Origin of the sequence: Paenibacillus phytohabitans (assembly GCF_013141775.1) — a bacterium.
Taxonomy (GTDB): domain Bacteria; phylum Bacillota; class Bacilli; order Paenibacillales; family Paenibacillaceae; genus Paenibacillus_AQ; species Paenibacillus_AQ phytohabitans.
Genome location: NZ_WHOB01000089.1, coordinates 230687 through 329647, shown reverse-complemented (window position 1 = coordinate 329647; position 98961 = coordinate 230687). Strand labels below are relative to the sequence as shown.

The 98961-nt window shown below is 53.0% G+C and carries 84 protein-coding genes (1 of these 84 running past the window's edge); 55 read left to right on the top strand and 29 right to left on the bottom strand.

Annotation, left to right across the window (positions count from 1 at the left end; translation table 11 throughout):
* Positions 1-666 precede the first annotated feature (666 nt).
* The 3 genes from GC101_RS30590 to GC101_RS30580 are packed head-to-tail and all read left to right on the top strand — an operon-like array spanning position 667 to position 5227.
* A complete protein-coding gene (locus tag GC101_RS30590) occupies positions 667-2388 on the top strand; it encodes a glycoside hydrolase family 3 protein (RefSeq protein WP_171720405.1) in 1722 nt (573 codons plus the stop codon).
* Positions 2385-3494 carry a glycoside hydrolase family 88/105 protein gene (locus GC101_RS30585; protein WP_246354584.1) on the top strand — a complete coding sequence of 370 codons (1110 nt, stop codon included), beginning with the start codon at positions 2385-2387 and terminating at the stop codon, positions 3492-3494. The genes GC101_RS30590 and GC101_RS30585 overlap by 4 nt, the downstream gene beginning before the upstream one ends.
* Positions 3491-5227 (top strand): hypothetical protein, encoded by a 1737-nt coding sequence (locus GC101_RS30580; RefSeq protein WP_171720404.1) that lies wholly within the window; start codon positions 3491-3493, stop codon positions 5225-5227. The genes GC101_RS30585 and GC101_RS30580 overlap by 4 nt, the downstream gene beginning before the upstream one ends.
* A 139-nt stretch (positions 5228-5366) precedes the next feature.
* On the opposite strand, the gene hflX is transcribed toward GC101_RS30580, so the two are convergent.
* Positions 5367-6644, bottom strand: a complete 1278-nt coding sequence (hflX, locus tag GC101_RS30575; RefSeq protein WP_171720403.1) for a GTPase HflX — start codon at positions 6642-6644, stop codon at positions 5367-5369.
* Between the two features lie 659 nt (positions 6645-7303).
* Here hflX and GC101_RS30570 point away from each other — a divergent pair.
* On the top strand, positions 7304-8098 hold the full coding sequence (locus GC101_RS30570; protein WP_171720402.1) for a hypothetical protein: 795 nt from the start codon (positions 7304-7306) through the stop codon (positions 8096-8098).
* A gap of 6 nt (positions 8099-8104) precedes the next feature.
* Here the strand turns inward: GC101_RS30570 and GC101_RS30565 are convergent, their stop codons facing one another.
* Positions 8105-11143, bottom strand: coding sequence for a DEAD/DEAH box helicase (locus tag GC101_RS30565; RefSeq protein WP_171720401.1), 3039 nt, complete (start codon positions 11141-11143; stop codon positions 8105-8107).
* Positions 11140-12777, bottom strand: coding sequence for an SWIM zinc finger family protein (locus GC101_RS30560; protein ID WP_171720400.1), 1638 nt, complete (start codon positions 12775-12777; stop codon positions 11140-11142). The genes GC101_RS30565 and GC101_RS30560 overlap by 4 nt, the downstream gene beginning before the upstream one ends.
* Before the next feature lie 231 nt (positions 12778-13008).
* On the opposite strand from GC101_RS30560, the gene GC101_RS30555 reads away from it, so the two are divergent.
* From GC101_RS30555 to kdgT, 3 genes are all read left to right on the top strand, one after another.
* Positions 13009-15327, top strand: coding sequence for a helix-turn-helix domain-containing protein (locus GC101_RS30555; protein WP_171720399.1), 2319 nt, complete (start codon positions 13009-13011; stop codon positions 15325-15327).
* Positions 15328-15499: 172 nt separating this feature from the next.
* Entirely contained in the window at positions 15500-16513 is a 1014-nt protein-coding gene (locus tag GC101_RS30550) for a tripartite tricarboxylate transporter substrate binding protein (RefSeq protein ID WP_171720398.1), read from the top strand.
* Positions 16514-16696: 183 nt separating this feature from the next.
* On the top strand, positions 16697-17701 hold the full coding sequence (gene kdgT / locus GC101_RS30545) for a 2-keto-3-deoxygluconate transporter (protein ID WP_039299959.1): 1005 nt from the start codon (positions 16697-16699) through the stop codon (positions 17699-17701).
* Positions 17702-18044: 343 nt separating this feature from the next.
* Here the strand turns inward: kdgT and GC101_RS30540 are convergent, their stop codons facing one another.
* The 3 genes from GC101_RS30540 to GC101_RS30530 form a co-directional block, all read right to left on the bottom strand.
* Positions 18045-18938: an AraC family transcriptional regulator gene (locus tag GC101_RS30540; RefSeq protein WP_171720397.1), complete on the bottom strand. Its 894-nt coding sequence runs from the start codon at positions 18936-18938 to the stop codon at positions 18045-18047.
* A 92-nt stretch (positions 18939-19030) separates the two neighbouring features.
* Positions 19031-19426, bottom strand: a complete 396-nt coding sequence (locus GC101_RS30535) for a VOC family protein (RefSeq protein ID WP_171720396.1) — start codon at positions 19424-19426, stop codon at positions 19031-19033.
* 156 nt (positions 19427-19582) lie between these two features.
* Positions 19583-20440, bottom strand: a complete 858-nt coding sequence (locus tag GC101_RS30530) for a GNAT family N-acetyltransferase (RefSeq protein ID WP_171720395.1) — start codon at positions 20438-20440, stop codon at positions 19583-19585.
* Between the two features lie 546 nt (positions 20441-20986).
* On the opposite strand from GC101_RS30530, the gene GC101_RS30525 reads away from it, so the two are divergent.
* The 3 genes from GC101_RS30525 to GC101_RS30515 are packed head-to-tail and all read left to right on the top strand — an operon-like array spanning position 20987 to position 23016.
* Entirely contained in the window at positions 20987-21556 is a 570-nt protein-coding gene (locus GC101_RS30525) for an Ada metal-binding domain-containing protein (protein ID WP_171720394.1), read from the top strand.
* A gap of 1 nt (position 21557) precedes the next feature.
* Positions 21558-22136 carry a methylated-DNA--[protein]-cysteine S-methyltransferase gene (locus GC101_RS30520; RefSeq protein WP_246354583.1) on the top strand — a complete coding sequence of 193 codons (579 nt, stop codon included), beginning with the start codon at positions 21558-21560 and terminating at the stop codon, positions 22134-22136.
* Complete coding sequence (locus tag GC101_RS30515; RefSeq protein ID WP_171720393.1) at positions 22117-23016, top strand: DNA-3-methyladenine glycosylase family protein; 900 nt, start codon at positions 22117-22119, stop codon at positions 23014-23016. The genes GC101_RS30520 and GC101_RS30515 overlap by 20 nt, the downstream gene beginning before the upstream one ends.
* Before the next feature lie 126 nt (positions 23017-23142).
* Here GC101_RS30515 and GC101_RS30510 read toward each other — a convergent pair whose 3' ends face one another.
* Entirely contained in the window at positions 23143-23568 is a 426-nt protein-coding gene (locus tag GC101_RS30510; protein WP_171720392.1) for a VOC family protein, read from the bottom strand.
* Between the two features lie 114 nt (positions 23569-23682).
* On the opposite strand from GC101_RS30510, the gene GC101_RS30505 reads away from it, so the two are divergent.
* Positions 23683-24642, top strand: coding sequence for a helix-turn-helix transcriptional regulator (locus tag GC101_RS30505; protein ID WP_171720391.1), 960 nt, complete (start codon positions 23683-23685; stop codon positions 24640-24642).
* A 28-nt stretch (positions 24643-24670) separates the two neighbouring features.
* Here GC101_RS30505 and pdxR read toward each other — a convergent pair whose 3' ends face one another.
* Positions 24671-26092 carry a MocR-like pyridoxine biosynthesis transcription factor PdxR gene (gene pdxR, locus GC101_RS30500; protein WP_343049841.1) on the bottom strand — a complete coding sequence of 474 codons (1422 nt, stop codon included), beginning with the start codon at positions 26090-26092 and terminating at the stop codon, positions 24671-24673.
* Between the two features lie 95 nt (positions 26093-26187).
* Between pdxR and GC101_RS30495 the strand changes: the two genes are divergently transcribed.
* Positions 26188-26751, top strand: a complete 564-nt coding sequence (locus tag GC101_RS30495; RefSeq protein WP_171720390.1) for a GNAT family N-acetyltransferase — start codon at positions 26188-26190, stop codon at positions 26749-26751.
* Positions 26752-26831: 80 nt separating this feature from the next.
* On the opposite strand, the gene GC101_RS30490 is transcribed toward GC101_RS30495, so the two are convergent.
* A complete protein-coding gene (locus GC101_RS30490) occupies positions 26832-27539 on the bottom strand; it encodes a DUF2569 family protein (protein ID WP_171720389.1) in 708 nt (235 codons plus the stop codon).
* Positions 27540-27903: 364 nt separating this feature from the next.
* Between GC101_RS30490 and GC101_RS30485 the strand changes: the two genes are divergently transcribed.
* The 4 genes from GC101_RS30485 (at position 27904) to clpB (ending at position 32497) form a co-directional block, all read left to right on the top strand.
* On the top strand, positions 27904-28374 hold the full coding sequence (locus GC101_RS30485; RefSeq protein ID WP_171720388.1) for an Hsp20/alpha crystallin family protein: 471 nt from the start codon (positions 27904-27906) through the stop codon (positions 28372-28374).
* A gap of 64 nt (positions 28375-28438) precedes the next feature.
* Entirely contained in the window at positions 28439-28588 is a 150-nt protein-coding gene (locus GC101_RS30480) for a hypothetical protein (RefSeq protein ID WP_171720387.1), read from the top strand.
* 162 nt (positions 28589-28750) lie between these two features.
* Entirely contained in the window at positions 28751-29758 is a 1008-nt protein-coding gene (locus GC101_RS30475; RefSeq protein ID WP_171720386.1) for a DnaJ C-terminal domain-containing protein, read from the top strand.
* A gap of 96 nt (positions 29759-29854) precedes the next feature.
* Positions 29855-32497 carry an ATP-dependent chaperone ClpB gene (gene clpB / locus GC101_RS30470; protein ID WP_171720385.1) on the top strand — a complete coding sequence of 881 codons (2643 nt, stop codon included), beginning with the start codon at positions 29855-29857 and terminating at the stop codon, positions 32495-32497.
* Between the two features lie 448 nt (positions 32498-32945).
* On the opposite strand, the gene GC101_RS35880 is transcribed toward clpB, so the two are convergent.
* Complete coding sequence (locus GC101_RS35880; protein ID WP_246354582.1) at positions 32946-34922, bottom strand: glycosyltransferase; 1977 nt, start codon at positions 34920-34922, stop codon at positions 32946-32948.
* A gap of 235 nt (positions 34923-35157) precedes the next feature.
* On the opposite strand from GC101_RS35880, the gene GC101_RS30460 reads away from it, so the two are divergent.
* The 8 genes from GC101_RS30460 (at position 35158) to GC101_RS30425 (ending at position 41887) form a co-directional block, all read left to right on the top strand.
* On the top strand, positions 35158-35376 hold the full coding sequence (locus GC101_RS30460) for a hypothetical protein (RefSeq protein WP_171720384.1): 219 nt from the start codon (positions 35158-35160) through the stop codon (positions 35374-35376).
* Entirely contained in the window at positions 35373-35819 is a 447-nt protein-coding gene (locus tag GC101_RS30455) for a peptidylprolyl isomerase (protein WP_171720383.1), read from the top strand. The genes GC101_RS30460 and GC101_RS30455 overlap by 4 nt, the downstream gene beginning before the upstream one ends.
* 121 nt (positions 35820-35940) lie before the next feature.
* A complete protein-coding gene (locus GC101_RS30450) occupies positions 35941-37560 on the top strand; it encodes an ABC transporter substrate-binding protein (protein ID WP_171720382.1) in 1620 nt (539 codons plus the stop codon).
* An 87-nt stretch (positions 37561-37647) separates the two neighbouring features.
* Positions 37648-38598, top strand: a complete 951-nt coding sequence (locus GC101_RS30445; RefSeq protein WP_039300002.1) for an ABC transporter permease — start codon at positions 37648-37650, stop codon at positions 38596-38598.
* Between the two features lie 4 nt (positions 38599-38602).
* Positions 38603-39448 (top strand): ABC transporter permease, encoded by an 846-nt coding sequence (locus GC101_RS30440; protein WP_042210124.1) that lies wholly within the window; start codon positions 38603-38605, stop codon positions 39446-39448.
* Positions 39449-39462: 14 nt separating this feature from the next.
* Positions 39463-40476, top strand: coding sequence for an ABC transporter ATP-binding protein (locus GC101_RS30435; RefSeq protein WP_042132887.1), 1014 nt, complete (start codon positions 39463-39465; stop codon positions 40474-40476).
* Positions 40469-41386: an ABC transporter ATP-binding protein gene (locus GC101_RS30430; protein WP_042210125.1), complete on the top strand. Its 918-nt coding sequence runs from the start codon at positions 40469-40471 to the stop codon at positions 41384-41386. The genes GC101_RS30435 and GC101_RS30430 overlap by 8 nt, the downstream gene beginning before the upstream one ends.
* A gap of 51 nt (positions 41387-41437) precedes the next feature.
* Positions 41438-41887: a hypothetical protein gene (locus GC101_RS30425; protein WP_171720381.1), complete on the top strand. Its 450-nt coding sequence runs from the start codon at positions 41438-41440 to the stop codon at positions 41885-41887.
* 270 nt (positions 41888-42157) lie between these two features.
* Here GC101_RS30425 and GC101_RS30420 read toward each other — a convergent pair whose 3' ends face one another.
* Positions 42158-42553 (bottom strand): nucleoside 2-deoxyribosyltransferase, encoded by a 396-nt coding sequence (locus tag GC101_RS30420; RefSeq protein ID WP_171720380.1) that lies wholly within the window; start codon positions 42551-42553, stop codon positions 42158-42160.
* Between the two features lie 438 nt (positions 42554-42991).
* Between GC101_RS30420 and GC101_RS30415 the strand changes: the two genes are divergently transcribed.
* On the top strand, positions 42992-43825 hold the full coding sequence (locus GC101_RS30415; RefSeq protein WP_171720379.1) for an MBL fold metallo-hydrolase: 834 nt from the start codon (positions 42992-42994) through the stop codon (positions 43823-43825).
* 8 nt (positions 43826-43833) lie between these two features.
* On the opposite strand, the gene GC101_RS30410 is transcribed toward GC101_RS30415, so the two are convergent.
* Positions 43834-44673 (bottom strand): SDR family oxidoreductase, encoded by an 840-nt coding sequence (locus GC101_RS30410; protein WP_171720378.1) that lies wholly within the window; start codon positions 44671-44673, stop codon positions 43834-43836.
* Positions 44674-44890: 217 nt separating this feature from the next.
* On the opposite strand from GC101_RS30410, the gene GC101_RS30405 reads away from it, so the two are divergent.
* The 4 genes from GC101_RS30405 (at position 44891) to GC101_RS30390 (ending at position 49424) form a co-directional block, all read left to right on the top strand.
* Positions 44891-45919: an AI-2E family transporter gene (locus GC101_RS30405; RefSeq protein WP_171720377.1), complete on the top strand. Its 1029-nt coding sequence runs from the start codon at positions 44891-44893 to the stop codon at positions 45917-45919.
* A 155-nt stretch (positions 45920-46074) separates the two neighbouring features.
* Positions 46075-47130, top strand: a complete 1056-nt coding sequence (locus GC101_RS30400; RefSeq protein WP_171720376.1) for a S66 family peptidase — start codon at positions 46075-46077, stop codon at positions 47128-47130.
* Positions 47131-47254: 124 nt separating this feature from the next.
* Complete coding sequence (locus GC101_RS30395; RefSeq protein ID WP_171720375.1) at positions 47255-48739, top strand: SMI1/KNR4 family protein; 1485 nt, start codon at positions 47255-47257, stop codon at positions 48737-48739.
* A 355-nt stretch (positions 48740-49094) separates the two neighbouring features.
* The gene (locus GC101_RS30390) at positions 49095-49424 is read left to right on the top strand and encodes a hypothetical protein (RefSeq protein WP_171720374.1); all 330 of its coding nucleotides are present in this window, start codon (positions 49095-49097) and stop codon (positions 49422-49424) included.
* A 39-nt stretch (positions 49425-49463) separates the two neighbouring features.
* On the opposite strand, the gene GC101_RS30385 is transcribed toward GC101_RS30390, so the two are convergent.
* Complete coding sequence (locus GC101_RS30385) at positions 49464-49874, bottom strand: hypothetical protein (RefSeq protein WP_246354581.1); 411 nt, start codon at positions 49872-49874, stop codon at positions 49464-49466.
* A gap of 334 nt (positions 49875-50208) precedes the next feature.
* On the opposite strand from GC101_RS30385, the gene GC101_RS30380 reads away from it, so the two are divergent.
* The 8 genes from GC101_RS30380 to GC101_RS30345 all read left to right on the top strand — a co-directional run bounded on the left by GC101_RS30380 (position 50209) and on the right by GC101_RS30345 (position 58885).
* Complete coding sequence (locus GC101_RS30380; RefSeq protein ID WP_171720373.1) at positions 50209-50901, top strand: response regulator transcription factor; 693 nt, start codon at positions 50209-50211, stop codon at positions 50899-50901.
* On the top strand, positions 50898-52364 hold the full coding sequence (locus GC101_RS30375) for a sensor histidine kinase (RefSeq protein ID WP_171720372.1): 1467 nt from the start codon (positions 50898-50900) through the stop codon (positions 52362-52364). Before GC101_RS30380 ends, GC101_RS30375 begins: the two co-directional genes overlap by 4 nt.
* 93 nt (positions 52365-52457) lie before the next feature.
* Positions 52458-53579, top strand: coding sequence for a TolB family protein (locus tag GC101_RS30370; RefSeq protein WP_171720371.1), 1122 nt, complete (start codon positions 52458-52460; stop codon positions 53577-53579).
* 577 nt (positions 53580-54156) lie between these two features.
* On the top strand, positions 54157-54699 hold the full coding sequence (locus tag GC101_RS30365) for a MarR family winged helix-turn-helix transcriptional regulator (RefSeq protein WP_171720370.1): 543 nt from the start codon (positions 54157-54159) through the stop codon (positions 54697-54699).
* Between the two features lie 41 nt (positions 54700-54740).
* Positions 54741-56195 (top strand): aryl-sulfate sulfotransferase, encoded by a 1455-nt coding sequence (locus GC101_RS30360; RefSeq protein WP_171720369.1) that lies wholly within the window; start codon positions 54741-54743, stop codon positions 56193-56195.
* Between the two features lie 47 nt (positions 56196-56242).
* Positions 56243-57271, top strand: a complete 1029-nt coding sequence (locus GC101_RS30355; RefSeq protein WP_171720368.1) for an ABC transporter substrate-binding protein — start codon at positions 56243-56245, stop codon at positions 57269-57271.
* Positions 57272-57312: 41 nt separating this feature from the next.
* Positions 57313-58089, top strand: coding sequence for an ABC transporter ATP-binding protein (locus tag GC101_RS30350; RefSeq protein WP_171720367.1), 777 nt, complete (start codon positions 57313-57315; stop codon positions 58087-58089).
* A 16-nt stretch (positions 58090-58105) separates the two neighbouring features.
* Positions 58106-58885, top strand: a complete 780-nt coding sequence (locus tag GC101_RS30345) for an ABC transporter permease (protein ID WP_171720366.1) — start codon at positions 58106-58108, stop codon at positions 58883-58885.
* 101 nt (positions 58886-58986) lie between these two features.
* Here the strand turns inward: GC101_RS30345 and GC101_RS30340 are convergent, their stop codons facing one another.
* Entirely contained in the window at positions 58987-59895 is a 909-nt protein-coding gene (locus GC101_RS30340; RefSeq protein WP_171720365.1) for a copper amine oxidase N-terminal domain-containing protein, read from the bottom strand.
* Between the two features lie 181 nt (positions 59896-60076).
* On the opposite strand from GC101_RS30340, the gene GC101_RS30335 reads away from it, so the two are divergent.
* The gene (locus GC101_RS30335; protein WP_171720364.1) at positions 60077-60313 is read left to right on the top strand and encodes a DUF6953 family protein; all 237 of its coding nucleotides are present in this window, start codon (positions 60077-60079) and stop codon (positions 60311-60313) included.
* A 165-nt stretch (positions 60314-60478) separates the two neighbouring features.
* Here the strand turns inward: GC101_RS30335 and GC101_RS30330 are convergent, their stop codons facing one another.
* The 3 genes from GC101_RS30330 to GC101_RS30320 are packed head-to-tail and all read right to left on the bottom strand — an operon-like array spanning position 60479 to position 63841.
* Complete coding sequence (locus GC101_RS30330) at positions 60479-61561, bottom strand: mannose-1-phosphate guanylyltransferase (RefSeq protein WP_171720363.1); 1083 nt, start codon at positions 61559-61561, stop codon at positions 60479-60481.
* Positions 61554-62660, bottom strand: coding sequence for a glycosyltransferase (locus GC101_RS30325; protein ID WP_171720362.1), 1107 nt, complete (start codon positions 62658-62660; stop codon positions 61554-61556). Before GC101_RS30325 ends, GC101_RS30330 begins: the two co-directional genes overlap by 8 nt.
* Positions 62660-63841, bottom strand: coding sequence for a glycosyltransferase family 4 protein (locus tag GC101_RS30320; RefSeq protein ID WP_171720361.1), 1182 nt, complete (start codon positions 63839-63841; stop codon positions 62660-62662). Before GC101_RS30320 ends, GC101_RS30325 begins: the two co-directional genes overlap by 1 nt.
* A 201-nt stretch (positions 63842-64042) precedes the next feature.
* On the opposite strand from GC101_RS30320, the gene GC101_RS30315 reads away from it, so the two are divergent.
* From GC101_RS30315 to GC101_RS30305, 3 genes are all read left to right on the top strand, one after another.
* Positions 64043-64339 (top strand): helix-turn-helix domain-containing protein, encoded by a 297-nt coding sequence (locus tag GC101_RS30315; protein WP_171720360.1) that lies wholly within the window; start codon positions 64043-64045, stop codon positions 64337-64339.
* The gene (locus GC101_RS30310; RefSeq protein ID WP_171720359.1) at positions 64305-65252 is read left to right on the top strand and encodes a DUF1861 family protein; all 948 of its coding nucleotides are present in this window, start codon (positions 64305-64307) and stop codon (positions 65250-65252) included. Before GC101_RS30315 ends, GC101_RS30310 begins: the two co-directional genes overlap by 35 nt.
* An 84-nt stretch (positions 65253-65336) precedes the next feature.
* Positions 65337-65924, top strand: coding sequence for a 50S ribosomal protein L25 (locus tag GC101_RS30305; RefSeq protein WP_042132942.1), 588 nt, complete (start codon positions 65337-65339; stop codon positions 65922-65924).
* Between the two features lie 129 nt (positions 65925-66053).
* On the opposite strand, the gene GC101_RS30300 is transcribed toward GC101_RS30305, so the two are convergent.
* From GC101_RS30300 to GC101_RS30290, 3 genes are all read right to left on the bottom strand, one after another.
* Positions 66054-66932 carry a carbohydrate ABC transporter permease gene (locus GC101_RS30300; protein ID WP_216626810.1) on the bottom strand — a complete coding sequence of 293 codons (879 nt, stop codon included), beginning with the start codon at positions 66930-66932 and terminating at the stop codon, positions 66054-66056.
* Positions 66933-67038: 106 nt separating this feature from the next.
* A complete protein-coding gene (locus GC101_RS30295; RefSeq protein WP_216626809.1) occupies positions 67039-67923 on the bottom strand; it encodes a carbohydrate ABC transporter permease in 885 nt (294 codons plus the stop codon).
* 95 nt (positions 67924-68018) lie between these two features.
* Positions 68019-69314: an ABC transporter substrate-binding protein gene (locus GC101_RS30290; RefSeq protein ID WP_171720358.1), complete on the bottom strand. Its 1296-nt coding sequence runs from the start codon at positions 69312-69314 to the stop codon at positions 68019-68021.
* Between the two features lie 730 nt (positions 69315-70044).
* Here GC101_RS30290 and GC101_RS30285 point away from each other — a divergent pair.
* Positions 70045-72045, top strand: a complete 2001-nt coding sequence (locus GC101_RS30285) for an S-layer homology domain-containing protein (protein ID WP_171720357.1) — start codon at positions 70045-70047, stop codon at positions 72043-72045.
* 23 nt (positions 72046-72068) lie between these two features.
* Entirely contained in the window at positions 72069-74612 is a 2544-nt protein-coding gene (locus GC101_RS30280; protein WP_171720356.1) for a hypothetical protein, read from the top strand.
* A 91-nt stretch (positions 74613-74703) separates the two neighbouring features.
* On the opposite strand, the gene GC101_RS30275 is transcribed toward GC101_RS30280, so the two are convergent.
* Positions 74704-75420 (bottom strand): GntR family transcriptional regulator, encoded by a 717-nt coding sequence (locus tag GC101_RS30275; RefSeq protein WP_042132950.1) that lies wholly within the window; start codon positions 75418-75420, stop codon positions 74704-74706.
* A 285-nt stretch (positions 75421-75705) separates the two neighbouring features.
* Between GC101_RS30275 and GC101_RS30270 the strand changes: the two genes are divergently transcribed.
* Both GC101_RS30270 and GC101_RS30265 read left to right on the top strand, forming a co-directional pair.
* Positions 75706-76686: a BadF/BadG/BcrA/BcrD ATPase family protein gene (locus GC101_RS30270; protein ID WP_076243510.1), complete on the top strand. Its 981-nt coding sequence runs from the start codon at positions 75706-75708 to the stop codon at positions 76684-76686.
* Positions 76683-78011 carry a 6-phospho-beta-glucosidase gene (locus GC101_RS30265; protein WP_171720355.1) on the top strand — a complete coding sequence of 443 codons (1329 nt, stop codon included), beginning with the start codon at positions 76683-76685 and terminating at the stop codon, positions 78009-78011. The genes GC101_RS30270 and GC101_RS30265 overlap by 4 nt, the downstream gene beginning before the upstream one ends.
* A gap of 86 nt (positions 78012-78097) precedes the next feature.
* Here the strand turns inward: GC101_RS30265 and GC101_RS30260 are convergent, their stop codons facing one another.
* Both GC101_RS30260 and GC101_RS30255 read right to left on the bottom strand, forming a co-directional pair.
* A complete protein-coding gene (locus GC101_RS30260; RefSeq protein ID WP_171720354.1) occupies positions 78098-80434 on the bottom strand; it encodes a UvrD-helicase domain-containing protein in 2337 nt (778 codons plus the stop codon).
* 485 nt (positions 80435-80919) lie between these two features.
* Positions 80920-81375, bottom strand: a complete 456-nt coding sequence (locus GC101_RS30255; RefSeq protein ID WP_042132955.1) for an Imm30 family immunity protein — start codon at positions 81373-81375, stop codon at positions 80920-80922.
* 161 nt (positions 81376-81536) lie between these two features.
* Between GC101_RS30255 and GC101_RS30250 the strand changes: the two genes are divergently transcribed.
* Complete coding sequence (locus GC101_RS30250; RefSeq protein ID WP_076243512.1) at positions 81537-81704, top strand: aspartyl-phosphate phosphatase Spo0E family protein; 168 nt, start codon at positions 81537-81539, stop codon at positions 81702-81704.
* Between the two features lie 221 nt (positions 81705-81925).
* Here the strand turns inward: GC101_RS30250 and GC101_RS30245 are convergent, their stop codons facing one another.
* Positions 81926-82789 (bottom strand): Cof-type HAD-IIB family hydrolase, encoded by an 864-nt coding sequence (locus GC101_RS30245; RefSeq protein WP_171720353.1) that lies wholly within the window; start codon positions 82787-82789, stop codon positions 81926-81928.
* Positions 82790-83101: 312 nt separating this feature from the next.
* Here GC101_RS30245 and GC101_RS30240 point away from each other — a divergent pair, with 312 nt between their 5' ends.
* Complete coding sequence (locus tag GC101_RS30240; protein ID WP_171720352.1) at positions 83102-84343, top strand: DUF445 domain-containing protein; 1242 nt, start codon at positions 83102-83104, stop codon at positions 84341-84343.
* Between the two features lie 135 nt (positions 84344-84478).
* Here the strand turns inward: GC101_RS30240 and GC101_RS30235 are convergent, their stop codons facing one another.
* The 3 genes from GC101_RS30235 to GC101_RS30225 all read right to left on the bottom strand — a co-directional run bounded on the left by GC101_RS30235 (position 84479) and on the right by GC101_RS30225 (position 87060).
* Positions 84479-84805, bottom strand: a complete 327-nt coding sequence (locus GC101_RS30235) for a P-II family nitrogen regulator (RefSeq protein ID WP_039300108.1) — start codon at positions 84803-84805, stop codon at positions 84479-84481.
* Between the two features lie 240 nt (positions 84806-85045).
* A complete protein-coding gene (locus tag GC101_RS30230) occupies positions 85046-86149 on the bottom strand; it encodes a glycosyltransferase family 4 protein (protein WP_171720351.1) in 1104 nt (367 codons plus the stop codon).
* Between the two features lie 89 nt (positions 86150-86238).
* Positions 86239-87060 carry a hypothetical protein gene (locus GC101_RS30225; RefSeq protein ID WP_171720350.1) on the bottom strand — a complete coding sequence of 274 codons (822 nt, stop codon included), beginning with the start codon at positions 87058-87060 and terminating at the stop codon, positions 86239-86241.
* Between the two features lie 304 nt (positions 87061-87364).
* On the opposite strand from GC101_RS30225, the gene GC101_RS30220 reads away from it, so the two are divergent.
* From GC101_RS30220 to pulA, 3 genes are all read left to right on the top strand, one after another.
* Entirely contained in the window at positions 87365-90916 is a 3552-nt protein-coding gene (locus GC101_RS30220; protein ID WP_171720349.1) for a PAS domain-containing hybrid sensor histidine kinase/response regulator, read from the top strand.
* Positions 90913-91539 (top strand): C39 family peptidase, encoded by a 627-nt coding sequence (locus GC101_RS30215; RefSeq protein WP_171720348.1) that lies wholly within the window; start codon positions 90913-90915, stop codon positions 91537-91539. Before GC101_RS30220 ends, GC101_RS30215 begins: the two co-directional genes overlap by 4 nt.
* 199 nt (positions 91540-91738) lie before the next feature.
* Complete coding sequence (gene pulA / locus GC101_RS30210; protein ID WP_171720347.1) at positions 91739-93694, top strand: type I pullulanase; 1956 nt, start codon at positions 91739-91741, stop codon at positions 93692-93694.
* Positions 93695-93800: 106 nt separating this feature from the next.
* Here pulA and GC101_RS30205 read toward each other — a convergent pair whose 3' ends face one another.
* On the bottom strand, positions 93801-94025 hold the full coding sequence (locus GC101_RS30205) for a helix-turn-helix domain-containing protein (RefSeq protein ID WP_246354590.1): 225 nt from the start codon (positions 94023-94025) through the stop codon (positions 93801-93803).
* A gap of 29 nt (positions 94026-94054) precedes the next feature.
* The gene (locus GC101_RS30200) at positions 94055-94657 is read right to left on the bottom strand and encodes a sigma-70 family RNA polymerase sigma factor (protein ID WP_171720345.1); all 603 of its coding nucleotides are present in this window, start codon (positions 94655-94657) and stop codon (positions 94055-94057) included.
* Positions 94658-95006: 349 nt separating this feature from the next.
* Between GC101_RS30200 and GC101_RS30195 the strand changes: the two genes are divergently transcribed.
* The 5 genes from GC101_RS30195 to GC101_RS30175 form a co-directional block, all read left to right on the top strand.
* Positions 95007-95759, top strand: coding sequence for a peptidoglycan-binding protein (locus GC101_RS30195; RefSeq protein WP_171720344.1), 753 nt, complete (start codon positions 95007-95009; stop codon positions 95757-95759).
* A gap of 110 nt (positions 95760-95869) precedes the next feature.
* The gene (locus GC101_RS30190; protein ID WP_171720343.1) at positions 95870-96553 is read left to right on the top strand and encodes a hypothetical protein; all 684 of its coding nucleotides are present in this window, start codon (positions 95870-95872) and stop codon (positions 96551-96553) included.
* Between the two features lie 175 nt (positions 96554-96728).
* Positions 96729-97055, top strand: a complete 327-nt coding sequence (locus GC101_RS30185) for a PadR family transcriptional regulator (RefSeq protein WP_039299366.1) — start codon at positions 96729-96731, stop codon at positions 97053-97055.
* Between the two features lie 5 nt (positions 97056-97060).
* Positions 97061-98035 (top strand): permease prefix domain 1-containing protein, encoded by a 975-nt coding sequence (locus GC101_RS30180; RefSeq protein WP_171720342.1) that lies wholly within the window; start codon positions 97061-97063, stop codon positions 98033-98035.
* 282 nt (positions 98036-98317) lie between these two features.
* A protein-coding gene (locus GC101_RS30175; RefSeq protein WP_171720341.1) for a glutamate synthase subunit beta crosses the window boundary here: on the top strand, positions 98318-98961 show its 5' end (the start). Its footprint extends 841 nt past the window's final position; the window shows 644 of its 1485 coding nt (coding positions 1-644); its start codon is at positions 98318-98320; its stop codon lies beyond the right edge, outside the window.

Below are 98961 nucleotides of genomic sequence, written 5' to 3'. Positions count from 1 at the left end.
TGCCCCTGAATACGCTAAAAGTGGGCAGCAGGAGGAAATGAGGAGCATTAGTGCCCTTGATTACACCGGCTGAGGGTCAAATGAGTAAATGAGGGGCACTAGCTAGTGCCCCTGAATCCGCCAAAAGTGGGCAGCAGGAGTAAATGAGGGGCACTAGTGCCCCTGAACCCGCCCAAAGTGGGTAGTAGGAGTAAATGAGGAGCACTAGTGCCCCTGAATGCGCCGAAAGTGGGTAGTAGGAGTAAATGAGGAGCAGAAGTGCCCCTGAATCTGCCGAAAGTGGGCAGCAGGAGGGAATAAGGAGCATTAGTACTATTGATTACAACGGAGGCTGCTTCGGAAGTAGTGTCAGTGGAGCATTGTGTGGTGGCCCTAATATCTGCATTAGCTGTACAGGTCACATACCCCGCATACCCCGCATACCCCGCATACCCCGCATACCCTCCAGCATGAATCACCCGTTAGGGTGATTTTGTTTTTGTATATTTGTTTTTGTATAAGATTTTATTTAAGGTCCCGGCCGAAAGTCGGAGTAATCACCGAAGCCAAGACCCCGTTTTGTGGGGGGATTATAGAATTTTGAACTTATATTATAGTTGGCTTTATTTAGAGCGGTCCGGCTTTTCGTTACACTTGGAATAGAAATTACCGGGAGGAATCGGGACTATGCAGAGGCCGCTAAGCAAGGAAGAGCAGGACTGGGTAGAGCGCACGCTGGAGGCTATGAGCTTGCGGGAGCTCATCGGGCAGACGATGCAGGATCATGCAGGCAGACTGCCGTTCAAGGGGGATGACGAGGCCGCTCTTCGCGGGTATCTGGCACAATATCCGGTGGGCAGCTTCTTTATTGGCGGAGAGGTCATTCAGAAGGCTAAGGGTAAAGCCGAGGATTACCGGGATTGGACCGTGATGCTGCAGAGAATCAGCAAGTTCCCGCTGCTGTTCTCCGGTGATCTGGAATTCGGGGCCGGCTCTGCAGTCAAAAGCCTCACAGCCTTCCCGCCCCTTCTCGCCCTTGCCGCAGCCGACGATGAAGCGCTGGCTTATGAATACGGTAAATATACAGCGATGGAAGGCCGGGCAGCCGGATTCACCTGGGCGCTGGCACCGGGGGTTGATCTTCTGCTGAACTGGATGAATCCTGTCATTACTACCCGCTGTCTCGGGGATGATGCCGGGCGGGCGGCACGTCTGTCTACGGCGGTCATGCGCGGGATGCAGGATTATGGCATCGCGGCTTGCGCCAAGCATTTTCCCGGAGACGGGGTGGATTACAGGGATCAGCATATCATTACTACGATTAACAGCTTATCTGAAGAGGAATGGTTCTCCACTTATGGGCATGTGGCTCAGAGAATCATCGATCAGGGCGTGATGTCCTATATGACCGGCCATATTGCCCTTCCCTGGATCGAAGACGGGGATGCTGCCGTGAAGCCGGTGCCTGCAACCGTATCGGAGCGCATCACTACGGAGCTGCTGCGGGAACGAATGGGCTTCGATGGGGTGGTGCTGTCGGATGCGCTGGATATGGGCGGGTTCCTGGCCTGGGGAGATTATGAGAAGCGCATGATCGATTGTTTCAATTGCGGCACGGATGTGCTGCTCTGGCCGGGCGTGAGATATTTCGCGGTGATGGAGCAGGCGGTGGCGGACGGGCGGGTAAGCCGGGAACGGCTGAAGGCCAGCGTCCGGCGGATTCTGGAGATGAAGGCCCGGCTTGGGATGCAGTTTACCGGCGCTGCTGGAGAAGACGGGCTGGCATTGCCGCTGCTGGAGGATAAGCTGCCGCCCGAGCTGGACCGGCAGGTTAGACAATTAAGCCGGGCGCTTGCCGGGCGCTGCATTACGCTGGTCCGCAACCGGACCGGCCAGCTGCCCCTGAATCCGCAGACGGTCCGCCGGGTGCTGGTGATCATGCTGAACAAGGTGACGGAGGGGCGCAGATACGAGCGGATGAATCTTTTCGTTGAACAGCTTAAGGCAAGAGGGCTGCAGGTTGATATTCTCGATGAATTCGAACCGCTGACTACACTGCGGCAATGGGAGCTGTCCGGGGTGGCCTGGGACGCTGCTTTTGCCCCCTTTTTCCTGCCGCTGCACGGCATGATGAATACGGCCCGTCCGGTAGGCGAGGCGGCCAAAGCCATCTGGGCGATGCAGCATGCGGAGACGATCAAGCCGGTCGGCATTTCGTTTGCGTCGCCGTATCTGCTGCAGGATATTCCATTCCTGGATACGCTGGTGAATGCTTATTCGCTGCATGAGGATACGGTAGAGCTTACGGTCAAAGCGCTGTTTGGCGAAATTCCGTTTCAGGGCAACTCTCCGGTCAAAGCAGATTTCGAGGGGGATTATCACGGTTCAAGGAGGCTTCGGACGTTTTGAGTACAAAGCAGGAGTTAGAAAAGAAGCTGGATCTTATCTTCGAATATATGATTTCCGTCCGGCATCAGGGCAATTGGGGGATGGATATTCATCACTGGGACTGGGTACCCGGTGTTGGTGTAATCTCCTTGATGGAATACGGAACTGCCACCGGCGCAGACAAGGTAATTGATTATCTGCTGCTCTGGGTGAACCGGAATAAGCGTAAGGCAGAGGGGGTTCGGGTCATCAACTCCCTGGCTCCATATGCGCTGTTTCCTGGACTGTACCGGCTGACCGGGGACACCTGGTTTCTGAGCAAGGCTCAGGAAATTGCTGCCTGGATGCTGGAGACTGCGCCGCGAACCCGGGAAGGAGCGCTGGAGCATACCGTGACGGAGGCTGTAGACTTCCCGGAGCAGGTGTGGGCGGATACGGTGTATATGGCCGTGCTGTTCCTGGCACGGCTTGCCGGGCTGACCGGCGACCGCGGGCTTGCAGAGGCCGCCCTGCAGCAGACCCTGCTGCATCTGCGCCTGCTGCAGGACCCGGCAACGGGGCTGCTGTTCCACGGCTGGAACTGCCGGGACGGCAGCCATATGTCGGCTGCCCGCTGGGCCCGGGCCAACGCATGGATTACGCTGGCCGTTCCCGGGATTGTGGCAGAGACCAGTCGCGTAGTTGCCGTTCCGGAAGAGCTCAGCAGCCGCTACCGTACGCTCGCTTCCGCCCTGCGGCAGGTTCAGGGAGAGAATGGACTTTGGCATACTGTGCTCGACAGGCCGGATTATTACCAGGAGACGTCAGCCAGCGCCGGTATCGCCTGCGGTTTCCTCAAGGCGGTTAAGGGCGGCCTGCTGGATGACTCTTTTCTGGAGAATGCCGGGAAGGCGCTTGAAGGAATCCTGCCGCTTATCCGTGAAGACGGTGAGGTGCAGGGAGTCTCGGGAGGCACCCCGGTAATGCCTTCAATAGAAGCTTACAACGCCATTGAGAGGTATCCGGCGCTGTACGGTCAGGGACTGGTGATGCAGCTGTTGACAGAGGCGCTGAATCACCCGCACCTGCAGCACCCGCAGCAGACGGTTCCGCTGAACTCTGAAGGTAAGGGAGGAAGAAGACCGTGAAGGAAACCGCAGAGCCTGTAAATAAAGAGATGAACCATCTGCAGCTGCTGATTCAAAGAATGGCCGGACTGGAGTCCCGTTATGATCCGGGCATCTGCATGCTGCGTTCCCCGTTCAGCAGCCCGGGTTATCATACGACCCTGAACCAGGCGGAGTTCATCCATTCCACCAGAGATTCACTCTCCTATGCACTCGGACTGCTTGATACGGAGCTGGCCCGTTATGAACAGCGGGCATTCGATATCATCCGGCAGGTGATCTCCCTGCAGGATACCGACCGGAGCCATGCTACCTTCGGGATCTGGTCCTGGTTCTATGAGGAGCCGCTGCACCAGATGGCGCCTCCGGACTGGAACTGGGCTGATTTCTGCGGCAGCCGGCTGGTTCAGGCGATCGCGCGCCACGGCTACCGCTTCCCGGACGGCCTGCGGGAAGACATGATTCATTCCATTGATTATGCCTGCGAGGCGATTATCAGGCGGAATGTGGGTCCGGACTATACCAATATTGCGATTATCGGAGCTTTTGTTACGAGAATTGCCGGCGAGCAATTAGGACGCGAGGATTATGCGGCATACGGTCTGGAGCGGCTTCGGAAGCTGTATGCCCATACCATGGAGCATGGGGCTTTTAAGGAATACAACAGTCCGGTCTATACCTACATTGCCATTCTGGAGCTGTCGAAGCTTCAGTCCGAGACCACGGACAGCACGGTCAAAGCACTGACCGGAGAACTGCTTGATCTGACCTGGAAGACGGTCGCGGGCTATTATCACCCGGCCACGGCCCAGTGGTCCGGGCCGCATTCCCGCAGTTACGGGGCGCTGCTGAATGAGCAGAGCAAGGCTTTTCTGCAAATGGCGACGGGAGGAGCGGTGAAGTTCTTCCCCTGGAAGGAGCTGCCCTACGAGGAAGAATGGTATAGGAGCGGCATCCACTGCCCGCCTGCTTATCTGGCTGGCTTCACGTCTCCTGAGACGAAGGAAGTAAGGCAGCTCTTGGAAGGCGAAGGGAAAGGGGAGGGGCAAATGGACGGCGGCAAATGGGCGGTCACTTATATGACTCCGCAGTTTAGTATCGGTTCCTTCACACATAGTGATCTGTGGAATCAAAGACGGCCGCTGGTGGTCTATGCGGACAATCATGGCCAGCCGGCCTATATCCGGCTCCGCTGCCTGCATGACGGCTATGATTACTGCTCAGCACGCTTCAAATCGCTGCAGGAAGCAGGACATTTGCTGTTCGGTGTAGATTTCATTACGGACGGCGGCGATACTCATCCGAATCTCGACCGGACCGGCGGCATCATTGAGGCCGCAGATCTGCGGCTGCGGCTGGAGATTGGCGGGTGCCTGGATGGGATCATCGCCGGACCTACGGAAGAAGGGGCGGGCATCATCATTGGGGGGACTGCGTTTAACCTGACGACCTGGTTCGCGGCATTCAGCGGGCATGCAGGTGCGGTGCGCAGCTGGGCGTGGGAAATTCATAATGCGGAAGACAGCATAAATATCGATATGATTCTCTATACAGGCCCGAGCAGAAGCATTGATTTCACCTCTTTACAGCAGGCGGCGCTGGTATTCTCACTGGAGGTACAGCCGGAGGAGGAAGATGAGGTATATGCTGAACCGGTCCTGGAGATGACGGATGACGGCAGGGGGCTGCGGGTGAACAGCAGCGGAAGGGACGGAGGGTTCTTGCTTCAATTAAATCCCGGTCCGGCAAAATAAGGCGGACAGATCGGCTGTCCGCGGGTCTTTAAGGAGTTTACTGCCGGAAGCCTTCACTGCTTCCGGTGCTTCCATATACAACAACAGGAGCAGGCCCCGGTAAGAGTACCGGGACCTGCTCCTGTTTCATAAAGAACTTTTACTGCGAAAGCTCTACAAAATCACCCCGGAACCGCTCATAATCGGCGGCCCGGCACTCCAGCTTAAGACGTGTGCCCTGCTCTTCATAGCTGACGGACTGCACATCGGCGTGCTCATTGAAGTAAGAAACAATGCTGCCCCGGTCGAACGGGACCAGAATCTCACACTGAATATAATCGGTAAAGATCCGGCTGCGGATCAGCGCCGTAAGCTCGGTAATTCCGCGGTTCTTCAGCGCAGAGAGCGTTACAGAATTCTCCTGGACCTGCGGATAAGGCTGGTCCGTCAGATCGGCTTTGTTGTAGGCATACAGGGTGGGAATGCCGTCAGCGCCCAGCGCCTTCAGGGTCTCATCCGTTACAGCCATATGCTGCTCATGCTGCGGATCGGAAATGTCGACCACATGGATCAGCAGATCCGCTTCCGTGACCTCTTCCAGTGTCGAGCGGAAGGCCTTGACCAGATGATGGGGCAGCTGGCTGACGAACCCGACGGTATCTGTGAGCAGGAAGGTTTTGTGATCGGGCAGATCGATACTGCGCACCGATGTTTCGAGAGTGGCGAACAGCATATCCTTGGCGAAGACCCCTTTGCCTGAGCCGGGATGATAGGTCTCCACCAGCGTATTCATTAAGCTCGACTTGCCGGTGTTGGTGTAGCCCACGAGACAAACGACAGGCACCTCATTCTTGTGGCGCTGCTTACGCTGAATCTGGCGCCTTGAGACCTGTGCTTGCAGCTCTGTCTGGAGGACGGAGATACGCTCCTCGATTCTTCTGCGGTCCAGCTCCAGCTTCGTCTCCCCGGCCCCTCTGTTCTTCAGGCCGGTTCCGCCTCCGCCGCCTTGTCTGCCCAGAGATTCGCGCAAGCCCGTCAGGCGGGGAAGCATGTACTGGAGCTGTGCCACTTCCACCTGCAGCTGGGCTTCCTTGGTTTTGGCCCGCTGCGCGAAGATGTTCAGAATCAGAATCGTCCGGTCAATGACCTCATGGTCAAGCGTTGATTCCAGATTACGGATCTGGGACGGCGACAGCTCATCATTAAAGATAACGATGGGCGCATCATGCTGCTCCATCAGCAGCGCCAGCTCCTGGATTTTGCCGGTTCCGATATAATGCGAGGGGTTCACCCGGCTGGACTTTTGGCTGAGCTCAGCCACGACCTCGATATCGCAGGCGGCTGCCAGATTGCGCAGCTCCTCCATAGCGTAATCGAAGTTATTGTCATTCTGCAGCTGTACACCGACGATGACTGCTTTTTGTTGTACGGATTCCATATATAGTTCAACCTCCATTGTTAAATTTGGACATAAAAAAGCACAGGCAGTCTGCCTGTGCTAAAAGGATTGTGAGGATCAACAGAATAGGGTCCTGTAGAGCCGTTACACCAATAACAGTTCTACAGCTATGGCACTCCCGTAGATAATATGAAGCCAAGAACCGGCAGCGTCAGGGAGGAATAGTTCTCTATTCCAGCCAGGCATGGGCTGCGGTTCAGTATATTCTCTATGGGGATGCAATTCCTAAAGGCATGCGCGGGCCGGGCGGAGCAACCTCGGTTCTCCGTTCAGATACAAGGGATATTATAGACTTCACGCTATAAATTATCCTGTTGTCCCGCGTACAAGTTCAAGCTATGGGCTGCCTCTAAAAATGGATAGACCTATCCTGAGTCCTCTGCACAAGGCAGAGCTTTCGCGCTATGAAGCTGTAATTAGCCGCGTAAGTTACGAATCCGGATATAGTCTATCACACTGAGCCCTCCGTTCTAAAAAAGTTAAGTTGATTTTAGCACAGCGGATATAAAATGGCAACTCCGCCCAGTTACGGAAGCGTCTGAGGGCTGTGGAGTGTCCCCCGCCGTCAATAAACCAGAAACTTCCAATCTGCTCGGCATATGATATATGAAATAGCTTTAATAGGAGGGTGATGAGCTGTGCCTGTATTGACAACCAACATGTTAACAAAGAACCCTACCTTGGGAGCAGGGCCTATCAGTCAAGCTGTCGTAAAGGTAGTGAACAATGGAACCTCCAGAGGAGTGGTCTATTTAACCGGGCTGAATAATGATGTAAGTCCGGCGACGCTGTTCGCCCAGGAGCTGTTCGAGTTGAATTACAGGGAAGTCGTAACCAAAACCTATAATGTGACACAGACGTTTTTCCAATTCAATGTAGTGTACTCTCAGGAGCAGGTCCGTGTCCGTGTGTTCCTGATTGACAGCAGCGGGGTCTGGATTCCCGTTCCTATGCTGCCGATTGCCGTAAGCCGGATCACTTCGGAATTCCGTGACAATATCACCGTTACTGATAGCGATTTCGCAGCGATCAGCTTCCGGAGAAGTGCCGCAGTGACCATTCCTGAAGCGGTGACTGCCGAGATCAAAGCGGATGGACTGGAGATTCTGGCCTCTACCCCCATCCGCTATAAAGTGATCGCCGGCGGAAGCGTAAACGGAGCCTTTGTGAACTATCCTACGCCGACTACAGCTATTCCTGTAACTGAAACGGCGCTGCAAGTGAACTATACATGTACTGCAGTCACTGGCGGAAGGGTCATCACTCAAGGAATCGGCTCCGGCATATCCGGTGCGTACCAGAATGTTGCCGTGAATCTGGTAAATCAGCAGCTGCTCTACGATATGCAGCAGGAGCCAATCACGCTGGTGGTCAGCTCCCTGGCCGGGGAGGACAATCTGGCTGCAACCTTTAGAATGTCAGAGCAGTGGTGAACTCCGTTAACCGACCCATTCCCTCCGCAGCGTGAACAGATCCTTCAGCGCGTCCGTAGACAGCTCGGTGATCCAGCCCTCGGAGCCGGAGATCACATCGTCGCTGAGCTGCTGCTTGCTCTCCAGCATCTCGTCAATCTTCTCCTCCAGCGTGCCGAGCGAGATGAACTTATGCACCTGCACGTCCCGGGTCTGGCCCATGCGGTAGGCACGGTCAGTGGCCTGGTTCTCCACCGCCGGATTCCACCAGCGGTCGAAGTGGAAGACATGATTGGCGGCGGTCAGATTGAGGCCGACACCGCCCGCTTTGAGCGAGAGGATAAATACATTCGGCTGATCGGACGGCTGGTACCCGGAGGCGGCATCGGCTGCGGCTTCACCGGCAGGCAGTGCAGGGGTCTGGAACCGCTCAATCATGCGGTCACGGGTGCTCTTCGGGGTGCTGCCGTTCAGATACAGCACCGGTTCCTGCAGCTCCTGCTGGAGCACAGCCTGCAGCATCTTGCCCATGCCGACGTACTGGGTGAAGATCAGGCAGCGCTCATTCTCTTCGCGCAGCTCGCGGACCATCGCCAGCAGCCGTTCCAGCTTCGCAGACCGTTCAATCAAGGCGCTGGTGTCCAGAACGCCTCCGGCCTCCGGCTCGGGCAGCGCCTCTTTGGTCAGCAACATTGGATGGTCGCACAGCTGCTTAAGGCTGGTCAAGGCGGCCAGAATGGCACCCTTGCGTTCAATGCCCTCCAGCTTCTGCATCCTTTCGAGCAGGCTGTTCACGTTCTGGTCGTAGAGCGCCGCTTGCTCTGCTGTCAGATTAATGTAGGTTTTCATTTCATTCTTATCCGGAAGATCGAGCTGAATGGCCGGGTCCTTCTTCTTGCGGCGCAGCATGAACGGCTTGACCAGCCGCTGCAAGTCTGCGGTTTTTTCGGCATTCCGCTCTTTCTCAATGGCGTTAGCGAACCGGTCCTGGAATCCTTTCGGAGTGCCGAGATAACCCGGTGTGATGAAATCATAGATCGACCACAGCTCGGACAGCCTATTCTCAATCGGTGTCCCCGTCAGGGCAATCCGGTGCAGGGCCGGGAAGCTGCGCACTGCGGCTGATTGCTTCGTTCCGGCGTTCTTGATATTCTGCGCTTCATCAAGGCATACGGCCGCCCAGGTGAACTGCTTCAGCAGCTCCTGGTCCAGCGCAGCGGTAGCGTAGGAAGTGAGGACCACATCGGCCTGCGAAGCAGCACCGTAGAAATATCCGGCATCCAGCCGTCTGCTTCCATAATGAAGCATCACGTTCAGGGAAGGGGCGAAACGCTGCAGCTCCTTCTGCCAGTTGCCGAGCACGGAGGTCGGGCAGATGATCAGCGAGGGCCAGCCGGCCGGCTCTGTCTGCCGCCGGGCTACCGGTGCACCGGTAGCTTCCGCTTCCGCCTCCTGCTCCTTCAAGTGGAGCAGGTAGGAGATCAGCTGCACCGTCTTGCCGAGCCCCATATCATCGGCCAGACAGGCGCCGAGGCCGAAGCGGCGCAGGAATACCAGCCAGGCATAGCCTTCATGCTGGTAGCTGCGAAGCTCGGCATGGAGGCCGGCCGGAACCTCCGGCTTCGGCCACTGGCTGCGCTGTCCGAGCTGGCCGATGATTCCGACCAGATGCTCGTTCAGCTCGACCTCCAGCCGGACGCGGGCTGCTTCTTCCTCGGCGCGCTGCGCTTCGGCCTCCTCCGCGTCTGCGTCTGCACCGCTATTCAGCAGGTGCAGCTGCAGTACATCCTGGAAGGACAAGCCCTGCGACTTGTCCATCCCGGCCATGGCCCGCTGAATCTGCGCCAGCAGCGCTGGGTCCAGCGGTATCCACTTGCCGCGGAACTGGACGAGGCGTTCCCCGCGCGCGACGAGGTCGGCGAACTCCGCCTCGGACAGGTCTGCGTCGCCGATGGAGATGCGCCAGTCGAAGTCGACGAGCGCATCGAGGCCGAACAGCGACTGCCCGCGGCCCTCGGCGGTGCCGGAGCTGATCTTCGCGCGCAGGCGCGGCTTCCTGCGGCTGGCGGCTTCCCACCACGCCGGCAGCAGCACCTGCCAGCCGGCCTCCAGCAGGAGCCGGCTGTCGGCCGTGAGGAACCGCCACGCGATAGCATCGCTAAGCGGTTCAGCCAGCACATCGGCGCCGCGCCCGATGTGCTCGGGAAGGCTGTCACGCAGCCGTGACAGCCACCCGGCCGCGCGCTCGTGGACATGCTCTGTCCACGATGCGGGCAGCGCGCCATGCGGCTCGCCGTCCCCGGTGAGCCGCAGCGGCACAAGCGCGGACTCGTCGCGCTTGTCCTGCAGGAGCAGCTGGAGCCGCCAGTGCGGCAGCTCTTCGTCTGGTTCAAGCAGCTGCAGCACCGGCCGGAACGGCGCGGTGTCTGCCTTCCAGCCGATGGACATCAGCCAGCTGTCTTCGTCCATCCCGGCCGCACTGCTCGGGCTCGCGCTGAACAGCAGCGGGAACTCACTGCGCAGGTCACCGGCTTCCGCATCGGTGCCGTAATAGCGCTGGAAGACCGCCGCAGAGAAGGCGGCCCGCAGGCCTTCGGCGAACCCGCTGCGTCCCTCAAGACTATGCAGCGCCGCCGCATCGTCCCAGTTGCCTTCGGCGGCTTCCGCCAGTGCCTTCTCCTCCCAGGCCCAGCTGAGCTGGCCTTCCCGGAAGGCGGAGAAGCTGGGCGCATACTGCTTGTTATCCAGCATTTCTGCCAGCAGCGGGGCCAGCCGCTTCAAGAGCTGGGCATCGCCCTGCCAGCTCCAGCCGACATGCCGGAGCAGCCGCAGGCTGGCGAAGAACGGAATCACCTGCTCGGCAGGAAGCACCACGAGCTCGACCTCATCCGCCTTCGAAGTAGTAAGCTCCGTTCCATAGAAGGATTCTTCATGCCAGGCGAACAGCATCTGCTTCAACTGGACGCCGGGTACATAGTCATCCCGGTCATCTACACCGTAGATCAGCGCGTCGCCATACTGGCTTAAGGCGAGCTGGACCGTAATATTGCGCATCATTGTGTTCATGGAATCAGTTTTCCTTTCCGCAGTTCCTCCTGAAGAGCGCGCAGCCGGCTGTGCCGGTCCGTGAAGGCTTCGAGGAATTCCTCCCATCGTGCTTCGCGTTTCAGCTTCTTGTACAGCTTGGACAGACGTTTCAGCAGCTTCACCGCTGCTTTGTAGCTGTGCCGGTTTTTGTCCAGCACGAATCGTTCTACAGCCTGATGATAGAACGGCAGGAGCAGCTCCGGTGCATTCTTCTCCACCGGCTGCAGGTCGCTGACCCGGAAGTCGGCAGGCTGACGCCCGGCCGATAACTGCATATCCATCCATTCCTGCCATTTGCCGTAGGTCAGCAGCTGCTCTTCATAGATCTCGCGCGACAGCGGCAGCATACCGGCCAGTGTATCCCACATCCGGGGCTCGGCTTCGGGCAGATGACGAACCGCTTCATCCCAGTACCCGGCGTACTCCTGCAGATTGTACAGCCGGCTGCTCAGCAGCGGGCCGATCTCTGCCAGCCATGCCGTGAGGCGTGTCCACTGCCGGGCTTCGGCCAGCGGGGGCAGGAAGCTTATCAGCTCCTCCGGGTGCAGTCCGGGCCGCTCGGCTGCTGCGCGCAGCTGTTCCATAGCGGCAGCATCATCATGCAGAGAATAATTCATCCGGCTCTCAGCCAGCAGCAGGGCATGGCGTGAGGCTGCAGCCCCCAGAGCTTGTCCGGCCGTCCGCAGATGCTCCAGCTCTTCGGCATACAGCTCCGGTCCGCTTAGATTCGGCGTAATCCAATTGGTCCACAGCAGGGTATAGCAGTAAGAGAAGTAGGGCTGATCCCGCGAACGGTCGCGGGCTTCCGTCAGCATCTCGCCCCGCAGATAGGCGATTGTATCGTATACTCTGGGCCATTCTTCAGGGGCCTCCGCCAGCGGCAGGCCTTTCTTCATCATGTCCGTGATATGCTTTTGCAGCTCGGAAATCGCAATTGAAGTATAGTAGCCGACAGAATAACCAAGTGAGGAGAGGTTCGCCGCCAGCGGCTGTCCTCCAGGCTTAATTAAGCTTTCCAGCACACAGAGATGGGTATGAAGCTTGAACAGCTGGCCGGCAGCGGGAGATAGCTTGGGGCGGACCCCGGAAATGGCGGCCAGCGCCCGGTCGGCATACTGCGGATTTCGCACGGTATGGGCCAGGGGCTCTATGAGGAGTGCCATATATTCACGCCACTGCTGCACAGTGGCCTCTGGAATAAGCGCCTCCAGCTTCTTCAGCTGTTCCCCGCGCCGTCCCGGAACTCCTTGAGCAGGGGCAGAAGGGATCTTGGGAATGTCCACAAGTGCCTTGGCATTGGCGATCGAATGTACAGGTTTGCCCTGAAGCTCCGCGTAGTACATCAGCACAGCGGCCATATGCTTGCACGGGCCGGATACCGGACAGTCGCAGCGGCTCTCCAGCAGATGCTCCAGCTGGGCGGTAACCATATAATCTTCCCGGCCTTCAACGATGGACATGATTTTCCTGTCCGTCCTCATCTGGAAGGCATGCACGCGTTTTTGTTTATAATATTGAAACCCCCGTTTAAGGGTCAGATCATCAAAAATCCGGGCCACATCCGAGATAAGGTTATCCCATCCGGCATCATCCATGGCATAATTTGGCTGCATCGCTATCGTTCTCCTGTAGCAGATTGGTGTTGAAACAGTACTGCCCCTGCAAACAGGACGGCAGCGCCGTTTCGGATTGAATCATTCCTTTCATTATATCATTTCTGTGTATTTTATCCGTAAATGCTTAAAATCTTAAAGGGTATGACATGCTCCATATTGAAGTATAGGTGAACATGCTACTCTAAGGTCTGGACCAAGAGAGAACGCTGGAAGGATGAAGCTAAGGCAATGCTGCGATTTAAATTGAAATATCTGTTGAACAACAAACAAAACCGGCTGATTCTGATGCTGACGGCAGGAGTATCACTTCTGATCACTTTGATCGGGTTATTCTCCTATAGAGAGTACCGCAACGCACTGGATACCGAGCTTAATACACCGAATGTCGAATTGCTGCAGATTAACGTAGATGTGACGAACCGGGCCTTCCGCGAATCCGATAACAAAGCGGTCGATTTATCTTTTCACCCGGCTGTACTGAAATATATAGAAGCCGCTACCGGGGACAATGCCGGCATTGCCGCAGAGCCGCAGGAATATCTCAAGACGCTGGCGACAGAGCCGGATGTGCATGCCATCAGCGTGATCAAGTTCAAGGATCATTCCGTCCTCTCGAGCGGCTACGGCTACGTATCATCCTGGGAGCATGCGCCGGAGCATGCCTGGGAGTCCTGGATCGGGGAGATTAAGGAGAAGCCGCTTCTGATCAAAAGAAGGCTGTACACCGGCACCGACTCACGTCTCAGTGAAACAGAGCTGCTGTCTTTGGCCCGGCCGGTTGTAGAGAATGGGGAAGTGACCGGCGCGGTGCTGATCGATCTCGATTACGATATGCTTTTCTCCAAAATGTATACCCATCTCTCGAACTATCAGCTGGTGTACAACCTGGAAGGGGAGCTGATCTATCCCAAGCTGAACCTTCCGTTCCCGCTGGCGGACATGCAGAATGTACTGAAGGATATTGATGTCAGCCCGTTTGCCCATGTCCGGATCGGCGGCCAGGCCTATATGGCCAACCAGACCTTCTCGAATGTGACCGGCTGGCGGCTGATTTCGCTGGTACCGATGGAGCAGCTGCTGAAAAATGTGAAGATCGCGCGCAATATGATGCTGATGCTGTCCCTGATCTCGATCGCCGTAGGTCTATCCGCTATTTATTATTATAATTTTGCGGCCTTCCGGCCGCTCAAGCGGATTAACAAGCTGCTGCTTCCCGAACAGAAGGCGGCCGGGCAAGGCGGTCTGTATGATCTGGAGCCGGTTATCGGCAAGCTGGTCGGTGACTTCCAGAGCAAATCGCTGGTTGCGGACTGGAGCCTGCCGGAGCTGCGTTCCAAGTTCGTGCAGGACCTGATTACGCGAAGTATCGGCACCCAGGAGACGCAGACGAAATTTGAACATTATTTTACCGGCTGGACGCAAGGTCCGTTCGAGACGCTCGCCTTGTCCATAGACCGGCATACCCAATGGGCGGCGGGGTTCATAGAAGAAGATCAGCTGCTGCTCAAGTACGCAATGATTAACATTGTACACGAGTACTTCGAAGCTTCATGGCGGACTGTTATCGCGGCACCGCAGAAGGACAGTCTGGTCATCCTGCTGCAGGCGAAGAGCCGCGAAGAGAAGCCGTTATATACAGATGCGCGTAAGCTGGCCGACCTTATTCTTGAAGTGCTTAATATATCGGTATCCATTGGTATCGGAGAGCAGGCCGGGGCGATTGCCCAGGTGCCGCGTTCCTATTCAGAGGCGCAGCTGGCTCTATCCTACCGGTTATATGAAGGTTATGCCCATGTCCGTGTGTATTCACATGCGGAGAACAAATATGAAGAGAGCAGCGGGGCGGCTGATGAAGCCTGGAAGCAGGAAATGCTGAGTGCCCTGAAGTCTTCCGACGCCCAGGCTGCGCAGGAGTGGATCCGCAGATGGTCGGCTGAGACCCGCAAGAAAGGAATTCAGCCGCAAAAAGTATTCCGCACCGTCGATGACCTGCTGGAGGAAATTCTGCATATAACGGCGGCCGGGGGATACCCGCTGCCTGCCGAGCTGGCTGACTACACCTGGCATCAGGTGTCGACGATGGAGCTTCATGAGATTGAGGACATGCTATGCAGCATTGCTGTTCATATGGCCGGTGCGTTCGGAGCACACCGGCAATCGAAGGAGTTCCTGCTTGTACAGAATCTCATCAAGTATATGGAAGAGAATCTGCAGTTTAATATCGGACTTCAGGATATCGCCTCCCATGTGAATATGGGGGTGTCCTCGGTGAGTACGATCTTCAAGGAAGAGACCGGAACAACCGTGTATGACTATCTGACCAACCTCAGAATTGATAAAGCCTGTGAATTGCTGCAGGACAGCACCCTGCGGATCGCCGATATTGCGCTGCAGGTCGGTTACCAGAATGAGAACAGCTTCATCCGTGTATTCCGCAAGATTAAATCAACGACTCCGGGCAAGTTCCGGGAGAACAGCAAATCTTCCAAAGAGTATGCAGATCGGCCAAAACCGCGCCATTCCGGCGTTTCTGAGGATTCAGAATAAGATTATACGATTGAAGGAACACCCCCGAATGCGATAAAGTTCTATTTGAGAAAACTTTCACAGCTTCCCGGAAGGGCGGCTGATGCTCAGAGAATTCGGGGGGTGAAGCAGCGGGCGCAGGGCCAGCGTAAGATCCAGCAGGCTGCCCGATTACTGTTAATAGAGAAGAGGGATGGTTTTGAAGCGGACAACCAAAATAGGAATCTGGGCAGCATCAGTACTCGCAGTTCTGCTAATCCTTAGAACCTTCATTCAACTGACGGGCGATGCGGAGCAGAAGAATGCCAGCACCGATTTTCCCGGGCGGCCGATTACACTGATCGTGCCCTATGCGGCAGGCGGAGGAACAGATACCACGGCAAGAGCACTCGCCAAAGCGACAGAGAAGGTGCTGGGCCAGCCGATTATTGTGGTCAACCGGACGGGCGGCGGAGGTTCAGTAGGACTGATGGAAGGCGCGGGCGCCAAGGGCGATGGCTATACCGTCACTTTTTTGCCGGCCGAGCTGACGATTCTTCCCCATCTGGGACTATTGCCGATTACCTATGAGAAGTTCAAACCCATCGCACAGACGAATTTTGATCCTTCCGCCATTACCGTAAGACAGGACGCGCCATGGCAAGACGTTAATGAATTTCTCGACTTTGCGAAAGCGCATCCAGAGGAACTCAAAATGGGAAACGCAGGAACGGGGAGCATTTGGCATTTGGCCGCCGTAACCTTGGAACGGGAGACAGGTGTGAAGTTTGCACATATTCCTTTTGAAGGTGCAGGGCCAGCCGTTTCCGCTTTGATGGACGGATTCGTGGACGCGGTGCCGGTCAGTCCCGCCGAGGTGAAGAAGTATGTAGATGAAGGCAAGCTGCGGACACTGGCGGTTAACGCCGATAAACGCTCAGAGGCGCTGCCGGATGTGCCGACTCTGGAAGAGCAGACCGGAATACATGTGAACTTCACCAGTACATGGAGAGGACTTGCTGTGCCGAAGGATACGCCGGATGCCATTGCGGAAGTGTTGGCCGGGGCATTTATCAAAGGGACCGAGGACAGGGCTTTCCGCGAATATATGAAGTCGAACGGACTTGGACTGCTGGTGAAGGACGGCAAAGCCTTCTCGAAACAGCTTAAGGAAAGCGATGATTTATTCGCCAAAATGATCCCGGAGCTCGGACTAAGCCGCAGGTAGCCTGTACGAAATGTGAAAGCGCCATCAGGCAAAGTGATCTCAGGAAACCCGCTTGCTGACTAGCAGGATTGCAGTGAACGGGGAATTTGCTGGGGCTGGTTTGCTGCGCCTTCATAAGGAAAAATAAGCATGATATTCAATATTATATAAACTCAATATGAGTAAGAGAGGTATGGTAATCATATGAAAATCAAAAAGACATTAGATCGGATTCCCGGCGGAATGATGCTGGTTCCACTGTTCCTGGGAGCGATCATTCACACCGCTTTTCCTGATGCAGGCGAATATTTCGGAGGCTTCACCAAAGGCCTGATGACAGGAACCGTGCCGATTCTGGCCGTATGGTTCTTCTGTATGGGCGCAGCGATTGATGTAAGAGCAACCGGAACGGTACTCCGCAAATCGGGTACGCTTGTATTAACCAAGATTGCTGTAGCGTGGGTTGTAGCTATGATCGCGATCCAGTTCCTGCCTGAGGGCGGTGTGCAAACCGGCTTCTTCGCCGGATTATCAGTCCTCGCCATCATCTCCGCCATGGATATGACCAACGGCGGCCTGTACGCTTCCATCATGCAGCAGTATGGTACCAAAGAAGAATCCGGAGCATTCGTGCTGATGTCACTTGAATCCGGCCCGCTCGTAACGATGCTTATTCTGGGCAGCACCGGTGTTGCCGTATTCGAACCGCATCTCTTCATCGGCGCTGTGCTTCCATTCCTGATCGGCTTCATCCTGGGTAACCTGGATCATGACCTGCGTGCTTATTTCGGCAAAGCCACCCAGACCCTTATCCCGTTCTTCGGCTTCGCACTGGGCAGCTCGATTGACCTTGGCGTTATCGTTGACACTGGCCTGCTCGGCATTCTGCTTGGTGTAGTGGTTATCATTATTACAGGTGTTCCGCTGATCCTGGCCGACAAATTCATCGGCCGCGGTAACGGCACTGCCGGACTTGCTGCCTCCAGTACTGCCGGAGCTGCTGTCGCCAACCCTATGCTGGTGGCGAATATGAAGCCGGAGTTCCTGCCCGCAGCCCAGACAGCCACGGCGCTGGTAGCCGCCTCGGTTATCGTAACGTCCATTCTTGTTCCAATCATAACCGCCTACTATTCCGACTATATGAAGAAAAAGAACCCGCCGGCAGCAGAGGGTCCTATAGATGCAAAGATTCAGGAAGCAGCGGTATAATAACATCGGATAACAACGATAATTAGATATATTGGAGTTTCTGCATGCGTAAGCCGCAGCAATCACATTGACAAGACCCTCTGAAAACCGCCGCATGGCTGTTTCCGGAGGGTCTTTTTAAAGTATAGACGGGAACGGGCGAACATTGAATCATCCGGAAATAGTTGGATTTTCTCCACTTGCTGATTAACGAAGAGTGCCAATTAAAACAACAGTTGGAAAAAAAGCACTTAAATTTCTTCATATACCCCAAAGCTGAGGAAATGCACGAAATTAAATGCCGTTTATCCATTTATTTGCCGCGGACCCGCTAAAATGACTAAATTAAGATACGTTTTTCCACTTACTCACAACCCAGTGATTTCTTAGCCACCGGAATCCACACCTCGCAGATCGATTCTTCATGGCTGTCATCGGTCCAGTAGTATTTCTCCATGCACGGTCCTTCCACTTGCTCAAAGCCTGCCGAAGGGAACCATTCGGAATAGATTCTCCGCCACACATTCAGAATTGCCAGTCCTATCTCCGCGTCATCCGGAAAAGTATCACGGCTATCGAATACGGCATAGGTCTGATCAGGTACAGTCAGGGTATCAAGCTCCTGTGGGACCTCTTGTCCTTCCGGCAGTTCGATTCCCATCAGATAACGTTTGCTTCCGTCCTCGCTGAAGTCGTAATAATAGCCGAACAGCAGCGAACCTGCGGGTCTTCCGGCTAATTCGTTAATCCGGTCATGCGTCCCGTCCTTCCAGATTTTCTCCGTGAATGCAGGTATTTCTGTGTAAGCATCCTTGTGAACGATCACCTCTTTTCCAATGACGCGGCAACCTTTCTCTTCCACCATCCGGTAATTCATTTCGGTTTCTCCTTTGATCTGAATTTGAAAGGAGATTCGGGGGAACGACTTGAGCTTCACATTCTTTTTTCTTGCCATTTGAGGGGTTACCCCATGCATTCTTTGGAACGCTTTGGCGAAGGATTCCGGTGTCTCATAACCATACTTAAGCGCGATATCGATCACCTTGCCGTCCGTTCCGGCCAGCTCTTCCGCCGCCAAGGTAAGCCGCCTGTTGCGTACATATTCAGTAACGGTAAAGCCCGTTAAGGCATGGAACATGCGCTGAAAATGGTATTTCGAAGTCATCGCTGCTCCGGCGATATCCTCAACTCCTATGGCGGAATTCAAGTTCTGCTCCACATAATCAATCGCCTGCTGCAGCAATCGGATCGTTTCCAAATCCTCACCTCTCCTTTCAATTTCATTGTAGAGAAACCGGCAGAGCTGTTCCTGACCGGGAATGCTTTGATTTGTCCATCCGTAGCCTCAGCTTATACCAGCTCCTGAGCAACCTCCCAAATATGTCCTGCCGGGTCTGCGAAGCTGGCTGTGCGGATGCCCCAAGGCCGGTTCATGGGTCCGTTCAGCAGGCTTACGCCGCGTGCAGTTAATTCTGTGCATACCGCATCCACATCCTCCACGCGGATTGTGAATTGAAACCGTGATCCGGAGGCGCGGCCGGCAACGGCAGCGGGCTCAATCAGCCCGGGAGCTTCAGAGATTTGCAGCAGATTGATGCTCATATTGCCGAAATCGTAGACGGCCGAATTCTCGTCCGCGTACACCTCATCAAGACCAAAAACCTCCTGATAGAATGCCATGGTGTCCGGCAGATCCTCAACGAACAACGTTACCACACTGATATTCCGTGATCCCAGGTTACTCATACTGTTTACCGCTCCGTTCTTTGTTGGATTGTGGATTACAACTTGTGGTCATTTATTTAGCCAAGCGACCAGACCTCCGGAGGGTTTAGTACCGCAGCTGGTCTCTAGAACTTCGTTGCAGAATGCTTTTGTAGACTCTTAATTGGTGCAGACCTTTTACACGCTTCCCAGCGTTTTTCTCATATATTCCATAATATGCGTTTCCTGAAACCCGAGGCTGTCATACAGCTGCCGGGCATCATTCCCAGCGACACAGCACAGGATGACGGCTGCATGGCCGCGCTGATAGATTTCATTGCATAGGTACTTCACAAACTCTCGTCCGATCCCGCGTCCCTGAAGGTCAGAACGTACGCTGACACTGCTGATTTCATTCCCGTGAAGGTGGCTGTAAGCGGCGATTTCCCCATTGAATTCGTAGACAAACCGGTCTTCCGCGTCCGCTTTCCAGGCGTTTCGTCTGCCCTCATTAGGCTGGGCAACCACGGAATCCGGGAAGCAGCCGACACGGACGCGCATTTCATGAAATGCAGTCGCATAGAGCGAGTGGGCAGGGAGAAAGTCCTCATCTGTATACAGCCTTACGGGAACCTCTTCCTGAGAAAAGAACCCGCTGGTCCGCTGCATATAAACTAGTGAGTAATATGGAGCGAAACCGAGCTTACGGGCAAATCCGGGAGTTGCTGGAGCCCCGGAACGAAAAGAAGTGCTGACCGCGCGGGTTCCGCCTGCCTGCAACTGTGTCTCGGCAGCCTGCACCATCGCCGTGCCGATTCCTTGTCCGCGATACCGGGGACCGACGAATACTTGTAAATGCGACTGATGTGTAGGCGCTTCCATTTGAGCCAGTGCAACAAGCGTATCCTTAATAAAAACGCAAATAAACGTTTCTGGTTCTTCATCAAGCACCTGGAGAAGGTCTGCGCCAGCCTCCGCATCCTGGCTTAATAATTCTCTGGCGGTAGAGTAGTCCTTGTTACTGAAGCGTTCGTAGCGGATATCTGATAGGTTCATTAGCCTCTGAGTCCTCCTATTAAATTGAGACGTAGCTTATACATTTCAATGGAATTTAATTCTATTTACCGCCAGTGATTATTGCATAGAATAAGGGGTATTTCAACCAAATTGTACATTGAGGGCTGCAGATTGGACACGCCGCGAACAAAAGCCAGGGCATTTCTCCGCTTGCGGACTACAGTTCCGTTATTTTGCTGAAATCATCAGTCTGGCAGCTGTCGCGGACTACAGATCCTTTATTTTCCGTATTCCCCCTCAAATTACCCCTTACAGCAGGGAATAAGGTCTTTACAGTCCGCGTGGCGCGGAAAAAGCCCGGATTGTGAGAATTAGCGGAATCTCAGTCCGCAGGGAGAGATACACTAATCACTATCTAATCGAAGTGTTTAACACTGTAACTTCAGCAGGCCAGCAAACGTGCATCTACAGGTACATCTGCATCTGCAGCTGCCCCTGCACACTGTCGTAATCTTGCTCTCCTATTCCAATATGCTGCATAAGCCAAAACGAATCGTTTATACTGGCGGTAAGAGGTGATTCAGGATGGAGCCGCAATTATTTGAGCGTATTTACGATTCGGTGGTGCGGCGTGAGCCGACCTATGACGGTGTTTACTATACAGCGGTGCTGACGACACGTATTGTCTGCCGGCCTTCCTGCCGGGCAAGAACGCCGAAGGCAGCCAATGTGGTATTCTACGGCTCCCTGCAGGAGGCTGTCCGCGAGGGATTCCGGCCCTGCAAAAGATGCCGCCCCGAAGAAGGCGGCACCCTCCGGCCGGATGCCGTGCTGGCGTCGCAGGCGGATGCCATTATGGATGGGCAGTTCGGGAGCAAGCTGACACTGCAGTCGATGGCGGAGCAGCTGAAGGTCAGCCCGTTCCATCTGCAGCGGACCTACAAGCGGGTAACCGGCCAGTCGCCTGCTGCCAGACTGGATGAACTGCGCACGGGCGAAACCCGCAGGCTGCTGGCGGAGACCGATACAGGCATTGCCGATGTAGGCAAGGCAGTTGGATTCCGCAGCGCGTCCCACTTCGCAGCCTGGTTCGTCAAGAAATCCGGTCTGTCCCCAACGGAGTATCGCAGTAAGCATAATGAGGGAGGAAATTAGGATGAATATGAATATAAACCAGAGTCCGAACCGGAACATGATATATCACCATACCCTGAATCTCGGGAATCGGGAGTGGACCCTATGGGCCAGCAGCAAGGGACTTATCCGCGTGTCCTATCCGCAGGATGAAGGGCAGCTGCCGGCCGCCTGGCTGAAGATGTATGCTCCGGAATATGAATTCCTGGAGGGGGACGGAAGGTTTGAGCAGCTTGGGGTTATAGAGCTGCTGCGCCGTTATTTTGATGGAGATACGGTCGATTTCAACAGTCTTGCGCTTGATTTATGGGGCACTCCGTTTCAGCAGGAGGTATGGCGGGGGCTGCTTACGATCCCGCATGGAGAGGTTGCTACCTATAAGGAATTGGCTGTGCGGATTGGCAGACCGCTGGCAGTGCGTGCTGTCGGCACGGCCAACGGACAGAATCCGCTGCCGGTCATTGTGCCCTGCCACCGGGTGATCGGTGCGAACGGCACCTTAACCGGTTACCGGGGCGGATTGCAGCTCAAGCAGGAGCTGCTTCAGCTGGAGGGAATTCTAAATGTGAAGGCGGCGGGCCATGAACGATTTGCTTTTTGAGCTGCCGCTGCCGGAGGATTTCAACCTGGACGCCTGTCTGGAGTACATGAACCGTTCGCCGCTGGAATGCCTGTTCCAGACGGATGACTCGGGAGTGACCCGGATGTTCAAGCTGGAGGACGGCCCGGTCCTAATCCGGTTAAGTGTGCCTGAAGGCAACAGGCTGAGCGTAACCCGCCTGCACGGCGCTGTCCCCGGCGTCCTGGAGCAGGAATGGCTGGCCCGTTATATTGTAGAGTGGTTCGATCTGGACCGTGATCTTACCCCGTTCTACCGGCTGGCGGAAGCAGATCCGCTGCTCCAGCCGCTGGTCAGCCAGCACCGGGGACTGCGGATTATCGGCATCCCGGATCTGTTTGAGGCGTTATGCTGGGCGATTCTGGGCCAGCAGGTGAATCTGGCTTTTGCCTACAGGCTGAAGCAGCGCCTGACCGAAGTGTATGGAGAATCTCTGGAGTGGGGAGGGCAAACCTACTACCGGTTCCCCGGACCGGAGGTCTTCTCGGAGGTGCAGATCGAAGAATTATGCGCCCTGCAGCTGACCCGCAGCAAAGCGCAGACGATCCTCACGGTAGCCTCGCTGATCGCAAGCGGGCAGCTGAGCCGTGAAGAGTTGCTGGCGCTCCCGTCCCCGGCCGCCGCCGAGCAGCGGCTGCTGCAGATCCGCGGGATCAGCCCGTGGACCTCGCAGTATGTCCGGATGCGCTGCCTGCGGGACAGCTCTTCGTTCCCTGTGGGCGATGTCGGTCTGCAGAACGTGATCAAGTTCCTCACCGGTATGGACCGCAAGCCGACGCCTGCGGAGCTGCTCGTCCTGGCCCAGCCCTGGCAGGGCTGGGAGGCATACGCCACATTTTATCTGTGGCGGGCATTATATTAGTGCGGGCAGGTGTGGAGCCGTGACGGCCAAAAGCACTGTCTCACCGGATGATCCGGGAGACAGTGCTTTTTTTGAATCATACGCCTGAGGGTTTTACGGCCTGAGAGCTTCACGCCAGCTTGAGCTTTATTGCGCCCTCTTTGTGAAGATCTGGAAGCATACACCGTACTTATCGGTAACCATGCCAAAGGCGGGGCTGAAATAAGCCGGAGCCAGCTCAATATCAACCGTTCCGCCTGCCTTGAGCGAGTCATACAGCTGCTGCGCTTCCTCCGCAGTATCCGCTGTGATACAGATGGTGATGCCATTGCCATGGCTCAAAGGCTGGCCAACCTCCTGATCTGCGACGAAAAACTTGGTTTCACCCACCAGCAGGACGGAATGGGCTATACGCGCTTTTTCCTGTTCGGTCATCGGGGAGTCAGGGTTCTGCGGGCCTTCGCCCACAGTTTGCTTGAAGAGCAGCGTAGCACCAAGCGCCTCCTGATAAAAGGCAATCGCCTCACTTGCTGTACCGTCCACCAGAATAAAAGGATTTACTTGCAGGGTCATGTCTAAATCGCTCCTTAGAATTTGATTTGCCTGTACTAACCGGCTTTGATTATAGTGTAATCTATAATAGTGACAGGTATTGTCATGAATATAATAATAAATGGAGTGAAGCTGATGTCTAAATCCAAAAGGCTGCTGGACCTGATGATGACGGTCAACCGCAAGCGGAAATTCACCGTCAAAGAGCTGGCCGACGAATTCAATGTATCCTCCCGGACCATCCTCAGGGATTTGCAGGAGCTGGGGGAGTTAGGCGTTCCGCTCTATTCTGAAGTGGGGCCGCATGGAGGCTATCAGGTGCTGAACGAAAGAATACTGCCGCCGATCGCGTTCACGGAGGAGGAGGCGGTGGCGATTTTTTTCGCCAGCCATGCCCTGCGCCACTACAAGTATCTCCCCTTCAAGGAGGAATCATTAGCTGCCCTGCATAAATTCTATAACTATATGTCCGGCGATGTCCGTGACCGGATTGACGAGATGAAGAACCGGATTGATTTCCTGACCCCGGCGAGACAGGCGGAGTTCCCCTATCTGTCCCTGTTGCTGGAAGCGGCCACCGGTCAAAAGGTGCTGCTGATTGATTATGAATCGAAGGGGCAGCGTAAGGAGAGATGGATTCAGCCAGTGGGCATCTACGCCCATAATGGCTTGTGGTATTGCCCGGCCTATTGCTTCCTGCGCGGCGATATCCGTGTATTCCGCTGCGACCGGATTCAGTCTGCCGGATACGACGAGTCCGGGCCGGAAGCGCTTGATCTGAAGCATGTCCATTTGGGCAATAAGGATGATTACAGCAGTCAAACTGAGCAGGGTGATAAAAGCCTTATCCGGCTGTTCGTTGAACTGGGGAGCGGAGGTGTTCAGGCCTGCGAAGCCGAGGTGTGGTCCTCACCCCTGCTGCATATCCGCGGGGATGGCACGGGCTGGCTGGAAGGGGATATCCAGCAGAGCGATCTGGGCTTCTTCGCGCGTTTTGTGATTGGCCTCTGCAATGAGGCCACGGTACAGGAGCCGCCGGAGCTGGTGGCGGAGGTGAAGCGGACGCTGGCGGGAATGCTGGCGCAATATAAGTAGAGGTAAGCAGTTATGCATCGTTAAAAAGCTATCCCAGCCACACCTCCGCCAGCCTGCGGATTCCCTCATCAATCAGATCCTCGGCAATCCCGCCGAAGCCCAGAATGAATTCCGGTTCATCGCAGTCCGGCTTATCCCACCACGTATACGACATAGGCGTAACACGGATACCTTCAGCTTCCGCTGCTGCGGCAAGCTCTCGTGCACTGCCCGCTGCGGGCGGTTTCAGGGTCAGGAGAAGATGAAATCCGGCATCCCGTCCGCTGACGGCTGCTGCATCGCCGAAATAGCGCTGGACCGAGCGCAGAAGCAGGTCATGCTTGCGCTGATAGAGCAGCCGCATCCTGCGCAGATGTTTCTCGAAGTACCCTCTTTCCATAAAATAATGCAGCGCAATCTGATGCAGCCGAGAAGCCGAGTGCTCCAGATACAGCTCGCTTCTCAGGCTGTGATAGAGCGGCAGCAGCTCCTCCGGCAGAACCATATAGTGAATGCACAGGGCAGGAGTTACAGATTGCGCGAAGCTGCACATATAGATTACCGGACTGTCCGCTTCAAGTCCCTGAAGCGCAGGAATGGGCCGTCCATGATAGCGGAACTCCCCGTCATAATCATCTTCAATGATATAGCCGCCCGCTGACCGGGCCCAATCCAGCAAGGCGAAGCGTTTGGCTACCGGCATCGCCATCCCTCTGGGAAACTGATGGGAAGGGGAGATGTATACGGCGTCAGCCCCGCTTCGGTACAGCTTCTCTATCACCAGCCCGTCTTCCTCCAGCGGAATGGGCATAATCTCATAACCGCCGCGTTTGAATGCTGCGGGCAGCAGGTGATACCCCGGGTCTTCTATTCCGAGCCGCGTCACCCGTTCTTTAAGCATTAGGTATAACAAAGAGCACAGCGTATACTGGTCGCCGCCGACCACAATTTGCTTCTCTGTACAGCGCAGCCCACGGAACCGCCGCAGATGGGCGGCAATGCTCCCGCGGAGCGCCGGCTCCCCCTGCGGATCACCATACTGGAGCAGGTCCGGATTCGCGAGCTGTTCCTGGTAGAGGCTGCGCCATATTTTATGCGGGAATAAAGAGAAATCATTCCGTGACATGTGGAAATCATATGCGTATTGCCGCGAATCGCGGGGAGTAATAGGACGGACAGCCGGACGTGGCCGCTCCTCGGCTTCTGCAGGGCCGCCATTCCTATGGACTGGCAGGATGGTGTAACCGCTGCGCGGTTTGCTGGCGATGAAGCCCTCGGCAAGCAGCTGCTGGTAGGCGAGCTCGACAGGAGTGGCGCTGATACCGCATAATGCCGCCAGGCGGCGGATGGAAGGCAGGCGTGTACCACTGGGGAGAGCGCCGCCGATAATCTCTTTTGCAAAATAATCATAGAGCTGTATATAGTAAGGAATCTCGCTGTGCTCATTCAGATTAGGGACAAGCAGCATCATACACCTTCGAATCTGTCCTTTGAAATTAGACGTTTTTGTATATTTTATAGTATGCAGATCTACATTACCATAAGAGCTATAACAACAGTCGGGAGATGACGGGAGTGACCAGACATTCAGCGCTTTTAACAGGAAAAAAGGTATATCTGCGCCCGCTTAACGGGGAAGACGCCGAATTGTATTACCATATGTTCTACGGCACGGAAGTCCGCAGACTTACAGGCACGAAAAAGCATATCACCAAAGAGCAGATAGAGAATTATATCGCGCGCAAATCAGGGGACGACAGTACGGTGCTGCTGCTTATCGCCCTTAGGGAGACTGATGAGGTGATCGGCGATATCGCCATTCAGGATATAGACCCTGACAACCGCAGTGCAAATCTGCGGATTGCTATTGGGGATGAGCGGCATCAGGGACAAGGGTATGGACGGGAAGCGCTGCTGCTGATGCTGGACTACGGCTTCGGCATTCTGAATCTGCACCGGATTGAGCTGGAGGTCTATAGCTATAATGCCCGCGCTGCGCATGTGTATGAATCAATCGGTTTTGTCCGTGAGGGTGTACGGCGCCAGACGCTCTATTATAACCATGAGTACCATGATGTGATTATGATGGGCATGCTGGATAGCGAATACCGTGAGCTGTATGTGAAATAGGGAGGGTAGACCGGACCTGCGAAAGCTGATTCAACAATAACGCAGGTCCGGAAGAATTGAAGAGACTATGTACAAAAATATTAACAAATAAACGTATTCTTGACTCTCTTTGACCGCAGGAAATAGGGGATCCAGATCACAGCATAAATGAAGGACCGGAAGATATCCGTATAAGAGGTATCGTCCGGTATGAGACCGGAAAGAGTAGTCTGTACCTGGCTGAACATGAAGGTATCTATGGTATTAAGTAAGATGTTATATACGATGAAAGATATAGATATGTATTTGAATAACTTTTTATGTTTGAGACCCAGGTACAGAATGAACAGGATCATTACGACCTGAATACATACTAATACCGTTTCTATCACAAGACTAGGAAGCATTGAAGCGACGTAGTAGCTGCTGTCAGGGTCGCTAAGAAGCTTAAGGCCTTCAGAGCCGAATAATGAGAAATTACCATAAAGCATTCGCACACCTGCGAAGAGTGAGAGCACAATGCCTATTGCGAAAAGTCCTAACCAGCCTCCGGAGCCGGAAGGCTCTGATTCATCTGCGGGCTGGTCTGAGGATTCCAGGACCACTTCGGAAGCAGCGGCGGCCTCATCATCAGCTGGTTTAGCTTTCTTGACGTGCAATGGCCTAATTAATCCGCCGGTCGCCCACCCGATAATTCCTCCAAGCCCTCCAATCACAATAGAAATAATAACGTTAGGATCTGCTGCATAAGTTCTATGTAGAATAAAACCTATGACGAAGAAGATAATGCCCAGTCCTGCTTTTGCCACTTCATCACCTCATCATATCCGCATTGGCTGCGGGATTTTTACTATGACGTTTATATCGACAATTCCCACTAGTTCCTTTAATTTACTTGTTATATTTTAGGTGTTAGTTCTTTATATTTACTATGTCCGTGAGGGTGCGGATAGAAATCATGTGAATTAAAGAGTTAAAGTCAAATAAGGTCAAATTATTAATAATGTTAAAATTTATACTAAAAAATAAGCCGAAACGCCGGATTTTACCGGATTTTCGGCTTATATGAGTTTTGTCATCCGGGCGGCCGGCGACTATAATAAAGCCATAGATCAAATAAAGTCAAAGTCAAACCAACAACAAATTCAAAGTCAAATGAGAGGAGAATGGATAATGTTTGATTTGGTTCCTTTTGGTAAACGCAGAGATGATGCTTTTGGTGTGCTGGCTAAGTCGCTTAACGAAGTGTTTAATGATGATTTCTTTGCACCGCTGACAAGCTCCACGCTGTCCTTCCGGACAGACATCCGCGAGAGTGAAGGGGCGTATCTGATTGAGGCCGAGCTTCCGGGCTTCAAAAAAGAAGAAATCGACATCGATTATACCAGCCCTTATTTGACGATCAAGGCAGTACGCAAAGAAGAGAACAGCGAGGAGAACAAGGAACATCAGACCGTGCGCCGGGAACGGCGGTATGGTGAATATGTGCGCCGCTTCTATGTTCAGGATATTGCGGAGGAAGGTATCCGCGCTTCACTCAAAGACGGGATGCTGAGCCTGGAAGTGCCGAAACGGCAGAAGTCGCAGGGCAAACGGATTGAAATTCAGGATGGCGGAAATTCTTCAGATGAGCAGCTTCAGTAAGCGGCAGGCGCAGCTTCCAGCGTGAGCGGTTCTCCGGGGGAAGCGGAGAGCGGGAACACTGAGGATGATTGGGAGGAAGCCTGAGAATGAAGGACTTCCAAGTCTGGCTGAAGCAGCCGGGTTCAGCGGGGTTCCCGGGCTAAGCGGCTTCTGCCGCCGGCCTATCCGGTTCCCTGCGGCAGAGTGGTTTCGCCGGGCTTTTCATATAGCATGATCATACAGGGCGCATTGTAGTGGGGATACCGGCTATAATGCGTCTTTTCCCGGAGAAACGGACTTGGTGAATAATCATCGGCACCGGGAATAGGCTTGTTACAGGGCGGAATGCTATAACCTATAGAATAAGGTTCCCAATATACGAAAGGAGGAGGTACCAGTGGCGGCAAATTATTACGAGACTCTGGGCGTCGGCAGGCAGGCCTCGAAGCAGGAGATCAAAAAAGCTTATCAGAAGCTGGCTAAGAAGTGGCATCCCGATGTCAACAAAGCCCCGGAGGCAGAAGCCAGATTCAAGGAAGCGGCCGAAGCGTACGAGGTGCTGGGTGATGAAGAGAAGCGGAAAATCTATGATGAGGAGCTGCGCTACGGGGCCGGCTACGCTGGGGCAAGGGGTCCGCAGAGCGGCGGGGCAGCCTCCTCCGCGTCTTGGGATTCGCCTTTTGGCGCAGGCTGGAGCAGCGGCACTGCTTCCGGCAGCAGTATTCCCGAAGAGGACCTGTTCGGGATGTTCTTCGGCAGCCGGGGGGCAGCGGACCGCGCCGGCTTCGATTTCTTCTCCGGCAGCGGCGGTGTCCGCCAAGGGGGAAGCCCTTGGGCGGATGAGTTCAGCACGATGCAGGCCCAGCTTGAGATTACGCTGGAGCAGGCATACAAAGGCGGAAATATCAGCGTTCAGGCTGCAGGCAAAGACCTGAGTGTGCAGATTCCGGCACGCTCGTCCGAAGGGACGGTGATCCGGGTTCCCGGCGGCGGAAGCGGGGCGGGACAGGGAGGCGACCTGTTGATCTCGCTGCATCTCCTGCCCCATGACATCTATGAACCGGACGGCGGCGGGGATTTACTCGGCACGGTAGAGATTGCCCCCTGGCAGGCTGTACTTGGCGGGGAAGCCAAGGTGGCCCTGCCGGATGGCAGCCAGGTGAAATTGAAAATTCCTGCAGGTATGGCGTCCGGCAGAACGCTGCGCCTCTCCGGCAAGGGGCTTAAGCGTCCTAACGGTACGAATGGTGATATCCTGTTCCGGATGGAGATCGTCATTCCGCCGGAAACCTCAGAAGCGGAGAAGAAGCTGTACCGCCAATTGGCCGATTCCGGCAGCTTCCAGGCCGGAGCCAAACGGCAGACTCCCGGCGGTGCACAGCGGCGCAGAGCGACAACGGGGTAATGATTAATATATAACGCCGGTTATCCGGCTGACTGACATATGGAATGCTGCAGCTGGGGCTGCAGCGGCATAATTTTACGGAAAGGCGATGATCTTATGGATTTCAACAAGCTTACACAGAAGCTGCAGGAAGCCGTCGCAGAGGCCCAGTCCCTGGCTGCGGCCAGCGGACATCAGGAGATTGATAATCTTCATCTGCTGAAGGCACTGCTTCAGCAGCATGAAGGCCTGCTGCCGCGGCTGCTGCAGAAGATGAATATTCCTGCAGCCGAGCTGCTGCAGGGTACGGAGGTGCTGCTTCAGCGGAAGCCCAGCGTAAGCGGAGGCGGAGCGGGCACGATGCGGCGGTATGCCTCGCCTGCGCTGATCGCCATGCTGGAGCAGGCCGAGAAGGAAGCGGCCAAGATGCAGGACGAGTTCGTGGCCGTGGAGCATGCCGTGCTGGCGATGGTCTCGGATTCGGGCAGCGGGAACCGCGAGCTGCGCGGGCTGTTCACGGGCCGGGGCGTTACCCGGGAGAAGCTGCTCGGGGTGCTGGCCGAGATCCGCGGACACCAGCGGGTGACGAGCCGGGAGCCGGAGGCCACCTATGAGGTGCTGGAGAAATACGGCCGTGATCTGGTGGCCGAGGTGCGGGCGGGCAAGGTTGATCCCGTGATCGGACGGGATGCGGAGATCCGCCGGGTCATCCGTATCCTCTCCCGCAAAACCAAAAACAACCCCGTACTGATCGGCGAACCCGGTGTGGGGAAAACAGCGATTGTGGAAGGGCTGGCCCACCGGATTGTCCGCCGGGATGTGCCGGAGGGGCTGAAGGACAAGACGATTTTCTCGCTGGATATGAGCGCACTGATTGCCGGAGCGAAATACCGCGGGGAATTCGAAGAGCGGCTGCAGGCCGTACTGAAGGAAATCCGCGAGAGTGACGGCCGGATTATCCTGTTCATTGATGAGCTGCATACGATTGTCGGTGCCGGTAAGACCGAAGGGGCCATGGACGCGGGCAACATGCTGAAGCCGATGCTGGCCCGGGGTGAGCTGCATTGTATCGGGGCGACGACGCTGGATGAGTACCGCAAATATATCGAGAAGGACCCGGCGCTGGAACGCCGCTTCCAGCAGGTGCTGGTCAGCGAGCCGGATGTCGAGGATACCATCTCCATTCTGCGCGGTCTCAAGGAACGTTTCGAGGTGCATCACGGAGTCAAGATCCATGACAGCGCGCTCGTCGCGGCCGGTGTCCTGTCGAACCGCTATATTACGGACCGGTTCCTGCCGGATAAGGCGATTGACCTGGTGGATGAAGCCTGCGCGATGATCCGCACGGAGATTGATTCCATGCCCGGTGAGATGGATGAGGTGACCCGCCGCCTGATGCAGATGGAGATTGAAGAAGCCGCACTCAAAAAAGAAACCGACGATGCCAGCGCGCGCCGTCTGGAGATTCTGCAGCGGGAGCTGGCCGACCTCAAGGAGAAGCATCTGGGCATGACCGTCCGCTGGGAGAAGGAAAAGTCGGCGATTCAGGGCATACGCGAGCTGAAGAAGCGGTTAGAGCAGGCGCGCAAGGACCTGGTCGATGCGCAGGAGATTTATGATCTGAACAAGTCTGCCGAGCTGAGCTACGGCATAATTCCTGATCTGGAACGGCAGCTGAAGGCCGCAGAGGAAGCCGCACAGCAGGATCAGGAGACCCGGCTGCTGCGTGAGGCCGTGACGGAAGAGGAGATCGCCGATATCGTCTCGCGCTGGACCGGCGTTCCGGTCAGCCGCCTCGTGGAAGGCGAGCGGGATAAGCTGCTGCGGCTCGAAGATACGCTGCATGAACGGGTAGTCGGCCAGGATGAGGCCGTCCGGCTGGTGGCGGATGCTGTGCTCCGGGCAAGAGCAGGCATCAAGGACCCGAACCGCCCCATCGGTTCGTTCCTGTTCCTGGGGCCGACCGGTGTCGGCAAGACCGAGCTGGCCAAAGCGCTGGCCATCTCGCTGTTTGACCGCGAGGACGGCATGATCCGTATTGACATGTCCGAGTATATGGAGAAGCACAGTGTCTCCCGCCTCGTGGGTGCTCCCCCGGGATATGTCGGCTATGAAGAAGGCGGCCAGCTGACCGAAGCGGTGCGCCGCCAGCCGTACACTGTTGTGCTGCTGGACGAGGTGGAGAAGGCCCATCCCGATGTGTTCAACATTCTCCTGCAGCTGCTGGATGACGGGCGGCTGACCGACTCGCAGGGCCGGATGGTCGATTTCAAGAACACCATCATCATTATGACCTCCAATATCGGCTCGCCGCATCTGATTCAGGGCACCGATGACAACGGTGAGCTGACCGAAGCGGTTAAGGACCGGGTGATGAAGGAGCTGAGCGGCCATTTCCGCCCAGAGTTCCTTAACCGGGTGGACGATATCGTGATGTTCAAACCGCTGACGCTGGGCGAAACCCAGCAGATCGTGGTTAAGCTGGTGAACGGTCTCCGTCTGCGCCTGGCAGAGCGGGGCATCGGTCTTACGCTGAGCGATAAGGCCGTCCGCTTCATTGCTGAGGAAGGCTTTGATTCCGTGTACGGCGCAAGACCGCTCAAGCGGTTCATCCAGCGCAGCCTGGAGACCCGGGTGGCGCGTGCGCTGATCGCCGGAGAAGCGGAGGAAGGCTCAGTGATGACGGTTGACGAAGCCGACGGTGAGCTGACTGTTACTATAGTGAAACCGGAATCTGCGAAGACGGTTGGCTCGCTCTAAAATGTGAACTGACCCGGCCGATGCCTCCGTAGGGCTGCAGCTGCAATCCGCGAAGAAAAAAGCGTTCCGCCTTAAGGCTGGAGCGCTTTTCTTTTTATATTCGACTCAAATCCTGCAGAAAATACAACATTTTCTTCAATAAATCGGCCCATATCGAGAATTGTTGCAGGAAATACAGCATTTCATCTTCTGCAAGCGGCTAACTCAAAGGATTATTGTATTTCATACAACAATCCTCCCGCATACTCGGTTATTTATGAATCCGAGTTGTAATATATACAACATTTATACTTGTTACCTGTATACCTGCCCCATAGAGAATAAACTTCAAAGCCCAATTAGACGCTTGGCGGGAGCACTGCCTCAGCAGCGGTTAAGCGGTTATTGATTACTTGTTTGGCCTAAATCCTAAGTGTGGTTTATATAGAAGCTCTACTCTCCCCGCCGCCTACTCGCTCCAGGGCATCAGATGGGGATGCTGGTCGAGGATAGACAGGTATTGTTCCTTCCAGCCATATTGGCCGTCCGGGTCCAGCAGCATATAGCGCAGATATTTCTCCAGCCGGTATTCCGGCTTCGACCAGCCGAGATGCTTCAGCCGCAGATTGCTTAACTGATGGGACAGCTCGAAAATATTCTCCGGCAGCCGCCCGCAATGCTGCGGCAGATCGTTCCAGAGATAAGTGAAGTCCTCCCGGTAGCGGAGCAGGAACGGCCGGTAGCTCTGATGGGACCGCCAGTACATATCTTCGCGGTAATGAGTGTCATCCCAGAAATCGTAGAGCCGGAAGCAGAACAAGTCACAATTGTCCGTACGCAGCAAGCCATCCACTTCTTCCGGGAATCCGGCTTCAAAAATCTCATCCGCATCCAGACTCAGAATCCACTCCGGATTCGTCTGAAGGACCGCCTCCCACTGCTGCTTGCGCAGCTCGGATTCATTGCTGAATCTGGAGACGTTGTTGCGTATCAGATGCAGCGGAATGCCCTGAAGAACCTCCCGGCAGATATCCGCCGTGTCATCCGTGCTGCCGTCATCGATAATGACGGCTTCATCAATATATTTGCGGTGCTCCTGCAGAACCTGCCGCAGAAACCGCGAGCCCTCATTCTTGACGATCATCGTAAGCGTCAGTTTGGGCCGCCGGGCAGCTGCTGAATCAGCAGCCGCTCCGGAGAAGCCGGTCACCGCTCCATGCTCAGCGCCCCGCCCTGCTGCATCTGCACCGTCTGCCGCATCAGCGCCCGCCGCCAGTCCGGCGCCCGGCAGCGGGATTTCGCCGCCGCCCTCTGGCAGCGGCTCCTTGGACAAGCGCTGCCGGGCCTCCGCCTCGGTCCACAGCGCATCCCACTCCGCGCTCGCATCTAGCGCTCTTTTATCCACGGGCGCTGCATCGGCAGCGCTCTGCATGTCTAAACCGTCCGCCGCGCCGCCGCTGTCCGAAGGCGCAACCTCGCGCGCAGCGGTTTCCTCGCCGCTGGCCTGAGCGCCCGCTACGAGCTGTCGATCCCGCTCTAGCTCCGCTTCACTCCGCCATTCCCGCGCAGTCTCCGCATCACCCCGCCCCGCCCCCGGCGCTTCCGGCGACTCCGGCCCCGCTCCAGCCTCCGCGCCTGAAGTCTGCCGGATGAACTCCGGCACCTTCAGCAGGTCGCTGTCCCTGTAGAGATGCAGCGCCGGGTAGTGGGTGTCGACATACAGCGGAATGCCAAGCGCCGCTGCACGGATGCAGAAATGGCGGTCTTCTCCCCAGTAGGAGATGTTGTGAACCCGGTCGTAGCTGGCACCGGAAGCGATGGCCCGGCTGCTGATCAGGGTGCAGGCGCCGAGCCCGCCGACTTCATAGATTCCCGGCTGCTGCATCTTCATCAGGAAAGCGTGGAAGCGGCGGTTGATCTCTTCGTGTGAGAGCTGCTCTCCCGGGAGCACCTCCCACTGGTTGTATTCGTCATGCATCCAGACCTGCGGCTGCAGCAGAGTGCCAGGTTGCCATTGGGTCCAGAAAACCTCGGAGATAATGTCCTTGCCCGTACTGATCAGATGCAGCAGCGTATCCGGATGAAGAATCAGATCGGAGTCGATCAGGAACAGATAATCATAACCGAAGGCTTCGGCCCGCTGGATCATCAGGTTCTTGAACCCGGCCACCTTCCAGACCAGATTGGAGTTCCAGAAATGGGTCGTATCATCGCGGATATAAGCATCATGAAACCCTGAAGACTGCAGGAAGACCGTTCTGCCGCTCTGGGTGAACTGCTGGAGCAGCTGACTCGAAGCTTCGTCCGGGTTGTCATCAATCAGATAGAAATGCAGCTCAATATTGGTTAGGTTCAGACGCAGCAGAGAGTTCAGAAACTGCTCGAGAATTGCCGGTTTTTGATGGATCGGGCTGCCCAGCAGAACCCGGGTTCGGGTCTCATTCATAGCAGGCCACTCCAGGATAAGGTCAACATTAATAGAACATCCCCTTGGATTCGCAAATAGATGATATGAATTATATGTATTCAATATATTTAGAGAAGTACGGGACTAATCCCGGTTTTTCAAAAAATAGAGACCCGAAAGGGAATATATGGATTGGTGTCTGCCTGAGAGCTGTTGTACAATACCGCATAGACAGGAATAGACATTCTGCAGACTGCAGGACAGGAGTGAGAGGATGGACAAGTCACCGTTAAAAGTACAGCAATTAATCAACCTGCTCCTGGCGATGAATCCGCGCGCCGAGGTTTTTGTGCATACTGCGGATGGAGAACTCCGGCCGTTGCTGGACGAGGATGTACAGGAGATCTATGCACCTGAGCAAGCGGCCAAGACCGTGGCTCATATCGGCGTTCCCGCAGGCACTGCAGCCGGAGAGGCGGAGGAGACCTTATGAAGCTGGCTCGAATAAGACTGGAACATGGACAAGAGATCCGGCTCGAATTATTTGACCAGGAGGCCCCCGGAACCGTAGCCAATTTTGAAAAGCTCGCGAACAGCGGCTTCTACAACGGTCTGACTTTTCAGCGCGTTGTCCGTGGCTTTGTCGCCCAGGGAGGCTGTCCGGACGGCACTGGCAGAGGCGGCACGGACAAGATCCCCTGCGAGACACAGGGCAATCCCCATAAGCATGTGCGCGGGGCGTTATCCATGGCCCATTTCGGGCCGGGTACCGGCTCCTGCCAGTTTTTTATCTGCTACGATACTTTTGATTACCTTGACGGCTGGCACACAGTGTTCGGCAGAGTAATAGAAGGAATGGAGCATGTGGATGCTTTGCGGCGCGGGGATGTCATGCAGGAGATCAGCGTATGGGATAACGGCAATCCTCAGGGGTAACAGCGGGCGGTTGTTCAAACTTTCACAGGTGGAAAATTAATACATTGTAATCCCGACTATTCCGATATATAATAACTTTCACAACGAGTGAGATTGCTCATAGACATGGAGGAGAGAGATAATGCGTAAAGGGATATCAGGGGTTGTCATTCTAGTTTTGTTAACACTAATGATTAGTGCATGCTCTAATGGAAATAACGCGGCATCGACAAATACGGGTGCCAGCCAGACACCGGCGGAAACGCAGCAGCCTGCTGCCAGCGAACCGAAGGATGGCGGAAGCTTGATTATAGGGGTCGCATCTGATCCGGTTGTACTTAATCCAAACTATGCAGGTGACCGTGTAAGCTTGACGATTGACCAGGCACTGTATGCTCCGCTGTTCCAGGTGAATAACGGGGAGAAGACCTTCTACCTGGCAGAGAGCCTGACACCTTCGGAGGATAATCTTACTTACACACTGAAGCTTAAGGATGGACTTACCTGGCATGATGGAGAGAAGCTGACGGCGGATGATATCGTGTTCACCATCGACAGCATTCTCGACGAGAAGCAGAACAGCTTCCTGAGAGCCAACTTCCTGATCGGCGACCAAGCCATCAAAGCGGTGAAAGTGGATGATCTGACCGTTGAATTCCAGCTTCCGCAGGTCAGCCCGGCTTTTGAAGCGACACTGGTACAGGTATTCCCGATTCCAAAGCATATTTTTGAGAATGAAACCGACATTGAGAAGAGCACCAAGAACGCTGCTCCGGTAGGTTCCGGTCCCTTCAAATTCAAAGAATACAAAGCCGGTGAGTATCTGACACTGGAACGCTTCGATAACTACTTCGGCGGCAAGCCGCATCTGGATTCTGTAACTTACCGGATTGCCAAGGATACCAATGCTGCGAACCTTGCCCTGCAGAACGGCGAGATCAACGTGCAGTATCTTGATCCTAAGGATGTAGCCACCATTCAGGCAACGAACAATTTCGAAATTCTGCCTTACAGTGAAGGCCGTCTGGCTTATCTGATGTTCAATGCGAACAGTGATACCGGCGCCCTCGCCAAAAAAGAAGTCCGTCAAGCGCTGTCCCTGGCCCTCAGCCGCGATGAGCTGATCCAGACAGCGTACACTTCCAGTGAATATGCTGACCCGGCCAAGTCATTCCTGACTCCGGACGCGCTGTATTTCACGAATGAAGTAACTAGTTTTGATAATGATGCCGCTAAGGCTAAGGAATTGCTGGCGTCTGCCGGAGAGAGCAACCTGAAGCTTCGTTACATTGTACAGAGCGGTAACAAGGCACAGGAAGCAATTTCGCTGTACGTTCAGCAGAAGCTGAAGGCTGTGGGCGTAGAAGTTGAACTGCAGAACATGGATTCCTCGGCCTGGGTGCAGAAGTTCATTGATCTGAAATCTACCGACTACGAACTGGCATTGACCGGTTATATCATGGGATATGATCCCGATGCTTACCGTATTCTGTTCACATCGGGCAGCTCTTCCAACTACTCGCATTATTCGAACAGCGAAGTTGATAAGCTGATGAATGACGGTGCAGGCGAAGCTGATCCGGCAAAACGCGCAGAGATCTACAAGAAAGCGCAGGAGCTTGTCGCTGAAGATGCACCGATCTACCCGATCGCTTATACTAAAACAGTTGTAGCTGTATCGAAGAACTACGGCGGCATTGATGAAGCTGTATTGAAGCCGGTCGTTATCTTCGAAGACCTGTCCAAGATCTACCAGAAATAATCTGCCCCAAAAAATAAAGCACGGCAAAAAAATAAGCTGGGTTCTCCAGCTTATTTTTTGCCTGTCAAGAGCTGGGAGAAGCTGCGTATGAGACAACTCATCGTCCGAAGGTTGCTGCAAACACTGCCGATGCTGTTTTTTGTATCCGTAGTGTGTTTCACAATGATTAAGCTGGCTCCGGGTGATCCGGTGCTATCTTTCGTTACGCCCAATATGCATGCCGATGATATTGAGCGTATCCGCCATAATCTGGGGCTGGATAAGCCCGCCTATATTCAATATTTCATCTGGATCAAGGAAATGGTGCAGGGCAACTTCGGATATTCCCTGATCAATCACCAGCCGGTGCTGGGACAGATTCTGGAACGTCTGCCGGCTACAGCCGGTCTGATGGGCAGCGCCATTGCGCTGGCGGTTATTCTGGCGATTCCGCTAGGCCTCGTGGCCGGTGCGAACCGCAACCGCTGGGTAGACAAGCTGATTAACTTTATTTCCTATGTGGGGATTTCCATTCCGTTATTCTGGCTGGCGATCCTGCTGATGTATCTGTTCGCGATCAAGCTGCATCTGCTGCCGAGTATGGGGATGCGCACGATTGGTGTGGAATCGCCGCTGGATGTGCTGAAGCACGGGATCTTGCCCTGCTCGGTGCTGGCCTTCGGTTTCCTGGCCGGATATGTGCGTTATATCCGCTCCAGCACGATTGGACAATTGAAAGAGGAATATGTGCAGATCCAGTATGCTTTTGGCTCGAAGAAATCGACAATCCTGTTCCGTCACGTCCTGAAGCATGTGCTGCTGCCGGTCATTACCCTGCTGGGCATGTCGATGGGGGATCTGGTGGCCGGTGCTATTGTCACCGAGACGGTATTCTCGTGGCCGGGCATCGGGTCGCTGGGGATGACGGCGGTTAAGGGGATGGATTATCCCGTCATTATGGGGATCACCTTATTTTCTTCCTTAATGCTGATTCTCGGTAATATGGTGGCGGACATTCTCTACAGCTTTGTCGATCCGCGAATTAAATTAAAGGGGTGACCTCATGAATCGCAGTAAATGGAAAAATCTACAGTCAGAGCTGTTTACGAACGGTCTGGGTGTCGCTGCTCTTGCTGTATTGGCTATCTTTACGCTGGGGGCCATCTTTGCCTTCCTGTCCGGATATGATCCGAATGCCATGGATGCCATGGCCCGCCTCACCAAGCCCGGCGCCGGACATCTGTTCGGAACCGATGACTATGGACGCGATTATCTGTCCAGAGCGCTATATGGCGGCCGTGTCTCGCTGCTCGTCGGTTTCGCCTCCATGGTCGTGGCTACTTTTGTGGGTGTAATGGTTGGAGTGATCAGCGGATATTTTGGCGGCTGGCTGGATAATCTGCTGATGCGGATGCTGGATATTATCATGTCCATTCCGTCCTTCCTGATCCTGCTGCTGCTCAGCGTCTATTTGAAGCCGAGCATCGGCAATCTAATCATTATTATTGCCTTGTTAATGTGGATGAACGTGGCCCGCGTTGTGCGCGCGGAGACCCTTACGATCAAGGAACGCGAATATGTGCTGTATGCCAAGGCTTCCGGCCAAAGCTCCTTCGGCATGATCTGGCGGCATATCCTTCCGGGACTGGTGCCGGTGATTATCGTCGGCGCGACGAATAATATTGCGTCGGCCATTATGATGGAATCGTCGCTGAGCTTCCTCGGCTTCGGGGTTCAGCCGCCGAACGCCACCTGGGGCAGCATGCTGAACAGCGCGCAGGGGTATATTGCAGAGGCGCCTTATCTGGCGCTGTTCCCGGGACTGATGATCCTGCTGACCGTTCTGAGCTTCAATGTGCTGGGTGATATTTTGCGGGTCGGCTTTGAACCAAAGCTGATCCGGAGATAGGAGAGTGGAACATCATGACTGAACGGCTGCTGACTGTTGAGAATTTGCAGGTTTCATTTGCGACCCGGGACGGCGAGAATCAGGCCGTCCGCGGCGTTAGCTTCCATATAGATGCCGGTGAAACGGTAGGGATTGTCGGAGAATCCGGCAGCGGCAAAAGCGTTACCGCCAAGGCGGTCATGTCCCTGATCACGCCGCCGGGCCGCATGACTGCCGGTAAGCTGGAGTTTCGCGGCGAGAGTCTGAAGGGACTCACGGAGAAGCAGTGGCGGACCCTGCGCGGGAACCGGATCGCGATGGTCTTTCAGGACCCGATGACCTCGCTGAATCCGGTCAAAAGAATAGGCCAGCAATTAACCGAAGTTATCCGCAGACACCGCGGATTGAATAAAGCGGAGGCGTATGCCGAGGCGGCGGAAATCCTCCGCCAGGTTGGCATACGTGATCCGGAGCAGCGCCTGAAGCAGTATCCGCATGAATTCAGCGGAGGCATGCGCCAGCGGGTGATGATCGCGATGGCGCTCTCCTGCCAGCCGGAGCTGCTGATTGCCGATGAGCCGACCACGGCGCTGGATGCGACAATTCAGGCGCAGATTCTGGATCTGTTCAAGGAGCTGAAAGAACGGTCGGATACAGCGGTAGCGCTGATCACCCATGACCTTGGTGTCGTGGCTCAGGTCTGTACTCGGGTTATTGTGATGTACGGCGGGCTTGTTATGGAGGAGGGCACGGTGGAGGACATCTTCTATCGTCCTCAGCACCCGTACACCCAGGGCCTGCTGCGTTCCATTCCGAAGCGCGGCGGGGGATCGCGCGAGCGGCTGATTCCGATTGAAGGCACACCGCCGGATCTGCTGAATCCGCCGCCCGGCTGTCCGTTTATGGACCGCTGCCCGCATGCTTTTGCCCGCTGCAGTGAACGTCCGCCGGTAGTAGAGCTTGCACCTGGCCACCGCTCGATGTGCTGGCTGGCTGAAGGTGCAGAGCAGCAGGCGGCAGTTACAGTGGGGAGGGATTCCGGTGAGTGAGAGCAAAGTGCTCGTAGATGTGAACAATCTCAAGAAGCATTTCTCCAAGGGCAAGGATATACGCGGGCGCGATACGGCTGTGCTTAAGGCCGTGGACGGCGTCAGCTTCCAGATCCGCCAGGGCGAGACCTTCGGACTGGTGGGTGAATCCGGGAGCGGCAAGTCAACGGTTGGCCGCTGTCTGCTCCGCCTGTACGATTACACGGACGGCGAGGTATTCTATGACGGGCAGCCGCTGGGCAAGCTGGGCGAGAAAGGGCTGAAGCCGTTCCGCAGACGGATTCAGTCGATTTTTCAGGACCCGTACTCTTCACTGAACCCCAGCCTGAATGTGCTGGAATTGATCAGTGAGCCGATGCGTATCCATGGACTCTACCCAGGTGAAGAACGCAAGGAAGCCGTAGCGGAGCTGCTGGAGAAGGTTGGTCTCAAAAGAGAGCATCTCTACCGCTTCCCGCATGAGTTCAGCGGCGGGCAACGCCAGCGGATCTCCATCGCCCGGGCGCTGTCGGTCCGGCCGGAGTTCGTCGTCTGCGACGAGCCGATCTCGGCGCTGGATGTCTCTGTGCAGGCCCAGGTCGTCAATATGCTGGAGGATCTGCAGTCCGAATTCGGACTGACCTATCTGTTCATCGCTCATGACCTGTCGATGGTCCGGCATATCTCTGACCGGATTGGTGTCATGTACGGCGGCCGCCTCGTTGAGGTTGCGGAGAGCGATGAGCTGTATGACAATCCGCAGCATCCGTATACCAAGGCGCTGCTGTCTTCCATTCTGGAGACAGACCCGCTGAAGGCCAGCCAGCGAATCCGGCTGGATGCCTACTCGGTAACGCGCGGGGATGAGGAAGCCGCTGTGCTGCGGGAAGTCAGCCCGGGGCATTACGTGGCTGGAGATTTTACGGACTGAATTCAGGTAAAGGTATGCATTTATATTTATATAAACAAGGGAGGATATACAATGACTGATACGCTGAGTAAGGTAAAGTTATCGCAATGGGACGCCCTGCTGGTGGAATCGCTGCGCTCTCTCGGCTGGTCCGATGAAGAACTGCTGCGGCGGGTTGCCGAAGGCGATCTGCCTGCCGACGAGAGTGAATATGAGTTCGATTACGGGCAGCTGTCTACGCTGGCTGGTGAACAGCCGGAGCTGTTTCGGTCAGCCGTAACCGAAGGCTACCAGATCAAATACAACACGATCCGCGGCATCCGCAGCTGGATTGCCGTTGCGCTCCGCATCGAGCCGAAGCTGGAGCTGGAGGAAGGCCGCGAAGCAGTCGAAGCCGTGTTATCGGAATCACAGAAGCAACGGCTGGAGGATGTATTATCCTTCGGCTGGCAGATTACCGGCGGCGGATCAGCGGCAGATGGCGGAAACGCCACTTACCGGATCGAGCCGATCCAGCGGTAACAGCGGAGCTGAGCAGCAGAAAGAAGCTGCATAATAATATGTATGTTAAGAATTAGCCCTTCGGCTTTGTGCCGGAGGGCTTTTTGCATGAGGAATACAGAAACTCTGGGGAATTTCATAAAAGATACTGGTCTGTCGCTGTTGATCGGGAAACCGGGAATTTGAATTCAAAGAATATAAAGAGAAGTTTTGATCAAACCGTTTGTGATGGATGGTTGACGTATACAGTGCACCATGAGTGACATGACTTAACTAACGTATCCCGATAGCTTAATGACTTTGGTATTTAAGGCAGACAGAGTTTATCAAATCACCTAATGAGCCAATCTGCTGTTCAACTGAATCAACATGATAAAACGTACAGGTGTTTCCGAGTTCATTCAGTTCATTTGTTGAGGAATACAAATAAATTTTCTTGCCAGCCCCCAGTGCAATTCCTAACTCAACATGACTCCCTTTCCCTGCTGGAAACAGGACAATTACAACATCTGCATCCATAACCCCTGCTACTTCTTCTTGTCCTATGTTACGGAGTTTTGATATTGAGTCTATGTTTGAATGAGTTGTCCAGTCGTATGTATGTTGAAAACCTTGAGCTTTCAAACTCACTGCGAGTTGCCGAACACTTTCTACATTTTTGAGACTAGACGCTATGTAAAATTTCATATAATTCTCCCCTGCTCAACCCATTAATCAATTTCAGTTATATATTAACACATATTGGAAGTATTCTGCCCGTTAGCTGAATGAACCTCGTTCATCGAGAGTCATAATGATTGTTGCACAGTACGAAGAAATAATGCATTACACCTAAATTTAAATTTATCGTATGCGCGAAAGCGAGATTTCCAAGTTATATTGCGGATATTCTCGATGAACGTAACCAAACATTTAGGAACATAAGAAACTTCTTTGCGACTGCAGAAGTTGTACCGCCGCCGTCTTGCCCAAGAAACTCTGCCTCTTATGAGGACAGAGCTTCTTACTGTATAAGCCAAACCCAAATTGTAATGTTCCTGCCTTCCGAAACACTAGATGTAGAATAGTCGTAGGATAAGAATCGTAAACTATAAAGCGGGTGTATCGACCCTTGGGAGGTATTTGATGTTTAGATGGAAGCGTGGCCCTGTAACTCTGTTCCAAAGTGATCTGTACATGACGAATTCACTTGTTATGGAGACGGACGATTGTGTGCTGGTAACCGACCCCTGCTGGCTGCCTCGTGAGGTGGAGGAAATCCGGCGGTATGTAGACAACATTCTTGGCGCGAGGAAGCTGCTCCTGTTATTCACTCATTCTGATTTCGATCATATTATCGGATATGGGGCCTTCAGGGATGCTGAAGTCATCGCAAGCAGGGCATTCGCGGACAAAAGCGCCGGGGAACGCGAAGATATTCTTGAACAGATCCGGGTATTTGAAGATGGTTATTATCTCAGGAGAGACTATGAAATCACGTATCCGCTGGTGGATCATGTGATGGAGCAGGATGGGCAGACGCTGGTATTCGGGGATTTGAAGCTGACGGGATATGCTGCGCCGGGCCATACGGATGATGGGCTATTTACTATAGTGGAGTCTGCAGGGCTGTTCATTGCCGGAGACTACTTGTCTGACGTGGAGTTCCCCTATATCTACGATAGCAGTCTGGCTTACGAAGCAACGCTCGGCAAGCTGGAGCAGATATTGGCGCGGCACCCGTTCACGCTGCTGGTCCCCGGACACGGGGCGGCAACGGACAGCAGCGTAGAACTGGAGCGGCGCAGGGACGAGAGCCTGGAGTACATCCTTAATATGCGTACGGCTGTAGCTTCGGGCAGCCAGGAAACGGTTGATGCTCTGATCGAAGGCTGTGCGTTCCCGCGCAATATGTCCAACTTCCACCGCAGCAATCAGGAGCTGATCGCGAAGGAGCTGGCCGGAGAAGCGGAAGACTGACGCTGCAGTTACATATCCAGCTGGATTTTGCGAATATGAAGTACACCGTCAAGTCCGGTAGGGTCCGTACTGACCTTGCGGGAGACGAATTCTTCGGCCCGTTCGGAGGTACGCAGGCGCAGCGGCTTGGTCTCCAGCTGGACCAGATCCCACATAACGTCTGCTACGGACTCTGCAGTCTGCGGTTCTACATTCCGTTTCAGGAAGGTCCCTGTGTAGGCATCGAGAATGGGCTTGTACTCATCTTCGAGGATGCCGCCGGTGTCTGCTACATGCCCAAGGACAGTCTTATTGAACTCTGTAGCGATGGCGCCCGGCTCAAGCAGGGTAATGTCGATATTGAATTGCGGCTTGTAATAGGTAGCCAGGCTCTCCAGCAGTCCCTCCAACGCGAATTTGCTGGCGCAGTAGATCTCGTTCATCGGTTGTCCAATGAGCCCGCCGACACTGGAGGTAGCCACAATATGGCCGTAGCCGGTCTTACGCAGCAGGGGCAGTGCTGCCCGGATCGTATGCATAACCCCGTACACATTAGTGTCGAATATGCGCTCGATATCAGTGAACGGAGCCTGTCCAAGTGCACGGAGATAGCCGAACCCGGCATTGCAGAACAGTACATCCAGCGTACCGTGCTCCTGGTCAATCTGGTCGATAACCCGCTGAATGCTGTCCGGCTGTGTAACCTCCAGTTCTACGAACTGCAGATTGTCCACATTGCGGTACAATTCCTGATCGCGCTCCAGATGGCGGGTGCCGGCGTAGACCGTCCAGCCTTCCTGTGCAAACTTCAGCGCGGACGCCAGGCCGATGCCGGATGATGCTCCGGTGATACAGATGATTTTGCCCATAAGGGATACAGCCTCCATTGATTTGGAATTAAATTGCTTCTACCTTCACGATTTCGCACACATTATAGCATAAAGCAGCCGATGTTCTGGCAAGATGACATAAAGTTTGTTTTTTCGCGTATTTTTGACTCTGCCGAAGTTGCTATAATTGTTTTCGTTACGGTACACTATAACTAAAGGTCCTAATCGCCTGCGAATGGAGAGGAACAAGGAAACAATGGATGTATTCAAGCGTTACTTTGCAAATTTAACAGTCCGTCGCTTTTTAATTCTGGCACTGATTGGACTGCTGCTGTACAGTATTAGAGACATGCTGAATCTGGTGCTGCTGACGTTCCTGATTGCTTATGTAATGAACAGCTTTCAGGTGCTTTTGAGCAAAAGAATCGGCAAATATGTCAAGGTGAACAGCAAGGTAATCATTATTATTTTGTACTTAGCGCTCATCACTATGATCGTACTGGCCCTTGTCAAATATCTGCCCAAGGTCTTCTCGCAGATTAAGCAATTAACCGCGTTTCTCGGAACACTAACCTCTGACGACATCCCACAGAACGAGATTATGCAGTATTTATTCAGCATGGTTAAGGAATTGAACTACCAGAGCTATTTGAATCAAGGCATTGAATACGTGTTCAAAATCAGTGACTGGGGAACTACGTTCGTCCTGTCAACGATTCTGAGCCTTGTCTTCATCCTGGAGAAGAACAGAATTGTCAACTTCACCTCCCGCCTGAGAGACAGCAAGATCTCCTGGTTCTATGTAGAGCTTGAGTATTTCGGCAGGAAATTCATAGCCTCCTTCGGTAAAGTCATTGAAGCCCAGATCCTGATTGCGCTGTTCAATACTTTGTTCACGGTTGTCGGGTTATGGATCATGGGCTTCTTTTTCGAACCCTTCCCGTATCTCTTTGCGCTCGCCATTATGATCTTCATGCTCAGCCTGATTCCAGTGGTCGGCTTTGTCATTTCGCTTATTCCGCTATGCATCATCGGCTACAATACCGGCGGACTGGTGATGACGATCTACATACTGGCTATGATCGCCGTGCTGCATGTCATGGAAGGTTACTTCCTCAACCCAAAGCTGATGTCCTCCAAAATGAACCTTCCAATGTTCTACACCTTCATCGTGCTGCTGTTCTCCGAGCATTATATCGGCGTATGGGGACTGATTCTCGGCATTCCGATCTTCGTCTTCTTCCTGGATATTCTGGAGATTAGCCGTGATAAGCCGGGAACCTAAGGGATAAGGATACAAGGTGAAGCAACGATAAAAAATATACGATCCAATAGATAAGTGACATACACAAACATATACGAGAGTTTCAAAATAGGTGATATTCAAACTGCTCATGGTTTGGGTATCCTTTTTTATTAGAATGAAGGAGGAAGCGCAAGATGATCAAATATCCGGTGTTAGAGCCAGGAGCAGTTATAGGTGTAACAGCACCCTCATCAGGAGTAGGGGAGGAACTGCGCGAACTGCTTGAGCTAGCCTGCAGCCGGTTGCAGGAGCAGGGTTATGGCGTAGTATGCGGAGCAACGGCGTGGACGCAGGATAAGGCCAAGTCTGCACCGGCAAGTGTGCGTGCGGCTGAATTCAATGCCATGATGGCCGATGACAGCATCGGGCTCGTGATCCCTCCTTGGGGCGGCGAGCTGCTGATCGAGATTCTGGAGCAGGTGGATTTCGATCACATGAAGGTTAAATGGATTCTCGGCTACTCTGATATCAGTGTGCTGCTGCTGGCTGTTACTCTCCGGACGGGCATCGCCACTGCTCACGGCACCAATTTTATTGATTTACGTGGAAAAGAGACAGACCCGGTGACAGCTATGTGGGAATCCGTGCTGTCTACAGCAAGCGGGGAATCGGTACTTCAGCATTCCTCACAGCAGTACCAGCTGGAATGGGGAGGCGGGGAGCCTTCACCCCATGTGTTCAATCTTACCGAAATCACCAACTGGAAGACTGTAGGTAATCAGAACGTAACTATGCAGGGCCGGCTGCTCGGCGGCTGCATTGACGTAATCCGGCATCTCATCGGCACGCCGTATGGGGATGTGCGGTATTTCCAGCAGCATTACATTCAGAATGAGCCTATCCTGTGGTACTTGGAGAACTGCGAGCTGTCGGTGACGGATCTGCGCAGATCCCTGCTGCAGATGAAGCTGGCCGGCTGGTTCGACCATTGCAGCGGCCTGATGTTCGGCCGGAGCGCAGCTAACCGTCCTATGGAGAATTACACCGTGGAGGATGTCTATCAGGAGCTGGCCAGCGAGCTGGGTCTGCCGGTTGTGTATGATATCGACTGCGGCCATCTGTCGCCGCAGCTTACGCTGGTGAACGGGGCTTTTGCGGAGGTGGAGGTCCGAGTAGAGGCGGAAGAGGCTGGGGGAATGGAAGAGGGCCAAAAGGGCAGGGGTACGGTTAGGCAGTATTTTCGGCCGTGACAGGCGACTGGAGGGCCGAATGCTGCTGCTGTCGCCTCCCTTCTAAAAAGAATGGAGTATCTTTTTAGAGATGCAATATATTTGTTCTGTTGAAGAGCCTAATACATAGAAATGGGGCTACTATATGCCGTTATTTAATGAAAAAGACGAGTGCAGCCTGGTTGAGGCTTTAAAAATGTATATACCGGATGTCGAGGAGCTGCTGAACCCGCCAGTGGTGGAAGCAGAAATAATCGCGGCAGAGAGCCTGATCGGCTTCCAATTTCCTTATGAGTTCAGGAAACTCTATATGAAGCATAACGGAGAGGGAGAGCAGGTCATGGGCGTCATGGCTGGGTTTCGCTGGATAACCCTACAGTCGGTAACGGGTACTTGGAAATGGCGACAGGATCTACCGTATGACATTATTTCCGGGAAGCTTGATGCAGTGAAGGAAGGAGGATATAAAAAGGGCTGGATTCCTTTTGCTGAAGATGGCGGAAACTCATTATTAATAATGGATTTGGAACCCGGAGCAAAAGGGAGCTATAGCCAGATTATTTCCTTAGACCGTAATACGAATATCTCCTATGTTATTGCCGAGAGTTTCGGGCAGTTCATAGAATCTATTGTATCAGAACTCAGAACGGGTGATTTAAACCCTACGGACATGGAGGAAGTGATCTATGTTCACCGGAAGCGGGGACATTTGTTTGACGATTTGCCGAAGCTGACCAACATGCAGAACAAACAAAACTGCCTCACTCCGGTTAGCGGATTCTGGGCAGAGTATTTTGAAGATAAGCTTGAAGAAGGTTGTATCTCTACAGAAATGTTAATCAAACAGAAAAGGGTCTTTATCGGATTTGAGCTTGCGGAAAAACACGGAGTAGTGCCGCTGGGTCTTTTAACCCGCATGCCTAATCTCAAAGAACTTATTATACATACCGGCAACATTGCCAATTACGATGTACTCAAACAGTTGCCTGGATTAACAGAACTTGTAATAGGAGGGTCCTCGTTCACGGAGTCTGATTTGGAGCACTTAGTTTACTTGGAGGATTTAAGGGAATTGACACTAGCAAGACTTTCATTAAAGGATGTACATAAACTAAAGGATCTAAAAAAATTAAAATCCCTCAGATTATTTCGAATGGACTCCATCAATAGCAAAACAATAGGAGCGTTAGTAAACTTGACTGAATTAAGCTTAGAAGAATTAGAGGCTGGTGATTTGAGCTATATCTCGAACCTTAAACAGCTAAAAAAGCTGGAACTCAAAAAAGTGGAAATATCCGGATTTACCTTTATGAAGGACTTGAAGAATCTTACCATTTTTAGAACAGACCGTCGGGCGACAGATGAATCGGACATGGCTGCTCTGGGAGAATTGCGCAAGCTGGAGGAGTTTAACTATCCGGTTGGTGACTTATCCGTCTTTCAAAATTGTCTGAGTCTGCGTGAAATTGGCGTAAATGCACAGAAATTTAGCGGACTCGCGGATATTCGCAGGTGCAATCTAAGAGGTATTACTATATTTGAGGCAACCTCAGAAGAACATGCAAAGTCTATAGTTGCTGAGTTCAGTAAATATTTTAACCTTAACTCTTATGAATGGTCGGCGCTGTGAAAGGAATGAAGGGCGTTAAAGCATTAATATTAGGAGCGCTGCTGTGATGACGTGCTCTTTACGGTGTCGGTAAGTTTGCTTGAAGCGGTCAAGTGCAGAAATGCTCATTCCGATTACGCACTTTAAGGAGGAATGGGAACGAAATGAAGCTCGACCTTCGAGAATTAGCGGAACGGGCTGTAACAAAAGCGAGTGACAGAATTTCTGAACTGCGCAGTCGGAAAAAATTGAAGTGAGTTACAAGGATTACGGTGAACTTGTAGAATGATAACTTCTTAGGAGCACTGCAGACTTGAATGTTGTACGTTTTGCAACTTTGATTCATAGTTAGCCAGGTTTTCGGGTGGATTGTTGTATGAAATACAACAATAATCCTGCTAAGTCGCTTGAGAAAGGTGAAATCCTGCCTTTTGTACAACAATTTTGGATTTGGGCCGATAGGATGAAGGAAATGTTGTATTATGTGCAGGATTATATAAAAAGCTGCCTGTCGCCGCCCCGGAAAGCGGATGAAATCGGGATTCACGCCCCAATCTTACGTAGAGCCTACATAGTACTCTATTTTCACCAGGCAGTAACAATAAGAGTGCGGCGAACGCACACTTACCAGCCCGTAGGGGTACTACACACAAAAAAGCTGCCCCACCGCAGTAATTCTGCAGGTGAGACAGCCTTTTTCAAATAAACGGTATTGAATTTACGTGATTCAGCCTGCCGGATTCACTCAGCCAAATGAAGTCAGCACACTCTGCGTCACGATCTCTCTAAGTTCAGCTTTCTGTGCGGTGTACTGCTGCTGATTGATGCTTCCGCCCGCCAGTCTTGCTTCCAGCTGCTGGGTCAGCTGTTTGACCTGCAGGTTGATCACATTATTGATATTCCCGCCGTTCTCTTCTGCAATGGTGCGCAGGGATTTGCCGTCATATAGGGCGTCGTACAGCTCTTCATCGGAGGATTGGCTCAGGTTCAGGGCGTCCAGCAGCTCATCGGTATCGGCCACGTCAGATGTGGACCATTTGGCAACGGGAAGGGTATGTAATGCTGGCTTGCCCCAGGCAGTTCCTCCGAAGGACATGGCTACAACCATCGTTCCGACAATCATTACCCGCTTAATATTCATTCGTTTTATGTTCATGTCTGTTATCCTCTTTTCATGATTGGTTATATCGTTCAGGGTTAGTGGTTTGCGGCGGCTAGTGAACTTCAGCTAAATACAGTTTACCCGTCAATACTGAAATGAAGCTTAAGTCTTCTTAAAGATAACCTAAATGTTTAGGAAGCCCTGGTTCGTTCTAAAAGCATTTGCCTAACCGGTGTTTGCCAGCAGGCCCGGACGGTGATTCTAGTAGTAAATACCGGCGAAGCCTGCATTTCCTTGATCCGGCTTCTCCATTTGCGTTATTCTTGTAGGCACACAGCAATATACTTACCCTTACCAAAGCAAGTGCAAACGGAAGGATGAACCTCCTATGAAAAAAATACTGGTCGTCGATGATGAACCGGCCATTGTGAGTGCGATTGCCTATGCGCTGCGGCGTGAAGGCTATGAGGTCGATACCGCCGGTGACGGGGAGGAAGCGCTGAGCAAGACGAACACCTTCCACCCGAACGTGCTGGTGCTGGATGTAATGATGCCGAAGCTGAGCGGGTATGATGTGTGCCGCAAGCTTGAGAAACGTGATGATATCGGAATTATTCTGCTGACCGTCAAAAATGATATTGTCGATAAAATTGTCGGCCTGGAGCTTGGTGCAGACGATTATATGACCAAGCCGTTCGAGATCCGCGAGCTGCTGGCCCGGGTCAAGGCACTGCTGCGCAGGCTGGAGAAGAATACGGCCGAGGTGAAGAGCGAGCTGATCGAATACGGCATTCTGCGGGTGCATCCCGACCGGCGCAGCGCCGAGCTTGGGGAGGAGAGCCTTGAGCTGACTCCGAAGGAATTCGATCTGCTGCTGCTGCTGCTCTCCCACCCGCAGCGGGTGTATATGCGCGAGGAGCTGCTGGAGCAGGTGTGGGATATGGACTACGCCGGGGGAACGCGTACGGTGGATATCCATATTCAGCGGCTTCGCAAAAAACTGGGCGAGCCCTACCAGAATATCCTGCAGACGGTCTATGGCGTCGGCTATAAGGCTGTGCCTGCGGGGAGCTACCCATGAGAGTCAGCATCAAGCTGAAGTTCAGCCTGTTCCTGGCTCTGCTGCTCATTCTTGCGCTCAGCGTGCTGAGCTATTTCGTGCTGCGAGGGGTGGAGCGGAATCAGCAGGGTCAGACGGAGATCTATCTGGCCCAGCATGTCACAACCGTTAATCTGCGCGTGAAGCAGACTTACTATACCGGCGTGCGCCTCACGCCGCAGGCCTTCATGCAGCAGCGGGGCCGGGCGCTGGCCGCCGAGCTGGCCGGGTACACCGGCCTGGAGGTGACCCTGTACGACAGCCAGGGTCAGCAGGTGGGAACCTCGGCTCAGGGTGAGCCGGGGCCAGGCAGGCCGGATGTCAGCGCGGCGCTGGACTACGCGCTGAATAATAAAGTCGCCTATCAGAGTGAAGGCGACAAGCTGCTGTATCTGGCTCCTCTGCAGGGGCCGGAGGAGCAGATGGGTGTGGTGCAGCTGCAGTACTCGCTGCAGGACGCCCGGAGCTTCCAGCAGACGCTGCTGAATCTGTTCCTGACGACAGGGGGCGCGGTGCTGGTGCTCAGCTTCATCATCGGGTACCTGTACTTCAACCGCGCTGCGGCAGCGATCGGGCGCCTGAAGAAATCAGCGGAGGATATCCGCCGTGCCGATTACATCTCGGCTCCGCCTGTGAAGAGCAAGGATGAACTCGGTGAGCTGGCCGAAGGCATCTACTTCATGAGCCGGGAGATCGAGAGCAGCATTGCCGCGAAGGATGAGGAGCGGCGCAAGCTGCAGCTCGCGGTGGAGAAGCTGCAGGCGCTGGAGCAGCAGCAGAAGCAGTACATCGGGAATATCAGCCATGAGTTCAAGACACCGCTGACTTCAATCAAGGCGTATGTTGATCTGCTGAACATGTATGACGATGACCCCGAGCTGCTGCATGATGCCAAGCTCAGCATTGCCAAGGAGACAGACCGGCTGTATGAGATGGTGGAGAAGGTGCTTCAGCTGACCGCGCTGGAGAAATATGATTTCGAATCCCAGGCAGAGCTGCTGGAGGTCGAGGGCATGCTGCGGGATATATGCGGCCGGATGAAAGGCAAGGCCGAGCGTTATGGCCTTACGGTATCGCTTGACGTCAAGCCGGCGCATATCTGGATCGATAAAGAGAGCTTCATGCATATCTTCATCAATCTGCTCGACAATGCGATCAAATATAATGTTCCGCAGGGAAGCATTCATCTGCGGAGCGAGGTTAGGGACGGGCGGGTATGGATTACAATCCGTGATTCCGGTATCGGCATTCCTGAAGAGTCGCGGGACAAGATCTTCGAGCCGTTCTATACGGTTAACCGTGACCGTTCGAGAGCCTCGGGAGGCACGGGACTTGGACTCTCGCTGGTCCGTAACCTGGTGGAGAAGCAGAACGGAACCATAGCACTGCTGGAAAGCTCAGGCGAGGGCGCAGCGTTTGAGCTGTCTTTTCCATTAGTGTCCTGAAGGGGCTACGTTTACAACTTGGAAACATTCTATATGCGGTTTGGAAATAAGCATCCGGTATGCTGGGAGTAACACAAGCTGGAGGGAAGCCTAATGAATGCTGAGAACAATAGAAGACGGGGCAAGGTGCGGGCAATTCTGCTATGTGGTGCGGTTCTGCTGTCCTTGACAGGCTGCGCTGCGGAGAATACTGAAACAAGGCAGGTGGTGGAGAAATCCGGCCGCAAAATTACGGTCCTCGATAACATTAGCGAATCCGTCTATACCCAGTTGAGGCTGGAAGGGATCGATAAGGTGGAGGGTGTGCGGGGCACGGATTTTGTCAGCGAGGACGTCATGGTTGTGACCAAAGAAAACCGTAATCTCCCTGCGCAGGTGATCGAAGGCCAGGAAAGATATCCGCTGAATCTCTATCTGCATACACTCTCCACGGGTGATGAGACTCCGCTGCAGGAGGGGGAGCTGAATTATGGTTCACCGCAAATGTCTCCGGACAAGACGCATGTATTCTACAAAGAGCTGTATGAAGCTACTGGACTTGGCTATATTATGGATCTGGCCACAGGCGTTTCGGTGAAAATGAGCGATGCGGAGTTCAGAAGCGAAGAAGGAAGATGGGCGGATAACGATCATGTGATTTATCCGGATATGGAAGGCAATATCATGAGCGCGGATGTGATCGGCAAGCAGGAGACAGTGCTGAAGACCGGCATCCCTTATGTACATGAGGTCATGCAGAGCGGCAGCCGGATTCTATATGTCACGGGTGAAGACAGCCAGCTTAGCGCTTATGATACGGATACGAAACAGACCAAGGTGTTGAGCAAGAATGTGATGTGGGTTGTTCCGTCACCGGACGGGAGCACGCTCGCAATTGTCGAACGGAAGGGTCCGGGCGAGATGGTGCTGAAGCTCTGTGACAGTGAAGGCAATGAACAGTCCCAGCTTGCTGCAGGCCAGCAGATCTTCGGTACCAGCTGGTCGCCGGACGGCAGCAAGCTGGCCTATGCAGTCACTGCAGCAGGTTCTGCTGATGACCAGGAAGACCTGTTCATTACCGAGGTGGAGACCGGAGAACAGACGCCTGTGCTGAATGATATCCGCGTGTCTGACCAGCTGCACTGGAGCCCCTCGGGCAAGAAGCTTCTGGCTACAGCAACTGTGCTGAAGGACAACGTCTATCAGTTCCTCACCTATGTGGTGAGTTTGTCTTAATGCTCCGGATCAGCAGCTTGGCGCCAGCACTTGGAATCTTCGCACAAGAAGGTCAGCCGGAGGTTTTCCGGCTGACAACACCGATCATTTTCGCTTTTTGCCGGGTAAGCTAAGCGACTAAAAATCCTGCATCAAATACAACATTCCCCCCCCTAAAATCGGCCAAAATCCAAAATTGTTGCAGGAAATGCAGCATCTCCTTCGCTTCCAAGCAGATGATCAAGATAATTCTTGTATTTCATACAACAATCCTCCCGAACAGGCAGCTATCCATGAACCAAAGTTGCAAATAATGCAACAATAATACGCCTACAGTACTATGAGCTCTCCACTGCCGTAAGAGCACCCCGCAGTTCTTTTAACATTTATCGAATATATTCATACTTGACAGGTGGGTTTAAGGGGTATATGATTACAGCAATCCTTCACTACTAATTAAATGAACAGTGAAATAATAAATACGACCATCATATTTGAGCTGATTGGACCACCAAAGGCTCCCGCAAATATTCCCGTACAGGGGATTTTCCGGGGGCCTTTTTGGGTTCCTTTGGATGGACAGCAGAGGAGAGATAGCATGGAAGATAACCCGTGGGAGCGGCTGGAGGAGGCAGACCACCTGTTCCGCAAAATGGTGCGCAGATTCGTCAAGGAACGTGACCGCGTAAGCGTGGAGGGGATTTCCTTGCCCGGCATGCTGATTCTGCAAAAGATTATCCGCGATGGTGAGCAGCGGCTGGGTGATCTGGCAGAGCAGCTCGATTTCACTTCGGGCGCTATAACGGCGCTGAGTGACAAGCTGGAGGCAGGCGGATATACGGTGCGCAGACGCAAGGAAGATGACCGCAGAACCGTGCTGCTTGATATTACGGCCAAGGGCCGGGAGATGGTGGAGCGCAACGGCAACATCGGTGCCCGATGTATTACGCTTCTGTTCGAGGGCTTTACGGATGAGGAGCTTGAGCAGCAGAGCCGCTTCTATGAACGGATCATCGGCAATCTGGAAGGGTTCTCGGATACGCTGTTGAAGCTGGCACAGCAAAATGCTGAACTTCCCATACCTCAAGAGCCTGAACAGAAGCCGCGTGCAGAGGTGAAGAAGAACTATCTCAGCTATTGAAAATGAAGCTTCCGCTAACAAAACTTTAAGGAGAGATGATCATGGGACATTCAACAATTTATCCGACAGGGGCGACGGTATATAACCCGTCCAAGGCATGGAGCGGCTACACTGTATTTCAGGCTGGCGACGAGGGAGTCGTGCTGATCGATATGAGCGGCAAGGAAGTGCATCTGTGGCAAGGGCTGATCGGCTTTCCTGCCAAAATCCTCCCCGGCGGCTACGTCCTGGGCAGCACGGGCAGAAGAGATCCCAAATTCGGCATTCAGGATAATGTCGATCTGGTTCAGGTCGACTGGGACGGTAATGTGGTCTGGAGATACAACAGCTACGAGCATATCGAGGACCCGGGGTATGAGCCGCTGTGGTACGCCCGCCAGCATCACGACTATCAGCGGGAGGGCAATCCGGTCGGATACTATGCTCCCGGGCTTGAACCTTCAGCTAACAGCGGGACAACGCTGATCTTAGCGCATAAGAATCTGCACAATCCTGAGATTTCCGATAAGCAGCTGCTGGATGACACGATCATTGAAGTGGACTGGGAAGGCAATGTGACCTGGGAATGGGCGGCCAGCGATCATTTCGCGGAGCTCGGATTTGATCAGGCAGCGCGCAATGTTCTCTTTCGCGATCCCAACACCCGCTCCTTCGGAGATCTGGGCGGCGGTGTAGGCGACTGGCTGCATATCAACTCCGCTTCCTACGTAGGGCCGAACAAATTCTATGATAACGGGGACGAGCGTTTCCACCCGGACAATATTATCTGGGATGCGCGCGAGGCGAATATTATCGCCATCACCGACAAGCGCAGCGGGGCTATCGTCTGGCGGCTGGGACCGGACTACTCTCTGCCTGAAGTGAAGCATATCGACTGGATTATCGGCCAGCATCACGCCCACATCATTCCGAAGGGACTGCCGGGCGAAGGCAATCTGCTCGTATTCGATAACGGCGGCTGGGGCGGATACGGGCTGCCGAATCCCTCTTCACCTTTTGGACAGAAGAATGCGCTGCGTGACCATTCCCGTGTGCTGGAGATTAATCCGGTGACACTGGATATCGAGTGGCAGTATACCTCGGCGGAGGCCGGCTTCTCCGTTCCGACTGATTCCTATAAGTTCTACAGTCCGTATATCAGCTCGGCGCAGCGGCTCCCGAACGGCAACACGCTGATTACCGAGGGTTCGAACGGGCGCTTGTTCGAGGTGACGGCGGAGCATGAGCTGGTCTGGGAGTATATCTCCCCGTACACCGACCGCCGCAATACGAATATGGTCTACCGTTCCTACCGTGTACCCTATGCCTGGGTGCCGCAGCTGGCGAAGCCGCAGGAGATTGCCATCGAGCCCATCGATGTGACCAGCTTCAGAGTGCCGGGAGCTGCGCCGAAGGGATCGGCTTCGGTAGTGAGTGTAGCGACCACACTTCCGTTTACAGAGGGGGCCGCTTGCGTGGCTACTGCGGAAGAAGGCAGCGTCCGGAGAACCAGTTAGATAATAAGATAAGCTATAGAAATTTATAGACGAAGAGGTGCGTAGTTTTGAAAAAATCATGGTACGGCTCAGCCTTCCTGCTCTTATCCTTATCTCTGGTACTGGTTCTGTCCGGCTGCAGCTCCAAGGGAGACGCGGCGGCTTCCACAGGAACGGCCAGCGGCCAGCAGAAGACCCTGAAGATTAGAATTGCCGACATCAATACGAATCCTACCTTCCGGGTAGCAGTGGATAAAGGCATCTTCACCAACCACGGCATCGATGCAGAAATCATCAACTTTGGCACTCCGGCTGAGGGAGTAAATGCGCTCTTCATCAAGCAGGTAGACGTGGCCTTCGGTGCTGATTTCCCGGTGCTCAATGCCGTCTCCAAAGGCGAGTATTCGATCATTGCTTCCGCCGGCCAGGCTACGGATCAGGCAGCGGCGGTATGGAAGCTGTACGTAAGGGACGAGATCAAGTCTGCTGCGGATCTGAAAGGCAAGAACCTAAGCTTCATGCGCGGTACGTTTCTGCCGTATCTGTGGGATGAATACCTGAAGGAGCAGAGCATTGCGCTAAGCGACGTGAAGCTGACAGGACAGGGTGCGTTCGACGAAGCCTTCATTGCACTGAAGCAGGGCGATGTGGATGCTGCCTGGTTCAGCGGTTCAGCGCTGACGGATAAGCTGGCTGCGCTTGAGGGTGTACATGAGCTGACGGATATGTCTAAGACTCCGGTGCGCCTCGGAATGGGTATTGTCGCCGGGAATGCCTTTGTGCAAGCGAATCCTGAGGGAATTGGCGAATTCCTGGCGGCGGTGGACGAGGCTGCGGCTTATGCCCAGGAGCATCCGGAGGAAGTGGCCGAGCTGATGTTCAAGCAACTGAAGCAGCCGAAGGAAGCAACGCTGAAGGACTTGCCGACGAATCCGTGGAAGGTGGGCTTTACCCAGGCTGCCTATGACAGTCTTGCCGGACAGAAGAAGTATATGGTCGATACTGGCATCATTGAACAGGATTTTGATCTGGACAGCAAGCTCAGTCTGGACCCTCTGAAGCAGGCTTTGCCGGATAAAGTGACTTTTGCCAAGTAGCTTAGCTTACACGAAATAACTTAACTTTCTGGAGGTGCCTCATGTCTTTACCTGCCAAACAGCATGCCATCCATATCGAGCAGCTGCGCAAGAGCTACAGCGAGCCTGCGGCCGGGGACGTTCATTATATTATCAAAGATGTGAGCCTGGTGATCAAAGGCGGCGAATTCTTCGTCCTGCTAGGCCCGAGCGGCTGCGGCAAATCAACGCTGCTCAACATGATCGCAGGCTTTGTCTCCAAATCTGGCGGCAATCTGCGGGTGGACAACGTCGAGGTGGATAAGCCGGGCCGGGACCGGGCGGTTGTGTTCCAGCAGGCAGACTCTTCCCTGTTCCCCTGGCTCACGGTGCGGGAGAATGTAGAGTTCGGACTGCGGATGAAGAAGACGGCCAAGGCAGAGCGCCGGACGATATCAGACCGGTATATCACGCTAGTCGGGCTGAACGGGCATGAGGATAAATTCCCGAAGGAATTGTCGGGAGGGATGAAGCAGCGGGTACAGCTGGCCCGGGTACTGGCGAATGATCCGGCGATTCTGCTGATGGATGAGCCCTTTGGCGCGCTGGATGCCATGACCCGGCGGACAATGCAGAAGGAGCTGGTGCAAATATGGCGTGAGACGCATAAGACCGTTATTTTCGTAACGCACGATATTCAGGAAGCACTGCTGCTGGGTGAGCGCATCGGCATCATGTCCGTGGGGCCTTCCTCCAATATCACCAATATATACGACAATGCGCTGCCGTTTCCGCGGGATGTGGCCTCGCCGGAGTTCTACTCGCTGTATAACCAAATTCAGAGCCATTTTGAAGAATAGGATCGGAGGGCAGTACATGTTGAAATGGGTGGAGAAAAAATGGGTCTCGGTCTCCCTGCTATGGATTGCCGCACTCTGCATCTGGCAGCTGGGCGCATGGGTGTATGGTCCGGATGTCATCCCCGGGCCATGGGCCACGCTTAAGGGAGGGCGGGAACTGGTCCAAGACGGCACCTTGATGCAGTATATCGGTATCAGCTTTTACCGCGTGCTTGTCGGCTGGGTACTCGGCAGTCTGCTGGCTATTCCGGCAGGGCTGATCATCGGAAAAGTAAACGTCATCCGTATATTTGCCGAGCCTTTCTTGAATTTCATCCGCTTTATCCCGCCGATTGCCTTCATCACACTTTTTCTGGTCTGGTTCGGCATCGGGGAGCAGTCGAAGATTGCCCTGATTATGTACGCCACCTTCTTCATCGTTGTGCTGAACACCTTGACCGGTGTAATGTCGGTGGAGGAGGATAAGGTCCGCTCGGCCCGCAGCATGGGGGCAAATGAATGGCAGATTCTGCTGCACGTGATTGTGCCGGCTACGATTCCATATATCTTCACCGGTGTACGGCTGGCAATGGGAACTTCCTATATGGCTATTATCGGGGCAGAAATGATTGCTTCCAACGAAGGTATCGGTTATCTGATCTGGAATTCGCGGCTGTTCTTCCGTACGGACTGGATATTCGTCGGGCTGTTCTGCCTGGGCTTCATGGGCTTCTTCACCGACAGGCTGTTCGGCTGGTTCGGCAAGAAGGTGCTCTACCGCTATGGTGTGGTCAATGTGGCTGCGCGGAGAAGGTAGAGGCTGGACTTACCCGGCTTGGCAATAACACTAAGGCGACTTACAGTACACAAACCACTGCCCATCAATCATGGACAGTGGTTTCGTCTGGTTCTACTCAGTTATTCAGGGATAGGCTGGATGACCTCTCCATAGTTCCTGGTAAAATAAGGAAAGGACTGATAGGAGCCATCCGCTGCTGTCTGGTAGGAAGCCCGGTAGCCTCCGCCAAAATAGCGGAAATGATCATGAGACATCTCAGCCATATATCCGGGCTGCTGTCCTCCCATTGTAGTGTACAGATCATAGCCGGGGATTCCATTCGTGCCGTATTGCCAGACGGCATGGGCAGCTCCGTCCTTAATCTCAACGACGGTTGAGACAAGCGCGTTCTCATAGACATAGCGAGTAGCATCATTTGCGGCAAATCTGTACGTATAATTCCGTGATTGCCCGCTCTCCGCTGCGGAAACAGGCGTGAAGTTGTATTGAATGGGGAGGGAGATGGCTGCGAGGCGGGCTGCTGCCAAGTCACTGGAGAGCAGAGCAGCGGTATCCGGAACATAATCCTTGCTGGTAATGAAGAGGATGCTGCGCGTTCGCTCATAGTACACACTATATCCGAAGGCTTCACTGACGAAGCGGGCCGGAACCATCATCCGGCCGTTATAATTACCTGCCTCACTATCCAACTGGACAGGCTGGCCGTTTTTGTAGGCTGTCAGCTGTCCCTGGATCAAACGGAATGTATCCTTGGCCGGATTAGTGATTGTAGCGGTGCGGGTTGCTGTATCCCAGGAATAAGTCAGTCCGAGTGAGGCGAGCGTCCGGACCGATATTTTGATTCTGCCAGACTCAATAAAGGGGCTGCTGTCTGTGGTGATAAAGCTTCCGTTGATATTGGCGGTAATCGGACGGGCTGGCGCGGCTGCCGGGACAGGGGAAGCGGCTGAGGCGGCTGAGGTGAAGCTTTGCAGCAGGAGAAGGAGCAGCAGACAAGCCGGCCATATTCTTTTATACAGATTCATCATTAATCTCCTTTCTGTTTTGTTGGAATTAAATAGAATAAGTTTCCATATATAGACGCTGCTCTCTCTATTATGTTTCTAATAAACTCCGGATTGTTTCAGGAACTGATTCATTGGAAGCCGTTGTATTCATGCTATAATGGGGAAATCTACAAGCAGGATAAGCAGGAAGGAGCACTACCCCATGGAAGTAACCGCACAGGAAGTGGCGGAATGGATGGTCAAGGAAATCAAATTTATTGGAACCCTGCACCAGACCGCAGCGATTGAATATGTGAAGGCGAATTTCGGCGAACAATTTGTCTTTGTGAATGAGAATGGAAATGCATCGCTGTCCAAAGAAGTGAAGAAGGCGTTCCGCAAGCTGCACGGCGGCCGGATTGCCTGGGACCGCGACGGGTTCCTGTGGGCCTGGACCTGAGGACTGACTCAGCATAGGAGAACCATAAGAACACAAGCAGAAACGGCTATGCCGTCCTTGATAGGACGGCATTCGTTTCAGCGAGAAATAAAATTCTTATATTTTAACAAAGGGAGCATTGCTGTAATAGCAGTGCTCCCTTTGTTATTACATAATCGTCATAGCCTATACATATTCCAGCATGCCTTTCTCCTTGAGCAGATCGACAATGTCTTTGACTGACTGGGCTTTATCCTTGGGGCAGATCATGACCGCATCCCCGGTGTCAGCGATGATGAAGCCGTCTACGCCAATGGTGGTAATCAGCCGCCCGTTGCCATAGATAATGGAGTTGCGGGTATCGATGCCGACATGATTGGCCTTGATAATGTTGCCGTCATCATCAGGCGGGAAGATGGCACCAAGCGCATCCCAGCTGCCGATATCATTCCAGCCGAACTGGCCGGACAGTACCACTACCTCATCAGAACGTTCGAGGATGCCGTAGTCAATCGAGATATTCTGCAGCAGCGGATAGATCCGGTTAATCGTCTCCTGCTCCTGATCTGTACCGAGCGCTTCACTGATCGGCAGCATCGTATTATATAGCCGCGGCAGATACCGCTTGAAGTTATCGATAATGACCGAGGTCTTCCAGATGAAAATCCCGCTGTTCCAGAGATAATTGCCTGAGGCCAGATATCCCTGTGCCTTTTTGAAATCCGGCTTCTCCACGAATTCAGCTACATCGTATACGGCAACCGGATTGACTGCGATCGGCTCTTTGTCATAAGCGATGTAGCCGTAGCCGGTGGAAGGGAAGGTAGGTTTGATCCCGATCGTGACAATGGCGTCACTCTCCATCGCGACGGTGCAGGCTTCGTCCAGCGTAAGCCGGAACTGCGGCTCATCGGTAATGTAGTGATCGGAAGGCAGGACAACCATTAAGGAATCCCCTTCACTCATCTGCTGGATGGAGAAGGCGGCGAACAGGATGCTTGCTGAGGTATTCCGGGCCACAGGCTCGATCAGAATATTGCTCTTCTGCACACTGCTGTGCATAATACTCTCCAGCAGCACCGCCTGGGTACGGTTCGTTACAATGACGGTATTCTCCTGCGGGATGATGCCCTTGAAGCGTTCAATCGTATCGTTCAGCATAATATCGTTGCCGCTGATGTTCAGCAGCTGCTTAGGGATTTCCTGTCTGGACAGCGGCCAGAAGCGGGTGCCGCCTCCGCCTGCGAGTATAGTTGCGAATTTATCCATGATGAGTCACCAGATGGGCAATCGAGAAGGAGATGATGCTCTCCGATCCCTGATTGAGGTTCAGCCCCGAGCTGTGAATCCCGTCGTAGCAAGCCCCGGTCTGGGGATCGATCAGGGAGAGCTGCAGGGAGTTGTTCCCTGTATACCAGGCATAGCATAGTTCAGCCTGCTGCAGATAAGACGGGTCCTGCAGCACTACGGCAGCCTCCCGGCAGGCGAGCAGCATTTCACAGGCTTCAATCGGCTGTTCGTCATAGAGTGCAGGCGTACCGCCGCGCAGCAGCCAGCCGTGGCTGCCGATAGGTCTGTAATAGCCTTCCGGTGCGAAGGTCCGGGAGATCAGGAAATCGAGACTTTCTTTGGCTGTTACACGAAGCGCCGGATTGCCGGTAATCGTGAAAGCCTTAAGCAGTGCCCAAGGCAGCATGGAGTTCCCGTACGTCAGGCTGTCTTCATACCAGTTCCAGTCTTCCCCTTTGGTAAGGTTATACTGGTCATGCAGCCGGATAGTGACGGATTCGATAAGCTCTTTAATGAAGGCTTCCGGCAGGAAGGCCAGTTCCTCTTCTGTATTTGGTGTATGGGGATATGGGAAGGAATAGGTGAGTGCTCCGGGAGTCTCAAGTAAATAGCTCAGGCCGATAACGGCGTAGCCTAAGGCCCGTGGAGAGCGAAGGCCTCTGATATGCGGCAGCGCCTGGTTGATCAGATACCGGCAGGTATTCAGCAGATTATCCGGCAGAATGGAAGAGTAGGAGAGCATGAAGCCCAGCGCCCAGAGTGTGCGTCCCTGGCAATCCTCGGAGCCGCGCTCCTCCAGGAAGGAACGGTTGTAATCCATGAAATTCCGGAAGTTCCCTTCTTCATTCTGTGCATGATGGATGAACGAGAGGTACGTATGGATCAGATCGAGTGCAGTTGTATCCCTGCTGTTGTTATACATTAACACGGCTGCGATCAAAGCCCGCGCATTGTCATCAGTGGTGTAGCCTTTGGCACGATCGGGCACGCCGAACTTCGTATGCTGGAAAATCCCCGTATCATCAGTGATCTGGCGCATATAACCGGTTTTGAACTGCAATACCGCAGATGTCTGCATCAAATCACACTCCGGCCAGCCGGTTTGGAGAGGGCTATTTTGTCCTGAAAGATGGCGGCATAGGTTTTCGCAACCTCACTCCACATCATCGTACTGCCAAGCGCCTGTGTCCGCTGCTCCATGTCCTCAACTTTGGCCGGATCATCCAGCAGCTCCAGGATACAGGCTTCCAGCGAAGCCGAGTCACGGAATTCCGCCAGCAGGCCACGGCCATCGGCCAGCATCTCTTGAGCGTAGCGGTAAGGCGTAGAGATAATTACTCTGCCATAGCCTACTCCATAAGCGAGTGTGCCGCTGACTGCCTGATCCTTGCCCAGATAAGGGGTCATATAAATATCCGACATCACCAGGGACTCAATGACCTCTTCCTGGGTCAGCAGCTTGTCGACGAACAGCACATTATTGACCAGGCCTAATTCATGCACAAGACTGGTCAGCTTTTCACGGTATACTTCACCTGTCTCCTGTTTGACGACCGGATGGGTCTTACCCCAGATGATGTAGAGCGCATCCGGATGCTGCTTCACTACTCCGCTCATAGCTTCAATAGCATATTCAATACCTTTGCCGGGACTCAGGAAACCGAAGGTAGAGAGGATTTTGCGTTCCCCGAACTTATACTGGGCCTTTAGCTCCGCGCGGGTAGAAGTTTTGACAAAAGGCACACCGTGGTGAATAAAAGCAATTTTGGCGGCGTTAATATGATAGACAGAGATGAGATCATCTACTGTGGATTGGGCCATTGTGACAACCTTTACGCTTCCTGCAGCTATGCGGGTGATAATCTCATGCTGTTTCGGCGAAGGGTTGGTTAATACAGTATGGAAAATCGCCACATAAGGCACATGAAGCCGCTCAGTGAACTGCAGCAGATATTCGCCGCTTTCTCCGCCGTAGATGCCGAATTCATGCTGAATGACAAGCAGATCGGTATCTGACTGGTTGATTTCTTCTGCGGCATCTATATAATCAGATAGCTGATGCTGGTTAATTTCCCGTATGACCTGGTCTGTGTACCGGTAATTTCCGTTGTTGTTCATGGCGATGACACGCGGCTTGTTGAAGCCCTGGAGCTTCGTGAACTCATCAAGCAGATCCTGGGTGAAGGTGGCAATTCCGCATTCTCTCGGCAGGCTGGTGGACAGGAAAACGATATTCTTATTACGGTTGCTATGGGTCATACGTAAAGCCTCCCTATTGATTGCCGTGATTTTTGGGTATAAAAAAAGAAAATAAAGAGGACTTTATTTTCCGGGGATAAGTGGTATAAAATTTGTGATCTGCAAATTATTTCCTGTTCCAACTATAACATGACCATTTAATCTTGTCAATTTATTGACTCCCCTGAAATCTCCAGATATAGTGATGTAGGAGGTGTATGGATGCCAGTCATACGCAGCAAATTGAGTGAGGTTATGGAGAAGCATGACCCGAAATTATCGATCCGCAAGCTAGCGAAAGACATTAATTACCATTTCGATTCCGTCCGGCGGATGTACAAAGACGAGATGGTGCAGTACCCCCGGGATCTGCTGCTGAAGCTGTGTACTTACTTCAATATTCAGCCCGGAGAATTGATCCGGATGGAATCAGATGAGAACGATTGGGCAATAGATAAGGCACATGAATATGAGGAGGAAGGCAATGACAAGGAGCCCGGCCAAGACAGCAACCTGTAACGAACTGCTGGATACCTTTTATGCCAATCTCCGTACCGTACACGTGGAGAAGCTGGTCTTCTCCGGTGTGGGCGGACGTGATGTATACAATATAACGGCTCCGTTTCAGCATGACGGGGAGGAAGTCATCTTAGGAAGAGTTGAGGAACGGGATAGTGAGTTCTCTCAAGTCTTCTTTTTTACATCCGGAGAAGATGGCGTCTGGATTCCCCGGGCGCATACCCATACCTATAATCTGCAGGACCCTTGCGTCACCCGGATTAAGGGTGAGCTGATTGTCGGCGGCGTTGAAGTAATTACAGCCGGAGATGATCCATCCAGAATCATCTCGTGGATTACGCAGTTCTACCGGGGGTACCGGATTGATTCCATGCGCCATTTCTCCTCGGGGCCGGGCACGATGAAGGATATCCGGCTGATCGAGCTTCAGGATGGAAGAATCGGCGTATTGACCAGACCGCAGGGAGACCGGGGCGGCAGAGGACAGATTGGCTTCACCATTATTGATTCACTGGATGAGCTGAATGAACAGACCTTCCTGGAAGCGGAGATTCTGCATAACCAGTTCGTGCAGGAGGAGTGGGGTGGAGCCAATGAGGCCACTCTGCTGAGCAACGGCCATATTGGTGTGCTCGGGCATATCGCCTGCTTCGACCGTATGGGGAAGAAACATTATTACGCCATGGTCTTCTCGCTTAATCCCGGCACCTTCGAAACTACCCCGATCAAGATCATCGCTGCCAGAAGCGATTTCCCCATCGGCCCGGGCAAACGCCCCGAGCTGCAGGATGTCATCTTCAGCGGCGGGCTGGTGCGCGGTAAGGACGGCCGGGCGGTACTGTCTGTAGGCGTCAGCGATGCGGAAGCCTACAGAATTGAGATCCCCGACCCTTTTATTGAATATGAAGTCTGATATCTGCAGGTTTGACTAGATTCTATGGTCATGTTAAACTTAAGATGACAAGAATTTATGGTCGAAGAGAGCGGGAATTAAGCAATGAGTAAATTTATTCAACTAAGCAATCGTACGTCTGACACAAAGTCCAACCTGAATGTGGCAAGAAAGCAAGGCCGCATCCCGGCAGTACTGTACGGAATTGGTAAAGATACTCTTAGTCTTGAAGTGAGTGAGAAGGAACTGCTGGAAATGCTGAGAACCAATCCGCGTGCAATCCTGCAAGCGAAATTGTCTGATGGTACAACCGTTCCGGTGGTAGTTCAGAGCATTCAGAAGCAGTCTATGTCCGGTAAAGTGCTGCATATTGATTTTCAGCATGTGAACATGAGCATCAGCATGGACAGTAAAGTTACGATTCATTTTGCAGGCGAAGCTGCAGGGGTCAAAGAAGGCGGCGTTCTGCAGGTAGAAATCTATGAAGTAGAAGTCCGCTGTATGCCGGGCGATCTGCCGACTTCCATGGAAGTGGATATCAGCGGCCTTGCTATCGGTGACCAATTACTTGTATCTGATCTGATTTTCCAGGATGGTATTGAAGTGCTGACTGATCCAAGTACAGTAATGATTCAGATCAAGACTGTGCATGAAGAAGCTGAAGAACCGGCAGTAGCAGCTACTCCGGCTTAAATAGAGGATTGACGAATATAGCCCCTTCGGGCAGAGCGTACTTGGAAACTCATGATAATGTCATGATTCCGGCTACGTCTGCTGGAAGGGGCTATTTGTTGTTCTAACAGGCATATTGCCGGGAAGCAGCTACTTCAGTGCTCCCTCTGTCAGGCCGGCAACGATATAGCGGTGGAAGAAGAGGTATACGACAATCATCGGGAGCGTAATAATCGCCAGTGCGGAGAAAAGCAGCTTATAGTCGGTCATATATCGGCTGGAGAAGGCCAGCAGGCCGACCGGGATGGTCTTCAGTGCATCATTCTGGATGTACAGCATGGCCAGCAGCAGCTCATTCCATGCATTCAGCGCCGAGAAGATCCCCACGGTAGCCATGTTTGGAACAAGCAGCGGAAGGATAATTCTGCTGTACATCACCCAGTCATTACAGCCGTCCATGCGGGCAGCTTCCAGCAGTTCTTTTGGTACGGAGTCCAAGTACGCCTTGAGCAGAAAGATAGCCAGCGGAAGTCCTGTACCTATATAAGGAAGAATTAACCCCATATAGGAATCCTTCAAATTCAGCTGCTCAAAAATATAGCTCTGGGCAATGAAAAAGGATTGCAGCGGCATGAACAGTCCGAATACGAACATCAGCATCAGGAAGCCGCTGCCGCGGAAGCGCAGCTTACTGAAGGCAAAGGCTGCGAGGCTGGAAAATAGCAGAATGCCTGCAACGGTAGCTGAGGTGACGATTACGCTGTTGCTGGCATAAGTACTCATATTGCCGACAGTCCACGCCTTGGACCAGTTCTGCAGATTAACCTGTTCCGGCAGCGCGAACGGGGCGGAGAAGATCTCACGGTTCTCACGGAAAGAGGAGAGAATAAGCCAGAGGATCGGATAGAAATAGAAGCAGGAAATGAAGATCATGAACAGATAATACAGAATATGTGAGAACGGTCTGCGGTTTGCCGCCTCCCCTCCGCTGTAAGCGTCTTTCTTGATATCTAGGACTGTGGTCGTCAAGGAGAACACCTCGCTTTCTCATACTATCAGAGTTTACATGTTTCGGGGTCCCCGCAAAGTACCTGAGTCATCTATCTACGCCAAAGCCCCGCTTTGTGGGGGTATTCTAATACTCCAGCACACCGGAGTCTTTCTTATTCAGTCTGCCGGCAATAAGCCCGATGACGGCGATTACGATTGTCATTATGACGGCAAGCGCAGACCCGTAGCCGATGCTCATGTGGGTAAAGACTACTTTTACAAGATAGGTCGTAACGATTTCGGTCGAATTATACGGCCCGCCGTTGGTCATTACATAGAACAGATCGAAGGACTGGAAGCCGGTAAGCACACACAGCATGACACCGGTCTCTACCAGATTGCGGATCATCGGCACTTTGATCTTGAAGAATATCTGTCCTTCCCCGGCGCCATCCAGATAGGCGGATTCATAGACTTCTTTGGAAATGCGCTGGATTCCGGAATAAAAGATGGTCATATAGAACCCTGCGTAGACCCAGCCGGATACGATACAGATGGCGTAAAGTGCGGTATCAGGGTTGCCTAGCCAGACGCGGGTCCAGCTCTCCAGGCCGATCTTCTCCAGCAGGATATTGATGAGACCGAAATCAGAATTGTAGACAAATTTCCATAAGTAGGAGACGACAATCATCGGCAGCATGACGGGCACGAAGAATGCCAGCCGGAATATTCCGCTGCCCTTGCGGCCCATCGTGATTAAGCCTGCGAGTCCCAGTCCGACAAGGACTTCAACAACGACCGTAGCTACAATATAAATCAGTGTGTGTCCATAGGAATTAATGTAGATGCGGTCTTGAAAAGCCCGGATGTAATTGTCAAAGCCGGTGAATTTCATCTGGCCGATCCCGTTCCAGTCGTAGAAGCTGAATACGAATGTCATGAGGACCGGAATAAGCACAACAAAGGCAAACAGCAGAAGGGCTGGCGAGATGAACAGGTAGGGAGAGAGTTTATTGCTTTTGCCGGACAATGGGTCCACCTCCACTTCAGAATTTGAATATTAGCACAGGGTGCACATTAGAGCTTCTATTTCTGGAGGAAGCCGTCTTGCGGATGTGCTCATCGTTACTTCAGAGGGGCGATGGTTGTCTCCAGTTCGGCGAGGGCGTCTTCAGGTGATTTGGCGCCTCCAATGACCTCGGAGGTGGCCATGTTAAGCGCATTGGCTACCTCGATGGAATAGCCGGTATCAGGCGGGGACACCAGCACTGGCGCATTCTCCATCAGATCATTCAAATCAAGTGAGAGCGGAAGCATGGTCTCCTTGTCAATTCCGTCCTTGGTAATCGGCACGGCGCCGGCGTCAGTGAGCTTCTTGGAGGATTCGGCAGAGCTGTAGAGCTTCATGAATTCAATGGCCTCATCGATCAGCCTGGAATTTTTATTGACGACCATTCCATTCAGCACGCCGATCACACTGTCCTGATTGCCCTTCCCGTCCGGTATGGCAGGAGTATTGAAGTAGCCAAGCTCAAGATCCGGTGTTTCTTCCACTGCGGTCGGGGCCAGCCAGCTGCCGATCGGATGCATGGCACCGCTGCCGTTCAGGAACAGCATATCCGCTTCACTGTCACTGGAGGCAGTTACATTCTCGTTAATATATCCTTTGTCCCATAGCTCCTGTACATAACCGTAGGCTTTGACAAAATCCGGGGTATTGAACGGCTGCTTCAGCTGCATAGCCTCGCTGTAGGCGTCCTCCCCCACGACACGGGAAATGATATGGGCCACCCAGTTGCCTGCCGTCCACAGATCGGAGTTGCCGATCACGAGTGGAGTGATGCCCGCCTGCTTGATCGTATCGCATACCTGAAGGAACTCCTCCCAGGTGGTTGGAGGCTGCAGCCCCAGATCATTGAACACCGCTTTATTGTAAAAGATAACGTTCGTCACATCGCCCGCAGTGGGAATCATATAGGTCTTGCCGTCAATTACCATGCCATTGAAGGTGCCTTCGGCGAACATATCCTTCAGCCCCGAGCTTTGAAGCTGCTCTGTAATATCCGCGGCATAACCGTCTGTTACTCTGGTCTGCAGGCGCTGCCCGGCCCATTCGAAGTAAAGATCGGGAGCGTTTTTACCGTTAAGCAGATTCGGCAGTCCGATCGTTTGATAGGTGTCATCGTCCTGATAGCTGAATTCAACTTTGATGCCCTGATGCTGTTCCTCGAACTCTTTGCCGATGGTTTCCCAGACCTTAATCAGCCCTTCTCCCGGTGAACCCATGGCAATTCGGAGTGTTTCCGGTTTGGCATCAGAGCTGCCGTTATTTGCTGAGCTGTTATTTGGATCTGCAGAAGAGCAGCCCGTTATGGCGGTAACCAGCATCGTTGAGATCAATGCAATCATCCACTTTTTCATTAGTTAATCGCTCCCTTAATATGGAATGGGGTTATATTGGTTGACCGTAGGGATTGCCCGCAGGCAGAGTGGTTAGCGGCAGTTCCTCCCTTTCAAGTTGGGGTGGTAAATAATGTGACGTTAAAAGAAGCTGTTTAACCTTGGTTTCTGCCTTTTCCTCGAACTTTCGTCTCGATATGTAACTTTACATGACGTGGTTGAGTGAGGTGATGCTGGGCGGCAAGTGAAATTGAGACGTTAAAGGGAATTTGTAGTAACAATATAGTTTTCATTATTAATTATACCAAGGCCCCTGTCAATTGTTTTTCATGCAAAAAAACTTATAAAATTCATTTTGTTCCGGAAAGGACGAATAAATATTTTCAGTCACCGATTTTATGTAAGCGCAAACAACGTTGAATTTATATGGAATTTTACGATGTTATGGGAGTATGTGGAAAAGGAAGGAGAAATATATGCCTGTTAAAGAAATGTGTTGACAATTTGTTATGATTAAAAATAGAATGTGGGTAAATGTTACTACAATAACATTAATGATATGACATGGAGGTGACATAATAGGAACGGATTAATCAATAAGATAACCTGAAAAGGATGTAACCCCTGAAGATTTGTTTCGGGTAAGAAGGTTCGAAAGTCAGGAGCGCCATTAGAAGTAAGATCCAAACCGGGGTGTGTAAGAGGGTTTTCGGGTGAAGCAGACGCAATCTAAACTTTAGGAGGAACGCATATGAAGTTCAAATGGAAGCAGACGCTTGGAGTATTCGCCGTGGTGTCATCCGTGGCGTTTACCGGCGTGTCCGCAGCATCTGCAGAAACAACAGAGAAGATTCCTGTATGGGCCGCAGAGGAAATTGCCTCGTGGAAGGAAATGGGGTTGCTCAAAGGCAACGAGGATGGTCTTGTTCTGCCGAATGACGGAATCAGAAAAACAGAATTCGCAGCCCTGATTAACCGGATCTTTAATTTCAGTGAAGAAAGTGCCCAGAGCTTTACCGATGTCCCCCGGACGGCATGGTATGCCACTGAAATCAGCAAAGCAGTTGCAGCTGGTGCCCTTATTGGTAGCGGAGAAGGCAAGATCGGCCCGCTTGAGGTTCTGACCCGTGAGCAGGCGGCCCTTATTCTCAGCAGAGTATTCAATGTTGCAGCTTCCGGGAATGCCATCTCCCCATTTACAGATGATGCTGTGATTGCCGGCTGGTCCAAGGAAGCCGTATATGCTATGAAGGAAGCCGGTTATGTGGAGGGCACACCGCAAGGCTTGTTCCAGCCCAAAAAAGCACTGACGCGGGCCGAGGCTGTGAAGATGATTAATAACGCCATGGGCCTCCTGATTGCCGACGGCGGGGATCATTCAGGAATATCCGGCAGAAATCTGATTGTTAATACGGCTGGAGGCACCCTGTCCGATCTGAACTTCTCGGGGAATTTATATATCACGCCTGGTGTTGGCGAAGGTAATCTGAGTCTGGTCAACACGACTTTTGGAGGCGTCGTTTACATAAACGGCGGCGGTATACACAGCATCACCCTAACGGACAGTAAAGTGAACCGGATTGTAGTCAGCAAGCCCGCCGCTCCTGTAAGGGTTCTGCTGAAGGGAAAGACAACAGCTACGGAGATTGATGTGACCTCCGGTGCCCAGATTGTTAATGAATCCGGGCAGGCAGTAAATATCGTTAATGTGTTTACGGGAGCTTCAGATGCTGTTTCCCTGTCAGGGGATGTAAATGAGCTGAATGTGGTTGCAAAGACAGGGTTCACGCTGGAAAGCGGCCAGGTTGGCAGCTTTAATGTCTCATCCAAAGCAGGCGGCTCAGCTATTAAATTGAACAAGGGCGCAACCGTCAGGAAAATGACTTTAGGCAGTGCAGCTGCCGTAACTGGCGAAGGGGCAATCATAGAAGCGGTAGTCAATGTAGAAGGCGTGTCGTTCTCTGTCAAGCCGGACAAGCTGACGGTTAATGCTTCAAAGGTAAGCATAGGCGGACAAGATTATGATGCTTCAGGCAATCTGATCGCTTCGACAGCCGGCAACTTGGGAGGAACGGGTTCAAGCGGCGGCACGGGAAGCTCAACATCCACTCCTGCTCCAAGCCCTAGCCCGGATACGGGAAGTCCGACACCAACACCGACTTCAACACCGACACCGACACCGACACCAACACCGACACCAACACCAACACCGACACCAACACCGACACCAACACCGACACCAACACCAACACCGAAGCCGACACCGACACCGACGCCAACGCCGACACCAACACCAACGCCAACAGCAACACCAACACCCAAAACTCCCGAGCGGTATTCCTATGCCGAAGCCTTAAGCTCGTTCAGCTCGACGGGAGCAGAAGGCTTGGCCAAGCAATACCTGACCTTCCTCCAGGACCCTTCATACACTCCTTCGATAGCCAATCCGGATGTGACCATGCCGAACCTTGTGAATGCAATAACCTTTGTTAACTATGAATTTAATGTCAAACCATCTCTATTCGCTTCCCTGCGGGGGGTTAACACATCCATTCTGGACAAAACCCGTACTTATTTGTGGATCGGAACAAACAGCGGAGTAACAAAAATCAATCTCAAAACGAATGAAATGACCAGTTATTCTGCACAAGGCAAGGAATTGTACGATGATAAAGTACTTCTGCTGCTATCGGATGGAAGTACGGGCGTACTGGTTATAACACAAACCGGCGTATCGCATATCTACCAATAAGGAAAGGGGAGTTTACCATGTACATGATGAAGAAGAATGGCCTGAAGATTACGGGTGCCCTGCTTGCCTTGACGTTGTCTGTCCTGCCGGCGGCACCTGTATTCGCAGACAAGCTGCCTGGTGCGAGCTACTCTCCTGTTCAGCTGGAAGCCGTGCAGACCAAAGAAATGACCTATTACAAAACCGGATCGGTGTCCATCCCGGGTGGCATCGAATGGGTTACCGATACTGCTGCACTCAAATTTCTGCCGCTGTCGGTGATCGGCGATGTAACCAGTGTTGTTCTGGACGGGGGCGTCTACTGGATTGGAACGGAGACCGGCCTGCAGCGGGTTGATTTCGGCGCAAGCGATACCAAGGACATTGTTCAGTATATGGCTGGACCAAGGTATCTGTATGGCGGGGATGATCATGTGACGGGTCTTGCCAGCGACGGGGAGAACGGCATTTGGGTCCGGACGGCAAGCGGTGTCACTCACATCGCGATGCCGGAGAAGACGCTGCATGACAAATCTTTTATCTATGAGGATCTCGTGGAGTCAATTCTTGACCGGCGCGGCATGGTTCATGGCGCAGGATTTAACTTTACGGAGACAGACGGCACGCTGGACGCGGTCAATTACAACTCTGCGACCGGACTGTTCACATCAACGCCTACCACCAGCGATAATGATGGCTTATGGACCGCGATGTATGCAATGGGTGAGGTATTCCGCTATAAAGCGCTGCAGGAGCAGTACGGGACCAGTCCGGCCTCTGGAGAGCAGGCAGAAATCGCCGATGCCAGAGCGGCAGCGCTTAGAGCAACCAAGGCTGTGCTGCTGCTTGATTATGTATCCGGACGCGGAAACGGGTTCCCGGCACGTTCCTATATGCTGACCAGCGAAGCCACTGCGGCTACAGTGGGCAATTCAGTGTATGGCTACCAGTCTACGAACGGGTTCTGGTTCCAGAACTTCGTCGGGCCGGACATGATTAACCCTAATGGGATTATTCCAAGCATGCAGCGTGACGACGGGACAGAGCCGATTGGCTATTCCATGGTTAGGGTAACCAAGGACGCAGAGAACAAAAAAGGCTCCACGCTGTTCCCAAGCGGAGGCACGGATGTGCTCAACTACAACGGACTTGGGCTTAGTCAAGCTGCGATTGATGAGCTCAACCTGACACGTCCAGAAGGACAGAAGCTGGGAATTGATATTAAGACACGGGTAGGAACTACCGCAACAGATGCGGTATATCAGGTGCTGCCTGTCATTACGGCCGCCACTAACAACAATGATGCGAAGGAAGACAAAACAACGGGTGAGAATAATAAGCCGCTGTTTCAGCTGACGGCTCCCGTCTATGAGCAGATTCCGGAATTCTTCAATGATTTGTTCCCGGATAGCGCCATTGTGGACGGCCATATTGACATGAATCAGATTGTGTATAAGGCAGATACCTCCGCAGATGAAGTGGATGGGCACTACGCCATGTTCTACACAGCTTATAAATATCTGGTCGGTGACAGCACCGATCCTGAACTTCTTGAGCTGAAATCCCTCATTGAAGAAACAACGCACCGCATGACAGAGCTGATCTTGAAGGATGACCATTATTACATTGAGGATGCTACCGGCAAATCAACACAGTGGTCCAGATGGTTCGCCAAATATTTCAACGACAGCCTTGGCGTTATGGAGCAGCAGGTACAGTGGCAGTCCAAGATTGGTGTTGACGAGAACGGAGACGATGCGCTGTCCTACGGCTACGAAGACGGTCCGCTCAACGCACTGCAGGTCATGGCTGCGCTGAAGTCGGCGAGCTATATTGTCGCAGAGAGCTATCCGGCCGATTCGGCGAAATATGAGCTGGCCTATGAGCAGGCTTTTGCCGGCAGCTACAGCAAGGAAGAACCGTATATCAACGGTCAGGGCTATATGGATATGGCACTTGATTATATTGAGCGGAGACTTGTGCGTCAGGCTACCAACGCTTACAGCGAGAACGATAACCAGGCCGTAACCATGGAGAATGCAGGGGATGGCACGAATACCAATGCGACGATTCATAATGACTGGACCCAGTATATCAATTACTCGGATGAAGAGCTGGGCTGGTTCCCGGTATTCGTGCTTGTCACCCTTGAGCAGGATGCAGGCAGACATTCACAGATTGTAGCAGCCTATGATCAGTGGTATTCCAATGAGGTTCGGGAGGAGAATCCGTTCTACACCTTCCTCTACCAGCTTGCGCATCCGGATAAAACCGATGTCGATCTGCAATCTGCTGTCCGGTTCCTGTACCGTTTCCCTGAATTCCAGATTGAATTCCCGGTGCAATGGGACCGTCAGGATGTGCTCTATATTGAACCGGGTGACCGCGACGATTACAAGCAGACGAACTACGCGCTTGCACCGGATGAGCGGCGCATCATTAAGCATAACTCGAATCCGTTTGAGAATGACAGCCAGACAACAGGCGCCAATCCCGGGTATAACTACCGTTCAGGCAGCATTGAAGCGGGGTCGGTTTTCACATTGCCATACTGGCTGGGGCGTTATTTTGAAATCATCAAAGAGTAGCAGGGCTTAATGAATTGAAGGCAACGGAGCCGGAGCGCCCCATGAGGGGTGCTCCGCATGCTCTCAGCTCTAATTTTGTTCTAACCTTCTGTTATCCAAATTGCCGCTCGATAGTATAGCTGGGGAAATCACCCCGGAATACGCCGAAGCTGTATTCCAGCGGGGAGCCGTCGGCCAGATACGTAAAAGTTCGTACTTGCAGACAAGGGGAGCCTTCTTTGACGCCAAGCAATCTGCTGGCCAGCTTGTCCGCCAGTACAGGCTTCAGCTGCTCGACAGAGCGGTAAGCCTTCAGGCTGTATTCTGATTCCAGGAAGGAGAAGAGGGAGCCGTCTTTATATTCATTGATGAGCCCCGGGGCAAGATCCCAGGCAATATAAGTAGTTTCATATAGAAGGGGTTCATTATCCGCGTAGCGGATCCGCAAAAGCTGGTTCACGGGAGCTTTCACCGAAATATTAAGGAATTCATTAAGCGGTATTTCCGCAGGCATCACTTTGGCTTCGATGATTTTACTGGTCGGCTCTTTGCCGCTCATCAGCACATCTTCTGTGAAGCTGCGTTTCTGGTTAAGCTGGAGCTCCTTGCGTTTGACGAAGGTGCCCTTGCCCTGATGCCGCTCAAGAATATCCTGAACCTCAAGCTCGCTGAGCGCGAGGCGGATTGTAGTCCGGCTGGCGGAGAACATCTCGCATAATGCGGCTTCGGTAGGAAGTTTCTCTCCGACGGCATAGAACCCGGATTGAATCTGTTTGAGCAGTTGTTCTTTAATATTGAAATATAAAGTGTTATTTGTTCTCTTTGTCATTACAAGTTTCCTCCGATGCCAATTTGTTATATTATATCACGGAAAAAGAGCAGGAGAAACCTAATAGAAAAGAGGAGAATCCGGGGTTCCGGGATTATGTAGTTCCTGAAATTGGAATCAAAACTTTGTTCACTCTATGCCTGGTAAAGAGATTTATCTATTGTATTTTTCTGTAAGGGAGTTTTCTGACTATAAGGACGCATGAAAAAGGAAATATATTTGTAGGAACAATATTTAAAAATGTTACTATAAATAAACTCAATATACCAATCAGGAGTGAAAGCTATGTACTTCGCGGGTGTAGACGGCGGCGGAAGCAAAACCATTGCCATTATAGCTGATCATTACGGCAACGTGCTGGGATCCGCAGTGACAGGCTGCGGCAACCATCAAATCATTGGAGTCCAGGCGGCTGTGCTCAATATTCGCGGAGCGCTGTTTGGCGCGCTTGCGCAGGCAGGAATTGCCATGGATCAGCTGGATTTTGTACAGTTCGGTCTTGCGGGTGCTGATCGCAGTATTGATATGGACAGGCTTTCTCCGGAAATCAGCAGGCAATTGGACTTGCGGAGCTGGAATATGGTCTGCGATACGCTGGAGGGACTCCGTGTCGGGAGCCGGGATAACACGGGAGTGGTGCTTGTCTGTGGAAGCAATACGAACGCGGCGGGCCGCAACCGGCTCGGGCAAACGGTGCAGGTAGGCGGATTTGACACTTTGTTCGGTGACCGGGCCGGCGGCTTTTATCTCGCTGCACAGGCACTCGGCAGGGCGGTGCGTTGCTGGGAAGGCAGGGAACCCTACAGTGATCTGGTCGAGCGGATACCTCTGAGGCTTGGGTTTACAAGCTTCGGGGAGATGCTGAACCGGTATCTCGATGACGAGATCACTGCGGCGCCGCTGGAGCTGTCGCTGATTGTTCACGAATCGGCAGATTCGGGCGACTGGCTCTCCCGCCAGCTGCTTGCAGATATGGGCAGAGAGCTGGGGATTTCTGCATCGGCTGTGATCCGCAAACTGGGCGGCTTTGAAGAGGAAGCGGTGCCGGTCATCCTTACCGGGAGTATCCTTCAATCCGGCAGAAACCCGTTGCTGCTGGATGCGCTGCTTCAAGAGGTGAAGGCGGAGCATCCCCTTTGCACACTTGTAATCCCGGAGCTGCCGCCTGTATTCGGTGCAGTGATGCTTGCCATGGACCGGCTTGGCCTGCCCGTAACCCCGGCAATAATAGAGAATTTCAAGAGAGACGGAGGGAATCGCAAATGAAGAAGAACCACTTGAAAATCGCAGTAATCGGAGGAGGCTCCTCCTATACACCGGAGCTTGTAGAGGGCCTGATCCGGTATTATGATGAATTCCCGGTTGCTGAGCTGTATCTGGCAGATATCGAGGCCGGAGCGGACAAACTGAGAATCATAGGCGAACTGGCACAGCGTATGATTGATGCAAGCGGCAAACCTATCAAGCTTCATACGACGCTGGACCGGCGCGAAGCGATTCGCGGTGCGGATTTTGTCGCTACGCAGATCCGTGTGGGCATGCTTGATGCCCGCTCAAGAGATGAGAAGATACCGCTGGCCCATCATTTAATCGGCCAGGAGACAACAGGCGCGGGCGGATTCGCCAAGGCACTTCGCACCATTCCGGTAATTCTGGACATTTGCCGGGATATTGAGGAACTGGCCCCGGGCGCGTTCATGATCAACTTCACCAACCCGGCCGGTATTATTACGGAAGCCGTCTCGAAGCATTCCCGTGTCAAATCTGTCGGGCTGTGCAATCTCCCGATAAGCACGAAGATGCAGATCGCTGAGCTCTACGGGGTTCCGCAATCGGATATGTTCATTGAGATTGTCGGAATCAATCACCTCAACTGGACGACCCGGGTGCTGATTGAAGGAGAGGACGTGACGGAGGATTTCCTGAACAAGCTGTCCGGAGCCAAAGGGACTTCGATGGCCAATATACCCGATCTGGAATGGGATTCCGAATTCATTCAGTCCGTGGGAGCACTTCCTTGCCCCTACCACCGTTATTATTATATGAAGGAAGAGATGTACCGGGAGATCTCCGGGCATTATCAAGAGACCGGAAAGACCCGTGCCGATGAGGTGAAAGAAGTAGAAGCCGAGCTGTTCGAGATCTATAAGCAGCCCGAAGTGAACAGTAAGCCGGCTCAGTTGGAGAAACGCGGCGGTGCCTACTATTCGGAAGCGGCTGTTCAATTGATGAAGTCCATCTATAATGATACCGGCGACATTCAGACGGTCAATGTGCGTAATCAGGGGATCATCCCTGATCTTCCGGGCGATGTCTCCATTGAGATCAACTGTGTTATCAAATCCGACGGGCCGCATGCGCTTGCCCCGAGCAAGCCGCTCCCTCCCCAGATCAGAGGTCTGCTGCAGGTGGTGAAGGCTTATGAAGAGCTGACGATTGAAGCGGCGGTGAAAGGGGATTATGCCTCTGCGCTGCAGGCGCTGACGATCCACCCGCTGGTAGGAGACGAGCGGATCGCCAAGGAGGTTCTGGCCGATATTCTTGAGCAGAATGCCGATTATCTGCCCCAATTCCAGGTGCGGGCAAGATAAACCCGGGAATAACAACATCAGCCCCATTCAGCGCCGGTTAGCTGCTGAATGGGGCTGATGGTTGTGTGCAGGAGGCCGTGCGTCCGTTATACAGGGACTTCCCGGGTGCTCTTTTGCATGGCGGATTTGCAGAGCGGACAGGGCTTCGAGGCAAGGTGATCCTCGGCTCCGCCCGCCTTCATCCGGGTCCAGCCCGGGCAGGACTTGCCGGTACAGCTCCAGACGGGAACTGTATGCATTCTGGCTGCGGAGGACCCGGACGAATAGCTGCTGCGCACTACATTGCTTCTGTTTCCGGCGGCCGGTGCAGCTGCCTGAGGCGGTGCAGCAATGCGGAAGGCGGAGAGCATGAAGCGCGAGACCTCTGCCTTTTTGCCCCGGTGCCTTGCGGGCGAGCTGATGAACAGCTCCTCGCGGGCCCGGGTAACAGCTACATAGGCGAGTCTGCGTTCCTCTTCGAGTGCAGCTATTCCTGCCTCAGCTGCGGCTCTGGCGGCGGCACTGCTGACCACAGTAACGCTTGCCTTCGCCGGCTTGCGGTCCTTCAGCCGGCCCTCCTCCAATGCGGAGCTATGCGGCAGAATGCCCTCGGAAGCCCCGATAAGGAAGACAACGGGGAACTCCAGTCCTTTGGATTTATGGATAGTCATCAGGGCAATCCGGTTGCCTTGCTCTTTAAGCCCCGGCTGGCGGCTCTGCTCGTTGCGCTCGGTTACATTATCTATGAATTCGAGGAACAGCGGAATCGTGCCGAACCGCTCTGCGGATGCCTCCAGCTCATCGAGCATTTCCTTAAGCGTCTCCCGGTGCAGGGTAGCCTGATGCCGCTCATTGGCTTCGATGAAATAGTCATAGAAAACAGTGCGGATCTGGCGGATGGCCTGCACCGGTGTCAGCCCGCTCAGCCCGCGGATCAGATCCAGCCGCTCGCGCAGCTTGGTACCTTTGAAATCCTCCATGCCCGGCATGGACAGGAGGTGAATCAGCGGGCCCTGCTTCGCCTGCACGGCCTCCATGCGGCGGATATGCTCCATCCCTTTTTCCCGGCTCATGTAGAGGGTCGGCAGAATATTCTCCATCGCGGCGAAGTTCCGGCGGTTAACAGACAGGCGCAGATGATCCAGCACAGGGGAGATCAGCCAATGCTCGTAGAGCAGCTGGCCTTCGCCGTAGTCTACATAAGGGATATCGCGCATCAGCAGCAGCTCCAGGATTGCCCGGTTACTGCTGGTGGCGCGGTATAACAGCGCATAATCGCGGTATTCTCTTGCTCCGCTGCCGATCTCACGCTCGATATGCTCTACAATCTGCTCGGCTTCTTCATCCGCCGTCTGCGGACGCAGATAGCGGGGCGGATTGCCGCTGCTTTTGGCGGCTTGCAGCGTCTTGGCCCGGCGGCGTGAATTGTGGCGGATAATCCCGTTGCCCAGCCCGATAATGGCCGGGCCTGAGCGGTAATTGATATCGAGGGTGATCACCTTGGCATTGGGATACAGCTTCTCGAACTCCAGGATGAACTCGCTGCGCGCCCCGTTGAAGGAATAGATGGTCTGATCATCATCTCCGACCACCATCAGATTGTCCTGTGGATGGGCGATCATTTTGACCAGCTCATATTGCAGCGCATTCGTATCCTGGAATTCGTCGACCATTACATATTGGTATTTCTGCTGCAGCTCCAGCAGCAGCGCCGGCTGCTCCCGGAGCATCCGGTAGGCGATCAGCAGCACGTCGTCGAAATCGATTTTGAAATTATCGGTCTTCCACTGCTCGTACAGGGCGAGAATGGCCTTCATTTCCTTCTCGGCTTCCGTCGTTTCCGGCATATCCTCCGGCAAGCCCATATTCATCTTGCAGGAGGAGAGCAGGGTGAGCAGATTCTCTGGGGGATAAGCATCCTTCGGCAGCCCGAGCTGACGCATGATCTGCTTCAGCAGAATGTGCTGGCGCCGGGTTTCATGGAATATATCCTGCCGCAGTCCCTGCCGGCGCAGGAAATAAAGGAAGAACGAGTGGAACGTGCGGGCCTGCAGGCGGGCGGCATCGCCCGCATCCACACCCGGCAGCAGCGCAATCCGCTCTCGCATCTCTGCCGCTGCCTTGCTGGAGAACGTGAGCAGCAGCAGCCGGCCCGGGGCGATGCCGCGCACAGACAGCAAATACCCGGTTCTGCAGATCAGCACCGAGGTTTTGCCGGAGCCTGCTCCCGCCAGCGTCAGCAGCGGCCCGAGATGATGCCGCACCGCTGAGATTTGCGGAGGATTGAGCAGAATGCCGCCTTCCTCCAGCCTGCGGAAGTAAGCCGCGTCGCTGTCTCCGGGCTTCACGGTCTCCCTGCTCGTCCGGGCGGAGGCAACCTTCGCCTGGGGGATTTTCTCGCCGGTAGCGCCCAGCGGTATATTATGAAATAAAAGCTTGTTCATTAGATTCACCTTCGTTTGTTCTATATAAGCTTATCTGCAAGTTATACTGCGGGTTTACCGGTGGGGGAACTTTCAGGCGTAGACTATCACTTCACCAGCTCTAAGTCCTGCACGAAATACAACATTCCCCTCCTAAAAATTCGCCTAATCCCAAAATTGTTGTAGGAAATGCAGGATTCCACCTCATTTAAGCGGATAATCCAGACAATTGCTGTATTTCATGCAACAATTCTTCGAATTTCCTGGTATCTATAAATCTAAGTTGCAATATGTACAACATTTTGACCAGTATACAATATACCATTTTGCCCGTTCCCCTGCATGGAAGTCTAGTGAATAAGAGGAGCGGGATAATAGGCAGAACGAGCCCATCAAGGGCTTAAGGGACTGGAACCAAGACATGTGATTCTGGATATTCTTCAGGAGGGTCCGGCAATAGCTTTGGGCATTCTGCTTAGCGGGGCTGCGAAGTATGGATAGATTAGTTACTTCAGTTTAGCGAGAATGTAATTAGCCTTGCGCTCGAACAGCCGGGGATTGTCTTCCTTAATTTCCTCCAGCAGAAAAGCCAGGCATCTCTTGACCTTCACCGGCATGAGAGCGGCGATCTCTGCGTAATCTTTGCGGTAATTATCGTCATTCAGGATTCTTGTATTCAGCACAATGGCCCAGTTGCGCGCATGCTCCATCATGTCCGGCAGTGACTCGAGCAGCTGGGTCAGGTACATCTCCATTTGAACGCTCTCCACGAAATGGACGAGGCTGAACATGACCTCCTCCTGTTCCGTATCATCATCGAATACCTTGAAGATCTGATGAATCACGGCATCCTCCGTATCACCAGCCAGGCCTTCCAGCGCAAGATCAAATTGCTCACATTCCAGCTCGGTACGCAGCAGCCGGTTCTCATATAGCCGGGCAATCCCCGGGTACAGGTTCATCTGAGATTCCTCCTAATTCACCTTGCAGCTGAAGCTGCCGGGGGTTCATGCTGGGCAGAGTGCAGCTTGAGGCGGGTTATGTAAGAATAGTTCACGCCATTTATCTTAAGGTCCAATTTTTGACAGCTGAGATTAATATATTGAACAAAGGAGGAAGTGTCATGCAGACCAATGATCGTACATTTTTGCTGCAGGTAGAGAAAGCCAGACAGAAGTTGTACCAGACGCAGCAGAGATACGGCATTTTGACACATCCCAAAGTAGTTGAACAATCCGTTGCCCTGGATCATTTGCTTAATCAGTATAGCTATCCGCAAAGGATTAGCTGATTGGATAGATTCACAAATAAAAGGTGAGAATTGGAGGGATGTCGTGTTTATTCCCGTTCTGTTGGCTTTGACTACCGCCCAGCGGTTAACTGTCATCATATTTCTCGCATTAAACCTGGGTGCAATATCTGTCTGCTGTCTTCATCGCTCTGGAGCCGGCCGCCGCTGAAGAAGAGCAGCCTTCCTGTGAGGGCTGTTTTTTCTTTGCTATGAAGACGGAGTTACTGCTTATCCAAAAGATGCCGCAGACCCGCAGCAACACCATGCTCCGAGTTGCTTAGCGTAATGAAATCGGCGGTTTCTTTGAGGATGGGTGCGGCATTCTCCATTGCAATCCGGTAGCCGGCGATCTCGAACATCGGCAGATCATTATAGCTGTCACCCATAACTGCGATTTGCGCTGCCGGGATGCCGTAATGCTCCGCCATCAGCTTCACGCCGTTGCCTTTATTAGCATCTTTATGATTAATTTCAATATTGTTGACATGCGATGCCGTAATAATCAGCCCGTGAATCGCAGCGAACCGTGTAGAGGCTTCCTTCAGCAGTTCGCGGTTTAGCGAGAAGGCGAGTGTCTTGTAGATCAGATTCTCCTCTTTGCTCCAGATGTCCTCCATACTCTCCACATAGGTTACAGCCGCCTGCTGAAACTGCTGGTCGATCATCGCCTTAAGCAGCCAGCCCACCTCTTCGGGAACCTCATCTTCCTTCAGTGCCGACAGCTTCTCCAGACGTACCCGCTTATCAAGCTCTACATATACGTTATCCTCTGTGTATACCTCATAGTACAATTCAGGAATCTCGTTCATCCAGCGCAGCGCGGGGATGATATCCTCCTTGTTCAGCGGTGTACTCGCGGCCAGCGTTCCGTCAGGCAGTGTGATAACAGCGCCGTTCAGACTCACTACAGGACACTCCAGATCTGCCAGCCGAAGCTGGCGCTCCGCATCCATGTAAGAACGTCCGGTGGCTATGATCACGGTATGCCCCAGGCGCTGTGCGTGCAGTATGGCTTCCTTGTTCTCCCTGCTAATCTCACCATCCTCGTTCAGCAGTGTTCCGTCCATATCCAGTGCAATTAGCATGTTGCAGTTCTCCTATTCCATCTATAGTTGTAAGTGCCCCTTCAAGGGCTCTAAATTTCACACGATAACTCATCTTTCTGTATCTTATCATTATTTCTCTGAAATATAAAAATCACATTTTCATCCATATATAGTCCGGGGTGCGTATATTTAAGCTGCGTTTCTTGCCGGATTTTCAGAAAAGAGTCTTCTCGTGGTACAATTGAATGTAGACCTGCAATCTTGTAACGGGAATGTCTGCTGTTGTCTGCAAAGCAATTTTTTCGGGCAAAAGATGGCTTGGGGTCGTTATGTAAGGGGGATAATAAACACATGAAATCCAGAAATTTAGCTACCATATCTCTTGCCATCATGGCATGCGGTTTCCTGTTCACCTTATTTCTGCCGGAGAACCTGGCTGTTATTCTGCTGAGAGGGGGCTTCGAGGCCGGGCTTGTCGGAGGGATTGCCGACTGGTTTGCAGTGACCGCGTTGTTCCGCCATCCTCTGGGGCTTAGAATTCCGCATACTTCGCTGCTGCTGAAGAATCGGGATAAGCTTATACAGTCTCTAATCTCCGCGATGGAGAATGAACTGCTGAACAAGGAAAGCATTGAGAACAAGCTGCGCAAAATCAACATCATCTCTCTGGGAGCCGGCATGCTGACACGGTTCTTCTCCAGAAAGAAAGCAAGAACGGAAATGCTGGAGCAGATTAAAGAATTCGTACTGCGGCTTCCGGTAGAGCAGGCGGTTCCGTATCTTCAATCTGCAGCAGCAGGCTATCTGCGTGAAGCTGAGCTTGGCGTTGCCGCCGATAAAATCGCTACCAGCCTGATGAATGACGGCAAGGATATTGCCGCTCTTGATTATGCGCTGGAAGGGATCTCCTCCTGGAGCGGGCGTCCGGAAACCCGTGCGATGCTGGGCAAGATCGCCAGCGAGAAGCTGGCTGAGGTGAAGCTTGGCGGGCTGAAGGGGATGGCGTTTCAGGCTTTTGTCGGATTCGTTGATGCCGATATGCTGGGTGAAATGCTGCAGGGCATGGTGCAGTCCACTATCCGTGATTTCAAGGAAGAGGACAGCCAGTACCGTGAGGAAGTCATCCGTGAGATCCGTGTCGCTCTGTTCCAGCTGTTGAGCAATGAGGAGCGGATCTCCTCGCTGAAGGATTGGGCGCTGAATGAGCTGCAAGGGGAGGCTGCTACGGCTTTCGTGCAGCAGCAGCTGGAAGGACTGCGCGTCAAGGCGGTTGCGCTGCTTGAGGAAGACCGGGTACGCGGCGGCCGCAAGCTGTTCTGGCTGTATGCTATGCTGGTCCGGCGGATCGGCAAGGAGCAGGAATGGATTCAGGCTTCCGAGGAGCGGATCCGCGGCACGCTGATCGCCTTCGTGGAATCTAATCATTACCGGATCGGCCAGCTGGTCAAGGAGAACCTTGATCAAATGGATGACGCCTCGCTCGTGAACATGCTGGAGGAGAAGGTGGGCAAGGATCTGCAGTGGATTCGCGTTAATGGAGCTGTGTGCGGTTTTGTTGTAGGGCTGGTGCTTACAGTTATCCAGATGATCTGACAGTAGCATGAGCAAGAACAGGCAGAGGCAGCAAGGCGTTCCCGGACCGTCCGTGAAGACGGAGACCGGCGGAACGTTTTGCTGCCTCTTTCATATGCGCTACAGGAAAGCAGATTATAAGGAAGAGCGGGAAGCTTACAGCTGGTTTTTACCGTTGCTGATGGTGAAGACCTCCTGTACGGGCAGGACAAAAATTTTGCCGTCGCCGAATGAGCCATGCTCACCGGTTCTTGCTGTGCGCATAATAATGCTGATGACGTCATCCTTCTCATCATCCTGGATTACGATCATCAGAAGCTTCTTGGAAATTTGATTGTAATGGTTGGTTCCGACCTGGATTCCCTTTTGCTTACCGCGTCCGAGCAGGTCCATTTTGCTGATGGAGGGGAAGCCGGCAAGCAGTAATTCAGCCATGACCTCATCCGCTTTCTCCGGTCGTACTATAGCTTTGATCATTAACATAACGATGCACCCTTTCTACAGCGAATATTGTGTTGTAGGGGGTTGCCAATGTCTTGTTGGCTTACTGTGCAGTGCATTTGCTTAATGGCAACGCTTACAATATGAGTATAATATTAACTGCAGCCGTATCCTGCGAGAAGGATCACAAAATTCGTATGACACAATGTCGCATTGCCGGGGAGTGTCAAAGGGGCTGCTGTATCGCATCCCGGAGGAGGTGCACGGACCCGTCTCCTCCGGTTATTGCGGTACCAGCTTCAGGTAGAGATTCTCCAGCAGCTCTACAGTGTGCTGCCATTCGAACAACTGCAGTGCATCGCTACGCCCCTGCATCCCGATCCTTGCCGCGAGCACAGGATTGCGGCCGATCATCAGCATTCGCTTGGCGAAAGGAGCAGGGTCCCGGTATCTCCCCACCAGATAGCCGTTATGGCCGGAATCAATAATCTCCCGGATTCCGCCGTTTCGCGAGGCGATCACCGGAAGTCCCGTGGCCATGGCCTCCACATTCACGAGGCCGAAGGATTCATGCCGCTGGGAAGGGCAGATGAAGCAGTCTGCGGCCTGATACAGGCTGTGAATATCCTCATGCGGGATATTCCCCAGGAAAGACACGCGCACACCCAGCCGGCGCGCGAGTACCTTAAGCTGCCGGAGATAAGCCGGCTTGCCGTCTCCGGCGATCACTAGCCGGGCGGGCATATGCCTGTTCAGCCGGTGCATGGCCCGGATCAGCACAGGCACTCCCTTGCGCGGGATTACCCGGCCCACGAACAAGACGGTGAAGCCGGGAGCCAGGCCGTACAGCGCGCGCAGGCGTGCCTTCTCCTGCGCCGGCACGGGGACGAAGCGGGACAGGTCAGCCCCCAGCGGAACAACGCGGAGCTTGCCCGGGATGCCGGGGAACCGCCGCGCGAGCCGCTGCTGCAGGGAGCGGCTGTTAGCCGCGACAGCGTCCGCCAGGGCGAGACTGCGGGCGATTCTGGATTCCGGCGGCACGAAGGTCAGGGAATGCAGGAACAGCAGCACCGGAGTGCCGGGGTGCCGCCGTTTGACAGCGGCCAGCAGCAGCGGCCGGTTATCGATCTGAATCAGTTCAAAGGGTTCCGCCGCTTCCAGATATCCGAGAACCGAGCTGCGGTACCGGGCAGGGGTGCCGGATGGAAGGCGGATGAACCTGACCTGCTCTATTTCGTCCGTGTCCGGGAGTCCCGGTGATCTCCGGCTCACTATAGTTACTTTGTGCCTTCGGGCAAGCCGCCGGGCAATATTCCAGATGCAGATCTCTACAGAGCCATCCCCTGGAACCGGGAACTGTTCGGGTGCAATGATGCAGATACGCATAGTGAATGCCTCCTCCCGCCGCATGATGATGGTCTTCTTTAACTACCATATGCGCCCTTACGGTTGGAAGATACAGGACAGATAGAGGTTCAAGTGCCGATTTGCTTATGGGTAGCGGTAATAATGGCTGCGATCTTCTGCTCCAGCTCAATAATCTTCAGCTTGCTGGCTGCAATTTGCCGGTAGCCGGAGACCATTGAGGATAGGGATTGGCCGGCCAGGACGGAGTTCTGCTTGCGGACCGCAGCTTTGAAATCGCTCCAGTCTGCGGTAAGCCGTTTGTTCAATGCGGAGGCTGCACTCTTCTGGGATTTCATTGAAATTTGCGCGTTGTCCATTCCGGCCAGAATCTTGCGGGCAGCGGCAACCCGCTTGGTGCGTGTATCCTTGGCAGCCTTGAGCAGGGCTTCCTTGTCGCGTATCTCCTGTCGGGCCAGCTGTACAAGGAGCTTCATGGCCTCGGACTGGGCCTTCAGTACGGAATTCAGCGTCTTGTCCTTCAGCCCTTTGAGCAGGGAAATCCGTTTGTTGAGCACACTGTATTGATCGAACAGCGGCTGGTAGCGTTCCTTGGCGCTGCTGACAGCTGCGGTAAGCCGGGCTACGGAAGCCTGGTCTATATTCTTGATAGCCTCGCGGACAACAATCAGCGACTCTGCATTCTGATCATGAAGCGCTCTAATCTGTACCTCCCGGCTGTCATATTGGGCTGACAGGAGGGATAGTTCGCTGTACTGGCTCTTCAGCCGGACGCGGACAGTACTCTCTGCCGCTGCCGCAGTAAGATCAAAAGACGCCCGAACCGATGCGGTTATTACAGTCGGAGATGCAGAAGCAGACCCGGCCAGAGTGGCCAGGGCAATCAGCAGGGAGAGCAGCGTTATGGCAGCGCTCCTGCACAGATTCATCATTAATATTCCTCCTCTTGTTTCCGTTTCCCGGTAATACACGCAAAAAAAGCACCCGCAGTAAAGGCCAATAGGCCTCTATTACGGGTGCTTCCAGCGTAATGAGTCACGGTTATATAATTACCTTTTAATATAGGACGCATTTCTGGAATAGTCAATATTTACAATTTAAATTTTCCTGATCCAATGGGGGCTGCACGTTTCATTCCCTGCTGCTCTTATCGTATACTGTGAGATATAGAAGGACAAGCGAAGACAACAGAGAGTCTGCAGAAGCGCCGGCTCGAGATGAAGGAGGCCTTGTTTAATGGATAACTTGGCAGAGAATAGTACCATTCTGGATCAAGCATTCCTGATGTCTCCAGTGGGGATGGCTGTGCTGTCTTCTGAAGGAGACCGCTGGGTCATGGTTAACCCTGCTTTTTGCACGATGCTTGGCTGCAGTGAACCGGAGTTTCTCGCGGGCGCTTTATCCGGGACAGGCCGGGTCCGGCCGGAAGAGCAGCGGGGATTCTCTTTACCCGAAATCATGAAGGAGCTGTTGCAGACCAACGGGCAGCCCCTTGTGAAAGAGCTGCGTTTCCCGGGCAGCGGCGGGCGGCCGTTCTGGCTATCCCTTACGTTTGTTCCGGCAGAAGCAGGCCGGATGGACCGGAATATTATTGTATATGCACAGGATGTTACGGACCGCAAGATAGCTGACCAGCTGACAGTAGACAGCCGCGATCTGTACAACTTATTTATAAAAGATGATCAGAGTATGATTTCCTTCTCGCTGCCGGATGGGACCTTAAGCTTTATTTCCCCCTCCTCCTTCCCGCAGATTGGATATCTGCCGGAGGAGATGATCGGGAGAAACCGGGCAGAATTCTATCATCCGGATGATTTTGACGGGATTAGCAGCTCCAACGGCCTGTTGAAGAATGATACTTACAGCCGCCGGCTGCGTCACAAGGAAGGGCATTATTTATGGTTTGAGATGTCTTTTCATGAAATCCGGGACGAGAACGGCGAAATTACACGAATTATGGGAATCGGGCGTAATGTGACCCGGCGTAAGCAGAGCGAGGAAGCGCTCGCCATCGCCCAGAGGGTAGCCAGAATTGGCTCGTGGGGCTGGGATTTGACCAAGGGGAAGCTGTTATTCTCGGAAGAGGTGCGGCGTATTCTGCAGAATGCTGTCGGGAATGACAATGTGGATTACGAAGCTTTCATGGCTCTGGTTCATCCGGAGGATTTCTCTCTCCTGCAGGCTGCTGTAGAGCGTGCTGTAATCAAGGGCGAGTCCGGGGACACGTCTTACCGGCTGATTCTGCCGAATGGAGATATCCTGGCTGTACACATCCAGTGGGATGTAACCTTCGGACCGGGCGGCCAGCCGGTTCAGCTGATCGGCATGATGCAGGATATTACCGAGCGGATGCAGATGGAGCGGCTGCTGCGGGAGAGTGAACGCAATTACCGCCTGATGTCGGAGAATTCACTCGATCTGATTTCCCGCCACGCCATCAAGGACAGCATCTTCCTGTACTGCTCACCGGCCAGCCAATCACTGCTAGGTTATGAGCCTGAAGAGATGATTGGTACCAGCGCTTATCATTATTTGCATCCGGATGATCTGGAGATGATGAGAGCGATTATGGCTGAAAGCGAGATCTCCGGGTTTATCCGGCCGGTTTCCTACCGCTATCGTCATAAGAACGGCAGCTACATCTGGTTTGAGACGAACAGCCGTTATATTTTTGATGAGCAGGGTCAAGCGGTGGAGATTATTGCCGTCGGCCGGAATATTACAGAACGCAAAGAGTTCGACTCGAAGCTGCAGGAGAGCGAGCAGCGCTATAAATCGTTGTTCGAGTATAATCCTTCCGCGGTATATTCCATGAATCTGCAGGGTGAATATCTCACGGCCAATCCCTATCTGGAGGAGCTTAGCGGATACTCGCTGGACGAATTGCTGGGTAATTACTTCGGACCGCTCGTGGCGGACAAGGACATCGGGAAGACGATGCATCATTTCACTCTGGCTACTCAAGGTATTCCCCAGAGCTATGACCTTACGCTGATTCATAAGGATGGCCGTCTGGTGGAGATTAACACGATCAATATTCCTATTATTGTGGACAAGCAGGTTGTGGGTGTATATGGAATATCGCGCGACATTACGGACCGTATCCGTTACACCGAGCAGATTGAGAAGCTGGGCAATGACTACACTCTGATCCTGAATGCGGTCTCCGAAGGAATATTCGGTCTGGATACCGAGGGGAAAGTAACCTTTATTAATCCCGCCGGGGCACAGATGCTGGGCTTTGAATATGGAGAGATCACGGGCCATCCTTACCTGGATCACCTTCAACAGACGGCGCTGGACGGCATTCATTACCGGCCGGAGGAATCGCCGCTGATGCGGGCGGTGCGGGCAGGGGAATCTCATCAGAGCAAGGATGCGGTGCTGTGGCGCAAGGACGGCTCCAGCTTTCTGGCCGAATATCAGGTTACCCCTCTGTTTGACAAGGGCGAGCGCAAGGGAGCGGTCGTTGTCTTCCGTGACATTACCGATGAGAAGGAGATTATTAGAGCGAAGGAACTGGCAGAGAAAGCAGACCAGGCCAAATCGGAGTTCCTCGCCATCATGAGCCATGAACTGCGGACACCGATGAATGGAATTATGGGAATGACAGATCTGCTCACAGAGACGGAGCTTGATGAGGAGCAGCGCGGTTATGCTGAGATCATTAGCGACAGCAGCGCGTCCCTGTTATATATTCTTAATGAAATTCTGGATTTCAGCAAAATAGAAGCCGGTAAAATGACGCTTACTCATGAGCCGGTCAGCCTGGAAGGACTGCTTGAAAGCGTAACGGAGCTGTTCGCCCCCAAAGCACGGGAGAAGGGCATTGAACTCTCCTGCCATAGGGCTCCTGATGTGCCGGAGCTGATTATGGGCGATGCCGCCCGCCTGCGCCAGGTACTGGTGAACCTCGTCAGCAATGCGGTCAAATTCACGGAGAAGGGCCAAGTCTCTATCCATCTCGGTACGGAATACTGCCGGGACCGCAGGAAGCTGATATTGAAATTCAGTGTGCTGGATACAGGAATCGGAATTCCGCCGGAGAAACAGCCGCTGTTGTTCCAGTCCTTCTCCCAGCTTCATCCGTCCATCAACCGCAAATACGGGGGGACCGGACTGGGGCTCGCGATCTGCAAACGGCTGGTTGAGCTGATGGGCGGAGCGATCACCGTGGAGAGCGTTGAAGGAGAAGGCTCGGATTTCTACTTCACACTGCCTATAGATATTGATATCGATCCCGATGGAGGGTGGGCGGAATCAGCCGATTCTGCTGACTCCGATCAGCATGTATCTGTACCGGTTCCCCCGGCGGATCAAGGGGGATCAGCCGGAAGCGGCCTTGAGCATGAGGCTGACGGCAGGGAACTGCTTCCTGCGCAAGGGGGGCTAACTGCTGCCAAATTCGGACCTATGCGCATTCTGGTCGCGGAGGATCATCCGGTCAATCAGAAGCTGCTGCTGACCATGCTCCGCACAAGAGGATATACTGCTGACCTCGTAGACAACGGCAGCGGGGCACTGCAGGCTGTGCTCCGCAAGCCGTATGATCTTGTATTTATGGATGTGCAAATGCCGGTGATGAGCGGCCTGACGGCAACGGCCAGAATCCGCCAGCAGGCTCCTCCGGATCATCAGCCTTATATCACGGCAGTGACAGCCTATGCCAGGGATGAGGACAGGGAACGCTGCTTCTCGGTCGGTATGGATGACTTTGTCAGCAAGCCGTACCTGACCACAGATATTGAACGCGTATTGCAGCATTGCCGGAATAGGGTATCCCTATGAGCGGACAGCCGTCCAGCCGGCAGTTGAAGGCGGAACCGTATACGCAGTGGGAAGCGGGAGTAGCCTCTCCCGCCTCAGCCTGCGGTCCGGCAACTATGGCCGCGCTTATGGAATATTGGCACACGCGTATGGGCAGGCTGTTTATTCCGGGGGCCAGTCATTTTGATTCCAAGGCAGCACATATCAATTACATATACACTCATCATGGCGGAACACCTTGGGGAATGAGTGTGCGCAGCTTCGCCAAAGGTCTCCGGGCCTATATCAGCCATGCTGCTCCGCGCGGGAAGGATAGCTCCAGGCTGCTTACGGTATCCGTATTTAATGATATCTCAAGATACAAAGCCGAGATCGATGCCTCGCGGCCTGTGGCGCTTAAATTTGATAAATGGTTCAGCCTCCGCTGGCGGGGGAGTTATGTCTATGATTATCATTGGGTGCTTGGAATCGGTTATGAGGATAACGCTGATGGCACATGTACCCTGATTGTCCATGATAATGGGGTGCGGCATCCGGGCCGCGGGTATATTCCCGGCCGCGAGCGGCGCATTTCATATCCAGCGAATCAGGCCATCCTTACAATGGTGGCACTTAACATAGCGGAATCCTCAGAGGCGCCTTAACCGCATAAGGAAGGGCTAACCTGCCGGCTGGAGTGCATGACGGGACAGCAGAGAGGTCCGGCCTTCCGGTACTGCATAATACAAACGTTTGCACAAAACGTAAGACTAGGATAAAATTCCATTTATGAAGAATGGATTTAGTGTAACTCCCGGTATATGCAGACGTATATTTTAATAAAGGGTAAAGGAGGCGGGGGCCTTGTCCGTACAAAAGGAAATGAAGGAGCCCATCTATTATGGCGATCCGGCGGCTACCAGCGGTATATCCGTGTTTGACCGGGAATTTGATGAACTGTTCAGCTACGACGGGAGCGATCTTGGCTTGAGCTATTCGGTGACCGGCTCGGCGTTCTGTTTATGGGCGCCTACCGCCCAGGAGGCAGAGCTTGTGCTCTATGAATCATGGCAGGAGGCAGCCGGACAGCATATTCCTATGATCCGGGATGTCCGGGGAACCTGGAGAATCACCGTTCCCGGTGATCTGAACGGGAAATTCTACACTTACCGTGTGCGGCTGGGCGATTTGTGGAATGAAGCAGCAGATCCCTACGCCCGTGCTGTCGGTGTGAATGGTGACAGAGGTGTAATTCTTGATATGCGTAAGACAGATCCTGAGCATTGGACGCAGGAGCAGCCGCCGCTGGATGATCCGGTTGATGCGGTGATCTATGAGCTTCATCTGCGCGACCTGTCAATGCATCCCGCCAGCGGGATTACGCATAAAGGACAATATTTAGGCCTGGCAGAAGCCGGTACTCGCGGCCCTGAAGGGATTCCGACAGGCCTTGACCATATTGCCGCCCTTGGGGTGACTCATGTGCAGCTGCTCCCTGTCTACGATTATTCTACGGAGAGCGTGGATGAGACCCGGCTGGATCAGCCGCATTATAACTGGGGATATGATCCCAAAAACTATAATGTGCCTGAAGGCTCCTATGCTACAGACCCGTATGTGCCGGGCCTGCGAATCAAGGAGCTGAAGACTATGATACAGGCGCTGCATGACCGCGGCCTGCGTGTCATTATGGATGTTGTCTACAATCATGTCTATGACGGGTTCCGCGTGAATTTTACCAAGCTGGTTCCCGGCTATTATCTGCGCTATAAAGAGGACGGCCGGCTGTCCAACGGCTCCGGCTGCGGTAACGACACCGCTTCAGAACGGAAGATGATGTCACGTTTCATCGTGGAGTCGGTAGTCTACTGGGCGGAGGAATATCATATCGACGGCTTCCGCTTCGATCTGATGGGCTTGCTTGATATTGGCACCATGACAGAAATCCGCCGCCGGCTCGATGAGCTTGATCCTTCCCTGATGACTATAGGGGAGGGCTGGGTGATGGATACGGAGCTGGCAGAGGATCTCCGCGCCAACCAGCGCCATGCGAATGAGCTGCCGGGCATCGGACATTTCAATGACGGTTACCGCGATGCGGTCAAAGGCAATATTTTTCTGCATGACCAGAAAGGCTTCATTAGCGGCGGTAGCGGCTTTGAACGGAATGTGAAGGCCGGGATTGCCGGAGGGATCTACTACGGGCCGGGCCTCGGGCAATACGCCCAGGAGCCCCAGCAAAGTGTTAACTATGTGGAGTGCCATGACAACCACACGTTATGGGATAAGCTTCTGCTGTCCACCGTAGGGATAACGGATGAACAGCGCCGCGCCATGCACCACTTGGCCTCAGCGATGATCCTGACCAGCCAGGGGATTCCCTTCATCCATGCCGGGCAGGAGTTCAGGCGGACCAAGGACGGGATCGAGAACAGCTATAAATCGCCAGTGGAGTACAACTGGCTGGACTGGGAACGCTGCGCCGCCCATGCGGAATCTGTAGATTACATGAAGCGGCTGATTGCGCTGCGCGCGGCACGTCCCGCCTTCCGGCTGCGGACTGCCGATGAAATCCGTGACCATCTGGTCTTCGAGGAGTCTCCGGCGCATTCGGTTGCCTTCTCGCTAAGAGATCATGCCGGGGGAGATTCCGCACAGCATCTCTACGTCCTGTACAATGCCAATCCGGATGGAGCCGTTCTTGAGCTGCCCATGCTGGGGGAATGGACGGTTCTGTTCGGCGGGGAGCATGCGGGACAGCTGGACAACGGAATTTTAACGGCCAGAGGCATTGGGATGGTTGTACTGGCCGTGCTGTAAGTGAATTGTTTTACAAATAAACCGGATAAGGCGCAGGAGCTTCCCTTGGGATGCCCTGGCCTTATTTGAGTTTAACTTTATTGAAATGAATGACAATAATACTAAGTTAGTTCGCAGCCTTATATAACCTATTGCAGAAAGAGGAATAATCTGGAGCGGAATTTAGCGGGTAATTCAAAATTTTTTTAATTAACATTTCAGTGAGGTCCTGCTCTAAATCATCTTGTTCATTAATAGAAGCCGTAAGGCTAACCTTCTGAATAACCGGTTTAAATCGGATAATAATCTGATGCAGTGCCTCCAGATCTCCTGCTTGTGCCTGTGCAACCATGTTCAACAGCGGGTCTTCTCTGTTTGATTTCATTGGACTTGTAAACCGAGCCGGAGAGTATTCAATGCCTTATTGCGGGTGCTGCCGACAGCTTGGGGGCTGATTCCAAGAATTTTAGCGATCTCGTTGTCCTGATAACCCATAACATAACGAAGTGTTGTTATACTTTGCTGATTACTAGTGAGCATCGAATATAACTCTGCTAATTTCTCGTTGTTAATGGAATCCTGGAAGCCTAATGACTTTTTTATGGAGTGTTCTGAGGGAAGGGTATGCTTTTTGCTCATTAACAAATCCCCCAAAGTTTGTTCTCCTTCATCAGAAACTGCTTGGTCAAAGATTAACAGATTGCGTCTCCTATATTTTTGATTCCTGCGGATCTGGTCTATAGCATGGAATTTTATAATAGAGTTCATAAATTTAGCAAAGCGGAATTCGAAATAATGTCCTCTGAAAGCTGCCTCGAGCTGTTTCCCGGACCGTTCGTTACCTTTGAGTTGTCTCACAAGTAGAATTCGGTGGAATTCTGACTCAAAAAAAGACTGAATGACCTTGTCCTTAAATAAAATAGGATTTTTTTGTCTATATTCTTGAAAAAATAGTAGCATGTCTTCCCTTTCAATTGGATCCATGGCTGTCCCTCCTAAAATATTGGTTTTATTACATAAGCTAAACTGAAGAGTGGTAGATTGTGGAATGAATTGCAAAGCTTTTGAGTTCAGCTCATAGGTTATAGAATGTGAAACATTAATATAGTGACAACTTTATACGCCCAGTCCCCAGATTTTTGGGTAGAATCCTCCGTGAAACTAGTGAACCCTGGTTTTCGGGCGGGAGCCATGTGATTATGAAAAAATTCACAAGTGGTTGTTTTTTGAGCTTTTCCTTTCACTTTGTATGATGTAACGATAATTAAGACATGGGATCCGGGAATCCATGATCTTAATCCCGGCGTTAACAATGAGGAAGGAATGATCCGATATGGCGGCAGGACACAATAATGTTGCAGCTGTAGGCACGGCAAACTCAAATTCGATATATGGAACTAATTTTTTAGGGGTGTACAGTCAGGGAAGTACGCATGCTCAGATAGCTGTTCTCAAAGCGAACCTGAGGCAGTACCGGAGCATTACCCCATCTTATTTATGGACAAGTACCCCTTCTCTTGAAGGAAATACCAGCAATGCATTCGATGCAGCGACAACTGCAAATCTTATGGTATTCCAGAGTAACTCTGGCTTGACGGCAGATGGGAGCTATGGTGCAGGTTCCCGCAATGCGATGCATGCATCTATCGGAGTTTCACCAAGGGGGTGGGTCCGGATTTTCAAGTCAACGTCTGGCTATATAAACTATAATGACACGGTAGCTGGATTGGCCAATGATGCAACGTATAAGCTGGACCACGCATGGTGCACGAGCAGCTGCCGGGATACCTTATACAGTATCGGCTATGCCTTTTATTCCACTTATAGTAAATTAATAGAAGTGAATGACGGAAGTCTGATGGACGGAGCGGATACACCTGAGCACAGTACCCATCAAAGCGGGCGGGAAGTTGATATAAGAAATGCAGGTTTGACTGCTGCCGAGGCAAAAAAGTTTTTGGAAATTTGCATAGCTAATACTAATGTCAGCAGAGTTATTTACTATACCAACCATGGTTTGACCTCTAGTAAAATCTATATCCGTGCTGATCATGCTGATCATTTCCATGTAGACACAGTTAATTAATTCAGACAAGACCCAGGTTGTTATGCCTGGGTTTTTCTTGTAAATTATTTACAATAAAAGGCAAAGTGATGGTATTATTGAACTAGATAAAGGCCAAAGGAGGTAACTCTATGCGTATACTCTTCAGAATATGCAGCATGCTGTCACTCGCCGCCCTGATCAGTTGTTCCAGCTCCGGACAGCCCGCCCGGACCGAAACATTAGCTTCTTCCGCACCTATTGCTACCACTGAACAAACCCCTCCGGCAGAAGTCTCTGAGGCAACCGGGCAGCAGGTGGGAATCGTACAGCCCCTGGTAACAACGATTCCCAAGACCAAGCTGATTAAGAACTTAACCTATACCGGTGGTGAGAAGAAACTTACTATTCAGGGACAAGAATATCCGTCAGCATTTGTGGAAATTGACTTGCATCCCTACGGATTCTATATACCGGACACTATGCAGGAATTCGTTTATGAAGACGGCTCTGAGATTGGACTTAACAAGTCAGAGTTCATTGCCATGAGTGAGGTGGATCGTCTGGTACACCCTGACAATCCACATGAATCGCTTAAATTTGGCGGGGAGATCCTTTTTCAAGACAAGGACCTAATGCAGTATGAGGAATACATTGGCAGCGCAGGTGATGGCGGAGGAGGTACGCGGGTAGACGGTTTTGTATTAAAGCATGACAATACACCGGACATGCTGCTGTACTTTCTATATTTCAATAGAAATAAGGAGAAGGTGCTTCCGGTTTTTCTGGAAGTGGCAAGAAACATTAAATACATTGAACAGAAGCCGGGATCTTAACTTCGTATTCATGTTAAGCGAATCTTTCGGGAGCAAAGGAACATGCTGTAAGGAAGCGTGTTCCTTTGCTTTTTAATTTAAAATTTTCCCGGGATAAAAACTACTTCATCTGTCGTAGTAATTATGCTACAATGAACCTAATTACTACGACAGATGAAGTATAGGAGGCAGGCAATTGATCAGCAGTGACGTTATCCGGGGATACAACGATACGATGATCCTCTACATGCTTCTGGACGGGGAGTCTTATGGCTATGAGATTTCCAAGAATATACGGAGGCTTTCGGAAGAGAAATACATTATGAAGGAAACTACGCTCTATTCCGCATTCACCCGGCTGGAGAAGAACGGATATATCGATTCATTTTATCTGGATGAGACTTTTGGGAAAAGACGTACTTATTACCGTATCACCCCGCAGGGCCTGGCCTATTACCGCGCCAAATGCGAGGAATGGCAAGTCACGCAAGAAGTCATCAACAAATTCATAAAGGAGCTGTGATGAACTTGGATACAATCGTAGGTTATCTGAACAATATGTTCGCTTCTCTGCCCAGAACGGAACAGATGCATAAGCTGAAGCAGGAGCTGCTTGGCAACATGGAGGAGAAGTATCACGAGCTGAAGGATGACGGGAAGTCGGAGAACGAGGCGGTAGGTATCGTCATTTCCGAATTCGGCAATATTGATGAGCTGATCAGCGAGCTGGGCATCGGGGAGGTCCGTAAGGAAGAGCTGGTTCCGATGCTTACTGAAATGGAGACGGAGGAATTCATTGCTGCCAAAAGGAGATCAGGGCTGCTTATAGGTCTGGGCACAGGGCTGCTTATGGTGGGCGCCGGCCTGCTCATTCTGATTGCGAGTCTTGGGGAGAACGGGTTCATGAGCTCTGTCTTTTCGGAGGATGCGATGAGCATGATCGGGTTAGGCTTTCTGTTAGTTCTGCTGGTCCCGGCTATTGCGATGTTTATTTACAGCGGCATGCAAATGGAAAAGTATAAATATTTGGAGTCCGGGTTTCATCTGCCTTACCATCTGAAAGCGGATATTCAGCAGAGGCAGTCCGGTTTTGCCGCAACGTATATGCTATCGCTCATTACGGGAGTCTGCTTGATCGTCTTGTCGCCAATCGCTATTTTTGTAGCCTCGGCTTTCGGTGAAGAGAGCGCATCGTATGGGGTAGTAGTGCTTCTGGCTATTGTAGCTGTAGCTGTATTCCTCTTTGTCTATTACGGGAACATCAGGGGAGCGTATCAGATGCTGCTGAAGACCGGGGATTTCAGTAAAGAAAAGAAGGAAGAGGACCGGGTCATCGGTGCAGTAGCCTCCATCGTCTGGCCGCTGGTTACCTGCGTCTTTCTGGTCAGCGGGTTTGTGTACGATCAGTGGCACATCAACTGGATCGTGTTTCCTGTAACAGGGATTCTGTTCGGGGTATTCAGCTCCGCCTACAATATTCTCAAGGGGAAAGATGCAGCCTGAGTTCCGGGTCTGTGCCGTTTGCTGTAAAAGGTGACATTGCTCATGTTCGCGCTTAGCGGATAGATGATAATATGAAGGCATTTATTCCCCTTAATCAAACTGTGCAAGGGCCTGTACCGGGGCGGTTTCTTACCCCGGCGCAGCCTCTTGCTTCGCTGCTTTACAGTGACAGAATAACGGCTGGCGACAGAAGAGTAGGTTTCTTTTTGGAGCCAAATGTGGGCATGAATGCCGCTTTTTATAGTTTCGGCGGCCAATCAGAGAGACTCGGAGGAGACAGGAATGGGTAAAGCAACCGGATTTTTAGAATATCAGCGGCGTACGCCTGCGGAGTGCGAGCCTTTGGAACGGATTAAGAATTGGAATGAGTTTTCGGTGCCGCTGGAGGAAGACCAGCTGCGGGAGCAAGGTGCCCGCTGCATGGATTGCGGAACACCGTTCTGTCATGTAGGACGTCTGCTGAGCGGAATGGCCAGCGGCTGCCCGCTGCATAACCTGATTCCGGAATGGAATGACATGGTATACCGCGGCAACTGGCAGGTGGCGCTGAAACGGCTGCATAAGACCAATAACTTCCCTGAATTTACAGGGCGCGTCTGTCCTTCGCCATGTGAAGGGGCTTGTACCGTCGGGAAGAACGGCGATCCGGTAACGATTAAATCCATTGAGAAGTCGATTGTAGATAGAGGTTTTGCCGAAGGCTGGATTGTACCTGAGCCGCCGCTTACCCGTACGGGCAAGAAGGTTGCGGTCATTGGTTCCGGACCAGCGGGGCTTGCGTGTGCAGCGCAGCTTAACAAGGCGGGACACACGGTGACGGTATATGAGCGGGCTGACCGGATCGGCGGTCTGCTGACCTACGGCATTCCGAACATGAAGCTGGATAAGAAGAAGGTTCAACGCCGGGTGGATCTGCTGACAGCGGA

What these genes read in the sequence shown, in the direction of transcription:
- GC101_RS30275 (WP_042132950.1), bottom strand. Translation starts at nt 75,420, where the DNA reads ATGACAAAGAGAACAAATAACACTTTATATTTCAATATTAAAGAACAA.
- hflX (WP_171720403.1), bottom strand. Translation starts at nt 6,644, where the DNA reads ATGGAATCCGTACAACAAAAAGCAGTCATCGTCGGTGTACAGCTGCAG.
- GC101_RS30505 (WP_171720391.1), top strand. Translation starts at nt 23,683, where the DNA reads ATGTCTAAATCCAAAAGGCTGCTGGACCTGATGATGACGGTCAACCGC.
- GC101_RS30360 (WP_171720369.1), top strand. Translation starts at nt 54,741, where the DNA reads ATGGGACATTCAACAATTTATCCGACAGGGGCGACGGTATATAACCCG.
- GC101_RS30290 (WP_171720358.1), bottom strand. Translation starts at nt 69,314, where the DNA reads ATGAAAAAGTGGATGATTGCATTGATCTCAACGATGCTGGTTACCGCC.
- GC101_RS30460 (WP_171720384.1), top strand. Translation starts at nt 35,158, where the DNA reads ATGGACAAGTCACCGTTAAAAGTACAGCAATTAATCAACCTGCTCCTG.
- GC101_RS30250 (WP_076243512.1), top strand. Translation starts at nt 81,537, where the DNA reads ATGCAGACCAATGATCGTACATTTTTGCTGCAGGTAGAGAAAGCCAGA.
- GC101_RS30230 (WP_171720351.1), bottom strand. Translation starts at nt 86,149, where the DNA reads ATGCGTATCTGCATCATTGCACCCGAACAGTTCCCGGTTCCAGGGGAT.
- GC101_RS30195 (WP_171720344.1), top strand. Translation starts at nt 95,007, where the DNA reads ATGGCGGCAGGACACAATAATGTTGCAGCTGTAGGCACGGCAAACTCA.
- GC101_RS30340 (WP_171720365.1), bottom strand. Translation starts at nt 59,895, where the DNA reads ATGATGAATCTGTATAAAAGAATATGGCCGGCTTGTCTGCTGCTCCTT.
- GC101_RS30335 (WP_171720364.1), top strand. Translation starts at nt 60,077, where the DNA reads ATGGAAGTAACCGCACAGGAAGTGGCGGAATGGATGGTCAAGGAAATC.
- GC101_RS30325 (WP_171720362.1), bottom strand. Translation starts at nt 62,660, where the DNA reads ATGCAGACATCTGCGGTATTGCAGTTCAAAACCGGTTATATGCGCCAG.
- GC101_RS30445 (WP_039300002.1), top strand. Translation starts at nt 37,648, where the DNA reads ATGAGACAACTCATCGTCCGAAGGTTGCTGCAAACACTGCCGATGCTG.
- GC101_RS30450 (WP_171720382.1), top strand. Translation starts at nt 35,941, where the DNA reads ATGCGTAAAGGGATATCAGGGGTTGTCATTCTAGTTTTGTTAACACTA.
- GC101_RS30400 (WP_171720376.1), top strand. Translation starts at nt 46,075, where the DNA reads ATGATCAAATATCCGGTGTTAGAGCCAGGAGCAGTTATAGGTGTAACA.
- pdxR (WP_343049841.1), bottom strand. Translation starts at nt 26,092, where the DNA reads ATGATGCTGCTTGTCCCTAATCTGAATGAGCACAGCGAGATTCCTTAC.
- GC101_RS30190 (WP_171720343.1), top strand. Translation starts at nt 95,870, where the DNA reads ATGCGTATACTCTTCAGAATATGCAGCATGCTGTCACTCGCCGCCCTG.
- GC101_RS30365 (WP_171720370.1), top strand. Translation starts at nt 54,157, where the DNA reads ATGGAAGATAACCCGTGGGAGCGGCTGGAGGAGGCAGACCACCTGTTC.
- GC101_RS30560 (WP_171720400.1), bottom strand. Translation starts at nt 12,777, where the DNA reads ATGCAGCCAAATTATGCCATGGATGATGCCGGATGGGATAACCTTATC.
- GC101_RS30495 (WP_171720390.1), top strand. Translation starts at nt 26,188, where the DNA reads ATGACGGGAGTGACCAGACATTCAGCGCTTTTAACAGGAAAAAAGGTA.
- GC101_RS30530 (WP_171720395.1), bottom strand. Translation starts at nt 20,440, where the DNA reads ATGAACCTATCAGATATCCGCTACGAACGCTTCAGTAACAAGGACTAC.
- GC101_RS30255 (WP_042132955.1), bottom strand. Translation starts at nt 81,375, where the DNA reads ATGAACCTGTACCCGGGGATTGCCCGGCTATATGAGAACCGGCTGCTG.
- GC101_RS30440 (WP_042210124.1), top strand. Translation starts at nt 38,603, where the DNA reads ATGAATCGCAGTAAATGGAAAAATCTACAGTCAGAGCTGTTTACGAAC.
- GC101_RS30385 (WP_246354581.1), bottom strand. Translation starts at nt 49,874, where the DNA reads ATGAACATAAAACGAATGAATATTAAGCGGGTAATGATTGTCGGAACG.
- GC101_RS30375 (WP_171720372.1), top strand. Translation starts at nt 50,898, where the DNA reads ATGAGAGTCAGCATCAAGCTGAAGTTCAGCCTGTTCCTGGCTCTGCTG.
- GC101_RS30380 (WP_171720373.1), top strand. Translation starts at nt 50,209, where the DNA reads ATGAAAAAAATACTGGTCGTCGATGATGAACCGGCCATTGTGAGTGCG.
- GC101_RS30590 (WP_171720405.1), top strand. Translation starts at nt 667, where the DNA reads ATGCAGAGGCCGCTAAGCAAGGAAGAGCAGGACTGGGTAGAGCGCACG.
- GC101_RS30315 (WP_171720360.1), top strand. Translation starts at nt 64,043, where the DNA reads ATGCCAGTCATACGCAGCAAATTGAGTGAGGTTATGGAGAAGCATGAC.
- GC101_RS30370 (WP_171720371.1), top strand. Translation starts at nt 52,458, where the DNA reads ATGAATGCTGAGAACAATAGAAGACGGGGCAAGGTGCGGGCAATTCTG.
- GC101_RS30265 (WP_171720355.1), top strand. Translation starts at nt 76,683, where the DNA reads ATGAAGAAGAACCACTTGAAAATCGCAGTAATCGGAGGAGGCTCCTCC.
- GC101_RS30215 (WP_171720348.1), top strand. Translation starts at nt 90,913, where the DNA reads ATGAGCGGACAGCCGTCCAGCCGGCAGTTGAAGGCGGAACCGTATACG.
- clpB (WP_171720385.1), top strand. Translation starts at nt 29,855, where the DNA reads ATGGATTTCAACAAGCTTACACAGAAGCTGCAGGAAGCCGTCGCAGAG.
- GC101_RS30510 (WP_171720392.1), bottom strand. Translation starts at nt 23,568, where the DNA reads ATGACCCTGCAAGTAAATCCTTTTATTCTGGTGGACGGTACAGCAAGT.
- GC101_RS30550 (WP_171720398.1), top strand. Translation starts at nt 15,500, where the DNA reads ATGGTTTTGAAGCGGACAACCAAAATAGGAATCTGGGCAGCATCAGTA.
- GC101_RS30350 (WP_171720367.1), top strand. Translation starts at nt 57,313, where the DNA reads ATGTCTTTACCTGCCAAACAGCATGCCATCCATATCGAGCAGCTGCGC.
- GC101_RS30410 (WP_171720378.1), bottom strand. Translation starts at nt 44,673, where the DNA reads ATGGGCAAAATCATCTGTATCACCGGAGCATCATCCGGCATCGGCCTG.
- GC101_RS30565 (WP_171720401.1), bottom strand. Translation starts at nt 11,143, where the DNA reads ATGAACACAATGATGCGCAATATTACGGTCCAGCTCGCCTTAAGCCAG.
- GC101_RS30515 (WP_171720393.1), top strand. Translation starts at nt 22,117, where the DNA reads ATGAACGATTTGCTTTTTGAGCTGCCGCTGCCGGAGGATTTCAACCTG.
- GC101_RS30320 (WP_171720361.1), bottom strand. Translation starts at nt 63,841, where the DNA reads ATGACCCATAGCAACCGTAATAAGAATATCGTTTTCCTGTCCACCAGC.
- kdgT (WP_039299959.1), top strand. Translation starts at nt 16,697, where the DNA reads ATGAAAATCAAAAAGACATTAGATCGGATTCCCGGCGGAATGATGCTG.
- GC101_RS30285 (WP_171720357.1), top strand. Translation starts at nt 70,045, where the DNA reads ATGAAGTTCAAATGGAAGCAGACGCTTGGAGTATTCGCCGTGGTGTCA.
- GC101_RS30235 (WP_039300108.1), bottom strand. Translation starts at nt 84,805, where the DNA reads ATGTTAATGATCAAAGCTATAGTACGACCGGAGAAAGCGGATGAGGTC.
- GC101_RS30415 (WP_171720379.1), top strand. Translation starts at nt 42,992, where the DNA reads ATGTTTAGATGGAAGCGTGGCCCTGTAACTCTGTTCCAAAGTGATCTG.
- GC101_RS30280 (WP_171720356.1), top strand. Translation starts at nt 72,069, where the DNA reads ATGATGAAGAAGAATGGCCTGAAGATTACGGGTGCCCTGCTTGCCTTG.
- GC101_RS30310 (WP_171720359.1), top strand. Translation starts at nt 64,305, where the DNA reads ATGACAAGGAGCCCGGCCAAGACAGCAACCTGTAACGAACTGCTGGAT.
- GC101_RS30220 (WP_171720349.1), top strand. Translation starts at nt 87,365, where the DNA reads ATGGATAACTTGGCAGAGAATAGTACCATTCTGGATCAAGCATTCCTG.
- GC101_RS30435 (WP_042132887.1), top strand. Translation starts at nt 39,463, where the DNA reads ATGACTGAACGGCTGCTGACTGTTGAGAATTTGCAGGTTTCATTTGCG.
- GC101_RS30305 (WP_042132942.1), top strand. Translation starts at nt 65,337, where the DNA reads ATGAGTAAATTTATTCAACTAAGCAATCGTACGTCTGACACAAAGTCC.
- GC101_RS30260 (WP_171720354.1), bottom strand. Translation starts at nt 80,434, where the DNA reads ATGAACAAGCTTTTATTTCATAATATACCGCTGGGCGCTACCGGCGAG.
- GC101_RS30225 (WP_171720350.1), bottom strand. Translation starts at nt 87,060, where the DNA reads ATGATGAATCTGTGCAGGAGCGCTGCCATAACGCTGCTCTCCCTGCTG.
- GC101_RS30390 (WP_171720374.1), top strand. Translation starts at nt 49,095, where the DNA reads ATGAAATACAACAATAATCCTGCTAAGTCGCTTGAGAAAGGTGAAATC.
- GC101_RS30425 (WP_171720381.1), top strand. Translation starts at nt 41,438, where the DNA reads ATGACTGATACGCTGAGTAAGGTAAAGTTATCGCAATGGGACGCCCTG.
- GC101_RS30200 (WP_171720345.1), bottom strand. Translation starts at nt 94,657, where the DNA reads ATGGATCCAATTGAAAGGGAAGACATGCTACTATTTTTTCAAGAATAT.
- GC101_RS30420 (WP_171720380.1), bottom strand. Translation starts at nt 42,553, where the DNA reads ATGAAATTTTACATAGCGTCTAGTCTCAAAAATGTAGAAAGTGTTCGG.
- GC101_RS30480 (WP_171720387.1), top strand. Translation starts at nt 28,439, where the DNA reads ATGATTGGGAGGAAGCCTGAGAATGAAGGACTTCCAAGTCTGGCTGAA.
- GC101_RS30395 (WP_171720375.1), top strand. Translation starts at nt 47,255, where the DNA reads ATGCCGTTATTTAATGAAAAAGACGAGTGCAGCCTGGTTGAGGCTTTA.
- GC101_RS30455 (WP_171720383.1), top strand. Translation starts at nt 35,373, where the DNA reads ATGAAGCTGGCTCGAATAAGACTGGAACATGGACAAGAGATCCGGCTC.
- GC101_RS30270 (WP_076243510.1), top strand. Translation starts at nt 75,706, where the DNA reads ATGTACTTCGCGGGTGTAGACGGCGGCGGAAGCAAAACCATTGCCATT.
- GC101_RS30345 (WP_171720366.1), top strand. Translation starts at nt 58,106, where the DNA reads ATGTTGAAATGGGTGGAGAAAAAATGGGTCTCGGTCTCCCTGCTATGG.
- GC101_RS30520 (WP_246354583.1), top strand. Translation starts at nt 21,558, where the DNA reads ATGAATATGAATATAAACCAGAGTCCGAACCGGAACATGATATATCAC.
- GC101_RS30555 (WP_171720399.1), top strand. Translation starts at nt 13,009, where the DNA reads ATGCTGCGATTTAAATTGAAATATCTGTTGAACAACAAACAAAACCGG.
- GC101_RS35880 (WP_246354582.1), bottom strand. Translation starts at nt 34,922, where the DNA reads ATGAATGAGACCCGAACCCGGGTTCTGCTGGGCAGCCCGATCCATCAA.
- GC101_RS30205 (WP_246354590.1), bottom strand. Translation starts at nt 94,025, where the DNA reads ATGGTTGCACAGGCACAAGCAGGAGATCTGGAGGCACTGCATCAGATT.
- GC101_RS30485 (WP_171720388.1), top strand. Translation starts at nt 27,904, where the DNA reads ATGTTTGATTTGGTTCCTTTTGGTAAACGCAGAGATGATGCTTTTGGT.
- GC101_RS30240 (WP_171720352.1), top strand. Translation starts at nt 83,102, where the DNA reads ATGAAATCCAGAAATTTAGCTACCATATCTCTTGCCATCATGGCATGC.
- GC101_RS30330 (WP_171720363.1), bottom strand. Translation starts at nt 61,561, where the DNA reads ATGGATAAATTCGCAACTATACTCGCAGGCGGAGGCGGCACCCGCTTC.
- GC101_RS30245 (WP_171720353.1), bottom strand. Translation starts at nt 82,789, where the DNA reads ATGCTAATTGCACTGGATATGGACGGAACACTGCTGAACGAGGATGGT.
- GC101_RS30525 (WP_171720394.1), top strand. Translation starts at nt 20,987, where the DNA reads ATGGAGCCGCAATTATTTGAGCGTATTTACGATTCGGTGGTGCGGCGT.
- GC101_RS30405 (WP_171720377.1), top strand. Translation starts at nt 44,891, where the DNA reads ATGGATGTATTCAAGCGTTACTTTGCAAATTTAACAGTCCGTCGCTTT.
- GC101_RS30535 (WP_171720396.1), bottom strand. Translation starts at nt 19,426, where the DNA reads ATGAGTAACCTGGGATCACGGAATATCAGTGTGGTAACGTTGTTCGTT.